Raw genomic sequence first — 115,343 nt, 5'->3', positions numbered from 1 at the left:
GCTTCGGCGTTGACCTAATAGACTGTGAAGCACGGGTAGTTTTACTCGGTCAACAAGTGGTGCCCATAAAAAGTTGATCGCGTAAACTGCAAACACACTCCCAAAGTAGCCAATTGCAGCACGTGTTAATCCTGCGTCTTTTAGCCACCCAGACATGTTGGAACCGATCAATACCCACGGGAAACCACTTGAACAGCCTAACATAAATACCCACATGAGGCGCTTGTCCATATAGCTGCGGATAGTCTCTAGCCATGACATGGAAGGAGAGTCAGAAGACATACACGAATCCTTGTTTGATTTTTTGGTCAGCAAGAAAAATGAGGCTCCAACCAGTGGGTTAGAGCCTAAGAGAATTATTTAAGAAGAGTAGCTTTTGTAATAATGATGGGTTCTACAGGAACATCGCGGTAACGACCCACTGAGTGAGTAGGCTTTTTACCCATACCTTGGATAACGTCAAAACCTTGAGTCACTTTACCAAACACAGCGTAACCTGGTGGACGTTGGTCATAATCTAAAAAGCCATTGTCGACGAAGTTAATAAAGAACTGTCGAGTCGCTGAGTGAGGGTTGTTTGTTCGAGCCATAGCGATGGTTGCTGTGTTGTTTTTTAACCCGTTCGACGCTTCGTTTCTTACTGGTGAGTAGGTCGGTAGTGACTTCATGTTTTTATCAAAACCGCCACCTTGTGCCATAAAGTTAGGGATCACTCGGTGGAACTGACTGCCAACGTAACTACCGTCATTCACGTACTTTAGAAAGTTCGCTACCGTTAACGGTGCTTTCTCTTCGTTTAACTCAACCGTGAACGAACCAAGCGTTGTTTCGAATTCAACTTTTGGCCCTGCCATTACCAGGCTGCTCACCAGCGCAAGTGAGGCAATTGCAACTTTTAACATTAGAAGCGCTCCTGCATGTACTGTTGAAGTTCACGGTCATTAGAGATCTCTTGAAGCACTAGGTTGATAACATCGTTCAGTACAACTTCGATATCTTCATTAGATGCGCTTAGAGCACCTGTGCGTTTAGCGGTACCGGTGTAAGTTTTTACCAGTTTGCCTTGTGGTGTTTCAGCAGTAATCTCAAGCACTACCTTACCGTCCATTTGGTTTTCCATCACGGTATGTTTAACAGAAACAAGTGCTTCTTGAACTTCAATCGCGATGGTGTTTTCGCTGCTTACTGTGCTACGGAAACCTTGAGATTTGAACTGTTCAAGTAAGGCGTTTTCGATAGAGATACGCACATTCTGCTTTGAATGAATTGGTTCAATGTTGGAACGACCGCTGTCGACTAGCGCAACATATTGTGCAGAACGGACATCTTTACTGGTTAGAGTAAATGCCGCGTCTTTTACAAGGTCACTATTACTCACAACAGCTTTAGGCATAAAGTTAATTTGTTCTTGCTGCGGTGCTGCACACGCAGTAAGTAGTGCCATTGACGCGGCTAAAACCAGTTTTCTCATTGTAATTTCCTTTATTGTTAACTCTTCGAGCTTACTCAAACGTTTAGAGAGATAATAGTGGACTATTTAGTTGCTTGTAAAATAACAAATTTCTTATTGGCTGCCACAACTTTAACGTTCGACTTGCCAAACAGTCTAGCAAGCTTACCATCGTAGCCGAGGTGACGGTTGCCGATAACTAATAATTGCCCACCAACTCTAAGAATTTGCTTTGCATCACAGAACATCTGCCAGGCAATATGATCGGTAATTGCTTGCTGCTGGTGGAACGGCGGGTTACACATGATCATATCAACATCATCCAAGACAAGATCATCAAGGCAGTTATTGGCAATACAGTTAAACTCTCGACCATCTCCAAGGTTAAGAAGAAGGTTCTGTCTAGCGGATTCAACCGCCATAAAACTCTCATCTACACAAGTGAGTTTTACTGATGGATTCAGCTGTCCCATTTTGACTGATAAAACGCCATTGCCACATCCTAGATCGACGACGTGCTTTAGATTGGGGTTAGTTGGGAGGTGCTGAATCATAAATCGTGCACCTAAATCTAAGCTTTCCCCTGAGTAGACATTTGGCAAATTATTCAACTCAATGTTTTCGCCATCAACAGACCAACGTGTATCTGCTGATACTTGCTTAGGGTTGCTGACATTTGCACAGCTAAATACGAGGCGATGTTTTTTCCATGCCAGAGACGTCGTCGTTTCACCTAGGTGCTTCTCAAACAACTTTAATGTTGAGGAATGAATTTCTTTTGCTTTGTTTACTGCAATAACCGGAATTGAATCACCCAGCGATGCTCGTAGCTGACTTAACTGCCAGGTCAAGTGGCGGTTACTCTTAGGTAACTGGATTAAAACCAAATCAACATCAGAGGGTATGGCATCAAACGTGGAAGAAAACTGAACTTCGCCACATTGGTTTAATTCTAAGTTGGCTTGTGTGCCTTTTTGAGAGATAAAGGAATCGCTCATCATAGTGATGCGATGATTGGTGCTAAACCAGCAACTTAAGACACCGAAGTTGTCATTCAGTATAAGAATATGTTGATTGGGCTCTAACGCCATCTCTTCCACATGATTAATGAGGTACTCGTCCCCCGCGTCCCATGCTTGTAGGGTTTCGTTGTTTCTTTTTGGGTATCGGAATAAAGAAAGGGTACGCTCATGCAGCGTAAGCTCAGTTTTCATAGTTGGAACGCTAGATAATATGGAATGGCTAAATTGTCGCAAAACCAAACGGCTGTGAAAACTAAAACCTTTAGCTTTCTACCTAAGGAGATTATTATCTATTGTTAATAGTCGTTAATATTTGATGGTGAAGCACAATGCTGCAAGAAGTGATAGAAACCAAACTAAACGAGGCATTTGCGCCGATTGAACTAAAAGTGATCAACGAGAGTTACATGCATAATGTTCCCGCTGGCTCTGAGAGTCACTTTAAAGTTGTGATTGTCAGTGAGAAGTTCGAAGGTCAAAGATTGATTGCACGTCATCGTCAGGTAAACCAAACCTTGGCTGACGAATTAGCGAATCACATTCATGCGCTTTCTATGCATACCTATACGGCCCAAGAGTGGCAAGCTCAAAATGGACTCGCACCAGACAGCCCAATGTGCCTCGGTGGTTCTAAATAATAGAGTTGAGAAGGGTAGCGTTTGCTACCCTTTTTAGTTAGCCCGAACTAGGTATTGTTAACAACGTAGAAACAAATAAATGCGATAGTTAGTTTTAAGTTAGATTGTTTCATGATGTGAATGGTTGTAAGAATGCCAAACTTGGTGAGTAGTGGGGTTTGTGCGGTGGCTCAAAGTTATGACTATTCCTTAGCCTTTTAAACTCAATTCCTTCGAAATATCTCTGTTATTCATCGGATTCATCATGGCATCAACTTCCAAAAAGATGATAGACTATCGCACCTGATAAATCTCGCCGATTTCTTGTTGCGAGGTTTTTAAGAGGATGTTGCGATTTTGATGTTTTAAACGGCATCAAAACCGGACACTAGTGTCGTGTCTAAAAGTTACGCAATCAAAGAATCTTTTTCCCGATAAAAGTAGTGCAAGTGCGTATGATTACAATAAAGAAGGGTTTGGACCTGCCAATCGCAGGAACTCCATCCCAGGTGATTAATGATGGTAAGACCATCAAAAAAGTCGCCTTGCTTGGCGAAGAGTACGTTGGCATGCGTCCTACCATGCATGTCCGCGTTGGCGACGAAGTAAAGAAAGCCCAAGTTCTTTTTGAAGACAAGAAGAACCCAGGTGTGAAATTTACTGCGCCAGTAGCTGGTAAAGTGATCGAGATTAACCGTGGTGCTAAGCGTGTACTTCAATCTGTTGTGATTGAAGCTGCAGGTGAAGAACAGGTTACTTTTGATAAGTTTGAAGCTGGCCAACTAGCAGGTCTTGACCGCGAAGCGGTTAAAACTCAACTGGTTGATTCAGGTCTTTGGACAGCTTTACGTACTCGTCCGTTCAGCAAGGTTCCAGCAATTGAATCTTCTACTAAGGCTATCTTTGTAACTGCTATGGATACTAATCCATTAGCGGCTCAGCCTGAGTTGATCATCAATGAACAACAAGAAGCATTCGTTGCAGGTCTCGATCTGCTTTCAACGCTGACAGATGGCAAGGTTTACGTATGTAAATCTGGTACAAGTCTGCCACGTTCTTCTCAGTCAAATGTTGAAGAGCATGTATTTGATGGCCCTCACCCAGCAGGTCTTGCTGGCACCCACATGCATTTCCTATACCCAGTAAATGCAGAAAATGTGGCGTGGAGCATCAACTACCAAGACGTTATTGCGTTCGGTAAGTTGTTCCTAACAGGTGAACTTTACACTGACCGTGTTATTTCTCTGGCTGGCCCAGTAGTAAATAACCCTCGTCTAGTTCGTACAACTCTAGGTGCAAGTCTAGAAGACGTAACGGATAGCGAGCTAATGCCAGGTGAAGTTCGTGTGATTTCTGGTTCGGTACTAACAGGTACTCACGCAACTGGTCCTCACGCTTACCTAGGTCGTTACCACGTACAGGTTTCTGTATTACGTGAAGGCCGTGAAAAAGAGCTATTCGGCTGGGCTATGCCTGGTAAGAACAAGTTCTCTGTCACTCGCTCATTCCTTGGTCACATCTTCAAAGGTCAGTTGTTCAACATGACAACCACGACTAACGGTAGTGATCGTTCTATGGTTCCAATCGGTAGCTACGAGCGCGTTATGCCGCTTGATATCGAACCGACTCTGCTACTTCGCGATCTATGTGCAGGCGATACTGACAGTGCAGCAGCACTTGGTGCGCTAGAGCTAGACGAAGACGATGTAGCACTGTGTACCTTTGTTTGTCCTGGTAAATACGAGTACGGTGAACTACTTCGTGAATGCCTAGATAAGATCGAGAAGGAAGGGTAATTTTCATGGCTCTTAAAAAGTTTCTTGAAGACATCGAGCATCACTTTGAGCCAGGCGGCAAACACGAAAAATGGTTTGCTCTGTACGAAGCTGTAGCAACAGTTTTCTACACTCCTGGTCTAATTACAAAGAAGAGCTCACACGTTCGTGATAGCGTTGACTTAAAACGTATCATGATCATGGTTTGGTTTGCGGTATTCCCAGCAATGTTCTGGGGTATGTACAACGCAGGTGGCCAAGCTATCGCAGCGCTTAACCATATGTATGCTGGTGAGCAACTTGCAGCAGTAGTTGCAGGTAACTGGCACTACTGGCTAACAGAAATGCTGGGTGGCACCTTAGCCGCCGATGCAGGCGTTGGCTCTAAGATGATCTTAGGTGCAACGTACTTCCTACCTATTTACGCGACGGTATTCATCGTTGGTGGTTTCTGGGAAGTTCTGTTCTGTATGGTGCGTAAGCACGAAGTTAACGAAGGCTTCTTTGTTACTTCGATCCTGTTTGCACTGATTGTTCCGCCAACACTTCCTCTATGGCAAGCAGCACTGGGTATTACCTTCGGTGTTGTAGTTGCTAAAGAGATCTTTGGTGGTACTGGTCGTAACTTCCTTAACCCAGCACTTGCTGGCCGTGCTTTCCTATTCTTCGCTTACCCAGCGCAAATCTCTGGTGACGTAGTTTGGACAGCAGCTGACGGTTTCTCTGGTGCAACGGCTCTGAGCCAATGGGCACAAGGTGGTAGCGGTGCTCTAATGAACACAGTATCAGGTGAAGCAATCACTTGGATGGACGCGTTCATTGGTAACATCCCAGGTTCTATCGGTGAAGTATCGACACTAGCACTTATGATTGGTGCTGCAATGATCGTTTACATGCGAATCGCGTCTTGGCGCATCATCGCAGGTGTAATGATCGGTATGATTGCAACGGCTACGCTATTTAACGTAATCGGTTCAGATACTAACCCAATGTTCAACATGCCATGGCACTGGCACCTAGTTCTAGGTGGTTTTGCATTCGGTATGTTCTTCATGGCGACAGACCCAGTATCAGCTTCATTTACTAACAAAGGTAAGTGGTGGTACGGCGCGCTAATCGGCGTGATGTGTGTACTAATCCGTGTAGTTAACCCAGCATACCCAGAAGGTATGATGCTGGCGATTCTATTCGCTAACCTGTTCGCACCTCTATTCGACCATGTAGTAATCGAGAAGAACATCAAGCGGAGACTAGCACGCTATGGCAAGTAATAACGACAGCATTAAAAAGACGCTGGGTGTTGTTGTCGGGTTGAGCCTTGTTTGTTCAATCATCGTATCAACAGCAGCAGTTGGTCTTCGTGACAAACAAAAAGCTAACGCTGTACTAGATAAGCAAACTAAGATCGTTGAAGTTGCTGGCATTGAAGCTGAAGGTAAAAAAGTACCTGAGCTATTTGCACAGTACATCGAACCTCGTCTAGTTGATTTCGAAACTGGCGCGTTTGTTGACGGCGATGCAGCGACTTACGACCAACGTAAAGCAGCAAAAGATCCAGCAGAGTCTATCAAGCTATCAGCTGATGAAGACAAAGCTAAGATCCTACGTCGCGCAAACACAGGTGTTGTATACCTAGTGAAAGAAGGCGATGCAGTATCTAAGATCATCCTACCTGTTCACGGTAACGGTCTTTGGTCAATGATGTACGCGTTCGTAGCTGTAGAAACTGACGGTAACACTGTATCTGCGATCACTTACTACGAGCAGGGTGAAACTCCTGGACTTGGTGGTGAAGTTGAGAACCCATCTTGGCGTGCTCAATTCGTTGGTAAGAAGCTTTATGATGAAAACTTCAAGCCAGCTATCAAAGTTGTTAAAGGTGGTGCTCCAGCCGGTTCTGAACACGGTGTTGACGGCCTATCAGGTGCGACACTAACAGGTAACGGTGTTCAAGGTACATTTGATTTCTGGTTAGGCGATATGGGCTTTGGTCCATTCCTAGCAAAAGTTCGTGACGGAGGTCTGAACTAATGTCTAGCGCACAAAACGTTAAGAAGAGTCTATTAGCACCAGTATTGGACAACAACCCAATCGCGCTACAGGTTCTTGGTGTTTGTTCTGCACTTGCAGTAACAACCAAACTAGAAACGGCTTTTGTAATGACACTAGCAGTTATCTTCGTAACTGCACTGTCTAACTTTTTCGTTTCGGTAATCCGTAACCACATTCCAAACAGCGTGCGTATCATCGTACAGATGGCAATCATCGCATCGCTAGTAATCGTGGTAGACCAAGTGTTGAAAGCATACCTATACGATATCTCTAAGCAGTTATCTGTATTCGTAGGCCTAATCATTACTAACTGTATTGTAATGGGTCGTGCTGAAGCATTCGCTATGAAGTCTGAGCCAATTCCATCTCTAATCGATGGTATCGGTAACGGTCTTGGTTACGGTTTCGTTCTTATCACTGTTGGTTTCTTCCGTGAACTGTTTGGCTCAGGCAAACTATTCGGTATGGAAGTGCTTCCTCTAGTGAGCAATGGTGGTTGGTACCAGCCTAACGGTCTGATGCTTCTAGCACCATCTGCATTCTTCCTAATCGGCTTCCTAATCTGGGCAATCCGTATTCTGAAACCAGAACAAGTAGAAGCGAAGGAGTAAGGACGTCATGGAACATTACATTAGCTTGCTAGTTAAATCGATTTTCATCGAAAACTTAGCACTATCGTTCTTCTTAGGTATGTGTACATTCCTTGCTGTATCTAAGAAAGTTAAGACCTCTTTCGGTCTTGGTGTTGCGGTTGTATTCGTACTGACTGTTGCAGTACCAGTGAACAACCTGCTTTACACTTTCATTCTTAAAGAGAATGCGTTAGCTGAAGGCGTGGATCTTAGCTTCCTGAACTTCATCACCTTTATCGGTGTAATCGCGGCACTTGTACAGATTCTAGAAATGATCTTAGACCGTTTCTTCCCACCTTTGTACAACGCTCTAGGCATTTTCCTACCGCTGATCACAGTAAACTGTGCGATCTTCGGTGGTGTGTCATTCATGGTTACACGTGACTACAACTTTGCTGAATCTGTTGTTTACGGCTTCGGTTCTGGTGTGGGCTGGATGCTAGCTATCGTAGCGTTAGCAGGTATCCGCGAGAAGATGAAGTACTCTGACGTACCTCCAGGTCTACGCGGCCTTGGTATTACGTTCATCACAGTTGGTCTTATGGCGTTAGGCTTTATGTCTTTCTCTGGTGTTCAACTGTAAGTCGGGTAAACGGCAGCAATTAAAGGAATAGTCATGAATACTATTATTTTTGGTGTAGTGATGTTTACCCTGATTATTTTGGCGCTAGTTTTAGTGATTCTATTCGCTAAATCTAAACTAGTACCATCAGGTGACATTACAATCTCTGTGAACAACGACCCTTCACTGGCGATCGTTACACAACCAGGTAGCAAGCTACTGGGTGCTCTAGCAGGTGCTGGCGTATTCGTATCTTCTGCTTGTGGTGGCGGTGGCTCTTGTGGTCAGTGTCGCGTAAAAGTTAAATCAGGTGGTGGCGATATTCTACCTACTGAGCTTGACCACATCAGTAAAGGTGAAGCTCGTGAAGGCGAACGTCTAGCGTGTCAGGTAGCAATGAAAACTGACATGGACATCGAACTTCCTGAAGAAATCTTCGGCGTTAAGAAGTGGGAATGTACCGTTATCTCTAACGATAACAAAGCGACATTCATCAAAGAGCTTAAGCTACAGATTCCAGATGGCGAATCAGTACCTTTCCGTGCTGGTGGTTACATCCAGATTGAAGCACCTGCTCACCACGTGAAATACGCTGACTTCGACGTACCAGAAGAGTACCGTGAAGATTGGGACAAGTTTAACCTATTCCGTTACGAGTCTAAGGTAAACGAAGAAACAATCCGTGCTTACTCAATGGCGAACTACCCTGAAGAAGAAGGTATTATTATGCTTAACGTGCGTATCGCTACGCCGCCGCCTAATAATCCTGATGTACCACCTGGTATCATGTCTTCATTTATCTGGTCTCTTAAAGAGGGCGATAAGTGTACGATTTCTGGGCCATTTGGTGAGTTCTTCGCGAAAGACACTGACAACGAAATGGTATTCGTTGGTGGTGGTGCGGGTATGGCTCCAATGCGTTCTCACATCTTCGATCAGCTTAAGCGTCTTAACTCTACTCGTAAGATGTCTTTCTGGTACGGTGCACGTTCTAAGCGTGAAATGTTCTACGTTGAAGACTTTGACGGCCTACAAGCTGAAAACGACAACTTCGTATGGCACTGTGCTCTGTCTGACCCTATGCCAGAAGATAACTGGGATGGTTACACAGGCTTCATCCACAACGTATTGTACGAAAACTACCTGAAGGATCACGAAGCTCCTGAAGATTGTGAGTACTACATGTGTGGTCCACCGATGATGAACGCAGCTGTTATCGGCATGCTGAAAGATCTAGGTGTAGAAGACGAAAACATTCTACTGGATGACTTCGGCGGTTAATCCACCTAAGTATCTGAATGTTATGGCTGACTCATTGGAGTCAGCCATTATTTTTTAAAGAGTGGTAATAGTCGATGCGTTCTATATAGAAGCATGAGCTATTCCCGTTCCCCAAAATACAGGAGTCTAACAAGTGAAAAAGTGGCTTGTTGCATTTGCTTCTCTGTTAGTTTTAGCTGGTTGTGAAAAACCGGTCGAACAGATCCATTTGAGTGGCCCAACGATGGGTACGACTTACAATATTAAATATATTTCTGAAGAAGGTTTGCCTTCTCCGGAAGCTTTACAGAAAGAAGTCGACCGCCTCCTAGAAGAGGTGAATGACCAAATGTCGACTTATCGTAAAGATTCTGAACTAAGCCGCTTCAACCAAAATCAAACATCAGAACCATTCACTGTATCGCCTCAAACCGCGACTGTGGTGAAAGAAGCAATCCGTTTAAACGGTCTAACTTTAGGCGCTTTAGATGTCACTGTTGGTCCATTGGTTAATTTATGGGGTTTCGGCCCAGAAGCACGCCCTGAAGTGGTTCCAACTGCTGAAGAGCTTGCAGAGCGTCAGGCAATGGTTGGTATTGAGCACCTATCGGTTGAAGGAAACACGTTAACGAAAGACATTCCTAACCTTTATGTTGATCTATCAACGATTGCTAAAGGTTGGGGTGTTGATGTAGTTGCTGATTATATCCAGTCTCAAGGCATTCATAACTTTATGGTTGAAGTTGGCGGTGAAATGCGTTTAAAAGGCGTAAACCGAGAAGGGGTGAAATGGCGCATTGCTATCGAAAAACCTTCGGTAGAAGAGCGTGCGATTCAAGACATTATTGAGCCAGGTGATATGGCGGTGGCGACTTCGGGCGATTACCGTAACTACTTTGAGCGTGATGGGATTCGTTATTCTCACATCATTAACCCGGAGACAGGTAACCCAATTCATCATAAAGTGGTGTCTGTTACCGTTATTGATGCATCTTCAATGACTGCTGATGGCTTAGCAACAGGGTTGATGGTTCTCGGTGAAGAGAAAGGCATGGAGATTGCCGAACAAAATAATATTCCTGTGTTTATGATTGTAAAGACACAAGATGGATTCAAAGAGATGGCTTCTTCTGCATATAAGCCATACTTAAACCAATAACCAAATTACAAGAGCATGTCATTATGAGTGAATTTATTATTGCCTTTGGTGTGTTTATGGCCGTGATTGCAGCAATGTCGATCGGTTATATCATTCAAAAGAAAGTGGTTAAGGGCAGCTGTGGCGGTCTTGGAGCAGTTGGTATCGATAAAGTATGTAACTGCCCAGAACCATGTGATGCACGTAAAAAGCGTGAAGCGCGTGAAGCCGCTCGTGCTGAAAAACTTGCAGCATGGGAAAAAGATCGTATTGCTTAGTTCGAGCGACAACGCTAATTAGAACTCAAAACACCAGCATAATGCTGGTGTTTTCGTATCTATGAGCCATGAATGAAGTTTATGAGTGGATAGTTTGGTTACGGCCCGCGGCTTTAGCTGCGTACAACCGATCATCCGCTACCTTAATTTGATCATTTAGGTCTGCATCGAGATTACATACACCAATGCTAATGGTCACTTGGATCTGCTCGCCATTGTGTTTGATCGGCGTTTTTTCTACTCGTTGACGCATATTTTCTATGCGAGTAATAAATTCATCGAAGGGGGCACAAGATTGAATGCAGAACTCCTCTCCACCAAAGCGCACGACTACATCTTCAGGGAAGTAGATTTTTAAGATGTTCGCGACCATCTTTAGTGCCGCATCGCCGCCGTCATGACCAAAGGTATCATTTACCTTCTTGAAATGATCGATATCGAGCATGGCAATATTACGCAATTTACAACCTGAACATGATTGATTAAACAGGAAGCGGCGATTCCACAAGCCTGTTAACGCATCTTGATTGGCCAGCTTGTATAGATCATCAGTGGCTTCTTTCATGTCCAACAGTTGATGAACACGACAGTAAAACTCTTCTTGGTTGAAGGGCTTAGTTAAAAAGTCATTGGCCCCTGCTTTAAGAAACTGAGCGGTGAGAGTTTTTGACTCATTACCGGACAAACCTAAAATGGCTAAGCTGTTTTTGTCGTAAGTCTGTCTTATCTCACGCGTCATAATAATGCCATCTTTCACTGGCATATCATGGTCGGTAATAACAAAAGTAATCTCTGGATTTTCTTCAAGCTTCTTAAGCGCTTCTTGGCCATTTTCAGCTTGAGTCGTGCGAATGTACTGATGTTCTAGAAGCTGAGCTACATGTCGACGAACAGTAGGAGAGTCATCAACAACCAGCGCGTGGTGCTGATCATTGTTCAGCAACCTTTTAGCTAGTGGAAGCAAGTAAGAAACTGACGCCATACTGTCTTTAAGTATGTAGTCCACAATACCTTTTGCGATGAATCGTTCTCGAGCTTCATCGTTGAAAGTTGCCGTCAAAACAATAACTTTCTGGCGAAAAGAAAGTACTAGATCGATCACTTCCCCGTCTTGAGCGTCTGGTAGACAGTAATCGAGTACAGCAAAGCGGAAGTCCTTGTGTTGCTTTAATAGCAGCTCTGCCTGAGCATATGATTCCGCATCGTAAACATGACAACCAAGGGCAGTCAGCTGCTGGACCAAGTAATTTCGATACGCACGGCTATCTTCGACAACCAACACTTTATTGTTCAAAGTCGTGCCTCTTGTTTTTATTTATAAAGCTAATAATAACCCCATCTTTCAAAGATGCGAGCAAATCCTCAGACAATTTATATACCCCTCTCACTTTGAGATGGCATATTTATCGATTATACTGTTTTTATATACAGTTTTATCGGATTTAAATGAGAGTCTATGTCTAGTGATAAAGTCAGGAAAATCATACATATAGATATGGATTGCTTTTATGCCGCTGTTGAAATGCGAGATAACCCCTCGTATCGAAATCGTCCGCTAGCAGTAGGCGGGCATGAAAAGCAGCGTGGGGTGATCAGCACTTGTAACTATGAGGCAAGAAAATTCGGAGTACGTAGTGCTATGGCAACTTCTAAAGCACTGCAATTATGCCCAAAGTTACTTGTCGTGCCTGGTAGGATGAATGTTTATCGAGATGTGTCGCAACAAATACGAGCAATCTTTTCCCGATACACCGATCTTATAGAGCCTCTCTCTCTTGATGAGGCTTACCTAGATGTTACTCATTGCACTCTGCATAAAGGTTCTGCAACCTTAATTGCGCAAGCTATTCGTCGTGAAATTTATGACGAGCTCAATCTTACCGCCTCGGCAGGAATTGCTCCGGTAAAGTTTCTTGCAAAGGTCGCTTCAGATATGAATAAGCCTAACGGTCAATATGTTATTCCTCCTGATAAGGTGCAAGAAGAGGTCGATAAGTTGCCATTAGAAAAGATTCCTGGAGTTGGAAAAGTCAGTTTGGAGAAGCTGCATCAGGCAGGATATTTTGTGGGTGCGGATATTAAGCGTAGTGATTACCGAGACCTCTTACTTAAGTTTGGCCGACTAGGGGCTTCTTTGTGGAATAAGAGTCATGGTGTGGACAATCGAGAAGTGGTGGTCGAGCGAGAGCGCAAATCAGTCGGCGTTGAGCGTACATTTAGCCAAAATATTTCCACTTATGAGGAGTGTTGGAAAGTAATAGAAGAGAAGCTGTTTCCTGAACTGGAAAAGCGTTTAGAAAAAGCCTCACCAGAAAAGGCGATCATCAAGCAAGGTATCAAGTTAAAGTTTGCTGACTTTCAACTCACTACCATTGAACATATTCACCCAGAACTCGATTTGGAATACTTTAAACAACTACTGCGAGATATCTTACAGCGCCAAAATGGACGCGAAATTCGCTTATTAGGCCTAAGCGTTATGCTTAAGCCTGAATCACAAGTACAGCAATTGAGTTTCTTTTAGCACTAGCGGTTTTGCTCTATCCACTCTCGAACTTGAGCAAATGGCGTTGATTCTAACTTACCAAACCCCGACAAAGAGCGAGCCTTAATCTTGGTAAATTTGGGGGTGGTTATGCCACAAAGAAATTTAGCCTGAAGTGACGCTGATACATTTTGCCCAGTTTTTGCGACGAGTTCGTTTAACCAGTCGTGAAGAGGGTGTTCAGATAAAGGAGAAGGTTCACCTTTTGGTAGGGCTGCGACTTGACCTCGACAAACGCTGCAATGCCCACACTGTTCTGGCGCTTGGTGATCCCCAAAGTATCTCGCTAGCTCATGGCTTAAACATTGTGTTGACTCAAAGAAGCTCAGCAAACCATGAATTCTTGCAATGTCACTCTGTTCTTTATCAGAGAATAACTGCCACAGTGTCTGACTATATTCAGAGGTTGATTGATTTGCAGAGTTAACCTGATAAACCTCAGTCATCAACTTACTCTCTAATTCAATCCAACCTTTTTCATTAAAGTAGTCGAGCGCGGCGACAGCGCGTTGTCGCTCTCCCTGGAAATGTGTCCAAAGCGCATCGAAATCGACCTGACACCAGACTTTAGCCTGGCTTGAGCAGTCAAAAAGTGCTTGGACAAAGGCTCTCCTTGCTGGATCAAATTGATTAACAATGAATTGTTTATCTTTAATGAATTTAAATCGATAGTCAGCGAAATAACTGTACTTAGATTGGATAAGGCCAGACATCTCCATATACACCAGTAAGGTTTTCAGAGGTAGTTGGCGCACATTACTTTCACTTGATAGGCGAGAAAGAACCACTTCCCATTGAGGTGAATGTTGTAGTGCCTGTTCAACGACAGTTTGTATGTCGTTTAATTCTGGAGTATCGCCATAAATGAAGTTTTCTAAAGTACTAATGCCACTTTGATTGGCTAAAAGAATACATTGAGAAGGCTTTCCATCTCGACCGGCACGACCAATCTCTTGAGCGTAATTTTCAATCGATTTAGGTAGGTCAAAGTGGATAACGCGTCGAATATCTGATTTATCTACGCCCATCCCAAAAGCAATAGTCGCGACGATGCAATCTACTTCTCCAGACATAAATTGGTTTTGAATCTTTTCGCGATCTTCAGAAGCTAACCCGGCATGGTAGGCCAATGCATTGTGGCCACTATTACGTAGCAATGAGGCGACATTCTCTGCTGTGTTCTGCAATGTCACATAGACAACGGTAGGGGCAGATGGCTCTGGGCGCAGTATCTCTAACAGCGCTTCGCCTTTATTGTCATCTTCGCATGGAGAAATGGTGATATCTAAGTTTGGGCGATAGAAACCTGTGACCACAATATCATTGTCCTGAATAGAGAACTTGCGCTGCATATCTTCGATAACAGACTGAGTAGCCGTGGCGGTAAGCAGTAAAGCTTGAGGGATGTTGAGCTCTGTTAAATATTGCGGCAGCTTGAGGTAGTCAGGGCGAAAATTATGTCCCCATTCAGAGATGCAGTGCGCCTCATCAACAACAAGTAAAGAAATAGGCACTTGGCTGATGAACTGACGAAAGCGCTCATTTTTGAGGCGCTCAACTGAGATCATCAAGATTTTGAGTTCACCTTGTCGAACCTGGTTCATTACCTGCTGTATTTCATCTCTGCTAAGGCTGGAGTCAATAGATGCAGCTGCAATCCCATTACTGTGTAAGAACGCGAGTTGGTCTTTCATCAATGCAAGTAGTGGGGAAACAACAATGGTTAGATGAGGTAAACAGAGTGCGGGCAATTGGTAACATAGTGACTTACCGGAACCCGTTGGAAAAATAGCCGCGCAGGAACGATGTTCTAGTACCGTTTCAATCACTTGTTGTTGGCCGGCTCTTAATTGCTCAAAGCCAAAGGTAGATTTGAGGATCGTTTGGACTTGCTCTGAGTGGAGGGAACTGTTCATATCTGCCTTTTTGCTATTCTTGCCATCTTTAGCAAGGTATTCTAAAGATAATCCGAACATTGGAACACGATTTTAGTATGAATAAGTTGGAACTGCGCCAAACTATTTTGTCGCTTTTACAGCAAAAGCACGCCATAGCGGTTAGCTCTGCTCAACGAGCGATCGAATCAGCAACTGATGAAGAAACAGTACCTGAGCATAAATATGACACGTTAGCCCTCGAAGCCTCTTACCTTGCCCACGGACAAGCGATGCGCGTTCAGGAGTGTGAGCAAGAGATCCGAATGGTGTCAGAACTAGTGTTCCCAGAATCTCCAGAGAAAGTAGTATTAGGCAGTTTGGTGTCACTGCTCGATCTAGATGATCAGCGAAAGTGGTTCTTTATGGCTCCGTGTTCTGGTGGACTTAAAATTGAGTTCGCTAATACCAGCATCATGTTGGTGACGTTTGATTCGCCGTTAGGTAAAGCAATGAAGTCAAAGCATATTGGTGATGAGGTTGAATACCAAGTAAGGGCGCAAAACCATTGCTATGAAATTGAATCGATCCAATAACGGGATTGTTTCTGGTATGGTGTCTTGAGTGAATAAAGTGGAATGACCATGAAGAAGATATTACTAACACTACCTATCTTACTGTCGAGCCAAGTCTATGCTGCTCAATGTAAGGTCGATCTGAAAAATGAAATTCACCTTGATGGTGAACGTATTGAAATTCTCCAAACCAATGGTGATAGTGCGATCGTTGATAGTGATAACAACCTAATGATCCACGGTGAACGTATCGAACTAGACAGTAATCAAAAGCAAGCAATAGAAGCGTATAAAGAGAGTTTGAATGACTACTTACCAAGAGCAAAACAAATGGCTCAAGATGGTATGGCACTTGCGAATGATATTATTGATGATGTTGCCGAAAGCTTTGATACTCCAGGTGCATTTGACGATGTTAAGCAGGCAATGCAGCAGTTTTACGCAGATATCGAAGCTCGTTACTACAAGGATGGGGATTTAGTTCTACCAGCGGATAGTTTTGAGTCGTTTGGTGACTCGTGGGCAGAAGATTTTGAAAAAGCCAAAGCTTTGTTCAATGAAGAGTTCATTACCAGTGCGTTTAATGCGATGTCGGAGAAGATGAAAGAGGAAGGTGGCCTGAACCTGACAGAGATGGCGTCTTCTATGAGTGAACTGAAAGAGCGTATTGCGGAACGTTTACAAGAGCATTCGGTTGAAGTTCAGGAGCAAAGCGAAGCTTTTTGTGATTCTCTAGATCAAATGGCAGAACAAGAACAAGAGTTACATAAAAAGATCCCTGAACTGAAGGATTACCAAATCTTTACGATTTAGGCATTTGTGGCTTTCTGTTTAAGCCTAGATTGCTATCACATTAAAGAGCGCCAAAGGCGCTCTTTTTATAGACAACTTGATGACTATTCGGTTTAATTCAGGGCTCTCGATTATCGTATACCGTCTTTATGCGCATCATTCACCTTTCCCTGAAACAACTGACTCTATTTGCTTCTTTGATGATGGCGAGTGTGTTTGTGTGCTGCTACCTAACGTTTCGATACTTCTGGGTGTACGATTCGGAAGTTGAGCAAGCCCTCCGACAACAAAGTGAAGAAACCAATCGGGTAAAAACGGTACTCGACCTACAAAAGTCAGATTTGGCGAGTGCATTGGTCGATTACGCGGCTTGGGATGAAGTCGATGCATTTATCCAAGGAAAAAATCACAGCTTCTTGGAAACAAGCCTAAATGCTCACTCATTTACCACGAAGCAGCTTAGTGGCGTGTTTATCTTTGACAAAGATATGGGGCTAGTGTGGGGGCAGTTGTACGACTATCTCTATAAGCGAGAGCTCTCGTATGATGAGATACGATATAAATTTGGTGCGCTTATGGCTGATACACTGAGATCTCGCACCGATATCATCACCCCTTACGTCAAATTGCTAGTATTAAATGATAAGCCCACCATGCTTGCTACAGCGAGGGTATGTAACAGCGATGGCATGGATTGTGACAAAGGCTTTATGATGTTTATCCGGCCAATTGACAGTGAGTTTTCCCGTACTTTAAAACAAGCAACCGGACTCAATGTTGAAATAGTTACAACCAACAAATCCGCCGAACAGCTTACCTCTCCAAATATTACCGTACTTGAAAAGCTCGATTATCAGAATCAATCGACGGTGCGAGTGTTAGTTCATCACTCTGCGAAATTACCCGATTTCATTACTTGGGGAGAGCTGTCTATGCTGCTGGCTTTCGCCTTGTTTATGTTTGCTTTCAACCTTAGTGTTGTTCACATGATGGTGAGGCCAATCAAAAGAGCCCGAAACGCTTTGAACTCTCTTTCTCATGGAGGCTCAATCGTTACTGACGAAGAAAACTTCATATCCCACGAGATGAGAGACTTTGTCTGCCGTATTAACGAAGTTTATGCTCAGCTTGATGAAAAACAGCAAGAGCTAGAGTGGATCGCTCGTCATGATGCCTTAACGGAAGTCGGCAATCGTCGCAGTCTGCAACAATATTGGCAGGAGAAACTACGATTGAAAGATCATGGTTATGCTTGTGTAGCCTTGATTGATGTCGATTTCTTTAAACCGTTTAATGACCATTATGGACACTTGGAAGGGGATGTCGTACTAAACAAAGTGGCACAGCAACTTAAAAAGAGTGAAGGTGACTGTGAGCAGTTTGTCGCCCGCTTTGGTGGCGAGGAGTTTTGTGTGGTATTGACGTCTCATACTCCGATAAACGCAAATGCTGAAGGAGAGCGATTACGTCAGGCGATAGAAGAATTAGATCTTGCCCATTGTTACTCTCCTATATCGACCCACCTTACCGTTTCTATTGGTGTTGCTGACTGCGGTAGCCAGAGTTTAGCGGAGCAACAAGAGATACTTTTGCTTGCAGATAAGGCACTTTACCAGGCAAAAAATCAAGGGCGAAATAGAGTGGTTATAAAAGAATATTAACCTGCCTATAACAATTTAAACCTTTCTAAAAATCTACATTAATCCTTAATTTCTTGCGTATCATTTTGAATTAATTGATTGTTGTGGTGAATTTGGTTATTGTACTAGTCAACTAGTTCATTGGTGCGTTTTAAGTAGTATGGCACAAGCAGATACCTCTCAATCTCGTGAGCACTTTGGTTCTCGTCTCGGTTTTATTCTTGCAGCGGCAGGTGCGGCTGTTGGTCTTGGCAATATATGGGGATTTCCAACTCAAGCGGCAAGTAATGGCGGTGGCGCCTTCTTGCTTGTCTATTTAGTGATGATCCTTGTCGTTGCGTTCCCTATGCTAGTCGTCGAAATGGCGATTGGCCGTTATGGTCAAGCGAATCCAGTTGATAGTATGCGCTCACTAACAAATAGTGCGATAGGTAAACAGTTTGGTGCTTTGGTGGGTTGGATTGGCCTAAGTGTGCCAAGTGCGGTACTCGCTTTCTATAGCATTGTCGGTGGTTGGTTAATTTGCTTTTTGCTTGGAGCGATTACTGATCTATTCGGTTTAGAAGCGGCGACGGCATGGTTCAAAGGCTTCAGCGTAGAGCGTAACCTCTTTGGTACTATCACTTTCTATGTTCTTACCATTCTTATTGTTCAAGGTGGAGTGAAGCAGGGGATCGAAAAGTGGTCAACACGACTGATGCCGGCACTGTTTATTCTATTTGGTTTGTTGTTTGTTTATATCATGACGCAAACAGGCGCAATTGAGGGATTAAAGCACTATTTGATTCCTGACTTTAGCAAGGTGATGGATCGTCAATTGATTCTTGCTGCGATGGGGCAAGGGTTCTTTTCATTGACCATTGGTGGTTGTTCGATGCTTATCTATGGTTCTTACCTGAGCAAAAAAGAGAACCTGCCAAAGATGGCGATGAATGTCACGCTGGTGGATACCGCAGTCGCATTCATTGCTGGCCTTGTCGTGATGCCTGCAATGTTTGTCGCAATGCAAAAAGGCGTACAAATTTATGCTGAAGATGGCTCACTACTAAGTTCAGACACCTTAGTATTCACTGTCCTACCTTTGATGTTTGATAGTTTAGGTCTGCTTGGTCAGCTGTTTTCAATTGTATTCTTCCTATTACTGACCATTGCTGCGCTAACCTCATCGATCTCCATGTTGGAATGCCCTGTGGCATTAGTGAGCGAACGCTTCAACACTAAACGCTCTTTAACAAGTTGGGTGTTGGGTGGATTGATTGCTCTAGTCAGTGTGGTGATTGTTTATAACTTCGGTGAGTTATTTGGCTTAGTAGCAATGATCGCGACTCAGTACTTACAGCCAGCAGCTGCACTACTGTTCTGTCTATTTGGTGGATGGGTTTGGAATCGCCACTCAAAGATCAAAGAACTTGAACAGGGTTGCCCTGAGTTTACTCAAGGTTGGTTTGGAAAACTTTGGCCTGCTTACGTGAAGTTCGTCTGCCCAATTCTCGTGGCTACCGTAATTTGGGCATCATTTGGTTAATAGCCAATTTGAGTAACAGAAAAGCGAAAGACAATAAAAAGCCCGCATAGTGATATGCGGGCTTTTCGTTTTCGCAGATTTAGTTTACTGAGCTGGGGCGTTGATTTGACCCGTTGTTAGAGGATCCACGTCAAGGTCTGTTACCTCTTCAATGAACTCTTCTACCACTTGTTCAACCTCTTCATCATCTTGCTCGAAGTAGGCAAGGTGGAAGATAGCGTCGCCTTCGTTCACTAAAGGTAGTGTCTGCTGGCCGATAACAATACCACCTTTGCGAGCAGTAAGCTCAATCTCACTGTGACCAAGAGGCGCACTGATGTAAGCCAACACTTGGCCTTTCTCAACTTTCTCGCCCAACGTCACTACAGTACGTAAAATGCCATCGCTTTCAGCACGCAACCAACTGGTAGATTTTGCAATCACTGGTGTGGGTAGCTTTTTACGGCTTGAGCGCAGCATGCCGATGGCTTGCATCACGCGCTGAACGCCAATGAAACCTGCACTGATACAAATTGGTTCAAAGCGCAGGGCTTCGCCCGCTTCATAAGTCAGAACCGGAATGCCCAGGCGCTCAGCCTCGCTACGCAGAGAACCATCACGTAGTGGAGCATCGACTATCACTGGCGTAGCGAACGCCTGAGCAATACGAAGTGTCTCTGGATTACTTAAATCTGCACGAATTTGTGGCAGGTTAGTGCGATGAATCGCGCCAGTGTGTAAGTCCAGAATGTAATCACAACGCTTGGCAACCTGAGAGAAGAAAGTATTCGCCATACGTGAAGCAAGCGAGCCCTTTTCACTGCCCGGGAAGCAGCGGTTCATATCACGTCTATCTGGCAGATAGCGTGATTTATGAATGAAACCAAATACGTTTACGATAGGCACAGCGATGACAGTACCTTTGAGCTTATTGGCATCAATGGTGTTGATCAGCTGGCGAACGATTTCAACGCCGTTGAGTTCATCGCCATGGATCGCTGCGTTGACCATAAGTACAGGTCCTGCTTGCTTACCATTGATGATCTCAACAGGAATCGATAAAGGTGAATGGGTATAAAGCTTGGCAGCTTCTAACTCAATGACCTTACGTTCTCCCGGCGAGATAGACTCGCCGAGAAATTCAAATGCGCTATTCTTTTTAGCCTTTGCCACGAGTTTTAGTCCTTTTACTTGCCGCATTTTTCTCAATAAATTCGACAATCATTCCAGCAATGTCTTTACCAGTTGCGGCCTCAATACCTTCAAGACCTGGAGATGAGTTTACTTCCATGACCAATGGACCACGGTCTGATCTTAGTAGATCTACCCCAGCCACATTTAGACCCATTATCTTCGCTGCGGCTACCGCTGTACGGCGCTCTTCAGGAGTGATCTTAATTAAAGACGCACTACCACCGCGGTGCAGGTTTGAGCGGAATTCGCCTTCAGCACCCTGACGCTTCATTGCAGCAATTACTTTGTCACCAATTACGAAGCAGCGAATATCAGCACCGCCAGCTTCTTTGATGTATTCTTGCACCATGATGTTTGCTTTTAAGCCCATGAAAGCTTCAACAACGCTTTCTGCTGCTTTACGAGTTTCAGCCAGAACCACACCGATGCCTTGAGTACCTTCAAGTAGTTTGATTACGACAGGAGCACCGCCAACCATTTCTAGTAGGTCTTTCACATCATCAGGCTTGCTTGCAAAACCAGTGATTGGCATGCCGATACCTTTGCGCGATAGCAATTGCATTGAGCGTAGCTTGTCACGAGAACGTGTAATAGCAACTGACTCATTTACTGGGTAAACGCCCATCATTTCAAACTGGCGCAATACCGCGGTACCGTAGAAAGTTACAGATGCGCCGATTCGAGGAACAATCGCATCAAAGCCAGATAGCTCTTCACCTTTGAAGTGGATCTCTGGTTTATCTGAATTGATATTCATGTAACAACGAAGCGCGTCGATCACTTTTACTTCATGACCGCGACTTTCCGCTGCTTCAATCAGACGCTTAGTTGAGTACAGGTTCGCATTGCGAGACAGAATACCAATTTTCATTATTTGATTTCCTCGAAAGGGACTAAAAACGATTCAACAGGGTCGACAATGATGCGTTCGTGCATTGCAGTGCGACCTAATAACATACGAAAAGCCATGTTTTCGCGATTAGTTAATGTAATTTCGATTGGCCAACTTTTTCTGCCAATACTCAGTTCTGACTCGATAACGTAACGTGATTCTTCATGACCACCTGAGTCGCGTACGATGCGCTCATCAATAACTTTAGCTTCACATACTGTTTCGAAATCCGTGTCATGTTGTTTTGGATGAATCCAGAAGCGGACCCAAAGAGCTTCGTCCTTCTTAAAGCTCTCTACTTTGAATGCGTGTAAGCAAGACGTCCTGGCTCCGGTATCAATTTTTGCATTAATTTCTTTAATACCTAAACCTGGCAGGCTAAGAGTTTCTCGCCAACCGACTAATAGTTTTTCTTTCATCGCAGTAACATAATTTTAGAGAGTATTTAAGATGCTCGAGTGAAGTGAGCATCCCCAACATAACACGGTCGAATTGTGCCGAGTCTTGTGCTTGAAGAGGGTAAGAATGTACCCAAAGGCGCTTCAAGGAGGGCGACTGTAGCAACCTGAGTTTAGTGTGACTAACGAAAAAAAATGACCATTAAGATAAAAGTTTTTTATTGATGATTTTCACTGGGTGAGAAAACGAAACTTGAGGCAGGAAGCACAAAATAGAAGTTTTATTGAACTTATCAATGGTTAAGGACTATCCAGTCCAAAAACTCTTCTATCTTTAAATGGATAACTATCGCAAGACATTAAATTAGAGGGATTTATGAAAAAAACGATTGTAAAAGCAGTGGCTATTGCAGCAGTGGTTTCAGGTATGACCGGATGTGTCGGTAGTATGGCGGTCACTGGTAAGCTGATGCAGTTTAACGTCGAGGTGGTTGATAACCGATATGCTCGTGCAGGCGTCAACTTTTTACTTGCGCCGGTATACGCAATTACTACCGCGGCTGACTATATTGTCTTTAACTCATTAGAATTTTGGACGGGTAAAAACCCAATTAATGGTTCACCACACATCTTTGATACCAAAACAGATACCATGTTGGACATTAACGATGATCTGGATGATTCACTAAAAGAAGCGCCTATTGCACCGATCTCTATGTATCGCTCTTTTGAGCAAGGGGAAATGAAGCGTATTAACGACGACACCTTCGAAATCGATATTACTTACAGCAATGGCGATAAATCCATTCTGCGTGGTGTGAAGACGGATGAAAACATCCAATACTTTATTGACGGCGAATTGGTGGGAGAGACAACCCTGGGTCAACTTCAACAGCTTGCTGCCTCAAAAGCTTAATAGAAGCAAAAATAAAAAAGCCGAGTCCTATACGACTCGGCTTTTTAGATCTTGTCCAGATTAAGCTTTTTCTGGAATGGCTTCTAATAGAGCAACCATTTGATCCCAGAACAGGGCAACAGTATCGATCTTCACTTTTTCATCAGGTGAATGAGGGAACTTGATGGTTGGACCGAAAGAAACCATATCCATATTCGGGTAAGGTTCTTTAAATAGACCACACTCAAGACCTGCGTGAATTACCATAATGTTTGGCTTGTGGCCATAGATGCCTTCGTACATATCACGGAAGATTGCCATGATTTCTGAATCTGCGTCAGGCTTCCAACCTGGGTAAGCACCAGAGAACTCAATGCTTGCGCCTGCCAGTTCAGCAACTGAAGCTAGCATGCCTTCAACTTGTTGGCGGCCAGAGTCGATAAGTGAGCGAACAAGACAAAGAACTTGAATTTGGTTCTCTTCAGTAGTGATAACACCAACGTTAAGAGAGGTTTCTACTACACCTTCGATTTCATCGCTCATGCGGATCACGCCATTTGGACAAGCGTTTAGCGCTGCAATGAAGCGTTGTTGGTCAGCAACTACCAGAACTTGAGCGTCAGTGTCGATTGATTCGTTGAAAGAAACAATGTCTGTTTCTACTTTACCTAGTTCAGTTTTTAGTAGGTTAGTGTAGAACTCAAACAGTTCAGCCAGTTTTGCTTCATTTTCAGCAGGAACCGCCACTGTTACAAACGCTTCACGAGGAATTGCGTTACGTAGACTACCACCACGGAATTCAACTAGGCGTAGATCCAGCTCTTGTGCGTGACCAGCTAAGAAGCGTGCGACTAGTTTATTTGCGTTGCCGCGACCTGTGTGAATATCACAACCTGAGTGGCCACCTTTAAGGCCTTTAAGGATCAGTTGGCGAGTGACATAACCGGCCGGAATCGCTTCACGGCTAATATCAAACGTCATTTCACCATCGATACCACCGGCACAGCCCATGTAGACTTCGCCTTCCTGCTCTGAATCAGTGTTAAGAAGGATATCACCTTCTAACCAGCCCGCTTCTAGGCCAAAAGCACCGGTCATGCCTGCTTCTTCATCAACGGTAAGTAGCACTTCAATAGGGCCGTGTTTAATGTCGGTTGAAGCAAGTACTGCTAGACATGAAGCCATGCCCATACCGTTGTCTGCGCCTAAGGTAGTGCCTTTTGCCGTTACCCACTCGCCATCAATGTATGGTTGGATTGGGTCTTTTGTGAAGTCATGATCTGTGTCTTCATTCTTCTGCGGCACCATGTCGATGTGTGCTTGAAGAACAACACCCTTTTTCGTTTCCATACCCGGCGTTGCAGGTTTTTTAATGAATACGTTACCTGTTGGATCGCGACGAACGTCTAAACCTTGCTCTTTCGCCCAACCAATAATGTATTGAGCAAGTGCCTCTTCATGCTTAGAAGGGTGAGGGATAGAACAGATCTTATCGAAAAACTGCCATAGTGGTGCAGGTGATAAGCTGCTGATTTCAGAATGGAATTCAGACACGGATGACTCCTTAAAAAGAATAATGCCAGATCTTGTAACGTGATAAGGTTTTATCATCAGAACAAAAAGCTAAATCTGACCTATTAAATAGAGGCCACAGGATATCACTACCAGCCTTTGGGGAGTAGTAAAAGAGAAATGGAAACCTCAATAACAGTCACAGATTGAGGATTTTACACGAAAACGTTTACGCACCTTAATTCGTATGATTTGTTGTTAACTTCTCTGCTTTATTGATTTTTATGTAACTTAATTACAGTTTAGTTTTGATTTAAATCAATTTTTGATTTTTATGTGATATTTATCACGCAAAAGGTTGTAATTAATTTTCTTTGGGGTATATTAGTAACCAACTTCGAAAGCGAAGAGAAAATGCTCAAAGGATGAGTCCGATTTGTCGCCTCCAAGGAACTGAGAAATCAATATTTGTAATCTGTTTTAATTGATTTAGAAGGTGATAGTTATGAAAGGTTTACCAAGTGCAACGTTCTGGCTAAACAGCTCTGTTTACACAGGTACGTTTACTTATCCAACAAGCTTCGGTTACTAATCCGAGGTTTGTGACTCTCGAACAGAGTATGTTCACCCCTATTATTGGAATTTTTTTTCAGCAGCTTAATTTTTGCTGACATGATTCAACCGCCACTCAACTTGAGTGGCGTTTTTTTATCTCTCAAATACCTCATTTCACTTGTTCAAAGTTAATGCTTTCCTGTGCTAGTTCCAATGGCCTGAATTTTATTCGCATAAACTCATATTGTTTATCGTAAATGGTACTTAATTCACAATGAAAGTTTGCAACATGGTACAAAAAAACACCTTTTTTCCTTAAAAAATGAAATTGTTTTTAGTTGTTGATTAGTAAGAGTTTTGTTTGTGTGTTCGAACAATGTAATCGATTGATTTTCTAATTTGGTCTGAGAAATATTAGTTAGAGTCTTAATTCTATCTGGAATTTACTATTTGTTGACTCTATAATTCACGCCAATCGATTACGCAACCGTTTACTTTTTACCTTTTAGGATTCGATTATGTTCGAAAAACTATTCAAACTCAGTGAAAATGGCACTAACGTCAAAACTGAGGTGATTGCAGGTATTACGACCTTCCTGACAATGGCTTACATCATCTTTGTTAACCCAGCAATGCTTGCTGACGCAGGTATGGATAAAGGTGCTGTTTTTGTCGCTACCTGTCTTGCAGCTGCTATCGGCTGTTTCATCATGGGCTTTGTTGCCAACTACCCAATTGCTTTGGCTCCGGGTATGGGTCTGAATGCATTCTTTACCTACGGCGTTGTGCTAGGTATGGGTCACTCGTGGCAAGTAGCGCTTGGTGCAGTATTCGTATCGGGTGTTATATTTATGGCGTTGAGCGTATTCAAAGTACGTGAGTGGATCATAAACTCTATCCCAATGTCATTGCGAACAGGTATCTCTGCAGGTATCGGTCTTTTCTTAGCGTTTATCGGCCTACAAAATTCAGGCATTGTGGTAGATAACCCAGCGACCTTGGTGAGCCTTGGTAACATTACTGGTCTACAACAAGCTCTTGCAGCACTTGGCTTCTTTTTAACAATTGCACTGGTATACCGCGGTGTGCGTGGTGCGGTGATGATCGCTATTCTAGTGATCACTGCGATTGGTTTGCTAATGGGCGACGTTCAGTGGGGCGGAGTTATGTCAGCGCCACCAAGCATTGCACCAACTCTAATGGAAATGAACATCGCTGACGTATTTGAAGTCGGTATGATTTCAGTTGTTTTTGCTTTCCTATTCGTTGACCTATTTGATACAGCCGGTACGCTAGTTGGTGTTGCAACGAAAGCTGATCTAATCAAAGAAGATGGCAAGCTTCCTCGTTTAAGCAAGGCTTTACTTGCTGACTCAACAGCGACGTCTGTGGGTGCAATGTTAGGTACTTCAAGCACAACCTCTTATGTTGAATCAACAGCTGGTGTTGCTGCAGGTGGTCGTACTGGTCTAACGGCGGTCGTTGTTGGTGTTATGTTCCTACTAGCGCTGTTCTTCTCTCCGCTAGCAGGTATGATTCCAGCGTACGCTACAGCTGGCGCACTATTTTACGTTGCTATCCTAATGATGTCTGGCCTAGTAAGTGTTGACTGGCGTGACCTAACAGAGGCAGCACCTGTAGTTGTGACTTGTCTACTGATGCCACTGACTTACTCAATTGCTGAAGGCATCGCACTGGGCTTTATCTCTTATGCTGCAATCAAATTGCTAAGTGGTCGTGGCCGCGAAGTATCTGTGAGTGTTTGGGTTCTAGCTGCAGTATTCATTATTAAGTACTTGATTGCTTAACTAGCTCAGCTGGTGGAAATATCCATTGGCAATATATGAGTTAAATACACTATCGCTATAGTAGCCACCGCTACTATAGCGATTCTTTTTGTCTAGAGAGTTAAATCTCTACCAGTGCTATCAAAGTTCTGCTTATTCATGCTGAACATTTTATTTATGGCATTGGTATTATGCTGCACTTTCGGTAAAATAAACGTTTGCGTAGCTTTTCCCCAGCTTGCCTGTTGCAATCATTTCATCTTAGATGCTTTGCGGGGATGCAGATTTTTTAAATTATTAGGTTATTACAATGGCTAAGAAATTCATTATCACTTGGGACCAAATGCACACACTTTGTCGTGAATTGGCAGAAAAACAAATGCCAGCAGAGCAGTGGAAAGGCATTTGGGCTGTGAGCCGTGGCGGCCTTGTTCCTGGCGCTATCCTAGCGCGTGAGCTAGGTATTCGTCATGTAGATACAATCTGTATCTCTAGCTACGACCATGATCACCAGCGTGATATGACAGTTGTTAAAGCACCAGAAGGTGACGGCGAAGGTTTCCTAATCGTTGAAGACCTAGTGGACAGTGGTGATACAGCGCGTAAACTTCGCGAAATGTACCCTAAAGCAAAATTGATTGCCGTTTGTGCTAAGCCAGCAGGTGTTGAGCTACTTGATGATTACGTTGTTGATATCGCACAAGACACGTGGATTGAGCAGCCTTGGGATATGTCAATCCAATTCGTTGAGCCTATCAATCGTAAGCAAAAGTAATCACTTTTGGGTTAGTTCCCATCGATTTCTTGATAAATGACCCTTTATTGGGTCATTTTTTTTATTACTATTTAGACATCATTATTTATTTAGGTCGAACTCATGTCAGAGGAAGTCAGCAAGAACCTCTCGGAAACGCTGTTTGCTAATCATAAACAAGCCAAAGAAACGTCTGGATTGACGCGCTATATGCCGAGCAGTCAAACGTTTCTAGATAATAAGCAAGAGCAAGAAGGTTTCAAATGGTATCGCAACCTAAGACGCATGCAATGGTCATGGCAGGGGCTTGATCCGATCGAAATTGAAGCGGTACTGGCAAAAATTGCGGCCTCAAAACACTCTCGTACTCAAGACCAATGGTTAGATACAGTGATGGGCTATCACAGCGGTAACTGGACTTATGAGTGGACCAAACTTGGCATGCTGCATCAAAAACGCTCAAGCCAACTTAAGGGGGAAGAGGCGGCGGATGAAATGTTCAATGCGTCACTCTGTTTTAGTATTGCAGGCTATCCACATCTAAAAAATGATAACTTAGCCACTCAAGCGCAAGTTCTAGCCAGTAATGCTTATACTGAGGCTGCGAATAAAACTAAGTACATTGTTAAACGCCTTGAAATCCCATACCAGAAGAAGACTATTATTGCCCATCTTCACCTGACCAGTACTGATAAGCCTCAGCCAGTCGTTATGGTTAGCGCTGGGCTAGATAGTTTGCAAACGGATCTTTGGGCGCTGTTTCGTGATCACTTCGCCAAGAAGAATATCGCAATGCTGACAGTTGATATGCCTTCAATAGGGCACAACACCCATTGGAATTTGACCGAAGATACTTCTCGCCTTCATCAGGCTGTACTCAATGAGCTATACAACATTCCTTATGTCGATCACCATAAAGTTGGCTTGGTAGGCTTCCGATTTGGTGGCAATGCTATGGTACGACTGTCCTTCTTAGAGCAAGACAAGATTAAAGCGTGTGTTTCTTTAGGAGCGCCGATACATGATGTGTTGTCATCACCAGAGAAGCTCAAACAAATGCCAAAAATGTATTTGGATGTTTTAGCTTCTCGACTAGGTAAGAACGCGGTTGATATTCATAGCTTAGCGGGGCAACTGATGGCGTGGTCGCTTAAGGTGCAAGGCATTTTGGCTAACCGTAAAACGCGAGTGCCTATTTTAGCAATGAGCTTAGAAAATGATCCGGTTTCTCCATTTAGCGATAACCAATTGGTTGCATTGTATAGTGACTACGGCAAAGCGAAGAAAATCAGTTCCAAGACAATTACACAAGGTTATGAGCAATCCCTCGATTTAGCGATAAAGTGGCTAGAAGACGAGCTAATTAGATGACATTTAAACTAATTTAGACAACACTTATGTAGACGAGCTACCCAGACTGTTTAGTCCTGAGGTGTGCACGAATAACAATAAGTAAATGAATATGGAGATTCATTATGTCTGAACAGACAAAAAGTCCGACACATTATCGCTTGTTAACCACACTGAGAGCTATTGGGCCTTACCTTCGTGAATCACAAAGTACAGAAGGCTCCTATTTATTCGATTGTTTATCGGTTTGTGTCAATGATAAAAAGTCACCAGAGCAAAGGGAATTTTGGGGCTGGTGGCTAGAGCTAGAGAAGAACGGCGAGGCGTTTGAAGCTAGATACCGCTCCGGTTTGTATGATGTCACTGGGGAGTGGCAAGACAAAGCCCTACCGAAAAAGGCTGTTCAAGATGTCACTCGAACTCAGGAAGTTTTTCACCAAAAACTGCTAGAAACGTTAGAGAAAGAATTTGAAATCCCACTGGCGATTCACAAAGAATCTGTAGAATTCGTCTAAAATACTCTGGCTTTTCCCTAGATAGACCAAAAAGGCGCTTTTTAGCGCCTTTTCTGCTTGTGAATTTTCTATTTGATTGCTAAAACATCAGGTCTAATCAATCTTTGTCACTTATCAATAAGACAAGATTGTGAGGATTTTTTTATTTTTCATAGTAGAAAGGCAATGAATCAAGAAAGCGGAAATAACCAACAGTCTCAGACTGTCGTGGTTAAACTAGGTACAAGTGTTTTAACTGGTGGTACGTTGGCATTAGACCGAGCTCATATGGTTGAGTTGGTTCGTCAATGTGCAGAACTTAAAAAACAAGGCCACTCAGTGGTTATGGTCTCGTCTGGCGCAATCGCTGCTGGTCGTGAACACTTAGGATACCCCGCACTGCCCAACTCTATGGCGAGTAAACAACTGCTTGCCGCTGTCGGACAAAGTCAGTTGATTCAGACATGGGAGTCGCTATTCGCGATTTATGGGCTGAAAATTGGTCAAATGTTATTAACTCGTGCAGATTTAGAGGATCGTGAACGCTTCCTTAATGCGCGAGACACGATCAATGCGCTGGTCGAAAACGACATTATTCCAGTGGTCAATGAAAATGACGCTGTTGCTACAAGTGAAATCAAAGTTGGCGATAACGACAACTTGTCTGCATTGGTTGGGATTTTATGTGGCGCAGATAAACTGTTGCTGCTCACTGATCAAAAAGGTTTGTTTACGGCCGACCCTCGCAAGGACCCAAATGCTGAGCTGATCAAAGAAGTCAAAACCATCGATGATACGCTTCGTCAAATTGCTGGTGGTAGCGGTACTACGCTAGGTACAGGCGGGATGGCGACCAAGTTACAAGCTGCTGATATTGCACGCCGTGCTGGTATTGAGGTGATTATCGCTGCGGGTAGCGCTCCGAATGTAGTATTTGATTCACTTGGCGACAACCCACAAGGTACGCGCTTTTTACCGTGTGAAGAAGCCTTAGAAAACCGTAAGCGCTGGATCCTAGCAGGTCCTGCAGCATCAGGTGACATTGTGATTGATGATGGTGCCGTTAATGCTGTGGTAGGTAAGGGCAGCAGTCTGCTTGCAAAAGGCCTAACCAAAGTGAGTGGAGAGTTTGCTCGTGGTGATGTCGTCCGAGTGACCGACGCTCAAGGCAAGTTAGTCGCTCGTGGAATTGCGAGTTACTCAAGCCAAGATATGGCGAAAATTGTAGGCAAACACAGTAAAGATATTATTGGAATTTTAGGTTATGACTACGGTAATGAAGTATTGCACCGTGACGATATGGTCGTAATCCAAGAGTAAGGAAAGAAAAGTGGAACTGATTTCTATGGGTATCGCTGCCAAAGACGCGGCGTTCCAACTTGCAACAGCATCAACAGCTCAGAAAAACCAAGCGCTTGCTATTATCGCAGATGAACTTGAAGCCAACTCAGAGGCGATCCTAGCGGCGAACGCAAAAGATATTGAGAAAGGTCGTGAAGCAGGTTTAACAGAAGCACTGCTTGATCGTTTGTTGCTTAACCCTGAACGCCTAACGGGGATTGCTAACGACGTACGTAACGTGATTAGCCTGAATGACCCTGTAGGTAGCGAACTGGACAGTAAAGTACTTGAAAACGGCATGTCTCTATCACGTCGTCGTGTACCGCTTGGTGTAGTTGGTGTGATTTATGAAGCTCGCCCTAACGTAACGATTGATATTGCGGCGCTATGTTTGAAAACGGGTAATGCCAGCATTTTACGTGGTGGTAAAGAGACGTTTTTCTCAAACATGGAACTGGTTAAAGTGATTCAGTCTGCACTTGCGAAAGCGGGTCTGCCAGCAGCATCAGTCCAGTACATTGAGAAGCCTGACCGTGAATTGGTTTCTCAGTTGCTTAAATTGGATGAATACGTTGACATGATCATCCCGCGTGGTGGTGCTGGTTTACATAAAATGTGTAAAGAAAACAGCACGATTCCTGTGATTATTGGTGGTTTTGGTATTAGTCATATCTTTGTTGACGAAAGCGCTAACCTTACCAAGTCGCTGGATGTAGTTGAGAACTCTAAAGTACAACGTCCATCAGCGTGTAACTCACTAGATACACTGCTTGTACATGAAAAAGTGGCAGCAGAATTCTTACCAATGCTAGCGGAACGTTTGGCTGATAAGGTTGCACTCGTTGCAGAGCCAAAAGCGAAGGCTCTGTTAAGCAATGCAAAAGAGCTGCGTGATGCTGGTGACGATGATTTTGATACAGAATGGCTAAGCTACACATTAGGTGTCAAAGTTGTGGCAGACGTTCATGAGGCGGTTGACCACATGCGAGTTCACAACGCTAGTCACTCTGATGCCATCATGACTAATAGCCTAGAAAACTCGGAAGTGTTTATTAACTCTGTTGGCTCAGCAGCGGTCTACGTGAACGCATCAACTCGTTTTACAGATGGCGCACAGTTTGGTTTAGGTGCAGAAGTTGCGGTGTCTACTCAGAAGCTTCACGCTCGCGGCCCAATGGGTTTGGAAGAGTTGACCAGCTACAAATGGGTAGGTAAAGCAAACTACTTACCACGTAGTTAACAAAAACTGCACGATATTGTTTGAAAAAGGGGCTATCTAGCCCCTTTTGCTTTTCTTGTGATCACCAAATCCGCTACACTGTCTGTCACTTATATGGAGGTGATATGCATTGTCCTTTTTGTTCTGAGAACGACACTAAAGTGATTGATTCTCGTTTGGTTGCTGACGGTCACCAAGTGCGTCGCCGTCGCCAGTGCCTTGCATGTAGCGAGCGTTTTACGACGTTTGAAACGGCTGAATTGGTTATGCCGAGAGTGATTAAATCCAATGGCAACCGCGAACCATTCAATGAAGATAAAATGGTCGGTGGACTGCAACGTGCGCTAGAAAAGCGTCCGGTTAGTGCCGATGCTGTAGATGTATCGATTAGCCTGATCAAATCTCAACTCCGTGCAACGGGTGAACGAGAAGTGCCAAGTGAAATGATAGGTAACTTGGTCATGGATCAACTCAAAGAGCTCGATAAGGTTGCGTATATTCGATTCGCATCTGTTTACCGGAGCTTTGAAGACATTCGTGAGTTTGGCGAAGAGATCGCTCGTTTAGAAGATTAACGGTTGTCATCAATGCCAATATTTACCCCTCAAGATTTTAAGATGATGTCGCGTGCTATCGAATTAGCAAAAGGCGGCATCTACACCACAGCACCAAACCCAAATGTTGGCTGTGTGATTACTCAAGGCGACGAGATTGTCGGTGAAGGTTTCCACTACCGAGCCGGTGAACCACACGCGGAAGTGCATGCACTACGTATGGCGGGTGATAAGACAGTTGGTGCAACTGCTTATGTGACGTTAGAACCTTGCTCTCATTACGGCCGAACACCTCCATGTGCGGAAGGCCTAATTAAAGCCAAAGTAGCGAAAGTCATTTGTGCCATGCAAGATCCCAATCCTAAAGTCGCAGGCCGTGGCATTCAGATGCTACGTGATGCTGGTATAGAAGTAGAAATTGGGTTACTCGAACAAGAAGCTGAAGCGCTCAATCCTGCGTTCATCAAGCGAATGAAAACGGGCATGCCATTTGTACAGCTTAAAATGGCAGCTAGCCTAGATGGGCAGACTGCTTTAGCAAATGGTCAAAGTCAGTGGATTACCTCTCCCCAAGCTAGACAAGACGTACAAAAGTATCGCGCCAAGAGTTGTGCAATTTTGTCTACCAGTAAGACGGTTATCGATGACGATGCGTCATTGAATATACGTTGGGATGATTTACCTGCTTCCGTGCAAGCGAAATGCAATCAGCAAGATTTGCGTCAACCAACACGAGTCATTTTAGATAGACAAAGCCAACTGACTTCAGAGCTTAAGCTTTTGAATACACCGGGCAATAGAATCATTGTGGCTGAAGGTAAAGACCTCGATCCTATACTCAATGACGAGAAGCTAATTGATCTACACGCTACATTTGCCGCATTAACGAACGATCATCATATCAATCATTTATGGGTTGAGGCTGGCGCAACATTAGCAAGTAGTCTAATTAAAGCGAACTTGGTCGATGAACTTATCCTCTACTTAGCGCCTAAAATAATGGGCAGCGATGGGCGAGGGTTGCTAGGTGCACTAGGTTTAGAGTCAATGGCAGAGACGATTGATCTCAATATTAAAGATGTAAGACAGGTTGGCGCTGATATTCGTATTACCGCCACCTTGAAGAATAAAGAGTCGTAATCATGTTTACAGGTATTGTTGAAGCAGTTGGTACTTTGACTGCAATCACGCCAAAAGGCGAAGATATTAGTGTCACGGTAGAAGTCGGCAAATTGGATATGTCTGATGTTAAGCTCGGTGACAGCATCGCGACTAACGGAGTTTGCTTAACGGTAGTAGACTTTTCCTCGACAAGTTACAGCGCAGATTTGTCATTAGAAACACTGCAAAAAACGGGCTTTACTGATTATCAAGCGGGCGACAAGGTCAATCTTGAAAAAGCAATGCTACCAACGACTCGCTTTGGTGGACATATTGTGTCAGGCCATGTTGATGGTGTAGGTGAAATTGTGGAACGTAATATGGTTGGTCGTGCTATTGAATTTTGGGTTTCTATGCCGGAAGAGATCGCTAAATATGTCGCGGAAAAAGGTTCAATTACTGTCGATGGCATCAGCTTAACGGTCAATGACCTGCGTAAGAACGCTTTCAAACTAACGATCGTACCTCATACCGGTGAAGAGACGACCATCGCTGATTTTCATGTTGGGCGTAAAGTGAATTTAGAAGTGGATGTACTAGCACGCTATATGGAACGTTTATTGACGAGCCAGCGTGAACAGCAGCCAGAGTCACGTATCACCATGGAATTTTTGCAGCAAAACGGTTTCGCATAAACCAAGAATTATACAAACACTAGCGGCGACGCCTTATTCGCTCGACGACTCAAGATAGGAATACCAAAATGCCAATTAGTACGCCTCAAGAAATTATTGAAGATATTCGTTTAGGTAAAATGGTCATCCTGATGGATGATGAAGATCGTGAAAATGAAGGCGATCTGATTATGTCGGCTGAAATGATCACACCAGAAGCGATCAACTTTATGGCGACGCATGGTCGTGGCTTAATTTGTCTGACAATGACTAAAGAGCGTTGTGAGCGTCTAGGCTTGCCACCTATGGTCCAAGATAACAATGCCCAGTACACCACTAACTTTACGGTATCTATTGAAGCGGCTGAAGGTGTAACAACGGGTATTTCTGCGGCTGACCGTGCACGTACAGTTCAAGCCGCGGTAGCAAAAGAAGCGAAAGCCGCTGATCTTGTTCAACCGGGTCATATCTTCCCACTAGCGGCCCAAGAAGGTGGGGTTTTAACTCGCGCTGGTCATACAGAAGCGGGCTGTGATTTAGCACGTTTAGCAGGTCATGAACCTTCAGGCGTTATCGTTGAGATTCTAAATGACGACGGCACAATGGCACGTCGCCCAGATCTAGAAATCTTTGCTGAAAAACACGGTTTGAAGCTCGGTACGATTGCAGACCTTATCGAATACCGCAATAACACCGAAACAACCATCGAGCGTGTTGCTGAGTGTCAGCTACCGACAGAGTTTGGTGAGTTCAATTTGGTTACTTACCGCGATGTTATCGACAACCAAATTCACTATGCACTATGTAAAGGCGATCTAACTGCAGAAGCACCATTAGTGCGTGTGCATTTACAAGATACCTTTACTGACCTGCTGCATAGCGACCGTAATGCAGAGCGCAGCTGGACATTGGATGCGGCAATGAAGCGAATTGGTAGTGAAGGTGGCGTGTTAGTTGTACTAGGTAATGAGGAATCAACCGACCTACTGATTCACCGTGTGAAAATGTTTGAAGCGCAAGATAAGGGTGAAGCGCCTACGCTTGCGAAGAAACAAGGTACGTCACGTCGTGTTGGTGTTGGTTCGCAAATCCTAGCCGATCTTGGTGTTCATGATATGCGTCTACTTTCTTCTGCAAGCAAGAAATACCATGCGTTAGGCGGCTTTGGATTGAACGTTGTTGAGTATGTGTGTGAATAAACACTGACTCGTGGTTACTGCGCCTTTCGTTGACAGAAAGGCGTGATTAAAAGCTGGATAGAGGCTTTACCTCCATAGTGTCACTTCTGTTAAATTTCTATTAGATATTGCTCACAGATTTGTGCTAGAATCCGGCGATTCTCACTTGATGAACATAGTTAAAGGAAGGCTTATGAAAGTGATCGAGGGTGGCTTCCCAGCGCCAAACGCAAAAATTGCTATCGTTATTTCTCGTTTCAACAGTTTTATTAACGAAAGTCTATTGTCTGGTGCAATCGATACTTTAAAGCGTCACGGCCAAGTAAGCGAAGACAACATTACTGTAGTTCGTTGCCCTGGTGCAGTTGAACTTCCGCTTGTTGCTCAGCGTGTTGCTAAAACAGGCAAATTTGATGCAATCGTATCACTAGGCACGGTAATCCGTGGTGGTACTCCACACTTTGACTATGTTTGTAGTGAATGTAACAAGGGTCTTGCGCAAGTATCTATGGAATACTCACTTCCAGTAGCATTCGGCGTATTGACTGTTGATACAATTGACCAAGCAATTGAGCGCGCAGGAACCAAGGCTGGTAATAAAGGTGCAGAGGCTGCACTAAGCGCACTTGAGATGATTAACGTTCTTTCAGAAATCGATTCCTAATGGGGGCCAGTGTGAAACCAGCCGCACGTCGTAATGCACGTCGATTCGCTCTACAAGCGATCTACTCTTGGCAAATTACTAAAGAAAATGTTGCTACCATCGAAGAGCAATTTTTGTCAGGTGGTAAGTATGATGAAGAAGAACATCATGCTTCTGAACCAGCACTTTCTACTCCAGACACAGACGTTGCATACTTCCGTGACCTACTAACAGGTGTTGTGCTAAGTCACACAGAGCTAGATAGTAAGATTCGTCCATACACAGCTCGTCCAATGCAAGACTTGGATATGATGGAGCTAGCACTGCTTCGTCTAGCTATGTATGAAATGACTCGTCGTGAAGATGTCCCTTACAAAGTGGTAATTAACGAAGCGATTGAACTTGCAAAAGTATTCGCTGCAGAAGAAAGCCACAAATTCGTGAATGGTGTGCTAGATAAAGCTGCACCACACGTGCGTAAGAAATAATCGACTAAGATTACCAAAAGGTCAGCAGATGCTGACCTTTTTTATGCTTGTTACTTTGAACCATTGATAGATTTCGTATGTCCGGTGAATTTAACTTAATTGAGAAGTATTTTGTTGGCCGTCAAAAGCAACGCAAAGATGTGCTTCTAGCTGCGGGTGATGATTGTGCGTTAGTAAAAGCTCCAGAGGGCTTGTCGGTCGCGATTAGCACAGACACCTTAGTTGCTGGAACACACTTTCTAGCGAACGCCAATCCTGCGTGGGTTGCACATAAAGCTCTTGCTTCAAATATCAGTGACCTTGCCGCTATGGGGGCTACTCCAGCTTGGGTTTCTTTTGCATTGACGATGCCAGAACCAGATGAAGCGTGGCTAGCTCCGTTTTGTGATGCTTTCTTTGAGCTTGCTGACTATTTCGACATACAGTTAATTGGTGGCGACACGACCAAAGGTCCTTTAAGCCTTACACTAACGGTTCAGGGACTTGTTGATCCTGAAAAAGCGTTACGTCGAGATGGTGCGAAAGTCGGGGATTGGGTTTATGTCACGGGTAATCTAGGTGATAGTAAAGCGGGACTCGATGTTGTACTTGATCCGAGTCTACGGGCAAAACCATGTGCTGAAGAGCTTGAGAAAAGACATTATTTATCCACGCCAAGAGTCTTAGCGGGCCAAGCTTTGCTTAACTTAGCGAGTGCTGCGATTGATATCTCTGATGGCGTTATCTCTGACGTAAAACACATTCTGAAACGTTCTAATGTTGGTGTGAGCATTGACGTAGCAAGCCTTCCTGTTTCTAATGAACTGCTTCAGTTTGTTGATACTCCGACTACCGCTCAGCAATATGCATTATCAAGTGGTGAAGAGTATGAACTTTGTTTTACTGTTCCTGAACAAAATAAGGGTTCAATAGAGAGTGCTTTAGCGCATTGTGGGGCTAAAGTAACCTGTATTGGCCAGATTAGACCGCAAGGTACATTTGAACTGCATTGCAATGGCCAGCCAATTGACTGGACGCTTCGCGGTTATGACCACTTTAAATAGAATTCGATAGTTATGACAAACCCTCTTGCTCTCATCTCTTTGAAAAACCCATGGCATTTATTGGCTACCGGCTTTGGTAGTGGCTTGTCTCCGATCGTTCCTGGCACTATGGGTACGTTAGCAGCGGTTCCGTTTTACCTTCTGCTAGTCCAACTTCCATTACCGCTATACATCGTTGCGGTTTTAGTCTCTTGCGTTATTGGTATCAAAATTTGTCAGGTAACCTCAGATGATATGGGCGTGCATGATCACGGCTCGATTGTGTGGGATGAGTTTGCGGGTTTTTGGATTACCATGCTGGTGGTTCCAGTATTCAACTTATCGGCGACTGATTGGAAATGGCTAGTGACAGGCTTTGTCTTATTCCGTTTCTTTGACATGGTAAAACCATGGCCGATTGGCTGGTTAGATAAACGTGTTCATGGCGGGCTAGGTATCATGGTTGATGATATTGTTGCAGGTGTCATGGCCGGTGTCGCGTTGTACCTAGTTGGCAAATACGCAGGTTGGTTAGTCTAATTGAGGTTTAGTCATTTCATAGACTGATGAAGAAGGAATAAGGAATCTCATAAAGTAATCTGCTCGTTTCAAGAGATCCCCAAATCACTCGTGCCTCGTTCTCGAGGATGACGCGCAAAAAAAGGGGCTGGTAACTAAGTACCAACCCCCGAGTCGATTAAAACTTGTTACTTCAGCTTCTCTAGATCCGCTTCGATCTCTGCGATCTTGCTCGAAACTACTTTTTCTAAATGACGCAAATCAGATAGGATTTTCTGTTTCACATCCACTTCAGCTGCTTTCTCTGGCTTAGTCAGCTTGTTTAACTCATCAATTACTAGAGTTAGGTTACGGTTGATTTCGGTCACTTCGCGGTATTTGTGACTGCCACTATCAACCAGAACATTTTTCACTTGGCGTGGATATTTGAATTTTACGCTTTTCGCAAACAGCTCACCTTTTTGCTTACGAAAATAGATTTTTAACACATCCTTGTGCGCTTCTTGGCGAAGGGAATAGCGCTCAATTTGTTTAGGATCTTGAATACCTAAACCAGTGAGGTGTGGAAACATAGGCTACCTCTATTGTGTTGAAGTGATTGTTCCTACTTTATGCAGGAAATGAATAATTCACTTACTAATGTAGCAGCCTATGATCGTGGTAGACAGCGCTTTTTTAATCAAGTTAACAACTTGTGGCTGAGATCGCTTACGGGGCTAACTCGGCGATGTTTTGTCTAAGTTTTTCACTTAATTCAAGTTGTTCCTCTTCAGTGAGCTTTCCACCATTTGGACTGGTGATGATGAAAAGGTCTTCTGCACGTTCACCTATGGTGGTGATCTTCGCTGCATGTAGATGTACGCCTTGATCGGCAAAGGTTGCCCCTACTGTAGCCAGTAGCCCCGGAGTATCAAGAGCAACAAATTCGAGCAAGGTACGCTTTTTACTTTTAGTTGGCAGGAAGTCCACTTTGGTTTGTACTTTGAAGTGCTGCAAATTACGTGGCGTGCGACGACGTTTAATTTTAGTCGGACGGCCGTCTGATAAAACGTGTGCTAGGTGTTTGATGACTGCTTTGTGGCGGCTTTCTTCGATGGCTTCACCATGTTGGTCTAGGACCATAAAGGTATCGAGTACATAGCCGTCTTTACTGGTCATGACTTGTGCATCATGAACGTTGAAGTTTCGTCGATCGAGCTCAGCCACGACAGAAGCGAATAGGGCATGTTGGTCTTTGCTGTAGACAAAGACTTCGGTGCCGCCGCGTGTCGCTTTTTTAGATATTAAGATTAATGGTTGAGAGTGATCCTCATGACGCAATAGGTGCATGCAGTGCCAAGCGATCTGCTTGTGGCTGTGACGTAAGAAATAGTCGGCTTTAAAGCGTTGCCATAGCACTTCAATCTCTCGAGCACTGAAGCCCTCTTTACGCAATAGCGCAGAAGCCAGTTGTTGGTTGTGGCGAATACGTTCTCGAACATCAACAGGGTTCTCTAAACCACGGCGAAGAGCTCGCTGCGTAGAGTAAAAAAGCTCAGCCAATAGGGTGCGTTTCCAGCTATTCCACAGTTCTGGGTTGGTCGCACATATATCGGCTACGGTCAGACAAACCAAGTATTCCAAATACTCTTCATCGCGCACTTGCTTAGCGAACTCGGTGATAACTTCCGGATCGTAGATATCACGACGTTGAGCGGTTACAGACATTAGTAGGTGGTTACGCACTAACCATGCGACTAACTTAGCTTCTGGCTTTGACAGACCATGTTCAATACAGAAAGAGTAGGCTTCACCTTCGCCAATAACAGAGTGATCACCCCCTCGTCCTTTACCAATATCATGGAAAATGGCCGCTATGATTAACAGCTCTTTTTTGTGGATTCGAGGGTAAACCTCACAACAGATTGGGTGCTTGTCGTGATTTTTGGCGTAACTAAAGGTATTGATGTGTTTTAGCAAGCGGACGCTGTGTTCATCCACGGTGTACACATGGAATAGGTCAAACTGCATTTGCCCTACGATTTGACTCCATTGCGGCAGATAGGCAGCTAAAACACCAAGCTTATGCATTAGACTAAACGCTTTATGTAAGGCATTTGGGTGGCGACAAAGATCTAAAAACTTTTCACGCGCTTCAGGAATGGTATGTAGAAATTTATTAAGCCTTCTTCGTGCGGTTCGAAGTTGGCGCAATGTCGGTGGCGCGACCCCTTCGATTGTCGAGTCATTGGCGATATGTAAAAACATATCCAGAATTGTCTCGGGTCTTGCTTGGAATAATGCTGGCTTACGTGCTTCGATTAAGTGGCCACGACGCTGGAAGTCATCACTGAGAATTTCGGGTTCTGACTCGATGCCATTGTTGAGGATTGCTTGGTCAAATAGCTTTAATAGCATTTTGTTGAGCTCTGCGACGCGGCGAAGCGTGCGATAGAACTCTTTCATCATCATTTCAACGCCGCGATTACCTTCTCCGGTATAACCGAGGCTCTCTGCAACTTGAGCTTGGTGAGCAAACGTCAGGCGGTTATCATAGCGCTTGAGCTCTATATGCAGGGCGAAACGTGCGCGCCACAAGAAGTCTTGGCACTCAACTAATTCACGATATTCTGCGTCCGTCAGAAAGCCATAGCGACTCATTTCGAGAAGAGAAGTCGCGCCGAAATGTCTCCGTGCAACCCAACTCAAGGTATGGATATCTCGCAATCCGCCTGGAGTAGACTTGATGTCAGGTTCTAGATTGTAGGTGGTATCGTGATAGCGTGCGTGGCGGTTACGTTGTTCTTGGATTTTTGCTTTATAAAAGACTTCGCTTGGCCAAAATGACTCGGAGTGAATGACCATTCTTAGCTGGTGGAAAGTGTCCTCACAACCACATAGTAGCCTTGCTTCTTGTAGGTTAGTGGCAACCGTTAGATCTTCACGTCCGATTTCTGCACACTCTTCAACAGAGCGTACCGCGTGACCCACTTCCAAGCGCAAATCCCATAGTAGGGTGATAAATTCACTGACTTTACCGGCAAGTGACTCTGGCAGCGTTTTTCTCGAAACGACTAGGATATCAATGTCAGAAAGCGGGTGAAGCTCGCCTCGGCCATATCCTCCGACCGCAACTAAGCTGATATTTGGTAGAGCTGAAAAACCAAAATGTATCCATAAGCGGTTGAGTAGCAGATCGATATATTCGGCTCGGCCAAGGACTAAATTAGTCACAGGGTGGTGGTTAAGGAATTCTTGTTTTTGATAGTTGGCAAATTTCTCTAGCTGACTTTTTAATTCAGTGACAGAGAGTTGAGGAGTATCAAAAGTGAGCGGTGATTGAAAGGCCATTCAGCTAGTCCGTGCATAAAATCCATTTGATACCAATCTATCAAAATGGAGCAGATAAAAAAATATCCCCGACTGAGCGGGGATATTTTAAAGAAGATTTTGATTAAGCGTTGTTCATCATACGAGGGATGGTGTCGTCGCTGCGCAGTGTCATTACCTCACAGCCTGTCTTCGTCACCAAAATAGTGTGTTCGTATTGCGCTGACTTTTTGCTGTCGCCTGTGTAAACCGTCCAGTCATCTTCAGCATCAACGGTCACGCCAAACTTACCTGCATTGATCATTGGTTCAATTGTGAAACACATGCCTTCTTTCAATACGCGACGATCGTTGTTCTTGTAGTGAACGATTTGTGGCTCTTCATGGAACTCGTTGCCGATACCGTGACCACAGAAGTCCTTCACGATAGAGAATTTATTGCGAGGGTTCTTCTTGTTGTTCTCTTTAATGTACTTCTCAATAGCTGTACCAATATCACCAACCGTTGCGCCTGGCTTCACTTTGCGCATACCAACGTAAAGTGCTTCTTGAGTAACCATACATAGGCGCTTGTCAGCCGGAGATACATCACCAACGAAGAACATCTTAGAAGTGTCACCATGATAACCTTCAGGGCGTACAGACAGGTCTGCGTCCGCGTCATTAGGAACAATCACAGTAATATCGACGTTAATAATGTCGCCGTTTTTTAGCACTGCTGGCTTCACTTGGCCATTACTGCCGATTTCATCCTGAGATGCAGGGATTCCGTGGCAAACAATATGGTTGATTGAAGTACAGATCGACTTAGGAAAACCATGGTAATCAAGAGGTGCAGAGTACGCGCCTTTTTCAATCCCATAATCGTGACAGATTTGGTTTAGTTCATCTGTTGTCACACCCTCTTTAATATGGGGTTCGATCATCTCTAGGATATCAGCGGCCAACGCGCCCGCTAGTCGCATACGTTCGATTTCTTCAGCTGTTTTAATCTTGATTGACATCGGCTTTCTCTACTTTGTTCTGTTGCACGCATTGGTGCGATTGGGCGCATTCTATCAGGAACACTGCATAATGAGAATGATTCTTCATGGTTCAAGGCTTTCTTCACGTAATTCACCGTGAGTGAAAAAAGACGCAGAATGTTTTTTTACTAGCCAGGTAGGGTGAAAATATGGTATAAAGCGCGCCGGAATGTGGTCTGTTCTCTCTAGTTAAGTTTCTTAGTTAGCGAAGCTGATCAGTTCCAACAAACTTATATCTTTAAATCACACACATTCCGTCACATATTCCGGGGTGCTGGGCAGAAGCCTAGTCGGAGTTATGGGGGATGTGGAGGCCTAACCCCATAGAGGATTTTAAAATGGCAACTGTATCAATGCGCGATATGCTAAAAGCTGGTGTTCACTTCGGTCACCAGACTCGTTACTGGAACCCAAAAATGAAGCCATTCATCTTTGGTGCTCGTAACAAGGTTCATATCATCAACCTAGAAAAAACTGTACCAATGTTCAACGAAGCTCTAGCTGAACTAGCTAAAGTTGGCGAGAAGAAAGGTAAAGTTCTATTCGTTGGTACTAAGCGCGCTGCATCTGAAGCTGTTAAAGAAGCTGCAATCGCAAGCAACCAGTTTTACGTAAACAACCGCTGGTTAGGCGGTATGCTTACAAACTACAAAACTGTTCGTCAGTCAATCAAGCGTCTAAAAGAACTTGAAGCTCAAGCTCAAGACGGTACTTTTGATAAGCTAACTAAGAAAGAAGCTCTAATGCGTACTCGCGAAATGGAGAAGCTAGAGAAATCTCTTGGTGGTATCAAAGACATGGGCGGCCTACCAGACGCTCTATTCGTAATCGATGCTGATCACGAACACATTGCGATTAAAGAAGCTAACAACCTAGGTATTCCAGTATACGCTGTGGTAGATACTAACTCTAACCCAGACGGCGTTGACTACATCATCCCAGGTAACGACGATGCGATCCGTGCAGTACAGCTTTACCTAAACGCTGCTGCATCTTCAGTAACTGAAGGTCGTAACAAAGACGTAGCTGTTGCTGCTGAAAAAGATGGTTTCGTAGAAGCTGAATAATAGCGGCTCCGAGTCACACTTAGTTTATGTGCAACTTAGTTGTAGCATAAACTAAGTTATAGTTATCAGCAGGGGCCGAAAATGTAGGCCCCTGTTTTTTACCAAATCCAGAATCAACTGAGGAATTTAGAATGGCTGTTACTGCTGCTCTAGTTAAAGAACTGCGCGAACGTACTGGCGCAGGTATGATGGAATGTAAGAAAGCGCTTGTTGAAGCAAACGCTGACATCGAACTAGCAATCGAAAACATGCGTAAATCAGGTGCTGCAAAAGCTGCTAAGAAAGCAGGTAACGTAGCTGCTGAAGGCGCAATCATCATCAAAGAAGAAAACGGCGTTGCTGTTCTTCTTGAAGTTAACTGCCAAACTGACTTTGTTGCTAAAGATGGTAACTTCACAGCATTCGCTGACGAAGTTGCAGCTGACGCTCTAGCTTCTAAAGCTTCTGTTGAAGAACTACAAGCTAAGTTCGAAGAAACTCGCGTTGCTCTAGTAGCTAAAATCGGTGAGAACATCAACATCCGTCGCGTTCAATACGTTGAAGGTGCAGCACTAGCTTCTTACCGTCACGGCGAGAAGATCGGTGTAGTTGTTGCTGGTGAAGGCGACGCTGAAACTCTTAAGCACGTTGCAATGCACGTTGCAGCTTCTAAGCCAGAGTACGTTAACCCAGAAGACGTACCAGCTGACGTAGTAGCTAAAGAGAAAGAAGTTCAAGTTGAAATCGCTATGAACGAAGGCAAGCCAGCTGAAATCGCTGAGAAGATGGTTGTTGGCCGCATGAAGAAATTCACTGGCGAAATCTCTCTAACAGGTCAAGCGTTCATCATGGAGCCTAAGAAATCTGTTGGCGAAATCCTTAAAGAGCGTGGCGCTTCAGTAGCTACATTCGTTCGCCTAGAAGTAGGTGAAGGTATCGAGAAAGCTGAAGAAATGAGCTTCGCTGAAGAAGTAGCAGCAGCTCAAAAAGGTTAATCCTTAGAGACTCGCATACTATTTAGACCGTAGCCAAGGCTGCGGTCTTTTTATGACTAACGGTTAATCGTTTAGCTGTGATGGATGCAGACTGTTAGAGTCTTTATCCATGACTGTTAATCAACAACTCTCTTTTGGAAGGTAAACTCCATGACTACGAACCCTAAACCAGCGTATCAACGTATTCTGTTAAAACTGAGTGGTGAAGCTCTTCAAGGCGAAGATGGTTTCGGCATTGATCCAGCGGTTCTTGATCGCATGGCACAAGAAGTAAAAGAGTTAGTTGAACTTGGTGTTCAAGTTGGTGTGGTTATCGGTGGTGGTAACCTATTCCGCGGTGCTGGGCTAGCTGAAGCTGGTATGAACCGTGTTGTTGGTGACCACATGGGTATGCTAGCAACTGTAATGAACGGCCTAGCAATGCGTGATGCTCTTCACCGTGCATACGTGAATGCTCGTGTAATGTCGGCAATCCCACTTAAAGGTGTGTGTGACGATTACAACTGGGCTGATGCTATCCGTGAACTTCGCCAAGGCCGTGTAGTAATTTTCTCAGCAGGTACTGGTAACCCATTCTTCACGACTGATTCTGCTGCATGTTTGCGCGGTATTGAAATTGAAGCTGACGTAGTTCTAAAAGCTACAAAAGTAGATGGCGTATTTACCGCTGACCCAGTAGCAAACCCTGACGCAGAGCTGTATGATAAGCTTTCATTCAGTGCAGTTCTTGAAAAAGAGCTAAAAGTGATGGATTTGGCAGCATTTACGTTGGCTCGTGACCACAAAATGCCAATCCGCGTATTCAATATGAATAAGCCAGGCGCACTTCGTCGCGTGGTAATGGGTGAAGCAGAAGGCACGCTAATCAGCGACGCAGAGTAACTCCAATCACCGTAGCGTAAATTGATTTATGCTACGGTATTGCCTTTTGAAGACTCCCGCATAGGCTTTCTTCGAGAAAGAATTACACATTAAGGTGATATTGTGATTAACGAAATCAAACAAGACGCTCAAGAGCGCATGGAAAAAAGCGTAGAAGCGCTAAAGAACAACCTTTCTAAAGTTCGTACAGGTCGTGCGCACCCAAGCCTACTATCTGGTATCTCTGTAGAGTACTACGGTGCACCAACACCTCTTAACCAAGTTGCGAACGTTGTTGCTGAAGACGCACGTACACTAGCAATCACAGTATTCGACAAAGAGCTAACGCAAAAAGTTGAAAAAGCGATCATGATGTCTGACCTTGGCCTAAACCCAATGTCTGCAGGTACTATCATCCGCGTTCCACTTCCACCGCTAACTGAAGAGCGTCGTAAAGATCTAGTTAAGATTGTACGTGGTGAAGCTGAAGGTGGCCGTGTTGCTATCCGTAACATCCGTCGTGATGCTAACGGTGAACTAAAAGCACTACTAAAAGACAAAGAAATCTCTGAAGATGAAGATCGTAAAGGTCAAGATGAGATCCAAAAGCTAACAGACGCTGCAGTTAAGCAGGTAGACGAAGTGTTAGCAGCGAAAGAAAAAGAGTTGATGGAAGTCTAATTCTCTATAAACTTTCTATATAAATAGCGCTGTGCTCGCAGCACAGCGTTTTTTTATGCTAATCTCTGTCCCCTGCTGATTATCTATCAACGTTTATGCATAATTCACAACTCTCCCCTGATTTACTTCCAAAACATATCGCAATCATCATGGATGGCAATGGCCGTTGGGCTAAAGCACAAGGTAAACCTCGTGTGTTTGGTCATAAAAATGGTGTCGCTGCGGTTCGTAAAGCTATTTCAACGTCTGCGAAACTCGGTATCAAGGCGATTACTCTGTTTGCATTTAGCAGTGAAAATTGGCGTCGTCCTGAAGAAGAAGTTGGCGTGTTGATGGAACTGTTCATTACAGTACTTTCTACTGAGGTGAAGAAACTCCATAAGAACAATTTACGTCTGCGTGTGATTGGTGATAAATCCCGCTTTAATGAGCGCTTACAAAAGAAGATTGCTCAGGCTGAAGCGTTAACTGAGTCGAATACCGGCATGGTTATTAATATCGCTGCAAATTATGGTGGTAAGTGGGATATTATGCAGGCGACAAAAGCAATTTCAGCTAAGGTTGCCAATGGAGAATTAAAGGTCGATGAGATCAGTGAAGAATTGATCACAGAGCACCTTACCATGGCAGATTTACCTGAAGTTGATTTGATGATTCGAACCAGTGGCGAATGCCGCATAAGTAACTTTATGCTGTGGCAGATGGCCTATGCTGAGCTGTATTTCACGCCAATCTATTGGCCAGAGTTCGACGAAAACAGCTTAATTGAAGCAGTGACTTGGTTTGTGAACCGTGAACGTCGTTTCGGTTGTACTGGTGAGCAAGTCAAAGCTCTGATGGAAAGCGAATAAAGGACCCAAGTTTGAAACAAAGAATTATAACTGCGCTTATCCTTGCTCCTCTAGTTATTCTAGGGATATTTGAACTGTCATTACCATGGTTTATGGTCGCGATTGCTGCAGTAACGTTAATTGGTTACTGGGAGTGGACGCAATTTGTCAATGCTAAGTCTCGTGCACTCGCGTTGATTCCGACAGTCGCAGTCAGTGCTGCGAGTCTAGCTCTCGTTCCGTTTGACTCTCTAAGCTTAAATTTAGTAACGAATAGCCATTACGCGATTTTAGCAATTGGTTTCGTTTGGTGGTTAGCGGCGAGTGTGCTTGCGATTACCTATCCAAAATCTTCTTCGTTATGGCAACACTCTAGCCTTTTGCGCCACAGCTTTGGTGTACTCACTTTGTTGCCTTTCTTTTGGAGTGTTTTATTACTTCGCGCAGAAGGCGTTGATGTTGACCCTTACCATGGCGCCAAGTTGGTTCTATATGTGTGCTTTATTGTATGGGCGGCAGATAGCGGTGCTTATTTTGCGGGCAAGAGCTTTGGTAAACACAAAATGGCTCCTCATGTTAGCCCAAACAAGACTATTGAAGGTTTAGTGGGCGGTATTATTACTGCGATTCTTGTTGGTTGGGGTACCGCGCTATGGTTCAATATTGAGTTTGATAGCCCCTTTTCTATGATCGCAATTACGCTTGTTACTGTGGTTATCTCTGTATTGGGTGACTTGGTTGAAAGCATGTTTAAGCGCGTTTCTGGAATTAAAGACAGCAGTAACATTATCCCAGGTCATGGTGGGGTGTTAGATCGTGTTGATAGTCTAACCGCTGCTTTCCCTGTTTTTGCTTTCCTATACTTCATATTTTAAGGCAGGCTTCGGCTTGCCCTTACCATATTTTGGTTTCTTGCTATGCGTAAGTTAACGATTCTAGGTGCTACTGGCTCTATCGGAGCGAGCACGTTTAAGGTTCTTGAACAAAATCCTGAACAGTTTTCAGTGGTTGCGTTGGCCGCTGGGCGAAACGTAGCAAAAATGCGCGAACTGTGTCAGAAGTGGCAGCCTAAGTTCGCTGTTATGGCTGATGAAACTGCAGCCAAAGCGCTTAAACTCCAATTAACAGAACTCAAGATTTCGACTCAAGTTCTTTCTGGTGTCGATGCGATGTGTGATGTCTCATCGATGGATGAGGTTGACACGGTGATGGCGGCGATTGTTGGCGCTGCAGGGCTACTACCAACAATGGCAGCGGTAAAGGCGGGTAAACGTGTTCTGTTGGCCAACAAAGAGGCGTTGGTCATGTCAGGTCAGCTGTTTATCGATGCGGTGAACAAGCATGGTGCAGAGCTACTGCCAGTTGATAGTGAACATAATGCGATTTTCCAATGTTTACCTAGTGATATTCAAACTAACCTAGGTCATTGTCAGCTTGATAGTCACGGTATCTCGCATATCTTGCTTACAGGGTCTGGTGGTCCATTCCGTTATAGCGACATCAGTTCACTTGATGCTGTTACCCCTGAGCAAGCTATCGCACATCCTAACTGGTCTATGGGACCAAAAATCTCGGTCGACTCCGCAACCATGATGAATAAAGGGCTAGAGTATATTGAAGCTAAGTGGCTATTTAATACTCAGCGCGAGCAGCTGAAGGTGGTGATTCACCCTCAATCTGTTATTCACTCGATGGTGCAATACAAGGATGGCTCAGTGCTAGCACAGATGGGCGAACCTGATATGGCGACACCGATTGCACTGACGCTATCTTATCCTGAGCGAATCGCAGCTGGTGTCCCAGCGCTTGATTTTACCAAGGTGGGTGAACTGACGTTCCTTGAGCCGGACTATAATCGTTACCCATGCTTAAAGTTGGCAATTGACGCTTGTTATACTGGACAACATGCGACCACTGCGTTGAATGCTGCAAATGAAATCGCGGTAGAAGCGTTTTTGAATAAGCAGTTGCGATTCACTGATATCGCAAAAGTAAACGAGCAAGTTGCTGACAAGATTTGTGCTTCTTACAGTTCGTCACAATGCCGTGACTTGGAAAGCATTTTAGACCTCGATAGAATGGCAAGAGAACTAGCGGTCAACATGGTAAGCGGACTTAAATGATGACAGGTATTTTGTGGAATTTTGCTTCCTTTATTATTGCGTTGGGAATCCTTGTAGCGGTTCATGAATTTGGCCACTTTTGGGTAGCACGACGCTGTGGTGTAAAGGTTGAGAAATTTTCGATTGGCTTTGGTAAGTCGATTTGGAGCAAGGTCGGCAAGGATGGCACTGAATATAGTGTTTCTGTGATCCCGCTAGGTGGTTATGTCAAGATGCTCGATGGGCGTGTAGACGATCTACAACCTGGGGAGCAAGAATTTGCTTTTGACCGCAAACCACTTTGGAAACGTACAGCAATTGTTGCAGCAGGTCCTGCATTTAACTTCTTCTTCGCTATCTTCGCTTACTGGTTAGTTTTCCTCATTGGTGTCCCGGCTGTTAAACCTGTTGTCGGTGAAGTCACACCTTACTCCATTGCTGCGGAAGCAGGTTTGGAACCGGGAATGGAACTAAAGTCTGTTTCTGGCGTCAAAACTGCGGATTGGGAATCGGTCAATATGGGGCTTATTGCTCATATTGGTGATAGTCAGCTTACAATGACTGTGGCTCCTGCTGATGGTATCGGTGTCGAGCAGATTAAATCTTTTGACTTAACTAATTGGAACTTTGACCCAGAGAAAGAGTCTGCTATGTCAGCGCTTGGGTTTGTTCCATTTACTCCAGCAATTACGTCTCGCTTGACCAATGTGTCAGAAGACGGTGCTGGTGCTAAGGCTGGGCTTGAAGTCGGTGACGTGTTGCTCGCTCTTGATGACGCAGAAATCACGGACTGGAAACAAGTAGTGGATGCGATTCAGCAGCATCCTAATACGCCAATTGAACTTCAGGTAGAGCGAAATGGTCAGAGCATCAACTTAACTCTAATTCCTGATAGCCGTGAACTTGCTGACAAACGAGTGATTGGTTTTGCGGGAATCGCCCCTGAAGTCGCAGAATGGCCAGAAAATTATCGCTTCGACTTACAATTTGGTGTAATTGATTCAGTCGGAAAGGCGGTTGAGAAAACAGGTCAGGTGATCAGTCTAACAGTTAGCATGCTTAAAAAGCTGATTGTGGGCGATGTTGGATTGAACAACTTAAGTGGACCTATTTCGATCGCAAAGGGTGCCGGTATGACAGCCGATTATGGCTTAGTCTACTTTTTAGGCTTCCTTGCATTAATCAGTGTGAACTTAGGGATTATTAACCTTGTACCGCTGCCTATGTTAGATGGCGGACATTTATTGTTTTTTGCTATTGAGGCTGTAATAAGACGCCCTGTACCTGAGAAACTTCAGGAAATGGGTTACCGCATTGGCGGGGCAATTATCTTCTCTCTTATGGCAGTGGCAATTTTCAATGATTTTGCTCGTTTGTAATTGAGCAAAGGTTGAAGTAAGGAATAACAAAAACAAATATGGCGATGAAAAATATTCTGTTTGCAACCTTGTTGGCGACAAGTGTCAGTGCAAATGGTGCCGAGAACTTCGTAGTTCAAGATATTCGAATTGAAGGCCTTCAGCGTGTTGCACTCGGTGCCGCATTGCTGAAAATGCCAGTACGAGTTGGCGATACAGTCGATAACCAAGACGTTTCTGAGACAATACGAGCGCTTTATGCGACGGGTAACTTTGAAGATATCAAAGTCCTTCGCGACAATGATGTATTGGTTGTTCAAGTTACTGAACGCCCAACCATTGCCAGTATTTCATTCTCAGGCAACAAAGCAATCAAAGAAGAGCAGCTTCAACAGAACTTAGATGCTTCAGGTATTCGAGTTGGTGAGGCGCTTGATCGCACGACACTCTCTACGATCGAGAAAGGTCTAGAAGATTTCTACTACAGTGTTGGTAAATACAACGCGGGTGTAAAGGCGGTCGTTACGCCTCTGCCACGTAATCGTTCAGACTTGAAGTTTGTTTTCACGGAAGGTGTTTCTGCAAAAATTAAGCAGATAAATTTCATTGGCAATAAAGAATATACCGATGAAGAGCTACTGAGTCGCTTTGAGCTTAATGTTGACGTTTCTTGGTGGAATTTCCTTTCAGACGATAAGTACCAAAAGCAGGTACTTGCCGGTGACATTGAAGCACTTAAGTCTTACTACCTTGATCGCGGTTATCTAAAATTCCAAATTGATTCGACTCAAGTTGCCATTTCACCGGACAAAAAAGGCGTTTATATCACTCTTGGCCTGAACGAAGGCTTGCCTTACAGCGTGAGCGATGTGAAGTTCCGTGGTGAGCTATTAGGTAAAGAAGCTGAGTTTGAGAATCTAGTACCATTTGAAAGCGGTGAAACTTATAACGGTTCAGCTGTCACTGGTCTAGAAGAGAACGTTAAGCGCCTACTTGGTGAAGCGGGCTATGCTTATCCTCAAGTTCGTACTATTCCAGAGTTTGACGATGAGAACCAAACCGTATCTTTGGTTGTTAACGTAGAAGCTGGTCAGCGTATTTATGTACGTGATATTCGTTTTGTGGGTAACAACTCCACAAAAGATGAAGTTCTGCGTCGTGAAATGCGTCAAATGGAAGGCAGCTGGCTTAACTCGAAATCGATTGAGACAGGAAAAGGCCGCCTTAACCGATTAGGCTTTTTTGAGACGGTTGATGTTCAAACTGTACGTGTTCCAGGTACTAATGACCAAGTGGACTTAGTGTACAACGTGAAAGAGGCTAACTCTGGTAGCGTTAACTTTGGTGTCGGTTATGGTACCGAGTCAGGCATCAGCTTTCAGGTAGGTCTACAGCAAGATAACTTTGTCGGTAGTGGTAACCGCGTTGGTATTAACGCGATGATGAACGACTACCAAAAGAACATCAGCTTGGATTATCGTGACCCATACTGGAACCTTGATGGGGTCAGCCTTGGTGGTAAGATTTTCTATAACGAGTTTGAAGCATCCGAAGCTGGTATTGTTGACTATACCAACGAAAGTTATGGTGCGAGTTTAACATGGGGTTTCCCATTCGATGAGCTCAACCGTTTTGAATTCGGTGTTGGCTATACGCACAACAAGATTGGTAATGTGCCAACCTATGACCAAGCTCAGTTGTTTGCTCAAAGTATTAACCAAGCAGATGGCGACATTCTAACCAATGACTTTGATGTAAACATATCTTGGACGCGCAACAACCTGAACCGTGGTTATTTCCCTACAGCGGGTAACTACCAACGTGCGTTTGCAAAAGCAACTGTACCAAGTTCTGATGCGCAGTACTTCAAAGTTCAGTACGACGTAAGACAATACGTGCCGATTACTAAAAAGCATGAATTTACTCTGCTTATGCGTGGTCGCTTAGGGTACGGTAATGGTTATGGTCAAACGGATGGCAACGATAACTTGTTCCCATTCTACGAGAACTATTATGCGGGTGGCTTTACGACACTGCGTGGTTTTGGTTCAAACAGTGCAGGCCCTAAAGCCGTTTATACGACAAACGGGAGTCCAAGCACTTGTAATAGCGCAAGCTGTGTATCAGCAACTGATGACTCGGTTGGTGGTAACGCGGTAGCGTTAGCGAGTATGGAGCTGATCGTTCCGACCCCATTCGCATCAGATGAAGTACGTAGTCAAATCCGTACCAGTGTGTTTGTTGATGCCGCGAGCGTATGGGATACAGAGTTTGTCTACGACCCAAGTTACGCGGGCGAGCGTTACTACGATGATTACTCAGATCCGATGAACTTCCGTGCTTCTTATGGTGCGGCGTTACAGTGGATGTCTCCTATGGGACCTCTGGTCTTCTCTATTGCTAAACCTATTGAAATTTATGAGGGTGATGACGAAGAATTCTTCACTTTCACCATCGGCAGAACCTTCTAAAACAGAGGAAATAAAAGTGAATAAAACTATTAAAGCGGCTGGTCTAAGCCTTCTTGTAATGACGTCTTCTTTTTTTGCTAACGCAGCAGAAGCGGCTCAAAAAGTAGGTTATGTAAACACTGCTCAAGTATTCCAAGCACTTCCTCAACGTGAAGTGGTACTGCAGAAAATGCAGGAAGAGTTTAAAGATAAGGCTGATGAGCTAAAAGCTATCCAAGCAGAAGCTAAGACTAAAATCGAAAAGCTTAAGCGCGATGGTGAGCTATTAGGCCAAGATGAAGTAGAAAAACTACGCATTGAGATCGGCCAGCTAGATAGCAAGTACAAGATTAAAGCTCAGGCACTAGAACAAGCTTCAGCTCGTCGTGAAGCTCAAGAGAAACAAAAGCTGTTTAAAGTTATTCAAGACGCGGTGCAAAAAGTCGCTGAGAAACAGGGTTATGACATCATTGTTGACATCCAAACCATGCAATATGGCAAGCCTGAATACAATATTTCTGAAGATGTAATCAAAGCACTTAAATAATAAAAACTATGACAGTACTTTCTCTAGCCGAATTGGCAACTATTACTGGGGGCGAGCTACATGGTGATGCGAATGCAACAGTCACCATGGTAGCGCCAATGGATAAAGCACAAGAAGGTCATGTGACTTTCTTGTCTAACCCTAAATACGCAAAGCACTTAGCACAATGTCAGGCAACTGTCGTGATGGTGAAGGAAGCTCAGCGTGAAGAGTGCAATGGAAATGTACTTGTTGTAAGTGATCCTTATGTAGCATTTGCAAAAGTGACACAAGCATTAGACACCACACCAGCGCCAGCGACTGCTATTGCGCCTTCAGCCGTGATTGCAGAAAATGCAAAACTTGGTAAAGACGTATCTGTCGGTGCAAACGCCGTGATTGAGTCTGGCGTTGAGCTAGGCGACAACGTGGTAATTGGTGCTGGTTGTTTTGTCGGAAAAAACGCAAAGATCGGTGCAAACTCAAAGCTTTGGTCGAATGTTAGTATTTATCATGAAGTGGAGCTTGGAACAGATTGTCTCGTGCAAGCTAACACGGTGATTGGCTCTGACGGCTTTGGTTATGCGAACGAAAAAGGTGAGTGGGTTAAAATCCCTCAGCTTGGTAGTGTTCGTATTGGTAATCGTGTCGAAATTGGCTCATGTACGACTATCGACCGCGGTGCGTTAGACGATACGGTTATCGAAGATAATGTTATTCTGGATAACCAACTTCAAATCGCTCATAACGTACACATCGGATATGGTACGGCTATGGCTGGTGGTACGATTGTCGCAGGCAGCACTACTATTGGTAAATACTGTATCATCGGCGGTGGTACTGTTATTAATGGCCATATCGAGATCGCTGATGGTGTTACCATCACTGGTATGGGTATGGTGATGCGCGGTATCTCAGAGAAAGGTATGTACTCTTCTGGTATTCCGCTACAGCCAAACAAAGAGTGGCGTAAAACAGCAACCCGTGTTCACCGTATTGATGAGATGAACAAGCGTCTAAAAGTTGTTGAAAAGCAATTAGAGCAGAAAGAAGAATCTTAATTCCATTTCTGAATAAAAGGCTCGCACTTCGCGAGTCTTTTTGTCTATATAGCCAACCAATTTTCGGGTGGGATTACACCTTAGGCTCACTTGAGTATATAATGCCTGCCAGCAACCAAATTTAGCATTCAAAATAGGAATATGACTTTGACTACTGAACAGAAAACGATGAACATCACTGAAATCCAGGAATTGTTACCACATCGCTACCCATTCTTGCTCATCGATCGCGTAATTGATTTCCAAGAAGAGAAATACCTAACGGCGATCAAAAACGTTTCAGTGAATGAACCTCAGTTTACAGGTCATTTCCCTCAACTACCTGTATTTCCAGGCGTACTTATTCTAGAAGCAATGGCTCAGGCTACTGGTCTATTGGCATTCAAATCATTTGGTGCTCCTTCAGAGAATGAACTGTACTACTTTGCGAGTGTTGATGGTGCGAAATTCCGTAAACCAGTTGTTCCAGGTGATCAGCTAGTGATTGAAGTAGAATTTATTAAAGAGCGTCGTGGTATTGCTGCATTCAAGGGCACAGCAAAAGTTGACGGCGAAGTAGTATGTTCTGCTGAACTAAAATGTGCTCGTCGAGAGTTTTAATATGATTCATGAAACGGCTCAAATTCATCCTTCTGCTGTCATTGAAGGTGATGTGAAAATCGCAGCAAATGTGACTGTTGGTCCATTCACCTATATCTCAGGTACGATCGAGATTGGTGAAGGCACTGAAGTCATGTCACATGTAGTGATTAAAGGTCATACAACCATCGGTAAAGAGAACCGTATCTTTCCAAACGCCGTAATTGGTGAAGAAAACCAAGACAAGAAATATGGTGGTGAAGATACAACGGTTGTTATCGGTGACCGCAACGTCATTCGTGAAGCGGTTCAAATCCACCGTGGTACTACTCAAGACAAAGCGACTACGGTAATCGGCAACGACAACTTGCTGTGTGTTAATGCGCACATTGCTCATGATGTAATTGTTGGTAACCATACTCATATTGGTAACAATGCCATTCTTGGTGGTCACGTTACCGTTGGTGATTATGCAGGTGTTATGGCGCTTTCAGCGATTCACCCATTCTGTAATATCGGTGCTTACTCATACACTGGCGGCTGCTCTGCGGTTGTTCAAGATATTCTTCCCTACGTACTGGCTCAAGGTAACCACGCAACTCCGTTTGGTCTAAACCTTGTTGGTCTTAAGCGTAATGGTTTTGAGAAGCCGGAAATCCGTGCTTTGCAGAAAGCATACAAAGAAATTTACCGTTCAGGTAAAACGCTTGAAGAAGCAAAAGCTAGCCTAGTTGAAATGGCGAAAGAGTTTGAATCAATCAAACCTATGCTAGAGATGCTAGAGATTACTGAGCGCGGTATTATTCGCTAATAACACTTGTGAAGCTGCATAAAAGATCGCAATCTTACGGTTGCGGTCTTTTTTACTTTTTAAAGCAACAAATTAGGTAGGTCATTCAGCCATGGAAAAGCCACTACGAATTGGTATTGTCGTCGGGGAACTGTCCGGAGACACTCTTGGTGAAGGTTTCATCAAAGCGATAAAACAGAAGCACCCTAACGCTGAGTTTGTGGGTATTGGCGGACCAAAAATGATCGCTCAAGGCTGTGAGTCTCTGTTTGATATGGAAGAGCTTGCGGTAATGGGACTCGTTGAAGTACTGGGAAGGCTGCCAAGATTGCTGAAAGTGAAAGCTGAACTGGTTAAGTACTTCACGCAAAACCCGCCGGATGTATTCGTCGGTATTGATGCGCCAGACTTTAACCTGAGGCTAGAGCTAGACCTAAAGAAAGCAGGTATTAAAACGGTTCACTACGTTAGTCCTTCAGTATGGGCTTGGCGACCAAAGCGTATCTTTAAAATTGATGCGGCAACTGATCTGGTATTAGCGTTCCTACCTTTTGAAAAAGCGTTTTATGACAAATACCAAGTCGCCTGTGAGTTTGTTGGTCATACCTTAGCGGATGCGATTCCACTCGTACCTGATCAGCAGGAGGCGAGAGAACTCCTTAACTTAGAACAAGACAAACAATGGCTTGCGGTATTACCGGGAAGCCGTGGTGGTGAGGTTGGTCTAATCGCTCAACCTTTTATTGAGACTTGTCGTCAAATAAAGCAGAAATTTCCTGATATTGGTTTTGTTGTTGCCGCGGTAAACGATAAGCGTAAACAGCAGTTCGAAGAGATCTGGCAACAGACGGCGCCGGAATTAGACTTTATCATCGTACAGGACACAGCACGCAACGTGATTACTGCTTCTGATGCGGTGCTGCTTGCTTCGGGTACGGTTGCACTTGAGTGCATGTTACTCAAGAGACCTATGGTTGTGGGTTATAAAGTTAATCGATTCACGGGGTGGTTGGTGCAGAAGTTAGCGATTACCGAATTCGTCTCTCTACCCAATATTTTGGCAGGGGAAGAGTTGGTAAAAGAGTACATTTTGGATGAGTGTGATCCGGAGTTTCTTGTGCCAGCTGTTGAAAATATGTTGAGCGATAATAACGATGAACTTATTGCTCGATTTACTGAAATGCACCATTTAATCCGTAAAGATGCGGATGTTCAGGCTGCTAAAGCTGTCCTCAACCTGATTGGTAAAGAATAATGGCAAAAGAAAAACAAGAACTCCCTCCTTTTGAATATCCACAAGGCTATCAATTCGTTGCCGGTGTTGATGAGGTAGGTAGAGGACCTTTGGTTGGTGATGTTGTGACCGCTGCGGTTATTTTGGATCCGAATAACCCAATTGAAGGTTTAAACGACTCAAAGAAGCTCTCTGAGAAAAAGCGCTTAGCGCTATTGCCTGAAATTAAAGAAAAAGCTCTAGCGTGGTCAGTAGGGCGCTGTTCGCCTGAAGAAATTGATAAGCTAAACATCCTTCAAGCGACTATGGTTGCAATGCAGCGTGCTATTGATGGTTTGAGTGTTAAGCCCGATCTTGCACTTATCGATGGTAACCGCTGCCCAGCGTTATCAATGGATTCTCAAGCGGTGGTCAAAGGTGATTTACGTGTTGCAGAGATCAGTGCAGCATCGATCATTGCTAAAGTTGTCCGCGATCAAGAGATGGAAGAACTAGATAAACAGCACCCTCAGTTTGGCTTTGCGAAACATAAAGGCTATCCAACTAAGGCTCATTTTGAAGCCATTGAACAGCACGGCGTAATCGATCAGCACCGTAAGAGCTTCAAGCCTGTTAAACGTGCGCTAGGGATTGAATAGAAAGCGCTTTGATGGGGTATATAAGTCGATAGTTTTCACTTAAAATACCCCGAATATCTTCCAAATTTTTAACCTTTCTGGACCTTTTTCATGTCAGAACCAAAGTTTATCCACCTTCGAGTTCATAGTGACTTCTCCATGGTTGACGGCCTATCAAAAGTGCCTCCTTTGGTTAAGAAAGTGGCTGAAATGGGTATGCCTGCGATGGCACTGACCGACTTCACTAACTTGTGTGGTCTGGTTAAGTTCTATGGCACTACTCACGGTTGTGGTATTAAACCTATTATCGGTGCCGATTTCCTTATGCAGTCACCGGAATTTGGTGATGAGCTGACTAAGTTGACCGTACTCGCGGCGGACAATATTGGTTATAAAAACCTAACTTTACTTATCTCTAAAGCGTACCTCCGAGGCCATGTTCAACATCAACCGGTTATCGATAAAGAATGGCTGATTGAACTGTCTGAAGGCGTGATTCTACTCTCGGGTGGTAAAAGTGGTGAAATTGGTAAAGCGCTATTAAAAGGCAATCAGAAAGTTGTCGAAGAATGTGTTGGATTTTATCAGGAGCATTTCCCCGATCGATTCTATTTGGAGCTGACAAGAACAGGTCGCGCTGATGAAGAAACTTATCTTCACTTTGCTCTTGAATTGTCAGAGCAGCGAGAGATTCCGGTTGTTGCTACGAATGATGTCGTCATTCTTGATGAGTCTTTATTTGATGCCCATGAAATTCGAGTTGCTATTCATGACGGTTACACACTCGAAGATCCTCGTAGGCCAAAGAATTACAGCCCTCAGCAATATTTGCGCACGGAAGAGGAGATGTGTGAACTCTTCTCTGATATTCCTGAAGCACTAGAAAACAGTGTTGAAATTGCTAAGCGTTGTAATGTTACTGTTCGACTTGGTGAGTACTTCCTACCAGCTTTCCCGACTGAAGGTATGGAAGAGACTGAATTCTTAGTTAAGAAGTCAGAAGAGGGCCTTGAAGAACGTCTCGAGTTTTTATTCCCAGATCCAGAGGTTCGTGCTCAGCGACGCCCTGAATATGATGATCGTCTTAAGGTTGAGCTTGAAGTAATCAACAACATGGGATTCCCTGGCTACTTCTTGATCGTAATGGAGTTCATCCAGTGGTCCAAAGATAACGCCATTCCGGTTGGTCCTGGCCGTGGTTCGGGTGCTGGTTCATTGGTAGCCTATGCACTTAAGATCACCGATTTGGATCCATTGGAATATGACCTGCTATTCGAACGATTCTTGAACCCAGAACGTGTCTCGATGCCCGATTTCGATGTCGATTTCTGTATGGACAAGCGTGACCAAGTAATCGATCACGTAGCTGAAATGTATGGTCGAGACGCGGTATCGCAGATCATTACCTTTGGTACCATGGCGGCTAAAGCGGTTATTCGAGATGTTGGTCGAGTACTTGGTCATGGTTTCGGCTTTGTTGACCGTATTTCTAAGCTAGTACCACCAGACCCAGGTATGACGCTCGAGAAAGCGTTTAAAGCTGAGCCAGCACTACCAGAGCTTTACGAAAACGACGAAGAAATTAAAGAGCTGATCGACATGTGTCGCATCCTTGAAGGGTGTACACGAAATGCTGGTAAGCACGCGGGTGGTGTTGTAATTTCACCAACCACCATCACTGATTTTGCGCCTATTTATGCCGATGCGGAAGGTCACTTCCCAGTTACTCAGTTTGATAAAAATGATGTTGAAACAGCGGGTCTGGTTAAGTTCGACTTCTTAGGTCTTCGAACATTAACCATCATTGACTGGGCTCTTGGGCTGATCAACCCTCGTTTAGTTCGTGAAGGCAAAGAGCCAGTTGCGATTGAATCGATTCCTTTAGAGGATCAAGCCTCATTCAATTTGCTGCAAAACTCAGAGACTACTGCGGTATTCCAGTTGGAATCACGTGGTATGAAAGAGCTGATTAAACGTCTACAGCCAGACTGTTTCGAAGATATTATTGCACTCGTAGCGCTGTTCCGACCGGGTCCACTGCAATCGGGCATGGTAGATAACTTTATCGACCGTAAGCATGGTCGTGAAGCGGTTTCTTACCCTGATGAACAATGGCAGCACGACTCACTGAAAGAGATTCTTGAGCCGACCTACGGCATTATCCTCTATCAGGAGCAGGTAATGCAGATCGCTCAGGTTCTTTCTGGCTATACGCTAGGTGGAGCAGACATGCTCCGTCGTGCGATGGGTAAGAAGAAGCCTGAAGAGATGGCCAAGCAGCGTGCAACGTTTGAAGAAGGTGCGATAGCTAACGGTGTTGATGGCGAACTAGCGATGAAAATCTTCGACTTGGTTGAGAAGTTCGCAGGTTACGGCTTTAACAAATCGCACTCAGCGGCGTATGCGTTGGTTTCATACCAAACACTGTGGTTAAAGACACATTACCCAGCTGAATTTATGGCAGCGGTAATGACGGCGGATATGGACAACACAGAAAAAGTGGTTGGCCTTGTCGACGAATGTTTCCGCATGAAGCTGAAAGTGCTTCCGCCAGATATTAACGCCGGCCTCTACCGTTTCAACGTTGATGAAGATGGCGCGATTGTTTACGGTATTGGTGCAATTAAAGGGGTTGGTGAAGGTCCAATCGAAGCGATACTAGAAGCACGTAACAAAGATGGTCATTTTAAAGACCTGTTTGATTTCTGTGCTCGTATCGATTTAAAGAAAGTAAACAAGCGTGTTATCGAAAAGCTGATTTACGCCGGGGCACTTGATCGTTTAGGTCCACACCGTGCAGCCATGATGGCGTCATTGAATGATGCAGTAAAGGCCGCGAGCCAACACCACCAAGCAGAAGCATTTGGTCAGAGTGATTTATTCGGGGTATTAACTGAGGCGCCGGAAGAGGTTGAGCATAAGTACACCAAAGTCGAACCGTGGCCTGAGAAGGTATGGCTTGAAGGTGAACGTGATACACTCGGTTTATATTTGACCGGTCACCCAATTAATGCCTATATAAAGGAACTTGGTAAGTACACCAGTTGTCGATTAAAAGATGCGACCCCAACTCGTCGTGATCAAAGTGTCACGGTTGCCGGCTTGGTGATTGCATCGCGAGTTATGACAACCAAGCGTGGTACACGTATCGGTATTATGACTTTGGATGACAGAAGCGGCCGAATGGAAGTGATGTTGTTCTCTGATGCGCTGGATCGATACGCAGAATTGTTAGAAAACGATAAAATTTTGGTGGTTTCTGGACAGGTCAGCTTTGATGATTTCAATGGTGGTCTTAAAATGTCCGCGCGCGAAGTTATGGATTTGGGAACAGCTCGTGAAAAATATGCACGAGGTTTATCTGTTTCGATTGATGAATCGCAAATCAATGACCGATTTTTTGAGCGTTTTAGTCAAATACTAGAGCCTCATCGGGCGGGAAGTGTGCCCGTCCATGTATACTACCAAAGCTCCGATGCTCGGGCGCGTTTGACGCTAGGTACAGAATGGCGAGTAACGCCGAGTGACGCATTATTAGATGATTTAAAACAACTACTTGGGAAAGGCCAGGTAGAACTCGAATTTAACTAAGTTCGGTCACAGCGACCGAATAATAAAGGATCTATAGATGAGCCTGAACTTTTTAGAATTTGAAAAGCCAATCGCAGAGCTAGAAGCAAAAATTGAAGCACTTCGTGACGTTTCTCGTCATGGTGGTGAAGATGGTGTTGATCTTGATAAAGAGATTGAGCAGCTTGAAAAGAAAAGCCTAGAGCTTAAAAAGAAAACGTTCAGCGATCTTGGGGCATGGGAAACGGCTCAGTTAGCTCGTCACCCACAGCGTCCTTACACGCTAGATTACATCGAGAACGTATTTACTGAGTTTGATGAAATGGCGGGTGATCGTCATTACGCAGATGACAAAGCTATTGTTGGTGGTATGGCTCGTTTGAACGGCCGCCCAGTGATGATCATTGGTCACCAAAAAGGTCGTGAGACAAAAGAAAAAGTAAAGCGTAACTTCGGTATGCCAAAGCCTGAAGGTTACCGTAAAGCGCTACGTCTAATGCAAACGGCAGAGCGTTTTAACATGCCGGTGATTACTTTCATTGATACAGCGGGTGCATACCCTGGTGTTGGTGCTGAAGAACGTGGTCAATCAGAAGCGATCGCAACTAACCTTAAAGTGATGGCTGGCCTTAAAGTGCCAGTAATCTGTAACGTTGTTGGTGAAGGTGGTTCTGGTGGTGCTCTAGCTATAGGTGTAGGCGACTACGTAAACATGCTTCAGTACTCGACTTACTCAGTAATCTCACCAGAAGGCTGTGCATCAATCCTATGGCGTGATTCTGATAAAGCGCCACAAGCAGCAGAAGCAATGGGCCTAATCGCTCCTCGTTTAAAAGAGCTTGAGCTTATTGATGAGATCATCGAAGAGCCATTAGGTGGTGCTCACCGTGACCATGTAAAAATGGCAGAGAACATGAAAGCGACGTTGATTCGTCAGCTTGAAGAGCTAGAACAGTTTGATAACGATACTCTGTTAGAACGTCGTTACCAGCGTCTAATGAGCTACGGTTACTGTTAATCGACACTCATTTGATAGAAAGGCTGAACTTAGGTTCAGCCTTTTTTATTGCTAGTGATAAAATACCCCGATAACTCTCAACTTAGAGTCAGCGATGAGTCTTGAATCTACTTTTAACACCATAATCAACCAATGCTATCAGCCAGGTACATGTGTAGTGCTTGGGTTAAGTGGTGGGCTTGATTCTAGAGTGATGTTGGAGCTGTTAGCGAACTATTCTCGGCGTAAAGGGATTAAATGCTTAGCAGTGCATGTACACCATGGCCTGAGCGACAATGCAGAACATTGGGCCGATCAGTGCCAACATTGGTGCCAATCACTTGGTGTGCCACTGGTTATTGAAAGAGTCAGTTTAGATCTTGATGGGCGGAGTATCGAAGAGAGTGCTCGAGACGCGCGTTATGGTGCATTACGTGAACACCTAAATCCAGGCGATCTGTTATTGACGGGCCAGCACGCTGATGATCAGCTAGAGACGTTTTTATTGGCACTGAAACGTGGCAGTGGTCCAAAAGGCCTATCTTCAATGGCGGCGGTGATGCCTTTTGCGAACGCGCATCTTGTCAGGCCATTGCTATCAATTACTCGCCAAGAGATTGAAAAGTTCGCTCAAAATTTAGAGCTAGAATGGATTGAAGATGAGAGTAACCAAGATCAGCGTTTTGAACGTAATTTTATCCGTCATAGTCTGACACCAGTAATGAATGAACGTTGGCCCCATATTCATCAGTCAGTTCAACGAAGTGCCGAACTCTGTGCAGAGCAAGAGAAATTGCTTGATGAGCTGATGGCTGAAAAGCTGTCAGTAACGATGCATTCAGACGACAGCTTAGATATTGCGACGTTAGCAGGTATGAGTGACTTAGCGAGAATACGTTTGCTGAGAATGTGGTTAGAATCTCTTGGTATGCGTATGCCTAGCCGTGTACAGCTTGATAAATTATGGAGTGAAGTAGCGCAGGCTCAGCAAGATGCTAATCCTCAACTTGCTCTGAGCGGCGGACAAATCCGACGTTATGCTCAAAAACTGTATGTTGTAAAAAACTGGCAAAGCCTAGATCAGTGGCAGTGTGACCTTAAGCTAGAGCAAGTAATTGAATTACCCGATAGTTTAGGGCAACTATCTATTGCCCCCTCACTAAATGGGAAATTGTCAGTACAAGCGTTGGTTCAAGCTCCTCTTCAAGTTACCTTTAATCCAGAAGGACTTAGTGCTCACCCTGCAGAACGAGGCCATAGCCGTAAGCTAAAGAAATTATTCCAAGAGTATGGTGTACCGAGCTGGCTCAGACGTAGAACACCTATAATCTTGTGCGGAGATGTGGTTGTAGCAGTAGGAGATTTGTTTATTGATCGGCACTTTATAGGCCAGGACTGTGAACTCATCTGGGACAAGGCTGATTCGATTATGTAAAATTGTATACATAATAACGTACAACTATTATGGAATTATAAGGAAGAGCAATGAAGAAAATCGCTATTGGATTGGTTTTGGGGTTAGGTTTACTAAGTGGTCAAGCACTCGCAGCAGGTGATGCAGCGGCCGGGCAGGCAAAAGCCGCGGTATGTGCTGCATGTCATGGCGCTGATGGTATTGCTGTCATTCCTGGCTATCCAAACCTTAAAGGTCAAAATGAGCAATACATCGTATCTTCAATCAAGGCGTATAAAAACAAAGAGCGTACCGGTGGTCTGGCTGCTGTGATGCAGGCGCAAGCGGCGATGTTAAGTGATGATGATATTGCTAATTTAGCAGCGTACTACGCTAGCCTTAAGTAATGACTTAATAGCAAGTTTAATTGGTTTAGCCCGAGCATATGATTGCTCGGGCTTTTTATTGCCTAGTGAACATGGGATAATGACTCACAGTTACAATAGTTTAAGGGATGAACATGAAAAAGATTGAAGCCATAATTAAGCCATTCAAGTTAGACGACGTTCGTGAAGCGCTAGCTGAAGTAGGCATTACAGGTATGACCGTTTCTGAAGTAAAAGGCTTTGGTCGTCAAAAAGGCCACACTGAGTTGTATCGTGGTGCTGAGTATATGGTGGACTTTCTACCTAAAGTGAAGCTTGAAATCGTCGTAACGGACGAAGTCGCTGACCAATGTGTAGATACTATTATTGAGACTGCACAAACGGGTAAAATTGGTGATGGAAAAATCTTCATTACTGATGTTGAACGCATTGTGCGAATTCGTACAGGCGAAGAAGATGAAGACGCAATCTAATCTACTGAAAAAGAGCCTTAAGGGCTCTTTTTTGTTTTTGGCGATATTGATATGAGAAAAGCTCCATTAATCCTGCTGCCAGTAGTTATAGCCGCAGCAACACTTGTCGGCTACAAGTCTATTTTCCAGTTGTCTGATACCGCTCAGCTGGCATCGTTGTCCGGTGAAAAAATAGAACTCTCGTTGCAATGTTATCTAAACGAGAGTGCAGCAGCAGTGGATCACGCCGGGGAGATTAATCTCTTAGTGTGGAATATTTATAAGCAAAATCGTGAAAATTGGCAGCAAAGTTTGCATGATTTTTCTGCTAATAAACAATTGGTGCTATTGCAAGAAGCCAGCATGACCCCAGAGCTAAGGTCCTGGATAGCGCAAGAAAAATGGTTTGGGAGTCAGGTTGATGCTTTTAAGGCATTCGATACTAGAGCCGGAGTGCTAAACCTTTCACTGAGCTCTCCAAGTAAAGCGTGCGCTTATACTGAACTAGAACCATGGTTACGCTTGCCTAAATCCGCTCTATATGCGCGTTATCCGCTCTCTAACGGTGAGCAATTGGCAGTAGTCAATATCCACGCGGTTAACTTTACTTATGGCACTGTGGAATACCAGCGTCAATTAGAGGTACTGGTGGATGAATTGAAGAAGCACCACGGGCCAGTGATTGTTGCGGGCGATTTTAATAGTTGGAGTGAAGAGCGTTTGAAGGTGATGCACAAAGCTCTTAAATCTGTAGGGCTGCAAGAAGCGACGTATTTGCCGGATCATCGCACTCAATTCATTACAGGGTTGCCATTGGATCATGTGTTCTACCGTGGTTTGTCGCTAGAAACAGCAGAGGCGCCTGAATCGGACGCCTCTGATCATAATCCTATTTTGGTGCGCTTTCGCTTAGAAGATAAGGATGTATAGCGCCCAAATTAGATAGTAACCAACCCAAGGAAGTGCAGAAATCGCAAGGGCTTGGCCTCGCTCGAACTCAGTCCATGTGCCAATCGCAGCATAGCCTAACGCAATGTACCAAGGTAATAGCAGTGGGAATGAACTCGCAAACTGAGACCAGTCGTTGGTCAGTGGCAGTTTGAGTAAGCCATTTAAACTGTTGAGATCAGCGGCATAGACCATGACTTGACCATGTTTAAGTAGCACGCTTACGTAGCTGGCTAAATCACCGATGATGGCAGGGAAGGTAATCACCGCGCCTGCTGCAAACCACTTCCAAAAGCCATGTTGATGTTGGCTTGGTTTAGTCGCTAAGTTAAACCAAAATGCCAACATAAGGATCGTCAGAGTACGTCCTGCAATATCACTGATGATCTCGCTGGCCATCAGTGTATTAGGGTCGAGCAATTCGAGCTGTTTAGGGTTGGTTTCGGCCAGTTGAGCTGCTAATCCTTCTCGTAGCCATTCAAAGTTGACCAAATCAAAATACGATCCCCAGAATAGAAATGGTGAGAGGATCAAAAATACATAAGGTTGCCAGCCCCAAGCTCCTCGTTGGTAGAGGGCGAGAAAACAGGCACTTGGCGATCGAAAGATATCGATCAGCATAACAAGTGGGTTACTTGAAGGGGTCATACGCTTACCTTAGTTACGTCCACGTAAAGCTTAAGTTTTTGTCCAGGTTTAAGGTATTTCTGTTTGTTTAAATCATTCCATTTAACGATATCGTTAGACTTGACCTTAAACTTACTCGCAATTCCGCTGATGGTATCGCCTGAGCGTACGCTATAGAACACGGTGCGAATGATTGCGCCATCTGAACTATTTTTCCAAATTATTAACTTTTGGCCAACGCGAAGTGTGTCACGTGGGCCCATACCATTCCACTTAGCAAGAGACTGGTGAGACACCTTATTTTCTTTCGCAATAGACCACAGGCTATCACCCGAGCGAACAGTATGCGTTAGCTTATACTGCCCTCGACTTTTAGATTGAGTCTTAGCTAGGCGGTTAGAGGCACTCAGCGCATATGCTTTGTCATCTTTAGTTGAGGTTGGAATGAGCAGGTGTTGGCCAACACGGATGTTATTATTGGTCATGTTGTTCGCAGTACGAATAACATTTGAAGTCGTGTTGTACTTCTGGGCTAAAACGCTGACGCTGTCACCAGATTTAACTTTGTAGCGCACAACTTTCATGCCTTTACCGCGGTTTTCACTCACCGCTTTATTAAACTGAGCGACATTGGCAGTTGGAAGCAGTAACTGGTGTGGACCTTCAGGTGCCGTTGCCCATTGGTTATAGGCTGGGTTGAGGCTTTGGAGCTCTTTAACACTAATACCTGCGTACTGTGCAGCGATAGCCAGATCTAACTGCTCTTTAGGGTCAACTAATTCAACGACAGGTTTGTTGGCGATAGCAGGAATAGTCAGGCCGTACTTTTCTTGATTGGCCACAATGTCCGCCAATGCAAGTAGCTTAGGGACATAACCACTGGTCTCTTTTGGTAAGTCTAACGAGAAAAAGTCGATAGGCTTACCTAGATTATTATTTTTACGAATTGCTCTTGATACACGACCACCACCACTGTTGTAGGCAGCAATTGCGTGTGTCCACTCACCATCAAAACGTTTATTAAGGTAAGTGAGGTAGTCTAGTGCAGCATCTGTTGAAGCTGGTACATCTCGGCGGCCGTCATACCAAAAGTTTTGCTCTAGGCCTTGCTGTTTACCTGTCCCCGGAACAAATTGCCATAAACCTGCTGCACTACCATGTGAGTAGGCAAACGCATCAAAAGAGCTTTCAACAACCGGTAAAAGCGCGAGTTCTAACGGCATACCACGTTGTTCGATTTTTTCTGTAATCAGGTATAGGAACGGTTCTGCGCGTTTAGAAACGGTTTTTAAATGGTTGGGGTGTTTTAAATACCAAGTACGGTAGTAGTCGACCAGTTTATGGTCTGGAATTGGCATCTCAAGCTGCATTGCAATGCGTTGCCATACATCTTCTTGAGACTGAGGTGTCACCACTGGTTGTGGCTTTTCTACCGGTTTTTCTGGTTGAGCGGTTTGCTCAGTTTGCTTGTTTGGTGTTGGATGATTTGTTTCTGGAGAGACGGCTTCTCCAGAATCTGTTGGCTGGGTAAGCTGACAGCCAGATAATACTAGCGCTAATACCCAGCTGTGTTTAACTCGCATTTCACAGCCCTTTTTTTCTTTGGCTGCTGATAATACTTGTCGTAATTAGTCAGTGACAAGCAGCAAATCGTTAAAATTCGTTCTTCCACTCACGTAATGCAGTAAAAACTGACAAAGAGTCTGTTTGAGAGGTGCGATTTGAGACAGAACGCATGACGCTTGGTTGATCGGTGCGAAGGAAAGGATTAATCCATTTTTCACGACGAATAGTTGTTGGTAGCGTCGGTTTGTTTTGTGCGCGCAGGCGATTTACTTCATCACGATATTGTTGCAGTTGTTCATTATCAGGCTCGACAGCGAGCGCAAATGCGACGTTACTAGCGGTATATTCGTGGGCACAGAACACTTGAGTTTCTTCTGGGAGTGCGACTAGCTTGCTGAGTGACGTATGCATTTGTTCCATCGTACCTTCAAACACTCGACCACAGCCCCCTGAGAATAAGGCATCGCCACAAAAGAGTTTACTGTCTCCGACGTAACCGATATGGCCAAGGGTATGACCTTCTAACCCTAAGACAAAAAAGACTTCGTCAAACAGCTCTATTTGATCGCCTGCTTCTACAGGGTGAGTCAAAGTTGGAACCGGTTCATTAGCTGGGCCTACCACATCAATATTAGGGTATTGACGAACTAGCTCCGCAATGCCACCGATATGGTCATTATGGTGGTGGGTGATGAGAATTGCTTCTAAACTCAGATCGTGCTGCTCAAGGTAGTCAAGCACAGGCTTTGCATCTCCTGGATCGACAACAGCACAACGGCGATCGCTATTTTCAATCAGCCAGATGTAATTATCATTAAATGCAGGTATGCTTTTGATATTCAACATAGTTGTGTCCCCCAAGAGTGAAGCAGGTTAGATATGAAAGCAGCACGTAGCGCTAAAAAGCTTGAAAAACCTCATTCGTGGTCTCAGCTAAAAAATGGTCAATGGGTCAGTGACTCCATCCAGACCCGTATCGATGAATGGTGCCCAAAGCTATTTGGATACCACTTACTCAAATTGGGTGGGTTAAGCTGCGAGTTAACCAGCTTCAACTGTAATATTCAACATCAAGTTCAGTTAGATATCCAGAACCCTTTGCATAATGTGATTGCAGATGGTTACGATTTGCCCTTTTTAGAGAAAAGCTTCGATGCGGTCTTGATGGCTCATCAACTTGACTATTGCAATGATCCCCACCGAATGTTGCGTGAAGTTGACCGAGTAATGATCGACGATGGCTATCTTATTATTACAGGTTTTAATCCGATCAGCTTTACTGGGCTCGGTAGTTTAATGCCATGGCGTCGGAACAACCTACCTTGGAGTGGGCGTATGTTTACGCCGAATCGCATTAAAGACTGGTTAGGTGTATTGAACTACCAAGTGATTGAGTGCGATACCTATGCACTGTTTCCAATGCAACGTTATCGCACTATGTGGACTTGGTTGGAAAACAGTTTGGGGGATTGGGCGTCACCTATGGGCAGCTTATACTTTATCGTTGCTCGCAAGCGCACTTATCCATTGAAGCCAATCAAACCACATTGGAAACTAAAACGAAAATTGACGCCCGTGAGCGTCAATTACAAAGTGTCGAATAAGCAACAGCACTAGGCTTGGTTTGCCTTAATTTGGAACGTAACCGGTATCTTCTTCGGTTGGGTTCTCAGCAGCAGCGCGAGCAAGTTCATCACACATTTCGTTTTCGCGATGTCCTGCGTGGCCTTTTACCCAACGCCAATCAATTGTATGGCGCTCCGTTTCTTTATCTAGTGCTTTCCACAAATCAGAATTTTTTACTGGCTTTTTGTCTGCGGTTTTCCAACCACGCTTTTTCCAGTTATGAATCCATTGCATGATGCCTTGACGAACATATTGGCTATCGGTTGTGAGAATAACGTCACAAGGTTCTTTTAATGTTTGCAGCGCGACAATGGTTGCTAACATTTCCATGCGATTGTTGGTGGTCAGCGTATAGCCTTTAGCAAGGGTCTTTTCTGTCTGTTTGTAGCGCAAGACGATTCCATAGCCACCAGGGCCAGGGTTACCTAAACAAGAACCGTCAGTGAAAATTTCCACTTGTTTCGTCATGATTTGATACTATTGGGTTAAGCACATTATTGGCATAGTCTGACACACATTTTGTTATGAATACTAGCAACAATTCTAAGCAGCACCGTATCGTCGTTCTCGATACGGAAACCACCGGTATGAACCAAGAGGGTGGTCCGCATTATCAAGGTCACCGAATCATTGAGATCGGTGCGGTAGAAATCATTGACCGTAAGCTCACGGGACGCCATTTTCACGTATACATTAAGCCGGATCGTGAAATTCAGCCTGATGCGGTAGAGGTCCACGGTATTACTGATGCGTTCTTGGTTGGCAAACCAGAATACCAGGACGTCCATGCGGAATTTCTAGATTTTATTAAAGACGCAGAGCTGGTGGCTCACAACGCGCCCTTCGATACGGGCTTTATGGATCATGAGTTTAGAATGCTCGATCCGACCATCGGCACAACGGATGATTACTGTAAGGTGACCGATACGCTAGCTATGGCGAAGAAGATCTTCCCTGGCAAGCGAAACAACCTCGATGTGCTCTGTGACCGCTACGGTATTGATAACTCACACCGTACACTCCACGGCGCTTTGCTCGATGCGGAGATTCTAGCTGACGTATATCTATTGATGACGGGTGGCCAAACGTCACTTCAATTCAATGCAGGTAGTTCGGACGATGCTGGTGGAGAAGCGATAAAACGTGCGGCAAGTGGACGAAAAGCGCTAAAGGTTCTACGTGCAACGGCCGATGAAATAGAAGCCCATAACAATAGATTAGATATCGTCGAGAAAAACGGAAGTTGTCTCTGGCGTCAGTAGGAGAAAGGATGTTGAGGATTTGGATTGCCATTGTAGGTATTGTATTTAGCGCATTAAGCTATTCTGCTGAAGAATCCTCAATGTCATTGCTCGATAACCGTTTTAGGGTAGATCCATCGATCAAACAGATCACGTTTGTGATATATCGAGCGAAGAGCTCACAACCAGTCGTCTTAGTGCGCCCTGATGGGAAGAAGTACTATGCATGGCGTTCTCCTGACAATGTCCGTTGGTACCAAGAATCATCAATGGACATCATTTCTATCGACAAACCCATGCCTGGTCCATGGCAAGCGATCGGGAAGGTCACACCCAAAAATAAAATTAAACTTATTTCACACTTAGAGTTGTCGACAGACAAAATGCCAAATCGCCTCTATCTTGGTGAGTCGATTAAGTTTAATGCTCGCCTTACCTCCGACGGTAAGCCATTAGTTTTACGTGATTTCCTTGATCGAGTTAAGCTCAAAGTAACCTTCACTAAATACATAGAAAATGAAGATACCTTGGTTAAAGAAGCTCGCCCAATTCCTGAAGTGATTGGTGAGTTTGCTGATGATGGCCGTGGTTTAGATGAGATTGCAGGGGATGGTATTTTTACGGTGTCTTTACCTATCAGTAGTGAGCCGGGCAAATATCGTGTACGTATTACTTCGGGTAATGGTGTGTTCCTAAGAGCGCAAGAGCAAGAAGTGTTGGTCTACCCACGACCTTTGCAATCAACCTTCATTCAGTCTAGAGAAGATGGCATTCCTCATCGAGTTGTAGTGAGTGGGGAGCAGGGCATGATTCTTCCTGGATCTATTTCTGCGCACATTGAACATCTAGGTCCTAATGGCGATAAGCTAACGGTACAAGGTAGTGCTGATGCCGAAAGTAATAAACTAGAATTGGAGATACCAAGCAGTGACAAGGTCGGTAATTATGCTTGGTCTGGAAAAGCCTTCGCGACGGAAATGGGATCAGAGCGACCGCTTATGTTCGAGATTACCGAGCATACCTATAGCGTTGTTGAAGAAATTGACTTAGCTGAAACTCGCCGTTTGCAGGAGTTAGAGAGACTCGAGCAACAAAGAATGCTTGAAGAAATGCAGCTGCTGCAGATGCGAGAAGAAAAGAAAACTCGCACTATGATTATTATTGGCGTAGGTAATGTGGTTGTACTTATTTTAGGGCTTGTCATCTGGTTTGTGATGAGAAAGCTAAAAGCGAAGAAGCAAGCTATGCCAGAAATGCAGTTGGAAATGCCTAAGAAGTAGAGTGGGCAATTCCACTGTGACGAGATACTAAAAAGGGCTGCAATGCAGCCCTTTTTGTTACCAATCATACAGATTTAAGCGACTTCATCCATAGACGGTGTAAGTTCTGGTTGAGGCTTAGCCGCTAAATCCTTTGGGTCGAAGTCATCAACGTTAATCACGTATAGACGGTGCTGTTCAGCTTCTCTTAATAGGTTTGCTTCGCTGCTGTCAATGATGCCTTGTTCTAGGCCGATATCTGCGACTAGATCTAAGCGTAAGAAAGGACGACGTTTATTGGTCGCTTTACATACCTTATCAAACACAGGTTCAGCTTCTAAAATGATATGCAGTGCTTTTTCAATCTTGCCGACAGGGTTGAATTCACTCGCTTCAAAGTACTGATTGCGACCGATACGAGAACGTGTAGCACTCGGCGTTTGTAAGATCTGCGCGACTTGGCTGTCTAGCTTATCGCTAGGGGCTTTACGTACACGACCAAACGGTAAAATGATCACTTTAAGTGCTTTGCCTAACCACTTGTTCGGGAAGTTAGCTAAGAACTCGTCAATTGCATGCTCAGTCTGCTTCAAGCTGTCTTGTAGGCCCCAATGAACAAGTGGTAGATCATCGGCAATACGGCCTTCACTTTCATAGCGTTTTAAGGTAGCTGAGCTTAGGTAAAGCTGGCTCAAAATATCGCCAAGACGTGCAGATAAACGTTCTTTACGTTTCAACGAGCCACCAAGCACGGCCATTGAAATGTCTGACAAGAATGCGATGTTGGCACTGTAACGGTTAAGTTGTTGGTAATAGCGTGTCGTTGTATCTTTGACTGGAGCATCAGAGAAACGACCATCGGTTAAACCTAGCCAGAAACTACGTACAAAGTTACTCATGGTAAAGCTAACGTGACCAGCAAGTGCACTATCAAACTTATCTAATGCATCCGATGACTCTGAATACGCCGCATTCATTTCTTCAAGAACATAAGGGTGACAACGAATAGCGCCTTGACCAAAGATGATCATTGAGCGGGTCAGAATGTTTGCACCTTCTACCGTAACAGCGATGGGTGCACCTTGATAACCTCGGGCTAAGAAGTTTGATGGTCCCATACAGATGCCTTTGCCGCCAACAATGTCCATTGCATCAATCACACTATGTTGCATGCGATGAGTACAGTGGTATTTCACGATGGCAGAGATAACCGAAGGCTTTTCACCTAGGTCAATACCGGCGACGGTCAATGAGCTAGCGGCATCCATCACATAGGCATTACCACCCAAGCGTGCCAAAGGCTCTTCGACCCCTTCCATATGACCGATAGGCTGTTTGAACTGGCGACGAATACGTGCATAGGCACCCGTTGCAAGTGCAGCAGTTTTAATACCACCAGTCGAGTTTGACGGTAGCGTAATACCGCGACCAACCGAAAGACATTCAACTAGCATACGCCAGCCTTGGCCAGCCATTTTTGGCCCACCAATGATGAAATCGAGAGGTACAAACAGCTCGTTGCCGCGTGTAGGGCCGTTTTGGAATGGTACGTTTAATGGGAAGTGACGATTACCAATTTCAACGCCTTTCAGGTGGGTAGGAATCAATGCACAGGTAATACCAATTTCTTCTTGTTCACCTAGCAGATTATTTGGGTCGCGCAGTTTAAATGCTAGGCCTAGTACTGTTGCCACTGGAGCAAGAGTAATGTAACGCTTGTTCCAAGTTAAACGCATACCTAATACTTCTTTGCCTTCCCACTCACCTTTACAAACGACACCAAAGTCTGGAATTGAGCCTGCGTCTGAACCGGCTTCTGGACTGGTTAGGGCAAAACAAGGGATTTCTTTACCTTCAGCTAGGCGGGGTAAGTAATAGTCTTTTTGATCATTAGTGCCGTAGTGTTGTAAGAGTTCACCTGGGCCTAAAGAGTTAGGCACGCCAACAGTCGATGAAAGCACACTTGAAACACCCGTTAGTTTTTGCAGCACCAAAGATTGAGCGTAAGCTGAAAACTCAAGGCCGCCGTATTTCTTTTTAATGATCATCGCGAAGAACTTATGATCTTTAAGGTATTGCCACACTTCTGGTGGTAAGTCAGCTAGTTCATGAGTCACATGATAGTCATTAACCATCGCACAGACTTCGCTTACCGGCCCATCAAGGAAAGCCTGCTCTTCAGCACTTAGCTTTGGATCTTTAATCTCGTGTAGCTTGTTCCAGTTCGGCTTACCTTTAAATAGTTCGGCTTCCCACCAAACCGTACCTGCATCTAGTGCTTCTTTCTCGGTTTGAGACATTGCTGGGAGTACTTTCTTAAAGAGAGAAAGTGCCTTTTTACTAATCAATGACTGGCGAACAGAAGGAATTGCCAGAGTGATGACAGCTGCAATGAAAAGAATCCAGCTTAGTGAACCAGCGGTACCAAAGATAGAGAGGGCCACCATCGTGGCAGTTAAAGCCGCGATAGAGAGAATGAGTGAACTGCGGTGATACAAACAGACCGCGAGTACAGCTGTAAAGCCTAAGAGTGAGAGCAAGATGTCCATATTTATTGTTCCTTTTACGGCGAGCTTATATGAGTTTTACGCCTTTAAAGTAGTAAGAGGTCTAACCAGTTAAGTGTAATCAAAATATTAATAAAATGTAAAATGTGTATTTGTTCAAAAAGTGATCTAAGTAGAGTGAAAAGTCTAAAAATGACGAGTCATGCCGGTTTTGTGAGGCGAGATTTGCAATAAAGGTGTAATTGTTAATCGTTGACTATCGACAGTGAGAATTGTTTGAGTAAACTCTGTAGGTAATGCTTTCTGTAATTAATACAGAACTATTTATTAAAAAAATTAGAGATGAACCTATGTACCAGGACCTAATTAGAAACGAATTAAATGAAGCTGCCGACGTACTCAACAAATTCTTGAGTGATGACCACAATATTGCTCAAATTGAAGCAGCAGCGAAAATGATTGCAGATTCATTTAAACAAGGTGGCAAAGTGCTGTCTTGTGGTAATGGTGGTTCGCACTGTGACTCGATGCACTTTGCTGAAGAGCTAACAGGTCGTTACCGTGAAAACCGTCCAGGTCTACCGGGTATCGCGATTTCAGACCCAAGCCACCTATCATGTGTGAGTAACGACTTTGGCTACGATTTTGTCTTCTCTCGTTATGTTGAAGCGGTAGGTAGCAAGGGTGATGTATTGTTTGGCTTATCAACTTCAGGTAACTCAGGCAACATCTTAAAAGCGATTGAAGCTGCGCAAGCGAAAGGTATGAAGACGATTGCTCTTACCGGCAAAGATGGTGGCAAAATGGCAGGTCTAGCGGATATTGAAATTCGTGTACCGCACTTTGGTTACGCTGATCGCATTCAAGAAATCCACATCAAAATCATCCACATTGTGATTCAACTGATCGAAAAGGAAATGGAAAACGCTTAATTGCCGTTACCGTTTTCTATCTTATAACTATAAGCGCTAGCAATCTTGCTGGCGCTTATGTTATTAAAGATGTTCTACACGCAAGGATGAAGGGAGTTTGCTAAACCATGTGTGAATTGCTCGGAATGAGCGCTAACGTTCCAACCGATATCTGTTTTAGTTTTACTGGTTTGATGCAGCGAGGCGGCAATACAGGCCCACATCGTGATGGCTGGGGGATTACTTTCTATGAAGGTAAGGGCTTTCGCACCTTTAAAGATCCTAACCCGAGCTGTGACTCAAAAATAGCGGAGTTAGTGCAAAACTACCCGATAAAGAGCCGTGCGGTGATAAGCCATATTAGGCAAGCTAACCGTGGTGGCGTCAATCTAGAGAACACACATCCATTTACGCGTGAGTTGTGGGGACGTTATTGGACATTTGCACATAATGGCCAGCTTTCTGATTATCAAGACTTCTATACAGGCCGACACCGCCCTGTAGGTCAAACTGACAGTGAGCTTTCTTTCTGTTGGTTGTTAAAGCAAATGGAAGATAGATACCCAGAACCTCCACAAGACATGGTAGGCGTATTTCGTTTCGTCGCTGAATGCTGTGATAAATTGCGTGAGAAAGGAGTGTTCAATATGCTGCTTTCTGATGGTGAGTATGTGATGACATACTGTACCAATCACCTGTATTGGATTACGCGCCGCGCACCATTTGGCAAAGCATCGCTGATTGATGAAGATGTTGAGATCAACTTCCAAGAAGAGACAACGCCAAATGATATTGTGTCAGTAATCGCGACTCAGCCGTTAACTGACAACGAAACTTGGCCGCGAATGAAGCCTGGTGAGTTCGGTATTTTCCATTTTGGTGAATTGATTGATGGTAATGCTGATGAACTCATTGATGTGCCTCATGCGCCAAAGAAGGTAGCTAGCCAAGCGCCAACAGAGCCGTTGGAGTAGGAAGTCGGTTTACTTCAAGAAGATCCCCAATTTATTCGTTCCTCATTCTTGAGGATGACAAAACTACTATGTTTGCCAGTGCGTCATTCGCCACTCGGTCAGAAGGCAAAAACAAAAAGGCCGATGTTTTAAACATCGGCCTTTGTCTATCTAATGTGATAAGCAATTAAGCAAACTTAGATTTAACGTGCTCAATGATATCAGCCATCGCTACGGCCTCTTTAGTACCTTCACGGCGGTTCTTATACTCGAAGTTACCTTCTTTCATTGAACGATCGCCAATCACGATAGTGTGAGGAACACCGATAAGCTCCATATCTGAGAACATTACGCCTGGGCGTTCTTTACGGTCATCGAATAGTACTTCGATACCCATTGCTGTCAGTTCAGCGTATAGCTTCTCAGCCGCTTCTTTCACTTCTTCAGACTTGTGCATGTTCATTGGAACGATTGCAACTTGGAAAGGTGCAAGTGCGTCTGGCCAAATGATGCCGTACTTGTCGTGGTTCTGCTCGATTGCAGAAGCAACAACACGTGAAACACCGATACCGTAACAACCCATCTCTAGGATAACGTTCTTACCGTCAGGGCCAAGTACGCCACAGTTCATCGCTTGCGAGTAAACGTTACCTAGTTGGAAGATGTGACCCACTTCGATACCACGCTTAAGCTGAAGTGTACCTTTACCACATGGGCTTAGATCGCCTTCTACTACGTTACGTAGGTCTTCAATTTGGCCTAGTTCAACGTCACGACCCCAGTTAATACCGAAGTAGTGTTTGTCATCAACGTTAGCACCTGCGCCAAAGTCACTCATTAGAGCAACAGTGCGGTCTACGATGAATGGAAGCTTAAGACCTACAGGACCTAGTGAACCTGGACCAGCTCCAATTAGTGCACGAATTTCTTCTTCAGTTGCCATCTCAAGAGGAGATGCTACTTGAGGAAGGTTTTCTGCTTTCACTTCGTTTAGCTCGTGATCACCACGAACGATAAGTGCAATGATGTCGGCATCTACTTCATCAGAAGCTTTAACGAATAGAGTCTTAACCGTTTTTTCGATTGGTAGATCGAACTGCTCTACGAGTTCAGCGATTGTTTTCGCGTTTGGCGTGTCAACTAGAGTCATCTCTTGAGTTGGCTCAGCACGTTCACCTGTTGGAGCTGCTGCTTCCGCTTTTTCGATATTTGCTGCGTAATCAGACTCTGTAGAGAATGCGATCAGATCTTCGCCACTTTCAGCAAGTACGTGGAACTCTTGAGAACCGCTACCACCGATAGCACCAGAATCAGCAAGTACTGGACGGTACTCAAGGCCCATACGATCGAATGCTTTACAGTATGCATCGTGCATCGCTTGGTAAGATTTCTCTAGACCTGCTTTGTCGATGTCGAAGCTGTATGCATCCATCATGCAGAATTCACGTGCACGCATTACGCCAAAACGTGGGCGGCGCTCATCACGGAATTTAGTCTGGATTTGGTATAGATTAAGTGGAAGCTGTTTGTACGAGCTTACTTCGTTGCGAACAAGGCTAGTGATAACCTCTTCAGCAGTTGGGCTAAGAACAAACGGACGAGTATGACGGTCAGTAAAGCGAAGTAGCTCAGGGCCCATCTTTTCAGAACGACCTGTCTCTTCCCAAAGTTCAAACGGCTGAACAACGGGCATCAGAGTTTCGACAGCACCTGCATTGTCGATCTCTTGACGAACGATGTTTTCGACTTTACGCAATACACGTAGACCAGTAGGTAGCCAGGTGTAAAGACCTGAAGCTAGCTTACGGATCATACCTGCACGTAGCATAAGCTGGTGGCTTACTACTTCTGCGTCGTTTGGAGTCTCCTTCAGAGTAGAAAGAAGATAATTACTGGTACGCATTAAATTTATCCGTTTATTAAAGTTGAATACTCAAGCCAGAATGGACAGGAGTATGAAATCCCAATACAGGGAAATTTTCTAAGCCGTCTATAATATCAGCCAATTGGCTTTGTCAAAAGCATTCGATCGACGTAACCGTGACGAAATTGCCTTCAACCGTGAATTTTACGTTTAAGTCGAACAAGTTGACCGCATACTCTTTATTATCGGTCTTGTTTTTCTTATAGGCAGGGCGAGGATCTTGCGCTAAGACTTGCTCAATCACCTTACTCTCCATTACCCCTTCTTTGCGCGTTTTAAGTACTGCTTGAGCTAACTCAGAGAAGGTGACTTGCGCTGTTTCAGGCTCAAGCTCGGCATATCCCCCAATCGCATCTTCAATGGCGTCGGTATAAGGGATATAAGGCTTAATATCGACAATCGGAGTTTGATTGACCAAATCGACATTGCCCAATTCCAGATAAACTTGGTCGCCTTCTTTTGTTACGCCTTTTAACTCAACAGCAGACATACCAATTCCGTTTGGTCTAAATGTAGAACGAGAAGCCAGTACACCGACACGATCATTTCCTCCTAAGCGAGGGGGACGAACCGTTGGTTTCCAACCTGCTGTCAAATTCTGATCAAACAAGAAAAGTAGCCACACATGACTAAACTGTTCGATGCCTCGTACCGCTTCAGGGCAATTTGCTGCGCCTGTTAAGCGAACGCGGGATGTCGCTGCTGAGACCAATCTTGGCTGGCGAGGAACAGCAAACTTCTCTTTATAAGGTGATTCTACGAAGCCAATAGGCTCAATGGAGTACATATTTGCCACTCTTTACTATCAATCTAGAAGAAAAATATCACAAAATTGCTTGCGTTTCTTTTTGATAATGATTATTAATTGCAATGTTATAACGTATCAACTTGAGCAAGGAGAGAAATATGAAAGCCAACATACACCCTGAATATCGCCAAGTGGTGTTTCACGATACCAGTATCGATGAGTATTTTGTTATTGGTTCAACGCTACAAACAGACCGAACCATAGAATGGAAAGATGGCAAAACCTACCCATATTTCACCGTCGAGGTATCCTCGAAGTCGCATCCTTACTACACAGGTAAACAGCGCGTGATTCAAAAAGAAGGACGTGTGGCTAACTTCAACCGCCGCTTTGCTCAGTTTTCGAAAGGAGAGGAATAAATGAAAGTCGTTAAATCTCTAAAAAGTGCAAAAAGCCGACATCCTGATTGCCAAATCGTAAAAAGGAGAGGGCGCCTTTACGTGATCTGTAAAACCAACCCGAGGTTTAAAGCGGTACAAAAATAAACTGTAAATGGGATGTAACACCAACTCAAAAACGTTTCTCTTCTTGTAGTTGAGTTCGTCGATTAGAAATTATTAGCCTCATATTCACGAGGTGACTTAATTGTCTGCGGAGAGTGAATTTTCACTCTCGTTGAATCAGAGAGTTAGCAACGCAAATATTAACAGTATGAATGTGTTTATATGAATTATAAATCTGCTTTTGGTATATAATTTGGTGATATTTGCTAATTTATTGTTCAAATGACGTTAAATAATATGATTTATTACACACTTTGTAACATTTTGCATTTCTAATTGACTCTTTTGTCGAGTACCCTGCGCTGGCATTTGGAACATTTTTGTCACAATTGCACAGGAATAACTACAAGGAGGGAACAGATGAGTTCATCTGCTTCAATAAAAAACAACTCGCCAAAGAAACCTTTATTTACTCGTTTTCTCGATGGCGTTGAGTATTTGGGGAATCTTTTACCCCATCCGATCACTCTTTTTGCAATCTTCTGTGTTGCGATTCTAATCACTTCAGGCATCGCTGGTTACTTTGAAGTATCAGTAATGGATCCTCGTCCAGAAGGTGCTAAAGGTCGTGCTGCTGACGGCATGATCCACGTTGTAAGTCTATTAAATGCTGAAGGCTTACAGCTTATCGTTACAAATCTTGTTAAAAACTTCGTAGGTTTTGCTCCGCTAGGTACGGTTCTAGTAGCAATGCTAGGTGTTGCGATCGCTGAACACTCAGGCCTTCTATCAGCTGCGATGCGCGGCATGGTAATGGGCGCATCTAAGCGTATGGTTACAGTTACGGTTGTATTTGCAGGTATCATCTCAAATACTGCGTCAGAGCTTGGCTACGTAGTGCTTATCCCATTAGCAGCGATGCTATTCCACTCACTAGGTCGTCACCCTCTTGCGGGTCTTGCTGCAGCGTTTGCTGGTGTATCTGGTGGTTACTCTGCAAACCTTCTAATCGGTACTGTTGATCCACTGCTTTCTGGTATTACAGAAACAGCAGCGCAAATGATTGACCCATCTTACACAGTTGGTCCAGAAGCAAACTGGTACTTCATGTTTGTTTCAACTTTCTTCATTGCGATTACTGGTGCATTTGTTACTGAAAAAATTGTTGAGCCAAAACTTGGTAAATACAACGACGAAGAAGCGTCTGAAGATCTGTCTAACGACTCAATGGGTAAACTTACTGACCTAGAGAAGAAAGGTCTTAAGCTAGCGGGTCTTGCAGTTGTTGCTGTTTCAGCACTTCTTGCTTGGACAATCGTTCCTGAAGACGGCGTACTGCGTTCAGCAACAGGTACGGTAGCGGGTTCTCCGTTCCTTAAGAGTATCGTTGCGTTCATCTTCGTATTCTTCGCAGTCCCAGGTTTTGTTTACGGTAAAGTTACCGGTTCAATGAAAACTGACCGTGATGTGATTGATGCAATGGCGAAGTCTATGTCTTCAATGGGCATGTACATCGTACTTGTATTCTTTGCTGCTCAGTTTGTTGCGTTCTTCAAGTGGACTAACTTCGGTCAAGTATTTGCTGTTGCTGGCGCAAGCTTCCTACAGGAAATCGGCCTAACAGGTCCAATGCTGTTCTTCGCATTCATCCTAATGTGTGGTTTCATCAACCTGATGATCGGTTCAGCGTCTGCTCAGTGGGCAGTTACAGCGCCTATCTTTGTTCCAATGCTGATGCTAGTTGGCTACGCTCCTGAAACAATTCAGGCTGCTTACCGTATCGGTGACTCAACGACAAACATCATTACTCCAATGATGAGCTACTTCGGTCTTATCCTTGCTGTAGCTACTCGTTACATGAAGAACCTAGGTATCGGTACGCTAATCGCGACCATGCTACCTTACTCAATCTGCTTTATCGTAGGTTGGAGTGTACTATTCTACATTTGGGTATTTATCTTCGGTCTACCAGTAGGCCCTGGTGCGGCGACGTACTACACGCCTTAATCGATAGATACTTTGAATTAAGAAACCAGAGCTACGGCTCTGGTTTTTTTATGTCAGAAATAATAACCCTACAATTTACATTACTTTACGCTTCGCCTGATAGAAATTTACACAGGTTGAAATGATAATGATTTCCATATTTACAACAAAATGACTCAATAGGAAGGTCAATATGAGTAAGTCATTGTCAAAGCCAACAATTGCTCTGCATTGGTTAACCGGACTAGCATTTATTGCAGTGTTTGCCCTGGGTATTTATGTAGAAGGGTTGGAGCGAAGTCCTGAAAAGTTTGAATTGTTGGGAACCCATAAATCATTGGGTCTGATTGTCTTGGTAGTCGCAGCAGCTAGATTGGCTTGGCGTCTATTTGAAGGTCAGATCACAAGTGTTGCGAAGCTAACAAGAACGCAAGAATTAGGCGCAAAAGCGATTCATATTGTGCTGCTGCTTGCAACATTGGCAATGCCGCTATCGGGTATTGCAATGAGTGTGGGTAGTGGGCGCACAGTTGATGTGTTTGGGTTAACGCTTATTGCTTCGGGTGAAGAAATTGAGTGGCTTGGCTCTCTTGGTGGCGCAGTGCATGGATTGAGCGTCAACCTTATTATTATTGCCCTAGCTTTACATGTTGGCGCAGCCATTAAGCACCAAGTGATGGACAAGGATGGCACGTTGAGTCGTATGTTTGGTAAGTAATCACTTACCAATCCTGGAACGAAAAAGGGCTGACGTATTAACGTCAGCCCTTAGTGTTTATATAGAGTAGTAAGTGATTACCAACCCTTAACAACACCACCTTGGAAGATTTCTGATGCAGCAGTGTAAACTTCTTCAGTTTGGTAAGCTTTAACGAAGTTAGTTACGTTTTCAGCTGTTGCGTTTTCTTCACGAGAAACGATTAGGTTTACATACGGAGACTCTTTGTCTTCAACAAATACGCCATCTTTTTGTGGAGTTAGGTTGATAGAGCTAGCGTAAGTCGTGTTGATTACAGATAGAGCAACATCATCAAGAGAGCGAGGAAGTTGTGCAGCATCAAGCTCAACGATAGTGATGTTTTTCGGGTTCTCAACGATGTCACGAACTGTCGCTAGAAGACCAGCACCTTCACGTAGTTTTAGAAGACCTTGTTGCTCTAGAAGTAGTAGAGAGCGACCTAGGTTTGTTGGATCGTTTGGCACTGCGATACGTGCACCGTCTTGGATTTCATCAACCGATTTAACTTGCTTAGAGTAACCTGCAATAGGGTATACGAACGTGTTGCCAGCGATAGTTAGCTTGTAACCACGATCAGCAACTTGTTGATCTAGGTATGGCTTGTGCTGGAATGCGTTGATGTCGATAGAACCGTCATCCAGTGCTGCGTTCGGCGTTACGTAGTCAGTAAATGTAACTAGTTCTACCTCTAGGCCGAATTTCTCTTTAGCCACTTTAGCTGCAACTTCAGCAACTTGTGCTTCTGCACCAGCCATTACACCCACTTTCACTTTGCTAGTGTCAGCTTCTTTTTCGCCACAACCTGCTAGAACAAGAGCAGACGCTGCTGCTGCGATAGTCAAAAGACCTTTAAGACTGAATTTCATCACTATCTCCTTATAAATAAAATCTGTGAATTTGTTATATTTTTAGCGGTGATCCACGCGACGGACAATCGCATCACCAATAGATTGAATAATTTGTACAAGTACAATCAGCATTACGACAGTCACGGCCATGATGACAACATCATAACGATGGAATCCATAACGTATTGCGACGTCACCTAGACCGCCACCACCAACAGTACCAGCCATAGCTGAGTAGCTAACTAGGGTGACTAATGTGATTGTTACTGAGTTAACAATCGTAGGCATTGCTTCAGGAAGCAGAACCTTAGAAATAATTTGCATTGGCGTTGCGCCCATAGATTGAGCGGCTTCGACTAAGCCAGTTGGAACTTCTAATAAAGCACCTTCAATTAGACGAGCAACAAATGGAATAGCGCCAATTGTCAGTGGGACAATAGCCGCAGTCGTACCAATAAATGTGCCAACCAAAAGCTTAGTCACTGGAATAATTGCGACCATTAATACTAGGAAAGGTACAGAACGACCTACGTTGACTACTGCGCCAAGAATGCCGTTAAGCTTCGTATTTTCCAGCAACCCGCCTTTTTTGGTTGTGTGCAGAATCACACCTAAAGGGATACCAACCGCAAAGCCCACGATACCGGCAACAGCGACCATGTAGAGTGTTTCCCAAGTTGCACCAAGTAGAAGATTGCTATTTAGGCTTAACCACTGTGAAATTTCATTAAAGGACATAACCTAGCACCTCTACTTTTACATTGTGCTCACGCAGGAATTCAATCGCTGCATTGTCATCTTGCTCGTTACCAAATAGCTCTGCGACCATCATGCCGAACTTAACACCGCCAGCGTAGTCTAGGTCTGAACTTAGAATGCTGACATCAATGTTGAACTTACGCGCAATTTGCGTCATCAGCGGAGCGTCAACAGTTGCCCCTGTAAATTCAAGGCGTACTAATGGATAGCTACCTTCAACACGTGTTTGCTGTAGTCGTACTTGATAATCTTCTGGAATTGACAGATCCAATGTCGAACGGATGAACTCATGCGCCAGATCTGTTTTTGGATGAGCAAAGATTTCACCAACGGTACCTTTCTCAACCAGCTCGCCACCACCAATGATGGCAACTTCGTGACAGATACTCTTTACTACATCCATTTCGTGCGTAATCAATAGAATCGTGATGTTTAGTTTGCGATTGATCTCTTTCAACAGCTCAAGGATTGATTGAGTGGTTGCTGGATCCAGTGCGCTGGTCGCTTCATCACACAACAGAACTTTTGGGTCTGATGCTAGAGCGCGGGCAATTGCCACACGTTGCTTCTGGCCACCACTCAGGTTTGATGGGTAGCTTTCATGTTTGTCTGCTAAACCAACCAGTTTGAGTAGCTCGGTTACTTTCGTTGTAATGCGTTCTTTATCTGCACCCGCAAGCTCTAAAGGGAGTGCTACGTTATCAAAGACAGTGCGCGAAGAAAGTAGGTTAAAGTGTTGGAATATCATGCCGATGTTACGGCGAGCTTCACACAGTTCCGACTTTGATAGCTTAGTTAAGTCAACGCCATCAACAATGATAGAGCCCGTAGTCGGCGCTTCTAGCATGTTCACACAACGAATAAGCGTACTTTTCCCTGCTCCTGATGAGCCAATAACACCAAAAATATTTCCCTGTGGGATGTGTAGGTTGATCTCTTTCAGGGCATGAATTTCCTTATTGCCTTGATAGAACACCTTGTTTACTTGATTAATTTCAATCATCGAGAAACTCGTTTCAGATTAGGAGCAGTAGATTATTTTGAACTATATCTCATTTAGTAGAGGATGCTATGGGTTTGGGCGAAAAGTGTCAATAGATATTTTTACGTCTAGACGTCTAAACGTATTTTTAGCCTAATCAATTTGTCATTAGATAGAGATTCTAGTGATAAGTCATACAAGAGAGCGGCCATGACTTCGAGTGGATAACCTCGTTTAATAAAAGTTTTATATTAATAAAGGGCGTGGTTAGCACACCTCATGAAGATGGCATATTGCAACGACTTGGGTATAATCTTCTTTATATAAAGTAAATTACGAGAAGCATATTTTGGCGAAACCAGCAGTCTTTTTAGATCGTGACGGCGTGATCAACGTTGATCATGGCTATGTACATGATGAGCACGACTTTGAGTTTATTGATGGCGTGTTTGAAGCGACAAAGGCACTGAAAGAGATGGGTTATCAACTTGTCTTAGTCACTAACCAGTCAGGGATCGCCCGTGGTAAATTTAGCGAAGACCGTTTCCTAGATTTAACGCAATGGATGGATTGGAACTTCGTCGACAATGGCGTTGAGTTTGACGGTTTCTATTACTGTCCTCACCACCCAGAACATGGCCAAGGTAAGTATAAAGAAGATTGTGATTGCCGTAAGCCAAAACCAGGCATGTTCATCTCTGCACGTGATTTCTTGAAAATCGATATGGCTAACTCAGTAATGGTTGGCGATAAAGCAGAAGACTTGATGGCGGCTGAGGCTGCTGGCGTGGGAACAAAAATTCTTGTTCGCACAGGTAAGCCTGTGACTGAAAAAGGCGAATCTATCGCTTCCGTAGTTCTTGATAGCATCAAAGATGTTCCTACATATCTAAATCAGTAACGTTATAGGGTCGCTTCGTGCGGCCTTTGTTTTGTCTGGAGGTTTCTATGAAGTATCGTTCATTGCTTATGGCTGTGATTGGTGTCAGTTTAGTCGGTTGTTCATACAGCGCCGTTGAAGAGAAAAGTGCCTACCAAGGTGAGTTTAAAAACTACGCCTGCCAAGACGATAAGAGCTTTAAGGTCGCGTATATGCCGAATGAACCTAAAGCGTTATTACGTTTACCTGAGAATGACTACCGCTTAGCAAGAGTGCGTTCGGGCTCGGGCTCTAAGTACATTCTTGATGATGGAACTTCTGAAACGATTAATCCAGTGACGCTTTTCACAAAAGGCAATGAAGCTCGATTGGAGTTGGGCCGTGTCATTTACAAGAACTGTATGACTGAAGAATAATAGACCATTCCGGCTGAGAGAATAGACTTTCAGCCACTATCACTCCTACAAGCATTCTAAATATCTATGAGCAAAAAATTAACCATTCTTGATATCGCTAAGCTGTCTGGCGTTGGTAAATCAACGGTGTCTCGTGTTTTGACTAACGATCCAAAAGTGAAGCCTGCAACACGTGAGAAAGTTGAGCGTGTAATCCAAGAATCAGGTTATGTTCCTTCTAAATCTGCACAATCTATGCGGGGTGGTAGCCAGAAAGTTGTTGGGGTGATTATCTCGCGTTTAGACTCTCCATCAGAGAATAAAGCGGTGGGGAGCATGCTCAATACGCTTTATCGCTCGGGCTATGATGTTGTCATCATGGAGAGCCAGTTTGATCGTATTAAAACCAACGAGCATCTTGATGTTCTTAAAAAGCGCAATGTGGATGGTGTGATCGTATTCGGTTTCAGTGACTTTGATATTGATAAGCTAGACAGCTGGCAAAATCGCACTGTGGTCATTGCAATGGACACCGATAAAGTCTCTTCAATTAACTACGACAACACCCAAGTGATTACAAAAGCTTTGACCTTTTTGAAGGAAAAAGAACTCAATAATATTGGCTTTATTGGTGTTGATCCAAGTGACAAAACTACTGGTAAATTACGCTTAGAAGCGTATTTAGGTTGGTGTGATAGCCATGAGGTTCAGCCGCAATATCAAACAGGACAGTTGAACCATGAAAGTGCCTATTTGCTCGTCGATAATGTTCTTACTGAGCAAACAGAGGCGATTGTTTGTGCCAGCGATACACTTGCTCTGGGCGTAATCAAGAGGCTACAAGAGCTGAATCGAGAAGATGTTGTTGTAACTGGTGTTGGTGGCAATGAACTGCTGTCGTTCTTGTTCCCCAAAGTATTTAGCATTGATCCTGGCTACGCATTGGCAGGTGAAAAGGCTGCTAACTTGTTGATCTCTCAGATTAATGGTGAGATTGAGCAAGTACACATCACTCAAGAGCCACTCGCGCTCTAAACCATTATTTCCAAACTGATTTAAAATTATACTGTGATCTTATTCAATTAATGGGACTGTTCCCATTTTTATTCAAAATTAGATCTGACAATATAATATCCATAAGTGGGAATGTTCCCATAAGTATAATTAAGAACATCTAGTCAGTTTGAATTGAACAGAATGAGAATCCAATTAGGGTGGACATGGATATGAGTAAGATAGCGAAACAAGAAGTTGAGCGTCTGATTGAGTTGGTCGGTGGCCGTGACAATATCGCGAGTGTAAGTCACTGCCTAACCCGCCTTCGCTTTGTGCTGAACGATACCGATAAAGCAGACGAGAAAGCGCTAGAAGCGTTGCCGCTAGTCAAGGGGTGCTTTACTAATGCGGGTCAGTTCCAGGTGGTTGTGGGTACTGAAGTCGACGAAGTTTATAAGGTGTTGATTGAACTATCTGGCCAAAGCGAAGCGTCAAAAGACGAAGCAAAACAAGCGGCTCGCCAGAATATGAATGTTTTGGAACGCGGTATTTCCCATCTTGCTGAAATTTTTGTACCGCTACTTCCAGCTATCATTACCGGTGGTTTGATTCTAGGTTTCCGCAATGTCATCGGCGACATCAAGATGTTTGATGGACAGTCACTCACTGAAATTAGCCAGTTCTGGGCAACGGTACATAGTTTCTTGTGGTTGATTGGTGAAGCGATCTTTTTCTTCCTTCCTGTAGGTGTATGTTGGTCTACCGTTAAGAAACTTGGTGGTACGCCAATTCTTGGTATTACTCTGGGTGTCACATTGGTATCACCCCAGCTGATGAACGCGTATCTAATCGGCAAGCAAGTTCCAGAAGTCTGGGATTTCGGTTTGTTTGTAATTGAAAAAGTCGGTTATCAAGCGCAGGTCATTCCAGCAATGCTGGCAGGTGTTGCTCTGGCATTTATTGAAACTAACTTGAAGCGAATCGTTCCTTCATACCTTTACCTAGTGGTTGTGCCGTTTGTATCTATCATTGTTTCTGTTGTGCTTGCTCACTCACTAATCGGTCCTTTCGGTCGTGTATTAGGTGATGGCGTTGCATTCGCGGCAAAAGCGGCTATGACTGGTGACTTTGCTGTTATTGGTTCGATGGTATTTGGTTTCCTATACGCACCTCTGGTTATTACTGGTATTCACCACACAACCAATGCAGTTGACCTTCAACTTATGCAAGAGTTGGGCGGTACACCAATCTGGCCTTTGATTGCATTGTCAAACATCGCACAAGCATCAGCTGTCGTGGGCATCATCCTTATCAGCAAAAAGCATGGTGAGCGAGACATCTCAGTACCTGCAGCAATCTCTGCTTACCTAGGTGTAACGGAACCTGCGATGTACGGCATCAACTTGAAATATAAATTTCCAATGCTCAGCGCAATGATTGGTAGTGCAATTGCGGCCGCTATCTGTGGCAGTGCTGGCGTAATGGCAAATGGTATTGGTGTTGGTGGTCTACCAGGTATTTTATCTATCCAACCACAATTCTGGGGCATTTTCGCAATCGCAATGCTAGTGGCGATTGCAGTACCAGCTGCGTTGACTCTGTTCTTTTACAAGCGTGCACAAATGAAAGGCGAGCTAGAGCCTGCTAACGCTTAATCCATCAATTTTCGGAGCGGCACTGTGTCGCTCCTTTTTCAAAGTTTATTATTTTTTGGTAAGTGAGTTTAGAAATGACAACGATCGCTAACGATGCAAACTGGTGGAAAACCGCCTCGATCTATCAAATTTACCCTAAGAGCTTTTGCGATAGTGGCAGTAAAGGTACAGGGGATATTCAAGGTATTATTTCTAAACTCGATTACTTAAAACTCTTGGGTATTGACGCGATTTGGTTAACACCAGTCTACCAGTCACCAATGATTGATAACGGTTACGACATTTCCGATTACTACGCGATTAACCCAGACTTCGGCACCATGGAAGATTTTGACCAATTATTGTCTGAAGCGCATCAGCGTGGTATTCGCATTATTATGGATATTGTCGTCAACCATACTTCTACAGAGCACGAGTGGTTTCAATCTGCGCTCGGCGATAAGAATAGCCCTTATCGCGACTATTACATTTGGAAAGATCCCGTTGAAGGCGAGGCTCCAAATAACTGGCAATCTAAGTTTGGTGGCAGTGCGTGGGAGTTAGATGAACAAACAGGGCAATACTTCCTGCATTTATTTGCGAAAGAGCAAGCGGACTTAAACTGGGAGAACCCAACGGTTCGAGCTGAAGTGAAAGAAGTCATTAGCTTTTGGGCAGAGAAAGGTGTCGATGGTTTCCGTTTAGATGTGATTAACCTGATATCTAAGCAACAAGACTTCCCAAGTGATGACATTGGCGATGGTCGTCGTTTCTATACCGATGGCCCTCGCGTACATGAATATCTCCAAGAGATCAGTGAAGCGGTCTTTCAAAAGTACGACAGTGTGACAGTGGGGGAGATGTCTTCAACGACGCTAGAGCATTGTTTGCAGTACTCCTCATTAGATAACAAAGAGTTGTCTATGGTGTTCAACTTCCACCATTTGAAAGTGGACTATCCTAATGGTGAAAAATGGACCAAAGCACCTTTTGATTTTATTCAGTTGAAACAGATCTTTAATCATTGGCAAACAGGTTTAAATGGTAAAGGCTGGGGAGCACTATTTTGGTGTAACCATGATCAACCACGAGTAGTTAGCCGTTTAGGTAATGATCAAGAATATCGTGTAGAAGCAGCAAAAATGCTGGGTGCATCCGTCCATATGATGCAAGGCACACCGTATATCTACCAAGGTGAAGAAATCGGCATGACTAATCCAGGTTACACCTCAATTGACCAATATCGAGATGTTGAAAGCACTAACATGTACGACATTATGGTGAATCAGCAAGGTGTTGCTCATGACGAAATGATGGCGATTCTAGCGCAGAAATCTCGTGATAACTCACGTACTCCAATGCAATGGAATAGCGAAGAGTATGCAGGCTTCTCTAAGGGGCAACCTTGGTTAGAGGTGGCAGGCAACTATACTGATATCAATGCGGAAAAAGCCGTTGCTGACGATGACTCTGTGTTCTACTTTTATCAGCATTTGATTCAACTGCGTAAAGAGATCGAAGTGATCACCACGGGCAGCTATTTAGACCTTTATCCGGAGCACAAAGCAGTGTTTGGTTATCAGCGTCAATCAGAGAATCAAACTTTGATCTGCTTGAACAACTATTACGGTGAAGAAACAGAGTGTGTTCTGCCCGAAGGATTCGATTGTGAAGCAGCGCAATACGTTTTAGGTAACTATGAGTTAGTGGATAAAAAGGTGTCACAACACCAGGTTCTACGACCATATGAGAGCCGTATTATTCTTTTGAACAACTAACTTCCCCCTATTGATGTTAGTTATCGCCTCGGCTATTCGTCGGGGCTTTTTTATTTTTGGGAGGGGTACAGAAGATTGATGAACTGCAGAAACGAAAAAAGCCAACTCAATGAGTTGGCTTTCTTGAATATGGTGGAGGGGGACGGATTCGAACCATCGAAGGCAGTGCCAGCAGATTTACAGTCTGATCCCTTTGGCCACTCGGGAACCCCTCCAGGGTGTTTTATACTTAACTAATGTTTTCCCAACACGTTAATCAAGTGTTTCTTACAACTTATCAACTAGGTTATTCACCTAAAGAAAGCATATAAGAGAATATGGTGGAGGGGGACGGATTCGAACCATCGAAGGCAGTGCCAGCAGATTTACAGTCTGATCCCTTTGGCCACTCGGGAACCCCTCCAGGGTGTTTTATACTTAAACAATGTTTTCCCAACACGTTGTCCAAGTGTTTCTTACAACTTATCAACTAGGTTATTCACCTAAAGAAAGCATAAGAGAATATGGTGGAGGGGGACGGATTCGAACCATCGAAGGCAGTGCCAGCAGATTTACAGTCTGATCCCTTTGGCCACTCGGGAACCCCTCCAGGGTATTTTTATACTTAAATGATGATTTCCCAACACATCAAGAAAGTTATTCTAATGTTTTAAAGGAACTAAACACTAGATAAAATATGGTGGAGGGGGACGGATTCGAACCATCGAAGGCAGTGCCAGCAGATTTACAGTCTGATCCCTTTGGCCACTCGGGAACCCCTCCAGGGTATTTTTATACTTAATTGATGATTTCCCAACTCATCTCTCAAGTGCGGAGCGCATCATAGCAAACTCGTAAAAGCTGTAAAGCGTTTTCTTATAATTTTGAATTGAATGATGTCTTTTTGGGCAAAGATGGCAGTAATTGAGCATAAAGCTCAAACAATCAACGGCTTTGCTTACAGATTATTTCGCGCTCTTTACATTACTTGACGTTTGAAATGCGTATAAAAGGATACAATACGCCTAACTACTCTATGCAGAACATTATGATGAAAAATAAAATTGTTTTGAGCTTGCTGTCTTTGTCTATTATCGCAGCAGCACCAACGGCTTACGCAAAAAGACAAGGCCCATCATCGGTGACCGTTGTCACTGAGCAGGTACAAACTCACTCCGTTTCTCAGTCGCTTGAATTAGTTGGCAAATTAGACGCTGAGCAGTCAGTGACTATTTCACCAGAAGTGACAGGCAAGGTGGATGTGATTGCGGTTAAAGCAAACCAAGTTGTGCAAAAAGGACAGCTATTGGTTCAGCTTAATGACGATAAAGCGCGTGCGGCAGTGACAGAAGCGCAAGCGTATTTGAAAGATGAGCAACGCAAGCTGAAAGAGTTTGAGCGCTTAGTGAAACGCAATGCGATTACTCAAACTGAAATTGATGCTCAAAAAGCGAGTGTTGATATTGCCAATGCTCGCTTGGATGCAGCAAATGCCAATCTAAAAGACCTTCATATCAGCGCACCATTTGATGGCACAGTAGGTTTTATTGATTTCAGCCGCGGAAAAATGGTCAGCGCGGGTGCAGAACTGCTCAATTTAGACAACCTTTCAGTGATGCAGCTCGATCTTCAAGTCCCAGAGCGTTATTTATCTCAGCTTTCTCAGGGTATGAAGGTGACAGCAACCACAGCGGCTTGGGCTGGCCAAGTATTCGAAGGCGAAGTGGTAGGCATTGATTCTCGCATTAATGAAGAAACTTTAAATCTACGTGTACGAATTCACTTCCCTAATCCAGAGCAATTCCTAAAACCGGGTATGCTAGTTTCTGCCGATATGGACTTTCCTGCGATTGAAGCGCCAATCATTCCAGTTCAAGCGTTAGAGTATTCAGGTACTAAACGCTTTGTTTATGTTATTGGTGAAGATGGCAAAGCGAAACGGACTGAAGTTATCTTAGGCGCTCGTGTAGACAATTTGGTTGTGATTGAACAAGGCTTAGAAATTGGCCAAAAAATCGTTGTTCAAGGCACCGTCAATATGCGTGATGGGATCGCAGTGACAGAGTTAGGCAGTGATGCTCGCCCGAAAACGGCCAATAAGAGTCAAGAAGGGGCGAACTAATGCTGTTATCTGACGTTTCTGTAAAGAGACCTGTAGCGGCCGTTGTACTCAGCCTATTGCTGTGTGTATTCGGTATTGTCTCTTTTAGTAAGTTAGCGGTTCGTGAAATGCCGGATATTGAAAGTCCGGTCGTTTCAATTAGTACTCGCTATGAAGGTGCCTCTGCCACCATTATCGAAAGCCAAATAACCTCGAACCTTGAAGACCAGTTGTCGGGGATTAGCGGTATTGATGAGATCTCGTCTACAACCCGCAACAGTATGTCGCGTATTACGATTACCTTTGAATTGGGCTATGACCTCAATACAGGTGTCAGTGATGTTCGAGACGCGGTAGCACGTGCCCAGCGTTCGCTACCAGATGAAGCGGATGATCCTATTGTTTATAAAAACAATGGTTCTGGTGAGGCGTCTCTTTATATCAATTTAAGTTCGTCTGAAATGGACCGAACTCAACTAACTGACTACGTTGAACGTGTTTTAATGGACCGCTTCAGCCTGATCTCTGGTGTGAGTTCCGTGGACATCTCAGGCGGCTTGTACAAAGTGATGTACGTTAAACTCAAGCCAGAACAAATGGCTGGGCGAGGTGTGACGACGTCAGACATTACTTCCGCACTACGCAGTGAAAATATTGAAAGCCCTGGTGGTGAAGTGCGCAACGATCAGATTGTGATGTCAGTGCGTACTGCTCGTAGCTATAGCCAAGCAGAAGACTTTGAGTATTTAGTGGTTAAGCGTGCGAGTGACAATACCCCTATCTACCTGCGTGACGTGGCGGATGTATATATTGGCGCTGAAAACGAGAACTCTACCTTCAAAAGTGATGGTGTTGTCAACGTGAGTATGGGTATTGTGCCTCAGTCAGATGCCAACCCGCTTGAAGTTGCCTCATTGGTTCACAAACAAGTTGAAGACATTCAGCAATTTTTGCCAGCGGGTACACGCTTAGCGATTGATTATGATTCAACGGTGTTTATTGAACGCTCAATTTCAGAGGTCTACAGCACGCTGTTTATCACTGGTGGTCTGGTAATTCTGGTTCTTTACATCTTTATCGGTCAAGCGCGAGCAACACTTATTCCAGCGGTAACTGTACCGGTTTCTCTGATCTCATCATTTATTGCGGCGTACTATTTTGGCTTCTCAATCAACTTAATCACCTTGATGGCTTTGATCCTATCGATCGGCCTAGTGGTCGATGATGCCATCGTGGTTGTTGAGAACATCTTCCACCATATTGAAAATGGTGAAAAACCGCTGCTTGCCGCTTATAAAGGCACGCGTGAAGTTGGCTTTGCGGTAGTAGCAACAACGTTAGTTCTGGTAATGGTGTTCCTGCCGATCTCGTTTATGGATGGCATGGTAGGTCTTCTGTTTACTGAATTCTCTGTGCTGCTGGCGATGTCAGTGATCTTCTCATCTTTGATTGCATTGACGCTAACGCCTGTACTGGGCAGTAAGCTTCTTAAAGCCAACGTGAAACCAAACCGCTTTAACCTGTTCATTGATCGAATGTTTGGTCGCTTGGAGTCAGGGTATCGTAAGGTGCTCAAAGGGGCACTCAAGTGGAAGTGGGCGGCGCCACTTATCATCATCTCTTGTATTGGTGGTAGCTGGGGTCTAATGCAGCAAGTGCCAGCACAGTTGACGCCATCCGAAGACCGCGGTGTTATTTTTGCTTTCGTACGTGGTGCGGATGCGACCAGTTACAACCGTATGTCGGCAAACATGGACATCGTTGAAGAGCGTTTAATGCCATTGTTGGGTCAAGGCTTCCTAAAATCATTTAGCATTCAGTCACCAGCATTTGGTGGTAATGCTGGTGACCAAACGGGCTTTGTTATCATGATCCTTGATGACTGGAACGATCGAGATGTGACTGCTCAACAAGCCCTAGGTCAAGTTCGTAAGGCATTAGCCGGTATCCCTGATGTACGCGTTTTCCCATTTATGCCAGGATTCCGTGGTGGTTCGAGTGAACCTGTGCAGTTCGTTCTGGGTGGCTCTGATTACCCTGAGTTGAAGAAATGGGCTGAGAAGCTAGAGCAACTTGCGGAAGAATCTCCATTTATGGAAGGTGCAGATATTAACTACTCTGAGAAAACTCCAGAGCTGGTTGTTTCTGTTGATAAGCAGCGTGCGGCCGAGCTAGGCATTAGTGTTCAAGAGATATCTGAAACGCTAGAAATTATGCTAGGTGGTAAGAGCGAAACGACTTTTGTTGAGCGTGGTGAAGAGTATGACGTTTACCTACGTGGTGATGAAAATAGCTTCAACAATGCGTCCGACCTAAGCCAAATCTACATGCGTACTGCTTCTGGTGAGTTGGTGACACTTGATGCCGTAACCAAAATTGAAGAGGTCGCGTCGTCGATTCGTCTGTCGCACTACAACAAACAAAAAGCGGTAACGATTACTGCGAACCTGTCAGATGGCTACACGTTAGGTGAAGCGCTAGATTTTCTTGACCAGCAAGCGATTGAAATACTCCCGAGTGACATTTCGATTAGCTACTCAGGAGAGTCAAAGGACTACAAAGAGAACCAATCAAGTATCTTAGTGGTATTTGCGCTGGCGTTGCTGGTGGCTTATCTGGTTCTTGCTGCGCAGTTTGAAAGCTTTATCAACCCACTTGTCGTGATGTTTACTGTACCTATGGGGGTATTTGGTGGCTTCCTTGGCCTATTCGTGATGAGCCAAGGTCTGAACATCTACAGTCAGATCGGTATGATCATGTTGATTGGTATGGTAACCAAGAACGGTATATTGATCGTAGAATTTGCTAACCAGCTTCGTGACCGCGGAATTGAGTTTGAAAAGGCAATTGTCGACGCTTCAGCACGTCGCTTACGCCCAATCATGATGACTGCGTTTACGACTCTTGCAGGTGCTATTCCATTGATTATGTCGACTGGAGCAGGCTATGAAAGCCGAGTGGCGGTTGGTACGGTTATCTTCTTTGGTATGGGCTTTGCGACTCTGGTTACTTTGTTTGTTATTCCGGCAATGTATCGTTTGATTTCAGCAAGCACGCAGTCACCTGGTCATGTTGAAGCCGAACTGAACAAAGAGCTAAGCCATGACGTGAAGGCTCGTACTTCGCATGGTGAGTTGAACTAATCGCGTGGTTCAACGTGTTATTCCATAGAGCGACGAAGGAGAGAGTAGGGTATCTCATAGAGTATTCGATTAGCTGCAAGAGCTACCCAACTTACGAGTCCCTCGTTCTAGGGGATGACAGTGGAAAGTGTTAAAAAAGGGGCAGACGTTAAACGTCTGCCCCTTTTTTCGTTTGCCGTGTTTAACCGTAATTAACGGAGTAACGAGTCGGTTTATGGTTCATAGCCAGTACGAGGTTAAGAGCGATAGCACCTAGTATCGATAAGCCAATAACTTCAGGTGAGACGAAGAAAAACGACGCTACTAGAATACAGAAATCGATAGCTAGCTGTGATTTACCTACTGAGATTCCAAACTTGTCTTGGATAAACAGACATAAAACGTTGAAACCGCCTAAGCTTGAGCGATGGCGGAATAGAATCAACATACCAAGTCCCATCAACAAACCACCGGCAACTGCGCAGTACACTTCATTAATCGTATCTAAGCTAATCACTAAATAGAGGTGATCGGCGAAAATTGACACCAAAGCGCCTGAAATGGCACTGTTAAATGCGAAACGAGAGCCAAAGCGCTTCCACGCTAATAAATAGAATGGGCAGTTAGCCGCAAAGTAAAGCATACCAAATGAAATGGGTACAAATTGACTAGCCAAAAGCGCCAAGCCTGTTGTGCCACCTGTCAGTAAAGATGCTGATTGTAGAAAGAAGACGCCCTGAGCCACTAAAAAAGTGCCAGTTAAAATTGCGATCCAATCTTCTTTTCTTGAGTGTTTTTCCATCAATTTTAAATTTAACTAGTCAATAATGGCGTGCATACTATTTAAAAATTAAGGATTTCGGTAGCTTGAGACTGAAATTTAAGGTAAACCTATGTAATCATCGTTTTACGGAGTGTAAAGGATAGAATTGACACTTTTCAGAAGTTATCACTTTTGGAAATCGCCATGATGATATTCTTCGTAAAGCATTATGAAAAAACTGCATGAGAAAAAATTGAATTTTCTCTTTATGACCTAGATCAAATTATGTAGAATGCGCGTCATTAGCTTAATGCAAACGTTTGCGTCGGTTAAAAAACGTCGGTATTGAGGTCAAAAATCAGTTTTTTTGCAATTTTTAAGTCTTAATCTGAGTCAGGAGATACAGATGCTAAAGCGTGATATGAACATCGCAGATTACGATGCGGAACTGTTCGCAGCAATCCAAGAAGAAACTCTTCGCCAGGAAGAACACATCGAACTAATCGCTTCTGAAAACTACACAAGCCCACGTGTAATGGAAGCTCAAGGTTCTCAGCTAACTAACAAGTACGCTGAAGGTTACCCAGGCAAGCGCTACTACGGTGGTTGTGAGTACGTAGATAAAGCAGAAGCTCTAGCTATCGATCGTGCATGTGAACTATTCGGTTGTGAGTACGCGAACGTACAGCCACACTCTGGTTCTCAAGCAAACAGCGCTGTGTACATGGCACTGCTAAACCCAGGCGACACAGTTCTAGGTATGAGCCTAGCACACGGTGGTCACCTGACTCACGGTTCTCCAGTAAACTTCTCTGGTAAGCACTACAACGTTATCCCTTACGGTATCGACGAAGCAGGTCAGATCAATTACGACGAGATGGAGCAACTGGCTCTAGAGCACAAACCTAAGATGATCATCGGTGGTTTTTCAGCTTACTCTCAAATCGTTGACTGGGCTCGCATGCGTGAAATTGCTGACAAAGCAGGTGCTTGGCTATTTGTTGATATGGCGCACGTTGCTGGTCTAATCGCAGCAGGTGAATATCCAACACCAGTTCCACATGCTCATGTTGTAACAACAACGACTCACAAAACACTAGCAGGTCCACGTGGTGGTCTAATCCTGTCTAACGCTGGCGAAGAGATGTACAAGAAGCTGAACTCAGCAGTCTTCCCTGGCGGTCAAGGTGGCCCTCTAATGCACGTTATCGCGGGTAAAGCAGTTGCGTTCAAAGAAGCAATGGAACCAGAATTCAAAGCATACCAAGCTCGCGTAGTGAAGAACGCTAAAGCAATGGTTGCTCAGTTCCAAGAGCGTGGTTACAAGATCGTTTCTAACGGTACTGAAAACCACCTGTTCCTAGTTGACCTAATCGACAAAGACATCACAGGTAAAGATGCAGATGCAGCACTAGGTGCAGCAAACATCACTGTAAACAAGAACTCAGTACCAAACGATCCACGTAGCCCATTCGTTACTTCAGGTATCCGTGTAGGTTCTCCAGCAATCACTCGTCGTGGTTTCACTGAAGAAGATGCAAAAGAGCTAGCGAACTGGATGTGTGACGTTCTAGATAACATCGGCAACGAGGAAGTTATCGAAGCAACGAAAGCAAAAGTATTAGAAATCTGTAAGCGTCTTCCAGTTTACGCTTAATTTTCGTCATAGTTGACTGAACTTCGTTGTCGGGCATGCTCATTTACACTTGTAAACTCCGCGTGCCCTCCTAGAATTTCAGCCAACTATTTAGAAAATTTAATAGGTAGTATGTGAGTTCTTTGAACTTTACTCATCTACTTTGAAAATGAATTAAAGCTCTATCGTTTGATAGAGCTTTTTAGTTGGTATTGTGAAAATAACTAGAGCCAACTCAGTTTGAAAACGAATTTAAGCCTCATCTTCGGATGGGGCTTTTTGGTATCTGTGGAAGTAGATTTTAGAACTGAGGGCGAAGAACAAGAGCGTAGAAGGGAAATAGCTATTGTCATTCCATAGAACGACGAAGGAGTGAGTAGGGAATCTATAAACGTGGAAGAGATCCCCAACTCGTTCGTTCCTCACTCTTGAGGATGACGAAAATAAAAAAGGGTAGACGCTGAAACGTCTACCCCGACAATTTTGTTCGAAACTTGCTTACTTAGGTAGGCTAATCAACGTACCTGACTTACATTTGAATGAGTAGTACTTGCGGCTTTCGCTGAACTTACCAAGACCTTCACCATCGCAGTAATCAAAATTAATATCGCGCATCGTTGCTAAAGTTTCTTCGCTGTTTAAAGAAAACTTAGCACCGTCAGCACAGACAATGCGAACGCGCTCATCGTCGCTAACTGAATAAAGAGATACGTCGGTATTACAAAGTTCGAAAGAGGCTTCACGAAAGTTGTCTTGCTTTGTATTCGAAGCGCAGCCTGCTGTCAGCGTCGCAAGTGCCACTGCAACTAATCCTAATCTCTTCATAATAAATCCTTTGATGATTTTATCTTGTGCTTATAACTAGTTAGATAAGCCTATATAAGAGTCGCTGTTCATTCAACCGCTGAAACAAAAAAGGCTGACTTACTCAGTCAGCCTCTTCAACAAGTTGAAAGGTATTAGCTTACTTCTACACCTTGTGCTTGTAGGTCAGCGTGGTACGACGAACGTACGAATGGGCCACAAGCTGCGTGAGTAAAGCCAAGATCTAGGGCGATCTCTTTCAGTTCATCAAACTCTGAAGGTGGCACGTAACGCTCAACTGGTAGGTGGTGACGGCTTGGTGCTAGGTATTGACCTAGTGTCAGCATCGTTACGCCGTGCTCACGAAGGTCCTTCAATACTTGAATGATTTCTTCTTTGGTTTCACCAAGACCCATCATAACACCAGATTTTGTTGGAATATCTGGGTGCTGTTCTTTGAACTTCTGTAGTAGCTGTAGTGACCACTTGTAGTTCGCACCAGGACGAGCCTTACGGTATAAGCGAGGCGCTGTTTCTAGGTTGTGGTTGAAGACATCTGGTGGATTGTCTTTCATTAGCTCTAGCGCGACATCCATACGGCCACGGAAGTCAGGAACAAGCGTCTCGATTCGAATGTTCGGGTTAAGTTCGCGGATTTCGCGGTTACAATCAGCGAAGTGTTGTGCACCACCATCACGTAGGTCATCACGGTCAACAGACGTAATAACGACATACTTCAGTTTCATATCTTGGATGGTTTTCGCCAATTTCTTTGGCTCATCCTCTTCAGGAGTAAGAGGGCGACCGTGGGCAACGTCACAGAACGGGCAGCGACGAGTACAGATGGCACCAAGGATCATAAATGTAGCGGTACCGTGGTTAAAACATTCCGCTAGGTTAGGACATGATGCCTCTTCACAAACAGAGTGTAGGTTATTTTTACGCATCGCAGATTTGATATCTTGAATACGTTGGCTGTCCGCTGGGAGCTTGATCTTCATCCATTCAGGCTTACGAAGAACTTCTTTTTGCTCGGTAGGCATGTTCTTAACAGGGATCAGTGCCATTTTATCAGCGTCGCGGTATTTAACGCCTTTTTCCATTTGGATTGGTTTACTCATGCTTCTCTTACTTCTCGTTACTGTTTGTCTTAGTGGCTTGTGTGCTGCGTTCAATGTGGTCATAACCCAAAAGAGAAACTAGTTCTTCGACTAGCTTGTTCTCAACTTCGGTAATATCCGTTGGACCACCGAGCTGGCTTACTTGAACCATTTCCATTCCGGCATAACCACAAGGGTTGATACGATGAAACGGAGACAAGTCCATGTTTACATTGAGCGCTAAACCATGGAACGAACATCCTTTACGGATTCGTAATCCTAAGGAACAGATTTTTTTGCCATCTACATAAACACCCGGTGCGTCAGGGCGAGCTGCAGAGTCGATATTGTATGTCTTTAGCGTGTTAATTACGAGGTTCTCGATATGCGTGACGAGATCTCGTACACCAATTTTCTTACGACGAAGGTTAATTAGGAAGTAGGCAACAAGCTGACCTGGACCGTGATAAGTTACTTGGCCACCGCGGTCACTTTGTACTACTGGGATATCACCGGTATTTAGTAGGTGCTCAGCTTTACCTGCTTGGCCTTGAGTGAAAACTGGATTGTGCTCAACAAGCCAAACTTCATCAGCTGTTTCATCCGTTCGGTTATCTGTGAAGTCATGCATTGCTTGCCAAATTGGCTCGTAATCTTGTCTTCCTAGATGTTTCACTACAAGCTGGTTTTGCATTCCGCTTTTCCATCGTCGGTTAATAAAGTAAACGGATTATAAACTGCTTCTGGTAAAGGGACTATATACCAGTAACACATTTTTAACCCTAGAGTTTTTGTAGGATCTTTATCTAGCTGATATCTAAAAAGAAAGCAGCTTTCGCTGCTTTCAAAATAATTTGATAATTTCAAATTAAATTATAGAACCATGCGTACGATGTCGATTTCGCCTAGCTCTTTGTAAAGCGTTTCAACCTGCTCGATTGAAGTGGCAGTGATGTTTACTGACACCGAGTGGTAATTACCCTTAGCACTTGGCTTAACTGTTGGGCTGTAATCACCTGGAGCATGGCGTTGAATCACTTCTAGAACCTTCTCTGGTAGTTCTGGCTTAGCGTAGCCCATTACCTTGTATGTAAAAGAACAAGGGAACTCAAGTAGGTCTTTCAGTTTAGCGTCTGAGTTAATGTTCAGCATGTTGGAACTCCAAGTTGAAAGTCGTTATTTGCAGCGCGGAATAGTACTGTCTATCGTTAAGGAACTCAAGGCAACACATCTCTGGCTTGATTTACTAATACAATTAAAAAAGCCGCACTAGGCGGCTTCTTTATAAAGCTGTATGCAGAAATTACAGGAAGCTCTTAAATAGCATCACGATGTAATCCCATAAGCGGCTGAATAGGCTGCCTTCTTCTACATCTTCAAGAGCAAGAAGTGGGTACTCTGCAATATCTTCACCCTCTAGTTGATAGTATAGCTTACCAACTACGTCACCTTTCATGATTGGGGCTTCTAGCTCTTTTTCAAGGATAAAGCTTGCTTTTAAGCTTTTCGCTTGGCCACGAGGTAGCGTTACGTAGGTGTCTTGATCTAGACCAAGAGCAACGGTGTCTTTGTTACCCATCCAGATTTTCTCTTCTACAAAAGTTTCACCTGCTTTGTGCGGTGCAACTGTTTCGAAGAAACGGAAACCGTAGCTTAGTAGCTTTTTACTTTCAGACTTACGTGCATTAGCGTTCTTGGTGCCCATAACAACAGCAACTAGGCGCATTTTGCCTTCGGTTGCTGAACTTACTAGGCTGTAACCTGCATTACTTGTGTGGCCTGTTTTGATACCGTCCACGTTCATGCTTTTATCCCAAAGTAGGCCATTGCGGTTGTATTGGGTAATGCCGTTGTAAGTAAACTTCTTCTCAGAGTAAATACGATACTCTTCAGGTACATCACGAATTAGTGCGCTACCCAGTAAAGCCATATCGTAAGGGGTCGAGTATAGTTCAGGGTTATCTAGGCCATGTACGTTAGCAAAGTGTGTGCTCTCCATACCGATGGTATCAGCCCACGCATTCATCAGGTCAACAAACGCATCTTCAGAACCTGCAATGTGTTCAGCCATTGCAACACAGGCGTCATTACCAGATTGGATGATGATGCCGCGATTTAGGTCTTCTACCTTAACAGTGGTACCAACTTCGATGAACATTTTTGATGAATCAGGGAAGTTTTTTGCCCAAGCGTTTTTACTGATAGTCACATCATCTTGTAGAGAGATGTTGCCACGCTTAAGCTCTTGACCGATAACATAGCTGGTCATCATTTTGGTCAAGCTCGCAGGAGAAAGTTTGGTGTTCATTTCTTTCTCAGCTAGAACTTTACCAGAATGGAAGTCCATTAGAACGTAACCTTTTGCTGCGATTTGCGGCGCATCAGGTACAACAATTGGAGATGCGAAAGCAGATGATGCGATAGTTGCAGAAAGCGCAATTGATGACGCAAACACTGACTTAATTAGTGATGTTTTTTTCATAGTGACTACAGGTTTATCTTTAACTGTCCATATCTTAACAGAATCAATCACTCAAACCAGTGTAGTGATTAAGTACACTGGATTGAGGACTAGTGGGATTTTATGAAAGCGCTGGTATAACCCAGCTCTTTTACTTGCTCTAGTGCTTTTTGGGTCAACATATAATCATTAAATGGACCTAAGAAAACACGGTAAATGTCCTTACCGGAGTTCACATAACTCTTTACCAATAGTTTTTGACTCAAGTCTTGCGCCAAAGTTTCAACGCGGTCTTGATGTTTTGAAGAAGCGACTTGTACGACAAACTTAGGTAAAGCTTCTTGTTTATGTGCTTGGGTTGGCCTATCAATAGTAATCACTTCAATCGCGACATTTGCAGTACCTGTTCGAATCACATCAAGTTTTAATGCTGCCGCATAACTGAGGTCTATGATTCGCCCAGGATGGAAAGGGCCGCGATCGTTTACCCGTACTACCGTACTTTTGCCATTATCTTTATTAGTCACTTTGACATAACTAGGAATCGGCAGCTCTTTGTGTGCTGCCGTCATTGAGTACATGTCGTAGATTTCACCGTTCGAAGTTAGGTGACCATGAAACTTTTTACCGTACCAAGATGCCTGGCCTTCTTGTTTAAAGCCTTGTGGTTCTTTGATGATGGTATAACTTTCACCTCGTAAAGTGTAATCGCTGTTACCACCTAAGCTATATGGTTCATATTGCGGTGTAGCGTCTTCAATATGGTCAACATTAATTGGCGCATCCGGGGCAATATCGTCATCAATGGAGTAGCGTTTGGTTGGGGATGAAGAACATCCAGCCAACACTAGGCTAGCCATAAGAGTAGAGAGCAGTAACTGCTTTTTCATCATTTATATTGCCTTAGAGAATGCTTTTCTATGAGTATGGATCGACATTAAGATGCCAAAGCCCGCCATCAATGTCACCATTGACGTACCACCATAGCTGATTAGAGGCAGTGGAACGCCAACAACAGGTAAAATACCACTTACCATACCAATATTTACAAATACATATACAAAGAAGCTAAGAACGATACTACCCGCCATCATGCGACCAAATGCTGTCTGAGCTTTACTTGCGAGTACAAGACCTCGACCAATGATAAATAGATATAAGCTAAGCAGTACGAGTATGCCGATCAAACCCCATTCTTCGGCTATTACTGCAAAGATAAAGTCAGTGTGTCGCTCAGGTAGGAACTCTAGCTGGGATTGAGTGCCTTGTAGCCAGCCTTTACCAGAGATACCACCCGAGCCAATCGCTATTTTACTTTGAATAATGTGGTAACCCGCACCGAGAGGATCTGATTCAGGGTTGAATAGCGTTCGTACCCTGACTTTTTGGTACTCCCGCATTAAGAAGAACCATAAGATTGGCAGAAAAGCACCTAAGCCACAGGCAGCAGCGAAGATGATTTTCCAGCTAATACCAGCAAGGAAAATAACAAATATACCTGATGCAGCGATCAGAATAGAGGTACCTAAGTCAGGCTGTTTCGCAATCAGTATGGTCGGAACAAATACCATCACCAGCGACAACACCAGAGTCTGGAAAGTCGGTGGTAGTGGACGTTTACCAATATAGCGCGCGACCATTAATGGCACTGCAAGCTTGAGCAATTCAGAAGGCTGGAAACGAATAAAGCCTAAGTTAAGCCAACGCTGCGCCCCCTTTGAGGCTTCACCAAAGAAAAGTACGCCGAGAAGCAGAATGACACCACCGACGAACATCAACGGAGCCAATGCTTCATAAGTGCGTGGTGGTATCTGAGCTAAAATAAGCATCACGCCTAACGATAATCCCATGCGCATTGCTTGGCGATCCATCATTGCAAGACTCTGTCCACTGGCGCTATACATCACCACTAAGCCAAAGCCCATTAGCACTAAAATGCCTAGTAACAACGGTAAATCGAGGTGAAAGCGTTCGAATAAAGCGCGGTTTTCACCTGTTGCTGGATTCAAATCCATGTTATTTCGCCTCTTTATCTTCTAACACGACATGGTCGAAAATTTTACGTACTACTGGACCACCTTGAGATGAGCCGCCGCCCGCGTTTTCTAAAACGATAGTGACAATCAGCTCTGGGTTTTCAATCGGAGCAAAACCGGTAAATAAAGCATGGTCACGTAAGTGTTCGGCAATTTCATCGGCGTTATATTTTTCATCTTCGCCTAGGCCGAAAACCTGTGCCGTCCCTGATTTGCCACCAGTTACATAGTCCATATTGGTAAATGAGCGACGTGCAGTTCCTTTTTTACCATGGTTAACCAGACGCATACCTTCAATAGCAAGATCCCAGTACTTTTCTTTAACCCCAGTAACAGGTGGGTAGGTGTAAGTCTCTAGATCTGATAATTGGTACTTTTCAAATCGCTCACCATTGACAATCGTTGCTCTGAGAAGGTGTGGCGCGACGCGTTTTCCTCGGTTTACTAAGACCGAAGTTGCTTTTGCTATTTGCATTGGCGTTGCCGTCCAGTAGCCCTGTCCAATACCAACAGGGATCGTATCACCTTGGTACCAAGGCACACGGTGACGGGCCATCTTCCAATCACGAGTAGGCATATTGGCTTTGCTTTCTTCATGGATATCAATGCCAGTGTAATCACCAAAACCGAACATCATCATCCAGCGTGAGATACGGTCAATGCCCATATCATAAGCAATTTGGTAGAAGAAGGTATCAACTGATTCTTCAATTGATTTAACGATATCAACCTTACCATGCCCCCAAGCTAACCAATCTCGGAATGGGCGTGTTTTAGAGTTTGGTATTTTCCAATAGCCAGGATCGTTACGTGTGGTGTAAGGCGTAATGACGCCTTCTTGCAAGGCAGCTACCGCCATAAATGGCTTGATGGTTGATGCTGGAGGATAAATACCTAGCGTCGCACGGTTAACCAAAGGACGGTTTATATCATTGAGTAGAGCGCTATAAGCTTTACCGGAGATACCATGTACAAATGCGTTCGGGTCATAGCTTGGGCTCGATACCATTGCTAGTACACCATTGTCCTTAGGATCGAGCACGACAGCACTGCCACGACGGCCGGCTAGCAACTCATGGATGTACAACTGCAAGTCGATATCCAGATTGAGGACAATGTCTTTTCCTGGAACAGGAGGTAGGTACTTCAAGGTACGAATGATGCGGCCACGGCTATTGACTTCGACTTCTTGGTAACCCGCTGTGCCATGAAGCATATCTTCATAGTAACGTTCGATGCCGAGCTTGCCTATGTCGCGCGTGGCTTGATAATTGGCATCCTTCTCCTCACGGATCAGTCGCTGCATATCTCGGTCGTTGATCCTAGAGACATAGCCAATGACGTGTGTGAGAACTTCCCCATAAGGGTAATGGCGTTTTAGTGCAGCATTAACCGATACGCCAGGAAACTTGTGCTGATTTACAGAGAACTTAGCCACTTGCTCTGGAGTGAGCTGAGTCAGAATTGGCACAGATTTGAAGCGGCGAGTTTGGCGGCGTTCTTTTTTGAAACGTTCGACTTGCTCTGGGGTGATGGTTAAGATTTTTTGCAGGTTCGCAATAGTCTCATCCATGTTTTCCACCTTTTCAGGTGTGACTTCGAGGCTGAAAACAGGGCGGTTCTCAGCGAGCAGTTTTCCGTTACGGTCGTAAATTAGACCGCGGTTTGGCGCAATAGGAACGACTTTGATTCGGTTGTCGTTAGAGCGTGTCTTGTAATCTTGGTATTGGTTGATTTGAATATTGTAGAGGTTGGTAACCAACAGCCCCATCATCGTAACAATACCAAGGAAAGCGACAATAGCGCGACTCTTAAACAGCTGCGCTTCCTCATGGTAATCCCTTATCTGGGTACGCTTTCGTAACATCTATTGTTATTCTCGGTGGTATGGGTGGTTAGCAGTAATGCTCCACGCTCTGTATAAACTTTCTGCCATGACAATACGAACTAGCGGGTGTGGTAGTGTCAGAGCTGATAGTGACCAGCTTTGGTCTGCGGCCGCTTTACAAGCAGGTGCTAAACCTTCAGGTCCTCCGATCAGAATCGACACATCTCTGCCGTCTAGTTTCCAGCTTTCAAGCTGTTCTGCTAATTGTGGTGTATCCCACTTCTTACCGGGGATGTCGAGAGTAACAATTCGATTGCCTTTTGGCACTGCAGCCAACATGGCTTCGCCTTCTTTTTGCAGAATCCTTGCAATATCGGCATTTTTTCCACGTTTTCCGGCTGAAATTTCAACAAGCTCTAGTGGCATATCATGTGGGAATCGGCGTTTGTATTCTTGAAAACCTTCCTCTACCCATTTTGGCATTTTAGTACCGACAGCAATCAATTGAATCTTCATTGATTAGCCCCAAAGCTTCTCAAGTTGGTAAAGCTCACGGTGCTCCTCTTGCATGACATGAACGATCGTTGTTCCCATATCAACGACAACCCATTCACCTTCGGCTTCACCGTCGATACCTAATGGTTCTACGCCCGCTAGTTTCGATTCTTTTGCAACGTGTTCAGCGATAGAAACAACATGACGCTTAGATGTGCCCGTGCAGACGATCATAAAGTCGGTAATGCTTGATTTACCCTGAACATCAATCGTTTTGATGTCTTGTGCTTTCATATCATCGGCTTTGTCAGCTAGGAAGTTGTTTAGCTCTTCAAGTTGCAAGGTGTTGTCCTCGTTGGTGCTGTGACTATACACAGGTTGGTTTCTTTTTGGCGGCGAAGTATATCACGCTTTTCATAGCTTCACTTGTGGCAAGCAAATCTCAGCACTTAACTGGTGTAATAGTGGCCAGCTTGATTGTTCATACTGAGTTTTTACTAATAGCTCTGTTTTCGTGAGCAACTGAAGTAATTGAATGAGTTTACTCGGCGATAAGCGATTTAAAGCAGATGAATATAATGGTCGCTTTGATTGCCATATACGATAGCTTTCAAACACTTGACCAATGGGCTTCACCTTAATTTGGTTCGCCATGTTGAGCAATTGAGTAAGCTCTTTTTGAATCGTACGAATTAGGATGACACTTTCGACACCCTCTGCTTCAAGTTGACGTAAGATCCGCTGCGATCGTTTAGCTTTTCCAGCAAGTAATGCATCAACCCAGTGAAAAGCGGTAAAATGATTGTGTCTGCTTAGTGACTCTTCAAGTCGGACTAGGTTTAAAACCCCATCAGGGTACAGTAACGCTAACTTTTCTAGACTTTGAGTCAACGCAAACAAGTTGCCTTCATGCCATTGAGCAAGCATTTGTACCGCTTCTTGATCCGGTTTTAAGTTTAATACTCGGCATCGAGCTCGAACAAACTGGGGCAAGCGTTGAATATCAGGCGTTAAGCAGTTTACCCAACAACCTTGGCTAGATAGAGATTTAAACCACTTAGCGTTTTCTTGTGCTTTAGTCAGCTTACCACCCACTACGACTAAGATAATATCGCTATGTAGCATCTCTGACACTGAGACAAGCTCTTTAGCGATACCAGCATTGACGCCAGACTCTGGCAATTCAAGTTCTATAATTTGTTGAGCTGAAAACAAGCTCATTGCTTGGCAGCAGTCGTAAACTAAGTTCCAATCAAACGAACTATCAATCGCGAAACGGTAGCGCTCTGCAAAACCTTGAGCGAGAGCCGCTTTTTGAATAGCTTGTCGAGACTCTTGGATAAGTAGAGGCTCGTTACCAAAAATAAGGTAAGTAGGGTGGAGCTGCTTATTTAACTGCTCCACTAAACGGTCGGCGAAGATTCGCATAATGATTATTGATTCACTGACGTTTCTGTCGAGGTTGGAGTTTGTGACTCATCGGTGTAGAAGGTCTTCACTCGGTACTGCTCTTCATCAGCACTTAATTGAATTTCAGCCTCTGCTTCTGCTAATTCGTTTGCTTCAATGTCGGCTTTTAAACGCGCCATTTGACGAATGATCTGAGACGCTGCAAGTTTACGCATTTCATCTTCAATCATGTCACGTTCAACCGACTTTGCTAATGCAGTTAGTGGGTTATCTAGATAGCTACGAGTTACGCTAGTTGAAAACGTTTTAGAGCCTAGCTCAGGAATCGTTACTCGGTATGATGCGCGGAACGTTAGCTCTTTTTCTGCCGCACGAGTGTTTTGATAAAGCGAGAGTGTACGTTCACCAACGCCTTCACTGATTAAGTGCAAGTTCGGAACGTTTGCCGCAGGACTAACCACTTCAATTTCGCTCATACGCAGCTGGCCTTTCATCATACGTGTGAAGGTACTGTATTGGTCGTAACTGGTTAGTGACATAGTTTCTAGCTCTTCTGGAACTGAGTAATCACCACGAAGGTGGAAACCACAAGCCGATAGAAGACTTGCCATTAGAACAACACTAGTGAACTTGATTGATGATTTTGAAATCAGGCGTGATGCGCTATGAAACATGGATATAGGGCTCTCGATTATTGGAATACTTATCTTACGATTCTATGCCTCGAGTGAGAGGCTAAAACTTTAAGATAAATAAAGCAGGGGAACGACTTACCCTGCTTATGACTTATTTATCGGCGATTAGTTCGCAATACTTTTATCGCGTGCAATCGCTCTTTAACTTGCAACTAATCTTAGTTGGCAACGATGTTTAGAAGTTTACCTGGTACGTAAATTACTTTACGTACTGTTTTACCTTCTGTGAACTTAGTAACGTTCTCATCGTTAAGACCAAGCGCTTCGATATCTTCTTTCGAGATATCTGCAGGTACTGTCAATTTCGCACGTAGCTTGCCGTTAACTTGAACGATGATCAGCTTCTCGTCTTCAACAAGTGCTTTCTCATCGTGCGTTGGCCATGCCGCGTTGTCGATGTCTGACTGACCAAGACCCGCCCACATTTCGTAAGAGATGTGCGGAGTGATTGGGTAAAGCATTGCAACAACCGCTTTTAGCGCTTCATCAAGGATTGCACGATCTTGTACTGATTCTTGAGGTGCTTTCGCTAGCTTGTTCATTAGTTCCATGATTGCAGCGATTGCAGTGTTGAATGTTTGACGACGAGCGATATCGTCAGTCACTTTCGCGATAGTCTTGTGAACGTCACGACGAAGAGCTTTTTGGTCGCCAGATAGTGCAGATGTATCAACTGCTTCTGCCGCGCCTTTTGATGCGTGCTCGTTAACCAGTTTCCAAACACGCTTCAGGAAGCGGTTTGCACCTTCAACACCAGACTCTTGCCACTCAAGTGTCATGTCTGCAGGTGATGCAAACATCATGAATAGACGTACTGTGTCAGCACCGTACTTGTCGACCATCTCTTGTGGGTCGATACCGTTGTTCTTCGACTTAGACATCTTAATCATGCCCGAGTGTGTTACGTCACGGCCTTCGTTGTCTTTAGCTGAAGTGATGCGGCCTTTACCGTCACGCTCTACAGCAACATCAGTTGGAGCAACCCACTCTTTACCGCCTTTGTCGTTCTCGTGGTAGAACGCATCCGCTAGTACCATGCCTTGACATAGTAGCTGCTTGAACGGCTCGTCAGACGTTACGTAACCTGCGTCACGTAGAAGTTTGTGGAAGAAGCGCGAGTACAGTAGGTGCATACAAGCGTGCTCGATACCACCGATGTACTGGTCTACTGGTAGCCAGTAGTTTGCTTTTTCTGGATCTAGAATGTCGTCAGCTTGTGGTGAACAGTAACGTGCGTAGTACCAAGAAGATTCCATGAACGTATCGAACGTGTCTGTTTCACGTAGAGCTGGTTCGCCGTTGAATGTTGTCTTCGCCCACTCTTTATTTGCTTTGATTGGGCTAGTTACGCCGTCCATTACCACGTCTTCAGGAAGAATTACTGGTAGTTGGTCTGCTGGTACTGGGTGAACTTCTCCGTCTTCAGTGGTTACCATTGGGATTGGAGCGCCCCAGTAACGTTGACGAGATACACCCCAGTCACGTAGACGGAAGTTTACTGTCTTAGTACCTTTGCCTTCTGCTTCTAGCTTCGCTGCGATTGCATCGAATGCCGCTTGGAATTCTAGACCGTCGAACTCACCTGAATCGAACAGTACGCCTTTTTCTGTGTAGGCTTCTTCAGAGATATTTAGCTCGCTGTCATCAGCAGGCTTGATCACAGGAATGATGTCTAGGCCGTACTTAGTTGCGAATTCGTAATCACGTTGGTCGTGTGCAGGTACTGCCATTACAGCGCCTGTACCGTAGTCCATCAGTACGAAGTTAGCGACGTAAACTGGTACTTCACGACCGTTCAATGGGTGAATAGCAGTAAGGCCTGTTGCCATACCTTTCTTCTCCATTGTCGCAAGCTCAGCTTCCGCTACTTTGTTGTTTTTACACTCTTCGATGAATGCTGCAAGCTCTGGGTTGTTCTCAGCTGCTACTGCCGCTAGAGGGTGACCTGCTGCGATACCCACGTAAGTCACACCCATCAGTGTGTCTGGACGTGTAGTGTAAACTTCTAGGTCTTGTTGCCCCTTAACTTCAAACTTAAGTTCTACACCTTCAGAGCGACCGATCCAGTTGCGCTGCATGGTTTTAACCATTTCAGGCCAACCGTCTAGGTTATCTAGGTCGTCCAGTAGTTCTTGAGCGTATTCAGTGATTTTGATGAACCACTGTGGAATCTCTTTTTGCTCTACTGGAGTATCACAACGCCAGCAGCAGCCATCTTCTACCTGCTCGTTAGCAAGTACAGTTTGGTCGTTTGGACACCAGTTAACTGATGAAGTCTTCTTGTACACTAGGCCTTTGTTGTAAAGCTTAGTGAAGAACTCTTGCTCCCAACGGTAGTACTCAGGTGTACATGTTGCGAATTCACGGTTCCAGTCGTAACCAAAGCCCAGAAGCTTAAGTTGGTTCTTCATGTACTCGATGTTTTCGTAAGTCCATGGTGCAGGTGCAGTGTTGTTTTTAACTGCTGCGTTTTCTGCAGGTAGACCAAATGCATCCCAACCGATTGGTTGCATTACGTTCTTACCTTGTAGACGTTGGAAACGAGAGACTACATCACCGATAGTGTAGTTACGCACGTGACCCATGTGCAGTCGGCCACTTGGGTAAGGGAACATAGATAGACAGTAGAATTTTTCTTTATTTGGGTCTTCACTTACAACAAAGGTCTTGTTGTTGTCCCAGTGCTGTTGAACTTTCTGTTCAATATCTTGCGGGTTATATTGTTCTTGCATCGATGATGTCCGGTTATCTTGGAATTTGTGAGTTCGGTTAGAACAGACTTAAATAGATCGTCATAGAATACCTAAAGGAACGAACTACAACAATAGCTATCCCCGTCATACTTGTTGCCTAGCGACAATTTCAATTATTTAGGGGATAAATAGTCGTCAGCAATCTGAGGAGGTGTACGATGCCAAAACGTAAAGCAGGTTATGAAGAAATGCTCGATGACGTGGTTGAAACACTCAAACATAGTCCTGATGAAGTGAATAATGTTATCGAGACGTCGGGGAAAGTGGCGCAAGCGGCCAATGATTTAACCAAAGATGAAATGGCGCTGGTGTCTGCTTACGTTAAGTCCGATTTAAAAGAGTTCGCCGATAGCTATGAGGATTCTAAAAGTGGACCGTTTTATCTAATGGTCGCTGACTCTATTTGGCAAGGCTTACTCGATATTACTGATCGCACTAAGGTGGAATGGGTTGAGCTGTTCCAAGATTTAGAGCACCAAGGTTTGTACCAAGCGGGAGAAGTGATTGGGCTAGGGTGCTTAGTTTGTGACGATTGTGGTCATAAGGTTCAGTATAACCACCCAACAGTGATTATTCCGTGTACCAAATGTGGTTGTAAGGGGTTCAGTCGCCAACCATTGAAGCCTTAGAACAAGACGCGAGTGCGGACTCTCTCGACGTACTCGCCTCAAAAGACCTCCAACTCTGCCCTTCCTTCTTATAGAGGAAGACAGAAAAAGAAGGGTTGATGTTTTCACACCAACCCTAGTTTTTTTCTAGTCTCTTAACTTCCAACCTATCACTAGGCTTAGTACTACCCAGATATATAGCGGCCAAGTACCCACTTGTCGATAAGGTGTTTCGCCGGTAGTCGAGGCGATTTCTGCTCTTAGTACCGCGGTTTCAAATTGTGGTACTTGAGCAGTAATATGACCTAAATGGTTAGTCACGGCAGTGATACCGTTGTTCGTCGCTCGAATCACAGGCTTACCAAGTTCTAGTGCACGCATACGGGCAATTTCCATATGCTGAAGAGGGCCAATAGAACGTCCAAACCACGCATCGTTTGAAAGTGTCAGGATGTAATCTGTTTGATCATTCACATTCTGCCTAACTTGTTCGTTAAAGATGATTTCGTAACAAAGGGCAGGAGCCATCTGTTTGTCATTCGCGTCGATGTTTGGCTGAATGAAATCACCTCGACTAAAGGAAGACATAGGCAGATTAAAAAATGGCGCAATCGGCCTTAAAATGTCTTCAAATGGCACGAACTCTCCAAAAGGTAGAAGGTGATGCTTGTGATAGCGCTTCTCCATATCATAGCTGTAATCACCGTAAGGCGTTTGACCAAGAGTTAAAATGCTGTTGTAAAACTGCTTATCTTCACCTTGGTTCACAATTCCGGTGATAACTGCGCTGTTGTTCATTCGTGCTGCAGCATCAAGGTTACGTAAGAACGACGATATCTCAAATTCGAAGGCAGGAATTGCCGCTTCAGGCCAGATGATCATATCTGCATCCCAGTTTTCTCTGGTGAGGTCAGTATATTTCATTATGGTTGGCCATCGTTGGCTCGGTTGCCACTTAAGCTCTTGAGGGATATTTCCTTGAATAAGAGCTACCTTAGTGATGCTGTCTGGGTTGGGTGTTACCCATTGAGCTGATTTCAGCCCGAAGCCTGTCATGATAATCACTGCAGGAATGATTAGATGGAGCCATTGTCTATGAAGCCCAGCGTAGGCGATAGTGGCAGCACTCAAAATCACGAGTAACGTAAGTAACTCAACACCACCTATAGGGGCAAAGTTAGCTAATGGACTTTCGATTTGGCTATATCCGATCCACAGCCAAGGAAAACCGGTCATTACCCAGCCACGTAGCCAATCAAAAATAAGCCAAAGGGTAGGGGCGGCAAGTAAATAGCGGGTTCGGTTAGAGTTTGGGAAGAAACGGTTCAATCCCCAAGCGAACAGTGCCGAGTAGATTGCCAGATACCCTACGAGTAGGGCCATTAAGAAAACGCTGGCAATTTTTGGCATACCACCAAAGTTATCGATACTAACGTGTACCCAGCTAACGCCTGTCGCAAATTGGCCTATACCCCAAGCGTAGCCAGTCCAGAGTGCGCGTTTTGCTGACTGCCGGTGGATGAGAAGCAAGAGAAGTGCTGGGCTGATAAAGGCGATAGGCCATAGCTCATAAGGAGCAAAGGCTAGTGTTGTAGATGCGCCAACAAAAACGGCCGCAAGCGGCCGTTTGAGGCGATGAAAAAAGGAATTGATCATCGTATTTTCTTTTTAGTTCCCAATCGGGAGCATAGCGTTACTCTTCGGTAGAGTCTGTAATGAGCTCTTCGTCAGGGATAGTCACTTGCAGTTGCAACACTCGACGGTTATCGGCAGATGTTACTTTGAAGTTGTACCCTTCAATATCGACCACTTCACCACGCGATGGTAAGTGACCAAATGCTGTCATTACCATACCACCTACAGTGTCGACCTCTTCATCACTAAATGATGTGTTGAAAGTGTCGTTAAACTCTTCGATTGTTGTCAGAGCTTTTACTGCAAAGGTGTGTTTGCTCAGCTTGCGAATATCTAGTTCTTCTTCATCGTCAAATTCATCTTCGATTTCACCAACGATTTCTTCAAGAATATCTTCGATAGTCACAAGGCCAGAGACCCCACCAAACTCATCAACAACGATAGACATGTGATAACGTTCTTCACGGAACTCTTTAAGTAGGCGATCGACACGCTTACTTTCAGGAACAACTACCGCTGGGCGGATGACTTGTTCGATATCAAATGGTTCGCTGCCAGAGCCTAAGTATTTAAGTAAGTCCTTCGCAAGCAGAATACCTTCTACATGGTCTTTATCTTCACTGATAACTGGGTAGCGTGAGTGCTGAGCATCAGTGATGAGGTTGATTAGAGTATCTAAATCGTCACTACGATCAACCGTAACCATTTGCGAACGCGGTAACATAATGTCACGCACACGCATTTCAGAGATCTCCATAACACCTTCTAGCATATCGCGGGTGTCGTGGTCGATCAGGTCGTTTTCTTCTGAGTCGCGGAATACTTCCACAAGCTCTTGGCGATCTTTTGGTTCACCTTGAAAAATTTGACCTAGGCGTCCGAAGAAGGACTTTCTACTCGGACCTTCAGATTTTTCTTTCTTACCTTCTAGAGAAGAGGGCGAATTGTCTTCGTTCATTGTTTCTCATTTAAGTAACGCTATCAGATGTGTGATAGCTCACGTCAGCAGTGCAAGATTACTTACACTACTCTTTCTCATCAATGTAGGGGTCATTAAACCCCATACCTTGCATGATTTCTGTTTCGAGTGACTCCATCTCGTCAGCTTCGTCATCTTCGATATGATCATAACCTAGCAGATGCAGGCTGCCATGTACAACCATATGCGCCCAGTGCGCCATTAGAGGTTTGTTTTGCTCTACGGCTTCACGTTCAACGACTTGGCGACAGATGATTAAGTCACCCAATAAATCCATCTCGATGCCTGGTGGCGCTTCAAATGGGAAAGAGAGCACATTGGTTGGCTTATTTTTGCCGCGATAATCGTGATTTAGCTGGTGGCTTTCTTCTTCATCCACCAATCGAACAGTGATTTCGGCTTGTGGTTGAAATTTTGTCACTGCCGAGCTTAACCAGAGATGAATATCATCGAAAGTTGGTAAGCCGTTTTCATCTTCGACAGCGAGTTGGAGATCCAGTTCAATACTCATGTTTAATTACTCTCTTTCACAATCGTATTGTTTGCTGTCGCTGCAGCTTCAACTAACGCTTGGTTCGCTG

General features: G+C 44.3%; 109 protein-coding genes and 4 tRNA genes (2 of these 113 only partly in view). 68 read left to right on the top strand and 45 right to left on the bottom strand.

From position 1 onward, the window contains the following. The 4 genes from AAFX28_RS20950 to AAFX28_RS20935 form a co-directional block, all read right to left on the bottom strand. Positions 1 to 282, bottom strand: the start of a protein-coding gene (locus tag AAFX28_RS20950; RefSeq protein WP_408690493.1) for an AmpG family muropeptide MFS transporter. 1,110 nt of this gene lie to the left of the window's left edge; 282 of the gene's 1,392 nt are visible here — the first part of the coding sequence; its start codon is at positions 280 to 282; its stop codon lies beyond the left edge, outside the window. A 74-nt stretch (positions 283 to 356) separates the two neighbouring features. Next, a complete protein-coding gene (locus AAFX28_RS20945; protein ID WP_408690492.1) occupies positions 357 to 902 on the bottom strand; it encodes a peptidylprolyl isomerase in 546 nt (181 codons plus the stop codon). Beyond that, positions 902 to 1,471: a YajG family lipoprotein gene (locus AAFX28_RS20940; protein WP_408690491.1), complete on the bottom strand. Its 570-nt coding sequence runs from the start codon at positions 1,469 to 1,471 to the stop codon at positions 902 to 904. Before AAFX28_RS20940 ends, AAFX28_RS20945 begins: the two co-directional genes overlap by 1 nt. Before the next feature lie 62 nt (positions 1,472 to 1,533). Further along, positions 1,534 to 2,664, bottom strand: a complete 1,131-nt coding sequence (locus AAFX28_RS20935; RefSeq protein WP_408690490.1) for a methyltransferase — start codon at positions 2,662 to 2,664, stop codon at positions 1,534 to 1,536. 137 nt (positions 2,665 to 2,801) lie between these two features. On the opposite strand from AAFX28_RS20935, the gene bolA reads away from it, so the two are divergent. From bolA to nqrM, 9 genes are all read left to right on the top strand, one after another. After that, on the top strand, positions 2,802 to 3,110 hold the full coding sequence (gene bolA, locus AAFX28_RS20930; protein WP_408690489.1) for a transcriptional regulator BolA: 309 nt from the start codon (positions 2,802 to 2,804) through the stop codon (positions 3,108 to 3,110). Between the two features lie 434 nt (positions 3,111 to 3,544). Next, positions 3,545 to 4,885 carry a Na(+)-translocating NADH-quinone reductase subunit A gene (locus tag AAFX28_RS20925; protein WP_408690488.1) on the top strand — a complete coding sequence of 447 codons (1,341 nt, stop codon included), beginning with the start codon at positions 3,545 to 3,547 and terminating at the stop codon, positions 4,883 to 4,885. A 5-nt stretch (positions 4,886 to 4,890) separates the two neighbouring features. Then, the gene (locus AAFX28_RS20920) at positions 4,891 to 6,135 is read left to right on the top strand and encodes an NADH:ubiquinone reductase (Na(+)-transporting) subunit B (RefSeq protein ID WP_408690487.1); all 1,245 of its coding nucleotides are present in this window, start codon (positions 4,891 to 4,893) and stop codon (positions 6,133 to 6,135) included. Then, complete coding sequence (locus AAFX28_RS20915; RefSeq protein ID WP_408690486.1) at positions 6,125 to 6,895, top strand: Na(+)-translocating NADH-quinone reductase subunit C; 771 nt, start codon at positions 6,125 to 6,127, stop codon at positions 6,893 to 6,895. Before AAFX28_RS20920 ends, AAFX28_RS20915 begins: the two co-directional genes overlap by 11 nt. Beyond that, positions 6,895 to 7,527, top strand: a complete 633-nt coding sequence (locus AAFX28_RS20910) for an NADH:ubiquinone reductase (Na(+)-transporting) subunit D (protein ID WP_053440090.1) — start codon at positions 6,895 to 6,897, stop codon at positions 7,525 to 7,527. The genes AAFX28_RS20915 and AAFX28_RS20910 overlap by 1 nt, the downstream gene beginning before the upstream one ends. Before the next feature lie 7 nt (positions 7,528 to 7,534). Continuing rightward, the gene (gene nqrE, locus AAFX28_RS20905; protein WP_408690484.1) at positions 7,535 to 8,131 is read left to right on the top strand and encodes an NADH:ubiquinone reductase (Na(+)-transporting) subunit E; all 597 of its coding nucleotides are present in this window, start codon (positions 7,535 to 7,537) and stop codon (positions 8,129 to 8,131) included. 33 nt (positions 8,132 to 8,164) lie between these two features. Further along, on the top strand, positions 8,165 to 9,391 hold the full coding sequence (nqrF, locus tag AAFX28_RS20900; RefSeq protein ID WP_408690483.1) for an NADH:ubiquinone reductase (Na(+)-transporting) subunit F: 1,227 nt from the start codon (positions 8,165 to 8,167) through the stop codon (positions 9,389 to 9,391). 133 nt (positions 9,392 to 9,524) lie between these two features. Continuing rightward, entirely contained in the window at positions 9,525 to 10,529 is a 1,005-nt protein-coding gene (locus AAFX28_RS20895; protein WP_408690481.1) for an FAD:protein FMN transferase, read from the top strand. Positions 10,530 to 10,552: 23 nt separating this feature from the next. After that, positions 10,553 to 10,786: a (Na+)-NQR maturation NqrM gene (gene nqrM / locus AAFX28_RS20890; protein ID WP_408690479.1), complete on the top strand. Its 234-nt coding sequence runs from the start codon at positions 10,553 to 10,555 to the stop codon at positions 10,784 to 10,786. Positions 10,787 to 10,865: 79 nt separating this feature from the next. Here the strand turns inward: nqrM and AAFX28_RS20885 are convergent, their stop codons facing one another. Next, positions 10,866 to 12,080, bottom strand: coding sequence for a diguanylate cyclase (locus AAFX28_RS20885; protein ID WP_408690478.1), 1,215 nt, complete (start codon positions 12,078 to 12,080; stop codon positions 10,866 to 10,868). 162 nt (positions 12,081 to 12,242) lie between these two features. On the opposite strand from AAFX28_RS20885, the gene dinB reads away from it, so the two are divergent. Then, a complete protein-coding gene (gene dinB / locus AAFX28_RS20880) occupies positions 12,243 to 13,310 on the top strand; it encodes a DNA polymerase IV (RefSeq protein ID WP_408690476.1) in 1,068 nt (355 codons plus the stop codon). Positions 13,311 to 13,312: 2 nt separating this feature from the next. On the opposite strand, the gene AAFX28_RS20875 is transcribed toward dinB, so the two are convergent. Further along, entirely contained in the window at positions 13,313 to 15,247 is a 1,935-nt protein-coding gene (locus tag AAFX28_RS20875; protein ID WP_408690919.1) for an ATP-dependent DNA helicase RecQ, read from the bottom strand. A gap of 77 nt (positions 15,248 to 15,324) precedes the next feature. Here AAFX28_RS20875 and AAFX28_RS20870 point away from each other — a divergent pair, with 77 nt between their 5' ends. The 4 genes from AAFX28_RS20870 to AAFX28_RS20855 all read left to right on the top strand — a co-directional run bounded on the left by AAFX28_RS20870 (position 15,325) and on the right by AAFX28_RS20855 (position 19,737). After that, complete coding sequence (locus AAFX28_RS20870) at positions 15,325 to 15,801, top strand: GreA/GreB family elongation factor (RefSeq protein WP_408690475.1); 477 nt, start codon at positions 15,325 to 15,327, stop codon at positions 15,799 to 15,801. 48 nt (positions 15,802 to 15,849) lie between these two features. Beyond that, the gene (locus AAFX28_RS20865) at positions 15,850 to 16,593 is read left to right on the top strand and encodes a YggN family protein (protein WP_408690473.1); all 744 of its coding nucleotides are present in this window, start codon (positions 15,850 to 15,852) and stop codon (positions 16,591 to 16,593) included. 128 nt (positions 16,594 to 16,721) lie between these two features. Then, positions 16,722 to 18,233, top strand: coding sequence for a diguanylate cyclase (locus AAFX28_RS20860; protein ID WP_408690471.1), 1,512 nt, complete (start codon positions 16,722 to 16,724; stop codon positions 18,231 to 18,233). Positions 18,234 to 18,372: 139 nt separating this feature from the next. Continuing rightward, entirely contained in the window at positions 18,373 to 19,737 is a 1,365-nt protein-coding gene (locus AAFX28_RS20855; protein ID WP_408690469.1) for a sodium-dependent transporter, read from the top strand. Positions 19,738 to 19,821: 84 nt separating this feature from the next. Here the strand turns inward: AAFX28_RS20855 and AAFX28_RS20850 are convergent, their stop codons facing one another. From AAFX28_RS20850 to AAFX28_RS20840, 3 genes are read right to left on the bottom strand one after another with little or no spacing between them, the layout of a single operon-like run. Continuing rightward, positions 19,822 to 20,916: a succinylglutamate desuccinylase/aspartoacylase family protein gene (locus tag AAFX28_RS20850; protein ID WP_408690468.1), complete on the bottom strand. Its 1,095-nt coding sequence runs from the start codon at positions 20,914 to 20,916 to the stop codon at positions 19,822 to 19,824. Further along, positions 20,876 to 21,781: a 30S ribosomal protein S6--L-glutamate ligase gene (gene rimK, locus AAFX28_RS20845; RefSeq protein ID WP_408690466.1), complete on the bottom strand. Its 906-nt coding sequence runs from the start codon at positions 21,779 to 21,781 to the stop codon at positions 20,876 to 20,878. Before rimK ends, AAFX28_RS20850 begins: the two co-directional genes overlap by 41 nt. Next, positions 21,781 to 22,221, bottom strand: a complete 441-nt coding sequence (locus AAFX28_RS20840) for an ATP-dependent zinc protease (protein WP_408690464.1) — start codon at positions 22,219 to 22,221, stop codon at positions 21,781 to 21,783. The genes rimK and AAFX28_RS20840 overlap by 1 nt, the downstream gene beginning before the upstream one ends. 355 nt (positions 22,222 to 22,576) lie before the next feature. Between AAFX28_RS20840 and AAFX28_RS20835 the strand changes: the two genes are divergently transcribed. Continuing rightward, positions 22,577 to 23,116: a DUF3332 family protein gene (locus AAFX28_RS20835; protein ID WP_408690462.1), complete on the top strand. Its 540-nt coding sequence runs from the start codon at positions 22,577 to 22,579 to the stop codon at positions 23,114 to 23,116. Positions 23,117 to 23,176: 60 nt separating this feature from the next. Here the strand turns inward: AAFX28_RS20835 and AAFX28_RS20830 are convergent, their stop codons facing one another. Beyond that, positions 23,177 to 24,649, bottom strand: coding sequence for an aminoacyl-histidine dipeptidase (locus tag AAFX28_RS20830; RefSeq protein WP_408690461.1), 1,473 nt, complete (start codon positions 24,647 to 24,649; stop codon positions 23,177 to 23,179). Positions 24,650 to 25,680: 1,031 nt separating this feature from the next. Between AAFX28_RS20830 and AAFX28_RS20825 the strand changes: the two genes are divergently transcribed. The 14 genes from AAFX28_RS20825 (at position 25,681) to pgpA (ending at position 38,307) form a co-directional block, all read left to right on the top strand. Beyond that, a complete protein-coding gene (locus AAFX28_RS20825) occupies positions 25,681 to 26,970 on the top strand; it encodes an NCS2 family permease (protein WP_408690459.1) in 1,290 nt (429 codons plus the stop codon). Between the two features lie 289 nt (positions 26,971 to 27,259). Further along, positions 27,260 to 27,724: an oxytetracycline resistance phosphoribosyltransferase domain-containing protein Tet(34) gene (gene tet(34), locus AAFX28_RS20820; RefSeq protein ID WP_408690457.1), complete on the top strand. Its 465-nt coding sequence runs from the start codon at positions 27,260 to 27,262 to the stop codon at positions 27,722 to 27,724. Positions 27,725 to 27,826: 102 nt separating this feature from the next. Continuing rightward, a complete protein-coding gene (gene frsA, locus AAFX28_RS20815) occupies positions 27,827 to 29,074 on the top strand; it encodes an esterase FrsA (protein ID WP_408690455.1) in 1,248 nt (415 codons plus the stop codon). Positions 29,075 to 29,178: 104 nt separating this feature from the next. Continuing rightward, a complete protein-coding gene (crl, locus tag AAFX28_RS20810; protein ID WP_408690453.1) occupies positions 29,179 to 29,568 on the top strand; it encodes a sigma factor-binding protein Crl in 390 nt (129 codons plus the stop codon). 165 nt (positions 29,569 to 29,733) lie between these two features. Next, on the top strand, positions 29,734 to 30,867 hold the full coding sequence (gene proB / locus AAFX28_RS20805; protein WP_408690451.1) for a glutamate 5-kinase: 1,134 nt from the start codon (positions 29,734 to 29,736) through the stop codon (positions 30,865 to 30,867). Between the two features lie 10 nt (positions 30,868 to 30,877). Next, positions 30,878 to 32,128, top strand: a complete 1,251-nt coding sequence (locus tag AAFX28_RS20800; RefSeq protein WP_408690450.1) for a glutamate-5-semialdehyde dehydrogenase — start codon at positions 30,878 to 30,880, stop codon at positions 32,126 to 32,128. 104 nt (positions 32,129 to 32,232) lie between these two features. Further along, positions 32,233 to 32,682, top strand: a complete 450-nt coding sequence (gene nrdR / locus AAFX28_RS20795; RefSeq protein ID WP_038139576.1) for a transcriptional regulator NrdR — start codon at positions 32,233 to 32,235, stop codon at positions 32,680 to 32,682. Between the two features lie 12 nt (positions 32,683 to 32,694). Further along, the gene (gene ribD, locus AAFX28_RS20790; protein WP_408690448.1) at positions 32,695 to 33,801 is read left to right on the top strand and encodes a bifunctional diaminohydroxyphosphoribosylaminopyrimidine deaminase/5-amino-6-(5-phosphoribosylamino)uracil reductase RibD; all 1,107 of its coding nucleotides are present in this window, start codon (positions 32,695 to 32,697) and stop codon (positions 33,799 to 33,801) included. 2 nt (positions 33,802 to 33,803) lie between these two features. After that, positions 33,804 to 34,457 carry a riboflavin synthase gene (locus AAFX28_RS20785; RefSeq protein WP_408690446.1) on the top strand — a complete coding sequence of 218 codons (654 nt, stop codon included), beginning with the start codon at positions 33,804 to 33,806 and terminating at the stop codon, positions 34,455 to 34,457. Between the two features lie 68 nt (positions 34,458 to 34,525). Continuing rightward, positions 34,526 to 35,635: a bifunctional 3,4-dihydroxy-2-butanone-4-phosphate synthase/GTP cyclohydrolase II gene (gene ribBA / locus AAFX28_RS20780; RefSeq protein ID WP_408690444.1), complete on the top strand. Its 1,110-nt coding sequence runs from the start codon at positions 34,526 to 34,528 to the stop codon at positions 35,633 to 35,635. Between the two features lie 172 nt (positions 35,636 to 35,807). Then, entirely contained in the window at positions 35,808 to 36,278 is a 471-nt protein-coding gene (gene ribE / locus AAFX28_RS20775; RefSeq protein ID WP_047049936.1) for a 6,7-dimethyl-8-ribityllumazine synthase, read from the top strand. Continuing rightward, positions 36,278 to 36,745 (top strand): transcription antitermination factor NusB, encoded by a 468-nt coding sequence (gene nusB / locus AAFX28_RS20770; protein WP_005473507.1) that lies wholly within the window; start codon positions 36,278 to 36,280, stop codon positions 36,743 to 36,745. Before ribE ends, nusB begins: the two co-directional genes overlap by 1 nt. 77 nt (positions 36,746 to 36,822) lie before the next feature. Next, positions 36,823 to 37,788 (top strand): thiamine-phosphate kinase, encoded by a 966-nt coding sequence (gene thiL / locus AAFX28_RS20765; protein WP_408690442.1) that lies wholly within the window; start codon positions 36,823 to 36,825, stop codon positions 37,786 to 37,788. Between the two features lie 12 nt (positions 37,789 to 37,800). Then, complete coding sequence (pgpA, locus tag AAFX28_RS20760) at positions 37,801 to 38,307, top strand: phosphatidylglycerophosphatase A (RefSeq protein ID WP_408690440.1); 507 nt, start codon at positions 37,801 to 37,803, stop codon at positions 38,305 to 38,307. A 167-nt stretch (positions 38,308 to 38,474) separates the two neighbouring features. On the opposite strand, the gene AAFX28_RS20755 is transcribed toward pgpA, so the two are convergent. The 3 genes from AAFX28_RS20755 to map all read right to left on the bottom strand — a co-directional run bounded on the left by AAFX28_RS20755 (position 38,475) and on the right by map (position 42,598). Next, a complete protein-coding gene (locus tag AAFX28_RS20755) occupies positions 38,475 to 38,858 on the bottom strand; it encodes a DUF3461 family protein (protein ID WP_408690438.1) in 384 nt (127 codons plus the stop codon). A 136-nt stretch (positions 38,859 to 38,994) separates the two neighbouring features. Then, entirely contained in the window at positions 38,995 to 41,616 is a 2,622-nt protein-coding gene (gene glnD, locus AAFX28_RS20750) for a bifunctional uridylyltransferase/uridylyl-removing protein GlnD (protein WP_408690437.1), read from the bottom strand. A 103-nt stretch (positions 41,617 to 41,719) separates the two neighbouring features. After that, positions 41,720 to 42,598: a type I methionyl aminopeptidase gene (gene map, locus AAFX28_RS20745; protein WP_408690435.1), complete on the bottom strand. Its 879-nt coding sequence runs from the start codon at positions 42,596 to 42,598 to the stop codon at positions 41,720 to 41,722. 359 nt (positions 42,599 to 42,957) lie between these two features. Between map and rpsB the strand changes: the two genes are divergently transcribed. From rpsB to AAFX28_RS20640, 21 genes are all read left to right on the top strand, one after another. Then, positions 42,958 to 43,686, top strand: coding sequence for a 30S ribosomal protein S2 (gene rpsB, locus AAFX28_RS20740; RefSeq protein WP_408690433.1), 729 nt, complete (start codon positions 42,958 to 42,960; stop codon positions 43,684 to 43,686). 131 nt (positions 43,687 to 43,817) lie between these two features. Further along, complete coding sequence (gene tsf, locus AAFX28_RS20735) at positions 43,818 to 44,660, top strand: translation elongation factor Ts (protein WP_408690431.1); 843 nt, start codon at positions 43,818 to 43,820, stop codon at positions 44,658 to 44,660. 150 nt (positions 44,661 to 44,810) lie between these two features. Next, positions 44,811 to 45,542, top strand: a complete 732-nt coding sequence (gene pyrH / locus AAFX28_RS20730; protein WP_053440060.1) for a UMP kinase — start codon at positions 44,811 to 44,813, stop codon at positions 45,540 to 45,542. A gap of 102 nt (positions 45,543 to 45,644) precedes the next feature. Next, complete coding sequence (gene frr, locus AAFX28_RS20725; RefSeq protein WP_004415258.1) at positions 45,645 to 46,202, top strand: ribosome recycling factor; 558 nt, start codon at positions 45,645 to 45,647, stop codon at positions 46,200 to 46,202. Between the two features lie 95 nt (positions 46,203 to 46,297). Then, on the top strand, positions 46,298 to 47,053 hold the full coding sequence (locus tag AAFX28_RS20720; protein ID WP_408690428.1) for an isoprenyl transferase: 756 nt from the start codon (positions 46,298 to 46,300) through the stop codon (positions 47,051 to 47,053). Between the two features lie 11 nt (positions 47,054 to 47,064). Further along, positions 47,065 to 47,907, top strand: a complete 843-nt coding sequence (locus AAFX28_RS20715; RefSeq protein ID WP_408690426.1) for a phosphatidate cytidylyltransferase — start codon at positions 47,065 to 47,067, stop codon at positions 47,905 to 47,907. A 42-nt stretch (positions 47,908 to 47,949) separates the two neighbouring features. Then, complete coding sequence (gene ispC / locus AAFX28_RS20710; protein ID WP_408690424.1) at positions 47,950 to 49,155, top strand: 1-deoxy-D-xylulose-5-phosphate reductoisomerase; 1,206 nt, start codon at positions 47,950 to 47,952, stop codon at positions 49,153 to 49,155. Continuing rightward, positions 49,155 to 50,513, top strand: coding sequence for a sigma E protease regulator RseP (rseP, locus tag AAFX28_RS20705; protein ID WP_408690918.1), 1,359 nt, complete (start codon positions 49,155 to 49,157; stop codon positions 50,511 to 50,513). The genes ispC and rseP overlap by 1 nt, the downstream gene beginning before the upstream one ends. Before the next feature lie 38 nt (positions 50,514 to 50,551). After that, complete coding sequence (gene bamA, locus AAFX28_RS20700) at positions 50,552 to 52,963, top strand: outer membrane protein assembly factor BamA (protein ID WP_408690422.1); 2,412 nt, start codon at positions 50,552 to 50,554, stop codon at positions 52,961 to 52,963. A 16-nt stretch (positions 52,964 to 52,979) separates the two neighbouring features. After that, complete coding sequence (locus tag AAFX28_RS20695; protein ID WP_408690421.1) at positions 52,980 to 53,489, top strand: OmpH family outer membrane protein; 510 nt, start codon at positions 52,980 to 52,982, stop codon at positions 53,487 to 53,489. Between the two features lie 8 nt (positions 53,490 to 53,497). Beyond that, the gene (lpxD, locus tag AAFX28_RS20690; RefSeq protein WP_408690419.1) at positions 53,498 to 54,529 is read left to right on the top strand and encodes a UDP-3-O-(3-hydroxymyristoyl)glucosamine N-acyltransferase; all 1,032 of its coding nucleotides are present in this window, start codon (positions 53,498 to 53,500) and stop codon (positions 54,527 to 54,529) included. A 147-nt stretch (positions 54,530 to 54,676) separates the two neighbouring features. Continuing rightward, positions 54,677 to 55,129: a 3-hydroxyacyl-ACP dehydratase FabZ gene (gene fabZ / locus AAFX28_RS20685; protein ID WP_408690418.1), complete on the top strand. Its 453-nt coding sequence runs from the start codon at positions 54,677 to 54,679 to the stop codon at positions 55,127 to 55,129. Position 55,130: 1 nt separating this feature from the next. Continuing rightward, positions 55,131 to 55,919: an acyl-ACP--UDP-N-acetylglucosamine O-acyltransferase gene (lpxA, locus tag AAFX28_RS20680; protein ID WP_408690416.1), complete on the top strand. Its 789-nt coding sequence runs from the start codon at positions 55,131 to 55,133 to the stop codon at positions 55,917 to 55,919. 91 nt (positions 55,920 to 56,010) lie between these two features. Further along, the gene (gene lpxB, locus AAFX28_RS20675; RefSeq protein WP_408690414.1) at positions 56,011 to 57,153 is read left to right on the top strand and encodes a lipid-A-disaccharide synthase; all 1,143 of its coding nucleotides are present in this window, start codon (positions 56,011 to 56,013) and stop codon (positions 57,151 to 57,153) included. Then, positions 57,150 to 57,770 carry a ribonuclease HII gene (rnhB, locus tag AAFX28_RS20670; RefSeq protein WP_408690917.1) on the top strand — a complete coding sequence of 207 codons (621 nt, stop codon included), beginning with the start codon at positions 57,150 to 57,152 and terminating at the stop codon, positions 57,768 to 57,770. Before lpxB ends, rnhB begins: the two co-directional genes overlap by 4 nt. Before the next feature lie 90 nt (positions 57,771 to 57,860). Continuing rightward, positions 57,861 to 61,340, top strand: a complete 3,480-nt coding sequence (gene dnaE / locus AAFX28_RS20665) for a DNA polymerase III subunit alpha (RefSeq protein WP_408690412.1) — start codon at positions 57,861 to 57,863, stop codon at positions 61,338 to 61,340. 37 nt (positions 61,341 to 61,377) lie between these two features. Further along, positions 61,378 to 62,337 (top strand): acetyl-CoA carboxylase carboxyl transferase subunit alpha, encoded by a 960-nt coding sequence (accA, locus tag AAFX28_RS20660; protein WP_408690411.1) that lies wholly within the window; start codon positions 61,378 to 61,380, stop codon positions 62,335 to 62,337. A gap of 94 nt (positions 62,338 to 62,431) precedes the next feature. Beyond that, the gene (gene tilS / locus AAFX28_RS20655) at positions 62,432 to 63,751 is read left to right on the top strand and encodes a tRNA lysidine(34) synthetase TilS (protein ID WP_408690409.1); all 1,320 of its coding nucleotides are present in this window, start codon (positions 62,432 to 62,434) and stop codon (positions 63,749 to 63,751) included. Positions 63,752 to 63,801: 50 nt separating this feature from the next. Then, the gene (locus tag AAFX28_RS20650; RefSeq protein WP_408690407.1) at positions 63,802 to 64,116 is read left to right on the top strand and encodes a c-type cytochrome; all 315 of its coding nucleotides are present in this window, start codon (positions 63,802 to 63,804) and stop codon (positions 64,114 to 64,116) included. A gap of 113 nt (positions 64,117 to 64,229) precedes the next feature. Further along, a complete protein-coding gene (gene glnB, locus AAFX28_RS20645; RefSeq protein WP_004415234.1) occupies positions 64,230 to 64,568 on the top strand; it encodes a nitrogen regulatory protein P-II in 339 nt (112 codons plus the stop codon). Positions 64,569 to 64,619: 51 nt separating this feature from the next. Next, positions 64,620 to 65,477 (top strand): endonuclease/exonuclease/phosphatase family protein, encoded by an 858-nt coding sequence (locus AAFX28_RS20640; protein WP_408690405.1) that lies wholly within the window; start codon positions 64,620 to 64,622, stop codon positions 65,475 to 65,477. Here the strand turns inward: AAFX28_RS20640 and AAFX28_RS20635 are convergent. From AAFX28_RS20635 to gloB, 3 genes are all read right to left on the bottom strand, one after another. Then, positions 65,457 to 66,143 carry a YIP1 family protein gene (locus AAFX28_RS20635; protein WP_408690403.1) on the bottom strand — a complete coding sequence of 229 codons (687 nt, stop codon included), beginning with the start codon at positions 66,141 to 66,143 and terminating at the stop codon, positions 65,457 to 65,459. The genes AAFX28_RS20640 and AAFX28_RS20635 overlap by 21 nt on opposite strands. Beyond that, positions 66,140 to 67,705, bottom strand: a complete 1,566-nt coding sequence (locus tag AAFX28_RS20630) for a LysM peptidoglycan-binding domain-containing protein (protein ID WP_408690401.1) — start codon at positions 67,703 to 67,705, stop codon at positions 66,140 to 66,142. Before AAFX28_RS20630 ends, AAFX28_RS20635 begins: the two co-directional genes overlap by 4 nt. A gap of 70 nt (positions 67,706 to 67,775) precedes the next feature. After that, positions 67,776 to 68,534: a hydroxyacylglutathione hydrolase gene (gene gloB / locus AAFX28_RS20625; RefSeq protein ID WP_408690399.1), complete on the bottom strand. Its 759-nt coding sequence runs from the start codon at positions 68,532 to 68,534 to the stop codon at positions 67,776 to 67,778. Positions 68,535 to 68,567: 33 nt separating this feature from the next. Here gloB and AAFX28_RS20620 point away from each other — a divergent pair, with 33 nt between their 5' ends. Beyond that, on the top strand, positions 68,568 to 69,305 hold the full coding sequence (locus AAFX28_RS20620; RefSeq protein ID WP_408690398.1) for a class I SAM-dependent methyltransferase: 738 nt from the start codon (positions 68,568 to 68,570) through the stop codon (positions 69,303 to 69,305). A 12-nt stretch (positions 69,306 to 69,317) separates the two neighbouring features. Here AAFX28_RS20620 and rnhA read toward each other — a convergent pair whose 3' ends face one another. Then, positions 69,318 to 69,782, bottom strand: coding sequence for a ribonuclease HI (gene rnhA, locus AAFX28_RS20615; RefSeq protein ID WP_408690396.1), 465 nt, complete (start codon positions 69,780 to 69,782; stop codon positions 69,318 to 69,320). Positions 69,783 to 69,838: 56 nt separating this feature from the next. On the opposite strand from rnhA, the gene dnaQ reads away from it, so the two are divergent. Next, positions 69,839 to 70,576 carry a DNA polymerase III subunit epsilon gene (gene dnaQ, locus AAFX28_RS20610; protein WP_408690395.1) on the top strand — a complete coding sequence of 246 codons (738 nt, stop codon included), beginning with the start codon at positions 69,839 to 69,841 and terminating at the stop codon, positions 70,574 to 70,576. Between the two features lie 8 nt (positions 70,577 to 70,584). Further along, positions 70,585 to 71,835, top strand: a complete 1,251-nt coding sequence (locus AAFX28_RS20605; RefSeq protein WP_408690394.1) for a TIGR03503 family protein — start codon at positions 70,585 to 70,587, stop codon at positions 71,833 to 71,835. 74 nt (positions 71,836 to 71,909) lie between these two features. Here AAFX28_RS20605 and fadE read toward each other — a convergent pair whose 3' ends face one another. Next, positions 71,910 to 74,363, bottom strand: a complete 2,454-nt coding sequence (fadE, locus tag AAFX28_RS20600) for an acyl-CoA dehydrogenase FadE (RefSeq protein ID WP_408690392.1) — start codon at positions 74,361 to 74,363, stop codon at positions 71,910 to 71,912. Positions 74,364 to 74,671: 308 nt separating this feature from the next. Here fadE and lpcA point away from each other — a divergent pair, with 308 nt between their 5' ends. Next, positions 74,672 to 75,253, top strand: coding sequence for a D-sedoheptulose 7-phosphate isomerase (gene lpcA, locus AAFX28_RS20595; protein WP_408690391.1), 582 nt, complete (start codon positions 74,672 to 74,674; stop codon positions 75,251 to 75,253). A gap of 107 nt (positions 75,254 to 75,360) precedes the next feature. Then, the gene (locus tag AAFX28_RS20590) at positions 75,361 to 76,206 is read left to right on the top strand and encodes a class II glutamine amidotransferase (RefSeq protein ID WP_408690389.1); all 846 of its coding nucleotides are present in this window, start codon (positions 75,361 to 75,363) and stop codon (positions 76,204 to 76,206) included. Positions 76,207 to 76,372: 166 nt separating this feature from the next. Here the strand turns inward: AAFX28_RS20590 and AAFX28_RS20585 are convergent, their stop codons facing one another. Both AAFX28_RS20585 and tsaA read right to left on the bottom strand, forming a co-directional pair. Beyond that, entirely contained in the window at positions 76,373 to 78,088 is a 1,716-nt protein-coding gene (locus AAFX28_RS20585) for a proline--tRNA ligase (protein ID WP_408690388.1), read from the bottom strand. Positions 78,089 to 78,200: 112 nt separating this feature from the next. Further along, positions 78,201 to 78,896: a tRNA (N6-threonylcarbamoyladenosine(37)-N6)-methyltransferase TrmO gene (gene tsaA, locus AAFX28_RS20580; protein ID WP_408690387.1), complete on the bottom strand. Its 696-nt coding sequence runs from the start codon at positions 78,894 to 78,896 to the stop codon at positions 78,201 to 78,203. Between the two features lie 119 nt (positions 78,897 to 79,015). Between tsaA and AAFX28_RS20575 the strand changes: the two genes are divergently transcribed. The 4 genes from AAFX28_RS20575 (at position 79,016) to AAFX28_RS20560 (ending at position 82,064) form a co-directional block, all read left to right on the top strand. Beyond that, complete coding sequence (locus AAFX28_RS20575; RefSeq protein WP_408690386.1) at positions 79,016 to 79,276, top strand: type B 50S ribosomal protein L31; 261 nt, start codon at positions 79,016 to 79,018, stop codon at positions 79,274 to 79,276. Further along, entirely contained in the window at positions 79,277 to 79,402 is a 126-nt protein-coding gene (gene ykgO / locus AAFX28_RS20570; RefSeq protein WP_005380299.1) for a type B 50S ribosomal protein L36, read from the top strand. It abuts the gene before it with no gap. Between the two features lie 378 nt (positions 79,403 to 79,780). Then, complete coding sequence (locus tag AAFX28_RS20565) at positions 79,781 to 81,367, top strand: AbgT family transporter (RefSeq protein WP_408690384.1); 1,587 nt, start codon at positions 79,781 to 79,783, stop codon at positions 81,365 to 81,367. Between the two features lie 172 nt (positions 81,368 to 81,539). Then, complete coding sequence (locus tag AAFX28_RS20560) at positions 81,540 to 82,064, top strand: cytochrome b (protein ID WP_408690382.1); 525 nt, start codon at positions 81,540 to 81,542, stop codon at positions 82,062 to 82,064. Between the two features lie 77 nt (positions 82,065 to 82,141). Here the strand turns inward: AAFX28_RS20560 and AAFX28_RS20555 are convergent, their stop codons facing one another. The 3 genes from AAFX28_RS20555 to metN are packed head-to-tail and all read right to left on the bottom strand — an operon-like array spanning position 82,142 to position 84,695. Beyond that, positions 82,142 to 82,951 carry a MetQ/NlpA family lipoprotein gene (locus tag AAFX28_RS20555; protein ID WP_408690380.1) on the bottom strand — a complete coding sequence of 270 codons (810 nt, stop codon included), beginning with the start codon at positions 82,949 to 82,951 and terminating at the stop codon, positions 82,142 to 82,144. 42 nt (positions 82,952 to 82,993) lie between these two features. Continuing rightward, positions 82,994 to 83,671: a methionine ABC transporter permease gene (locus tag AAFX28_RS20550; RefSeq protein ID WP_004415195.1), complete on the bottom strand. Its 678-nt coding sequence runs from the start codon at positions 83,669 to 83,671 to the stop codon at positions 82,994 to 82,996. Beyond that, on the bottom strand, positions 83,661 to 84,695 hold the full coding sequence (gene metN, locus AAFX28_RS20545) for a methionine ABC transporter ATP-binding protein MetN (RefSeq protein ID WP_408690379.1): 1,035 nt from the start codon (positions 84,693 to 84,695) through the stop codon (positions 83,661 to 83,663). The genes AAFX28_RS20550 and metN overlap by 11 nt, the downstream gene beginning before the upstream one ends. Positions 84,696 to 85,023: 328 nt before the next feature. On the opposite strand from metN, the gene gmhB reads away from it, so the two are divergent. From gmhB to treC, 5 genes are all read left to right on the top strand, one after another. After that, a complete protein-coding gene (gene gmhB / locus AAFX28_RS20540; RefSeq protein WP_408690378.1) occupies positions 85,024 to 85,575 on the top strand; it encodes a D-glycero-beta-D-manno-heptose 1,7-bisphosphate 7-phosphatase in 552 nt (183 codons plus the stop codon). A gap of 47 nt (positions 85,576 to 85,622) precedes the next feature. Then, positions 85,623 to 85,970 (top strand): MliC family protein, encoded by a 348-nt coding sequence (locus AAFX28_RS20535; RefSeq protein ID WP_408690376.1) that lies wholly within the window; start codon positions 85,623 to 85,625, stop codon positions 85,968 to 85,970. A gap of 66 nt (positions 85,971 to 86,036) precedes the next feature. Continuing rightward, positions 86,037 to 86,984 (top strand): trehalose operon repressor TreR, encoded by a 948-nt coding sequence (treR, locus tag AAFX28_RS20530; RefSeq protein ID WP_408690374.1) that lies wholly within the window; start codon positions 86,037 to 86,039, stop codon positions 86,982 to 86,984. 191 nt (positions 86,985 to 87,175) lie between these two features. After that, complete coding sequence (gene treB, locus AAFX28_RS20525) at positions 87,176 to 88,600, top strand: PTS trehalose transporter subunit IIBC (protein WP_408690372.1); 1,425 nt, start codon at positions 87,176 to 87,178, stop codon at positions 88,598 to 88,600. Positions 88,601 to 88,674: 74 nt separating this feature from the next. Then, the gene (treC, locus tag AAFX28_RS20520) at positions 88,675 to 90,357 is read left to right on the top strand and encodes an alpha,alpha-phosphotrehalase (RefSeq protein WP_408690370.1); all 1,683 of its coding nucleotides are present in this window, start codon (positions 88,675 to 88,677) and stop codon (positions 90,355 to 90,357) included. A 130-nt stretch (positions 90,358 to 90,487) separates the two neighbouring features. Here treC and AAFX28_RS20515 read toward each other — a convergent pair. From AAFX28_RS20515 to AAFX28_RS20500, 4 genes are all read right to left on the bottom strand, one after another. Further along, positions 90,488 to 90,572 (bottom strand) — tRNA-Tyr (locus AAFX28_RS20515). A 103-nt stretch (positions 90,573 to 90,675) separates the two neighbouring features. Further along, a tRNA-Tyr gene (locus AAFX28_RS20510) sits at positions 90,676 to 90,760 on the bottom strand. Between the two features lie 101 nt (positions 90,761 to 90,861). Beyond that, positions 90,862 to 90,946, bottom strand: a tRNA-Tyr gene (locus AAFX28_RS20505). A gap of 88 nt (positions 90,947 to 91,034) precedes the next feature. After that, positions 91,035 to 91,119: transfer RNA gene (locus tag AAFX28_RS20500), tRNA-Tyr, on the bottom strand. A 268-nt stretch (positions 91,120 to 91,387) separates the two neighbouring features. On the opposite strand from AAFX28_RS20500, the gene AAFX28_RS20495 reads away from it, so the two are divergent. Together AAFX28_RS20495 and vexH are read left to right on the top strand one after the other, a co-directional pair. Then, positions 91,388 to 92,458, top strand: coding sequence for an efflux RND transporter periplasmic adaptor subunit (locus AAFX28_RS20495; protein WP_408690916.1), 1,071 nt, complete (start codon positions 91,388 to 91,390; stop codon positions 92,456 to 92,458). Beyond that, complete coding sequence (gene vexH, locus AAFX28_RS20490; RefSeq protein WP_408690369.1) at positions 92,458 to 95,580, top strand: vibriobactin export RND transporter permease subunit VexH; 3,123 nt, start codon at positions 92,458 to 92,460, stop codon at positions 95,578 to 95,580. The genes AAFX28_RS20495 and vexH overlap by 1 nt, the downstream gene beginning before the upstream one ends. 181 nt (positions 95,581 to 95,761) lie before the next feature. On the opposite strand, the gene AAFX28_RS20485 is transcribed toward vexH, so the two are convergent. After that, complete coding sequence (locus AAFX28_RS20485) at positions 95,762 to 96,361, bottom strand: YitT family protein (RefSeq protein ID WP_408690367.1); 600 nt, start codon at positions 96,359 to 96,361, stop codon at positions 95,762 to 95,764. Positions 96,362 to 96,728: 367 nt separating this feature from the next. Here AAFX28_RS20485 and glyA point away from each other — a divergent pair, with 367 nt between their 5' ends. Further along, positions 96,729 to 97,979 (top strand): serine hydroxymethyltransferase, encoded by a 1,251-nt coding sequence (glyA, locus tag AAFX28_RS20480; protein ID WP_126574195.1) that lies wholly within the window; start codon positions 96,729 to 96,731, stop codon positions 97,977 to 97,979. Between the two features lie 477 nt (positions 97,980 to 98,456). Here the strand turns inward: glyA and AAFX28_RS20475 are convergent, their stop codons facing one another. From AAFX28_RS20475 to leuS, 13 genes are all read right to left on the bottom strand, one after another. Continuing rightward, entirely contained in the window at positions 98,457 to 98,783 is a 327-nt protein-coding gene (locus AAFX28_RS20475) for a hypothetical protein (RefSeq protein WP_408690365.1), read from the bottom strand. Positions 98,784 to 98,917: 134 nt separating this feature from the next. Then, positions 98,918 to 99,883 (bottom strand): lipoyl synthase, encoded by a 966-nt coding sequence (gene lipA, locus AAFX28_RS20470; RefSeq protein WP_408690363.1) that lies wholly within the window; start codon positions 99,881 to 99,883, stop codon positions 98,918 to 98,920. 7 nt (positions 99,884 to 99,890) lie between these two features. Continuing rightward, positions 99,891 to 100,556 (bottom strand): lipoyl(octanoyl) transferase LipB, encoded by a 666-nt coding sequence (gene lipB, locus AAFX28_RS20465; protein ID WP_408690362.1) that lies wholly within the window; start codon positions 100,554 to 100,556, stop codon positions 99,891 to 99,893. A gap of 179 nt (positions 100,557 to 100,735) precedes the next feature. Beyond that, entirely contained in the window at positions 100,736 to 101,014 is a 279-nt protein-coding gene (ybeD, locus tag AAFX28_RS20460) for a DUF493 family protein YbeD (protein WP_004415161.1), read from the bottom strand. A 151-nt stretch (positions 101,015 to 101,165) separates the two neighbouring features. Then, complete coding sequence (locus AAFX28_RS20455; protein ID WP_408690359.1) at positions 101,166 to 102,344, bottom strand: serine hydrolase; 1,179 nt, start codon at positions 102,342 to 102,344, stop codon at positions 101,166 to 101,168. A gap of 89 nt (positions 102,345 to 102,433) precedes the next feature. After that, positions 102,434 to 103,216 (bottom strand): septal ring lytic transglycosylase RlpA family protein, encoded by a 783-nt coding sequence (locus AAFX28_RS20450; RefSeq protein WP_408690357.1) that lies wholly within the window; start codon positions 103,214 to 103,216, stop codon positions 102,434 to 102,436. Continuing rightward, positions 103,217 to 104,338: a rod shape-determining protein RodA gene (rodA, locus tag AAFX28_RS20445; RefSeq protein ID WP_408690356.1), complete on the bottom strand. Its 1,122-nt coding sequence runs from the start codon at positions 104,336 to 104,338 to the stop codon at positions 103,217 to 103,219. A gap of 1 nt (position 104,339) precedes the next feature. Further along, the gene (mrdA, locus tag AAFX28_RS20440; RefSeq protein ID WP_408690354.1) at positions 104,340 to 106,226 is read right to left on the bottom strand and encodes a penicillin-binding protein 2; all 1,887 of its coding nucleotides are present in this window, start codon (positions 106,224 to 106,226) and stop codon (positions 104,340 to 104,342) included. A 6-nt stretch (positions 106,227 to 106,232) separates the two neighbouring features. Continuing rightward, positions 106,233 to 106,703 (bottom strand): 23S rRNA (pseudouridine(1915)-N(3))-methyltransferase RlmH, encoded by a 471-nt coding sequence (rlmH, locus tag AAFX28_RS20435; RefSeq protein WP_004417235.1) that lies wholly within the window; start codon positions 106,701 to 106,703, stop codon positions 106,233 to 106,235. 3 nt (positions 106,704 to 106,706) lie between these two features. Next, on the bottom strand, positions 106,707 to 107,024 hold the full coding sequence (gene rsfS / locus AAFX28_RS20430) for a ribosome silencing factor (protein WP_408690915.1): 318 nt from the start codon (positions 107,022 to 107,024) through the stop codon (positions 106,707 to 106,709). Positions 107,025 to 107,096: 72 nt separating this feature from the next. Beyond that, positions 107,097 to 108,110, bottom strand: a complete 1,014-nt coding sequence (holA, locus tag AAFX28_RS20425) for a DNA polymerase III subunit delta (protein WP_408690352.1) — start codon at positions 108,108 to 108,110, stop codon at positions 107,097 to 107,099. A gap of 5 nt (positions 108,111 to 108,115) precedes the next feature. Beyond that, a complete protein-coding gene (gene lptE / locus AAFX28_RS20420; protein ID WP_408690350.1) occupies positions 108,116 to 108,766 on the bottom strand; it encodes an LPS assembly lipoprotein LptE in 651 nt (216 codons plus the stop codon). Between the two features lie 179 nt (positions 108,767 to 108,945). Beyond that, the gene (gene leuS / locus AAFX28_RS20415; RefSeq protein WP_408690349.1) at positions 108,946 to 111,519 is read right to left on the bottom strand and encodes a leucine--tRNA ligase; all 2,574 of its coding nucleotides are present in this window, start codon (positions 111,517 to 111,519) and stop codon (positions 108,946 to 108,948) included. Between the two features lie 179 nt (positions 111,520 to 111,698). On the opposite strand from leuS, the gene AAFX28_RS20410 reads away from it, so the two are divergent. Then, positions 111,699 to 112,169 carry a zinc ribbon-containing protein gene (locus tag AAFX28_RS20410; protein WP_408690347.1) on the top strand — a complete coding sequence of 157 codons (471 nt, stop codon included), beginning with the start codon at positions 111,699 to 111,701 and terminating at the stop codon, positions 112,167 to 112,169. A 126-nt stretch (positions 112,170 to 112,295) separates the two neighbouring features. On the opposite strand, the gene lnt is transcribed toward AAFX28_RS20410, so the two are convergent. The 4 genes from lnt to AAFX28_RS20390 form a co-directional block, all read right to left on the bottom strand. Further along, positions 112,296 to 113,804: an apolipoprotein N-acyltransferase gene (lnt, locus tag AAFX28_RS20405; protein WP_408690345.1), complete on the bottom strand. Its 1,509-nt coding sequence runs from the start codon at positions 113,802 to 113,804 to the stop codon at positions 112,296 to 112,298. 37 nt (positions 113,805 to 113,841) lie between these two features. Continuing rightward, positions 113,842 to 114,741, bottom strand: a complete 900-nt coding sequence (corC, locus tag AAFX28_RS20400) for a CNNM family magnesium/cobalt transport protein CorC (protein WP_408690343.1) — start codon at positions 114,739 to 114,741, stop codon at positions 113,842 to 113,844. Positions 114,742 to 114,808: 67 nt separating this feature from the next. Continuing rightward, on the bottom strand, positions 114,809 to 115,273 hold the full coding sequence (ybeY, locus tag AAFX28_RS20395) for an rRNA maturation RNase YbeY (protein ID WP_408690341.1): 465 nt from the start codon (positions 115,271 to 115,273) through the stop codon (positions 114,809 to 114,811). Positions 115,274 to 115,275: 2 nt separating this feature from the next. Continuing rightward, on the bottom strand, positions 115,276 to 115,343 hold the final stretch of the coding sequence (locus tag AAFX28_RS20390) for a PhoH family protein (RefSeq protein WP_408690340.1). The gene runs 1,045 nt beyond the window's last position; only the last 68 of its 1,113 coding nucleotides appear in the window; the start codon falls outside the window, past its right edge — the gene reads right to left on this strand; it ends in the stop codon at positions 115,276 to 115,278.

It is taken from the genome of Vibrio sp. TBV020 (genome assembly GCF_046056895.1).
Taxonomy (GTDB): Bacteria; Pseudomonadota; Gammaproteobacteria; order Enterobacterales; family Vibrionaceae; genus Vibrio.
Note: the sequence above shows the minus strand (reverse complement) of the source record. Positions and strands in the feature narration are given on the sequence as shown.

Coding starts and splice junctions, on each gene's coding strand:
- AAFX28_RS20945 (WP_408690492.1), bottom strand. CDS start 902: ATGTTAAAAGTTGCAATTGCCTCACTTGCGCTGGTGAGCAGCCTGGTA.
- AAFX28_RS20940 (WP_408690491.1), bottom strand. CDS start 1,471: ATGAGAAAACTGGTTTTAGCCGCGTCAATGGCACTACTTACTGCGTGT.
- AAFX28_RS20935 (WP_408690490.1), bottom strand. CDS start 2,664: ATGAAAACTGAGCTTACGCTGCATGAGCGTACCCTTTCTTTATTCCGA.
- bolA (WP_408690489.1), top strand. CDS start 2,802: ATGCTGCAAGAAGTGATAGAAACCAAACTAAACGAGGCATTTGCGCCG.
- AAFX28_RS20925 (WP_408690488.1), top strand. CDS start 3,545: ATGATTACAATAAAGAAGGGTTTGGACCTGCCAATCGCAGGAACTCCA.
- AAFX28_RS20920 (WP_408690487.1), top strand. CDS start 4,891: ATGGCTCTTAAAAAGTTTCTTGAAGACATCGAGCATCACTTTGAGCCA.
- AAFX28_RS20915 (WP_408690486.1), top strand. CDS start 6,125: ATGGCAAGTAATAACGACAGCATTAAAAAGACGCTGGGTGTTGTTGTC.
- AAFX28_RS20910 (WP_053440090.1), top strand. CDS start 6,895: ATGTCTAGCGCACAAAACGTTAAGAAGAGTCTATTAGCACCAGTATTG.
- nqrE (WP_408690484.1), top strand. CDS start 7,535: ATGGAACATTACATTAGCTTGCTAGTTAAATCGATTTTCATCGAAAAC.
- nqrF (WP_408690483.1), top strand. CDS start 8,165: ATGAATACTATTATTTTTGGTGTAGTGATGTTTACCCTGATTATTTTG.
- nqrM (WP_408690479.1), top strand. CDS start 10,553: ATGAGTGAATTTATTATTGCCTTTGGTGTGTTTATGGCCGTGATTGCA.
- dinB (WP_408690476.1), top strand. CDS start 12,243: ATGTCTAGTGATAAAGTCAGGAAAATCATACATATAGATATGGATTGC.
- AAFX28_RS20875 (WP_408690919.1), bottom strand. CDS start 15,247: ATGAACAGTTCCCTCCACTCAGAGCAAGTCCAAACGATCCTCAAATCT.
- AAFX28_RS20870 (WP_408690475.1), top strand. CDS start 15,325: ATGAATAAGTTGGAACTGCGCCAAACTATTTTGTCGCTTTTACAGCAA.
- AAFX28_RS20865 (WP_408690473.1), top strand. CDS start 15,850: ATGAAGAAGATATTACTAACACTACCTATCTTACTGTCGAGCCAAGTC.
- AAFX28_RS20860 (WP_408690471.1), top strand. CDS start 16,722: ATGCGCATCATTCACCTTTCCCTGAAACAACTGACTCTATTTGCTTCT.
- AAFX28_RS20855 (WP_408690469.1), top strand. CDS start 18,373: ATGGCACAAGCAGATACCTCTCAATCTCGTGAGCACTTTGGTTCTCGT.
- AAFX28_RS20850 (WP_408690468.1), bottom strand. CDS start 20,916: ATGCGGCAAGTAAAAGGACTAAAACTCGTGGCAAAGGCTAAAAAGAAT.
- rimK (WP_408690466.1), bottom strand. CDS start 21,781: ATGAAAATTGGTATTCTGTCTCGCAATGCGAACCTGTACTCAACTAAG.
- AAFX28_RS20840 (WP_408690464.1), bottom strand. CDS start 22,221: ATGAAAGAAAAACTATTAGTCGGTTGGCGAGAAACTCTTAGCCTGCCA.
- AAFX28_RS20835 (WP_408690462.1), top strand. CDS start 22,577: ATGAAAAAAACGATTGTAAAAGCAGTGGCTATTGCAGCAGTGGTTTCA.
- AAFX28_RS20825 (WP_408690459.1), top strand. CDS start 25,681: ATGTTCGAAAAACTATTCAAACTCAGTGAAAATGGCACTAACGTCAAA.
- frsA (WP_408690455.1), top strand. CDS start 27,827: ATGTCAGAGGAAGTCAGCAAGAACCTCTCGGAAACGCTGTTTGCTAAT.
- crl (WP_408690453.1), top strand. CDS start 29,179: ATGTCTGAACAGACAAAAAGTCCGACACATTATCGCTTGTTAACCACA.
- proB (WP_408690451.1), top strand. CDS start 29,734: ATGAATCAAGAAAGCGGAAATAACCAACAGTCTCAGACTGTCGTGGTT.
- nrdR (WP_038139576.1), top strand. CDS start 32,233: ATGCATTGTCCTTTTTGTTCTGAGAACGACACTAAAGTGATTGATTCT.
- ribD (WP_408690448.1), top strand. CDS start 32,695: ATGCCAATATTTACCCCTCAAGATTTTAAGATGATGTCGCGTGCTATC.
- AAFX28_RS20785 (WP_408690446.1), top strand. CDS start 33,804: ATGTTTACAGGTATTGTTGAAGCAGTTGGTACTTTGACTGCAATCACG.
- ribBA (WP_408690444.1), top strand. CDS start 34,526: ATGCCAATTAGTACGCCTCAAGAAATTATTGAAGATATTCGTTTAGGT.
- ribE (WP_047049936.1), top strand. CDS start 35,808: ATGAAAGTGATCGAGGGTGGCTTCCCAGCGCCAAACGCAAAAATTGCT.
- nusB (WP_005473507.1), top strand. CDS start 36,278: ATGGGGGCCAGTGTGAAACCAGCCGCACGTCGTAATGCACGTCGATTC.
- thiL (WP_408690442.1), top strand. CDS start 36,823: ATGTCCGGTGAATTTAACTTAATTGAGAAGTATTTTGTTGGCCGTCAA.
- pgpA (WP_408690440.1), top strand. CDS start 37,801: ATGACAAACCCTCTTGCTCTCATCTCTTTGAAAAACCCATGGCATTTA.
- AAFX28_RS20755 (WP_408690438.1), bottom strand. CDS start 38,858: ATGTTTCCACACCTCACTGGTTTAGGTATTCAAGATCCTAAACAAATT.
- glnD (WP_408690437.1), bottom strand. CDS start 41,616: ATGGCCTTTCAATCACCGCTCACTTTTGATACTCCTCAACTCTCTGTC.
- map (WP_408690435.1), bottom strand. CDS start 42,598: ATGTCAATCAAGATTAAAACAGCTGAAGAAATCGAACGTATGCGACTA.
- rpsB (WP_408690433.1), top strand. CDS start 42,958: ATGGCAACTGTATCAATGCGCGATATGCTAAAAGCTGGTGTTCACTTC.
- tsf (WP_408690431.1), top strand. CDS start 43,818: ATGGCTGTTACTGCTGCTCTAGTTAAAGAACTGCGCGAACGTACTGGC.
- pyrH (WP_053440060.1), top strand. CDS start 44,811: ATGACTACGAACCCTAAACCAGCGTATCAACGTATTCTGTTAAAACTG.
- AAFX28_RS20720 (WP_408690428.1), top strand. CDS start 46,298: ATGCATAATTCACAACTCTCCCCTGATTTACTTCCAAAACATATCGCA.
- ispC (WP_408690424.1), top strand. CDS start 47,950: ATGCGTAAGTTAACGATTCTAGGTGCTACTGGCTCTATCGGAGCGAGC.
- rseP (WP_408690918.1), top strand. CDS start 49,155: ATGACAGGTATTTTGTGGAATTTTGCTTCCTTTATTATTGCGTTGGGA.
- bamA (WP_408690422.1), top strand. CDS start 50,552: ATGGCGATGAAAAATATTCTGTTTGCAACCTTGTTGGCGACAAGTGTC.
- lpxD (WP_408690419.1), top strand. CDS start 53,498: ATGACAGTACTTTCTCTAGCCGAATTGGCAACTATTACTGGGGGCGAG.
- lpxA (WP_408690416.1), top strand. CDS start 55,131: ATGATTCATGAAACGGCTCAAATTCATCCTTCTGCTGTCATTGAAGGT.
- lpxB (WP_408690414.1), top strand. CDS start 56,011: ATGGAAAAGCCACTACGAATTGGTATTGTCGTCGGGGAACTGTCCGGA.
- dnaE (WP_408690412.1), top strand. CDS start 57,861: ATGTCAGAACCAAAGTTTATCCACCTTCGAGTTCATAGTGACTTCTCC.
- accA (WP_408690411.1), top strand. CDS start 61,378: ATGAGCCTGAACTTTTTAGAATTTGAAAAGCCAATCGCAGAGCTAGAA.
- tilS (WP_408690409.1), top strand. CDS start 62,432: ATGAGTCTTGAATCTACTTTTAACACCATAATCAACCAATGCTATCAG.
- AAFX28_RS20650 (WP_408690407.1), top strand. CDS start 63,802: ATGAAGAAAATCGCTATTGGATTGGTTTTGGGGTTAGGTTTACTAAGT.
- glnB (WP_004415234.1), top strand. CDS start 64,230: ATGAAAAAGATTGAAGCCATAATTAAGCCATTCAAGTTAGACGACGTT.
- AAFX28_RS20640 (WP_408690405.1), top strand. CDS start 64,620: ATGAGAAAAGCTCCATTAATCCTGCTGCCAGTAGTTATAGCCGCAGCA.
- AAFX28_RS20635 (WP_408690403.1), bottom strand. CDS start 66,143: ATGACCCCTTCAAGTAACCCACTTGTTATGCTGATCGATATCTTTCGA.
- AAFX28_RS20630 (WP_408690401.1), bottom strand. CDS start 67,705: ATGCGAGTTAAACACAGCTGGGTATTAGCGCTAGTATTATCTGGCTGT.
- gloB (WP_408690399.1), bottom strand. CDS start 68,534: ATGTTGAATATCAAAAGCATACCTGCATTTAATGATAATTACATCTGG.
- AAFX28_RS20620 (WP_408690398.1), top strand. CDS start 68,568: ATGAAAGCAGCACGTAGCGCTAAAAAGCTTGAAAAACCTCATTCGTGG.
- rnhA (WP_408690396.1), bottom strand. CDS start 69,782: ATGACGAAACAAGTGGAAATTTTCACTGACGGTTCTTGTTTAGGTAAC.
- dnaQ (WP_408690395.1), top strand. CDS start 69,839: ATGAATACTAGCAACAATTCTAAGCAGCACCGTATCGTCGTTCTCGAT.
- AAFX28_RS20605 (WP_408690394.1), top strand. CDS start 70,585: ATGTTGAGGATTTGGATTGCCATTGTAGGTATTGTATTTAGCGCATTA.
- fadE (WP_408690392.1), bottom strand. CDS start 74,363: ATGGACATCTTGCTCTCACTCTTAGGCTTTACAGCTGTACTCGCGGTC.
- lpcA (WP_408690391.1), top strand. CDS start 74,672: ATGTACCAGGACCTAATTAGAAACGAATTAAATGAAGCTGCCGACGTA.
- AAFX28_RS20590 (WP_408690389.1), top strand. CDS start 75,361: ATGTGTGAATTGCTCGGAATGAGCGCTAACGTTCCAACCGATATCTGT.
- AAFX28_RS20585 (WP_408690388.1), bottom strand. CDS start 78,088: ATGCGTACCAGTAATTATCTTCTTTCTACTCTGAAGGAGACTCCAAAC.
- tsaA (WP_408690387.1), bottom strand. CDS start 78,896: ATGTACTCCATTGAGCCTATTGGCTTCGTAGAATCACCTTATAAAGAG.
- AAFX28_RS20575 (WP_408690386.1), top strand. CDS start 79,016: ATGAAAGCCAACATACACCCTGAATATCGCCAAGTGGTGTTTCACGAT.
- ykgO (WP_005380299.1), top strand. CDS start 79,277: ATGAAAGTCGTTAAATCTCTAAAAAGTGCAAAAAGCCGACATCCTGAT.
- AAFX28_RS20565 (WP_408690384.1), top strand. CDS start 79,781: ATGAGTTCATCTGCTTCAATAAAAAACAACTCGCCAAAGAAACCTTTA.
- AAFX28_RS20560 (WP_408690382.1), top strand. CDS start 81,540: ATGAGTAAGTCATTGTCAAAGCCAACAATTGCTCTGCATTGGTTAACC.
- AAFX28_RS20555 (WP_408690380.1), bottom strand. CDS start 82,951: ATGAAATTCAGTCTTAAAGGTCTTTTGACTATCGCAGCAGCAGCGTCT.
- AAFX28_RS20550 (WP_004415195.1), bottom strand. CDS start 83,671: ATGTCCTTTAATGAAATTTCACAGTGGTTAAGCCTAAATAGCAATCTT.
- metN (WP_408690379.1), bottom strand. CDS start 84,695: ATGATTGAAATTAATCAAGTAAACAAGGTGTTCTATCAAGGCAATAAG.
- AAFX28_RS20535 (WP_408690376.1), top strand. CDS start 85,623: ATGAAGTATCGTTCATTGCTTATGGCTGTGATTGGTGTCAGTTTAGTC.
- treR (WP_408690374.1), top strand. CDS start 86,037: ATGAGCAAAAAATTAACCATTCTTGATATCGCTAAGCTGTCTGGCGTT.
- treB (WP_408690372.1), top strand. CDS start 87,176: ATGAGTAAGATAGCGAAACAAGAAGTTGAGCGTCTGATTGAGTTGGTC.
- treC (WP_408690370.1), top strand. CDS start 88,675: ATGACAACGATCGCTAACGATGCAAACTGGTGGAAAACCGCCTCGATC.
- AAFX28_RS20495 (WP_408690916.1), top strand. CDS start 91,388: ATGAAAAATAAAATTGTTTTGAGCTTGCTGTCTTTGTCTATTATCGCA.
- vexH (WP_408690369.1), top strand. CDS start 92,458: ATGCTGTTATCTGACGTTTCTGTAAAGAGACCTGTAGCGGCCGTTGTA.
- AAFX28_RS20485 (WP_408690367.1), bottom strand. CDS start 96,361: ATGGAAAAACACTCAAGAAAAGAAGATTGGATCGCAATTTTAACTGGC.
- glyA (WP_126574195.1), top strand. CDS start 96,729: ATGCTAAAGCGTGATATGAACATCGCAGATTACGATGCGGAACTGTTC.
- AAFX28_RS20475 (WP_408690365.1), bottom strand. CDS start 98,783: ATGAAGAGATTAGGATTAGTTGCAGTGGCACTTGCGACGCTGACAGCA.
- lipA (WP_408690363.1), bottom strand. CDS start 99,883: ATGAGTAAACCAATCCAAATGGAAAAAGGCGTTAAATACCGCGACGCT.
- lipB (WP_408690362.1), bottom strand. CDS start 100,556: ATGCAAAACCAGCTTGTAGTGAAACATCTAGGAAGACAAGATTACGAG.
- ybeD (WP_004415161.1), bottom strand. CDS start 101,014: ATGCTGAACATTAACTCAGACGCTAAACTGAAAGACCTACTTGAGTTC.
- AAFX28_RS20455 (WP_408690359.1), bottom strand. CDS start 102,344: ATGAAAAAAACATCACTAATTAAGTCAGTGTTTGCGTCATCAATTGCG.
- AAFX28_RS20450 (WP_408690357.1), bottom strand. CDS start 103,216: ATGATGAAAAAGCAGTTACTGCTCTCTACTCTTATGGCTAGCCTAGTG.
- rodA (WP_408690356.1), bottom strand. CDS start 104,338: ATGGATTTGAATCCAGCAACAGGTGAAAACCGCGCTTTATTCGAACGC.
- mrdA (WP_408690354.1), bottom strand. CDS start 106,226: ATGTTACGAAAGCGTACCCAGATAAGGGATTACCATGAGGAAGCGCAG.
- rlmH (WP_004417235.1), bottom strand. CDS start 106,703: ATGAAGATTCAATTGATTGCTGTCGGTACTAAAATGCCAAAATGGGTA.
- holA (WP_408690352.1), bottom strand. CDS start 108,110: ATGCGAATCTTCGCCGACCGTTTAGTGGAGCAGTTAAATAAGCAGCTC.
- lptE (WP_408690350.1), bottom strand. CDS start 108,766: ATGTTTCATAGCGCATCACGCCTGATTTCAAAATCATCAATCAAGTTC.
- leuS (WP_408690349.1), bottom strand. CDS start 111,519: ATGCAAGAACAATATAACCCGCAAGATATTGAACAGAAAGTTCAACAG.
- AAFX28_RS20410 (WP_408690347.1), top strand. CDS start 111,699: ATGCCAAAACGTAAAGCAGGTTATGAAGAAATGCTCGATGACGTGGTT.
- lnt (WP_408690345.1), bottom strand. CDS start 113,804: ATGATCAATTCCTTTTTTCATCGCCTCAAACGGCCGCTTGCGGCCGTT.
- corC (WP_408690343.1), bottom strand. CDS start 114,741: ATGAACGAAGACAATTCGCCCTCTTCTCTAGAAGGTAAGAAAGAAAAA.
- ybeY (WP_408690341.1), bottom strand. CDS start 115,273: ATGAGTATTGAACTGGATCTCCAACTCGCTGTCGAAGATGAAAACGGC.